Source organism: Psychrobacter sp. Arc29 (genome assembly GCF_041431175.1).
GTDB lineage: Bacteria > Pseudomonadota > Gammaproteobacteria > Pseudomonadales > Moraxellaceae > Psychrobacter.
In genome coordinates this window covers 1-115,343 of record NZ_JASMRR010000007.1, presented here as the reverse complement: position 1 = coordinate 115,343, position 115,343 = coordinate 1, and the positions used below count along the sequence as shown (strand labels likewise).

General features: G+C 43.2%; 119 protein-coding genes and 1 tRNA gene. 86 read left to right on the top strand and 34 right to left on the bottom strand.

The window, feature by feature from the left end; all coding sequences use genetic code 11:
• Window positions 1–125: 125 nt before the first annotated feature.
• Genes QO189_RS10685 through QO189_RS10675 form a run of 3 tightly spaced genes read left to right on the top strand, consistent with a single transcriptional unit; the run spans window position 126 to window position 3,250 of the window.
• Window positions 126–1,163 carry a FecCD family ABC transporter permease gene (locus tag QO189_RS10685; RefSeq protein WP_371532708.1) on the top strand — a complete coding sequence of 346 codons (1,038 nt, stop codon included), beginning with the start codon at window positions 126–128 and terminating at the stop codon, window positions 1,161–1,163.
• Complete coding sequence (locus tag QO189_RS10680) at window positions 1,160–2,428, top strand: ABC transporter substrate-binding protein (RefSeq protein WP_371532707.1); 1,269 nt, start codon at window positions 1,160–1,162, stop codon at window positions 2,426–2,428. Before QO189_RS10685 ends, QO189_RS10680 begins: the two co-directional genes overlap by 4 nt.
• Before the next feature lie 45 nt (window positions 2,429–2,473).
• Window positions 2,474–3,250, top strand: coding sequence for an ABC transporter ATP-binding protein (locus QO189_RS10675; RefSeq protein WP_371532706.1), 777 nt, complete (start codon window positions 2,474–2,476; stop codon window positions 3,248–3,250).
• A gap of 11 nt (window positions 3,251–3,261) precedes the next feature.
• Here QO189_RS10675 and QO189_RS10670 read toward each other — a convergent pair whose 3' ends face one another.
• Entirely contained in the window at window positions 3,262–4,137 is an 876-nt protein-coding gene (locus QO189_RS10670) for a DMT family transporter (protein ID WP_371532705.1), read from the bottom strand.
• Window positions 4,138–4,417: 280 nt separating this feature from the next.
• Between QO189_RS10670 and queF the strand changes: the two genes are divergently transcribed.
• Window positions 4,418–5,287, top strand: a complete 870-nt coding sequence (gene queF / locus QO189_RS10665; RefSeq protein WP_371532704.1) for an NADPH-dependent 7-cyano-7-deazaguanine reductase QueF — start codon at window positions 4,418–4,420, stop codon at window positions 5,285–5,287.
• 118 nt (window positions 5,288–5,405) lie between these two features.
• Here queF and QO189_RS10660 read toward each other — a convergent pair whose 3' ends face one another.
• On the bottom strand, window positions 5,406–7,124 hold the full coding sequence (locus tag QO189_RS10660; RefSeq protein ID WP_371532703.1) for a proline--tRNA ligase: 1,719 nt from the start codon (window positions 7,122–7,124) through the stop codon (window positions 5,406–5,408).
• 578 nt (window positions 7,125–7,702) lie between these two features.
• On the opposite strand from QO189_RS10660, the gene QO189_RS10655 reads away from it, so the two are divergent.
• The gene (locus QO189_RS10655; RefSeq protein ID WP_371532702.1) at window positions 7,703–8,446 is read left to right on the top strand and encodes a DUF4230 domain-containing protein; all 744 of its coding nucleotides are present in this window, start codon (window positions 7,703–7,705) and stop codon (window positions 8,444–8,446) included.
• Window position 8,447: 1 nt separating this feature from the next.
• Here the strand turns inward: QO189_RS10655 and QO189_RS10650 are convergent, their stop codons facing one another.
• On the bottom strand, window positions 8,448–10,067 hold the full coding sequence (locus QO189_RS10650) for a deoxyribodipyrimidine photo-lyase (protein WP_371532701.1): 1,620 nt from the start codon (window positions 10,065–10,067) through the stop codon (window positions 8,448–8,450).
• Between the two features lie 201 nt (window positions 10,068–10,268).
• Here QO189_RS10650 and QO189_RS10645 point away from each other — a divergent pair, with 201 nt between their 5' ends.
• The 10 genes from QO189_RS10645 (at window position 10,269) to QO189_RS10600 (ending at window position 22,439) form a co-directional block, all read left to right on the top strand.
• A complete protein-coding gene (locus QO189_RS10645) occupies window positions 10,269–10,940 on the top strand; it encodes a phosphoribosylanthranilate isomerase (RefSeq protein ID WP_371532700.1) in 672 nt (223 codons plus the stop codon).
• 135 nt (window positions 10,941–11,075) lie between these two features.
• Window positions 11,076–12,350 carry a tryptophan synthase subunit beta gene (trpB, locus tag QO189_RS10640; RefSeq protein WP_371532699.1) on the top strand — a complete coding sequence of 425 codons (1,275 nt, stop codon included), beginning with the start codon at window positions 11,076–11,078 and terminating at the stop codon, window positions 12,348–12,350.
• 159 nt (window positions 12,351–12,509) lie between these two features.
• Entirely contained in the window at window positions 12,510–13,271 is a 762-nt protein-coding gene (locus QO189_RS10635; RefSeq protein ID WP_371532698.1) for a hypothetical protein, read from the top strand.
• A gap of 53 nt (window positions 13,272–13,324) precedes the next feature.
• Window positions 13,325–14,149 (top strand): tryptophan synthase subunit alpha, encoded by an 825-nt coding sequence (gene trpA / locus QO189_RS10630; RefSeq protein ID WP_371532697.1) that lies wholly within the window; start codon window positions 13,325–13,327, stop codon window positions 14,147–14,149.
• A 485-nt stretch (window positions 14,150–14,634) separates the two neighbouring features.
• Window positions 14,635–15,579: an acetyl-CoA carboxylase, carboxyltransferase subunit beta gene (gene accD, locus QO189_RS10625; RefSeq protein ID WP_178379272.1), complete on the top strand. Its 945-nt coding sequence runs from the start codon at window positions 14,635–14,637 to the stop codon at window positions 15,577–15,579.
• A gap of 186 nt (window positions 15,580–15,765) precedes the next feature.
• Window positions 15,766–17,124 carry a folylpolyglutamate synthase/dihydrofolate synthase family protein gene (locus QO189_RS10620; RefSeq protein WP_371532696.1) on the top strand — a complete coding sequence of 453 codons (1,359 nt, stop codon included), beginning with the start codon at window positions 15,766–15,768 and terminating at the stop codon, window positions 17,122–17,124.
• Between the two features lie 248 nt (window positions 17,125–17,372).
• Window positions 17,373–18,527, top strand: coding sequence for a LysM peptidoglycan-binding domain-containing protein (locus QO189_RS10615; protein WP_371532695.1), 1,155 nt, complete (start codon window positions 17,373–17,375; stop codon window positions 18,525–18,527).
• A gap of 292 nt (window positions 18,528–18,819) precedes the next feature.
• Window positions 18,820–19,350: a DUF2726 domain-containing protein gene (locus tag QO189_RS10610; RefSeq protein ID WP_371532694.1), complete on the top strand. Its 531-nt coding sequence runs from the start codon at window positions 18,820–18,822 to the stop codon at window positions 19,348–19,350.
• 237 nt (window positions 19,351–19,587) lie between these two features.
• Window positions 19,588–21,042, top strand: a complete 1,455-nt coding sequence (locus tag QO189_RS10605) for a hypothetical protein (protein WP_371532693.1) — start codon at window positions 19,588–19,590, stop codon at window positions 21,040–21,042.
• A 221-nt stretch (window positions 21,043–21,263) separates the two neighbouring features.
• On the top strand, window positions 21,264–22,439 hold the full coding sequence (locus QO189_RS10600) for a hypothetical protein (protein WP_371532692.1): 1,176 nt from the start codon (window positions 21,264–21,266) through the stop codon (window positions 22,437–22,439).
• A gap of 34 nt (window positions 22,440–22,473) precedes the next feature.
• On the opposite strand, the gene QO189_RS10595 is transcribed toward QO189_RS10600, so the two are convergent.
• The 16 genes from QO189_RS10595 to gatC all read right to left on the bottom strand — a co-directional run bounded on the left by QO189_RS10595 (window position 22,474) and on the right by gatC (window position 40,113).
• A complete protein-coding gene (locus QO189_RS10595) occupies window positions 22,474–23,433 on the bottom strand; it encodes a DUF1853 family protein (protein WP_371532691.1) in 960 nt (319 codons plus the stop codon).
• Window positions 23,434–23,817: 384 nt separating this feature from the next.
• Window positions 23,818–24,828 (bottom strand): hypothetical protein, encoded by a 1,011-nt coding sequence (locus QO189_RS10590; RefSeq protein WP_371532690.1) that lies wholly within the window; start codon window positions 24,826–24,828, stop codon window positions 23,818–23,820.
• A 1,172-nt stretch (window positions 24,829–26,000) separates the two neighbouring features.
• Window positions 26,001–26,279 carry a hypothetical protein gene (locus QO189_RS10585; protein ID WP_371532689.1) on the bottom strand — a complete coding sequence of 93 codons (279 nt, stop codon included), beginning with the start codon at window positions 26,277–26,279 and terminating at the stop codon, window positions 26,001–26,003.
• A 556-nt stretch (window positions 26,280–26,835) separates the two neighbouring features.
• Complete coding sequence (locus QO189_RS10580; protein WP_371532688.1) at window positions 26,836–27,237, bottom strand: hypothetical protein; 402 nt, start codon at window positions 27,235–27,237, stop codon at window positions 26,836–26,838.
• Window positions 27,238–28,812: 1,575 nt separating this feature from the next.
• Entirely contained in the window at window positions 28,813–31,353 is a 2,541-nt protein-coding gene (locus QO189_RS10575; RefSeq protein WP_371532687.1) for a DUF927 domain-containing protein, read from the bottom strand.
• A gap of 106 nt (window positions 31,354–31,459) precedes the next feature.
• Window positions 31,460–31,849, bottom strand: a complete 390-nt coding sequence (locus tag QO189_RS10570) for a hypothetical protein (protein ID WP_371532686.1) — start codon at window positions 31,847–31,849, stop codon at window positions 31,460–31,462.
• On the bottom strand, window positions 31,842–32,372 hold the full coding sequence (locus tag QO189_RS10565) for a hypothetical protein (protein ID WP_371532685.1): 531 nt from the start codon (window positions 32,370–32,372) through the stop codon (window positions 31,842–31,844). The genes QO189_RS10570 and QO189_RS10565 overlap by 8 nt, the downstream gene beginning before the upstream one ends.
• A gap of 1 nt (window position 32,373) precedes the next feature.
• A complete protein-coding gene (locus tag QO189_RS10560) occupies window positions 32,374–32,886 on the bottom strand; it encodes a KilA-N domain-containing protein (RefSeq protein ID WP_371532684.1) in 513 nt (170 codons plus the stop codon).
• A gap of 2 nt (window positions 32,887–32,888) precedes the next feature.
• Entirely contained in the window at window positions 32,889–33,131 is a 243-nt protein-coding gene (locus QO189_RS10555) for a helix-turn-helix domain-containing protein (RefSeq protein WP_371532683.1), read from the bottom strand.
• A 3-nt stretch (window positions 33,132–33,134) separates the two neighbouring features.
• Window positions 33,135–33,425, bottom strand: coding sequence for a helix-turn-helix transcriptional regulator (locus tag QO189_RS10550; protein WP_371532682.1), 291 nt, complete (start codon window positions 33,423–33,425; stop codon window positions 33,135–33,137).
• 128 nt (window positions 33,426–33,553) lie between these two features.
• Window positions 33,554–34,963 carry a coiled-coil domain-containing protein gene (locus tag QO189_RS10545; protein ID WP_371532681.1) on the bottom strand — a complete coding sequence of 470 codons (1,410 nt, stop codon included), beginning with the start codon at window positions 34,961–34,963 and terminating at the stop codon, window positions 33,554–33,556.
• A 122-nt stretch (window positions 34,964–35,085) separates the two neighbouring features.
• Window positions 35,086–36,327 (bottom strand): tyrosine-type recombinase/integrase, encoded by a 1,242-nt coding sequence (locus QO189_RS10540; protein ID WP_371532680.1) that lies wholly within the window; start codon window positions 36,325–36,327, stop codon window positions 35,086–35,088.
• 163 nt (window positions 36,328–36,490) lie between these two features.
• Window positions 36,491–36,567, bottom strand: a tRNA-Pro gene (locus tag QO189_RS10535).
• A 114-nt stretch (window positions 36,568–36,681) separates the two neighbouring features.
• Complete coding sequence (gene gatB / locus QO189_RS10530) at window positions 36,682–38,208, bottom strand: Asp-tRNA(Asn)/Glu-tRNA(Gln) amidotransferase subunit GatB (RefSeq protein WP_371532679.1); 1,527 nt, start codon at window positions 38,206–38,208, stop codon at window positions 36,682–36,684.
• Window positions 38,208–39,704 carry an Asp-tRNA(Asn)/Glu-tRNA(Gln) amidotransferase subunit GatA gene (gatA, locus tag QO189_RS10525; protein WP_371532678.1) on the bottom strand — a complete coding sequence of 499 codons (1,497 nt, stop codon included), beginning with the start codon at window positions 39,702–39,704 and terminating at the stop codon, window positions 38,208–38,210. The genes gatB and gatA overlap by 1 nt, the downstream gene beginning before the upstream one ends.
• 94 nt (window positions 39,705–39,798) lie before the next feature.
• A complete protein-coding gene (gene gatC / locus QO189_RS10520; protein WP_371532677.1) occupies window positions 39,799–40,113 on the bottom strand; it encodes an Asp-tRNA(Asn)/Glu-tRNA(Gln) amidotransferase subunit GatC in 315 nt (104 codons plus the stop codon).
• A gap of 627 nt (window positions 40,114–40,740) precedes the next feature.
• Between gatC and QO189_RS10515 the strand changes: the two genes are divergently transcribed.
• The 33 genes from QO189_RS10515 to rplQ all read left to right on the top strand — a co-directional run bounded on the left by QO189_RS10515 (window position 40,741) and on the right by rplQ (window position 60,478).
• Complete coding sequence (locus tag QO189_RS10515) at window positions 40,741–41,769, top strand: rod shape-determining protein (RefSeq protein ID WP_238038740.1); 1,029 nt, start codon at window positions 40,741–40,743, stop codon at window positions 41,767–41,769.
• Window positions 41,770–41,996: 227 nt separating this feature from the next.
• Window positions 41,997–42,854, top strand: a complete 858-nt coding sequence (mreC, locus tag QO189_RS10510; protein ID WP_371532676.1) for a rod shape-determining protein MreC — start codon at window positions 41,997–41,999, stop codon at window positions 42,852–42,854.
• Window positions 42,855–42,981: 127 nt separating this feature from the next.
• Complete coding sequence (gene mreD / locus QO189_RS10505) at window positions 42,982–43,467, top strand: rod shape-determining protein MreD (RefSeq protein WP_371532675.1); 486 nt, start codon at window positions 42,982–42,984, stop codon at window positions 43,465–43,467.
• Window positions 43,468–43,541: 74 nt separating this feature from the next.
• Complete coding sequence (locus QO189_RS10500; RefSeq protein WP_371532674.1) at window positions 43,542–44,228, top strand: nucleoside triphosphate pyrophosphatase; 687 nt, start codon at window positions 43,542–43,544, stop codon at window positions 44,226–44,228.
• A gap of 120 nt (window positions 44,229–44,348) precedes the next feature.
• Entirely contained in the window at window positions 44,349–45,953 is a 1,605-nt protein-coding gene (locus QO189_RS10495; protein WP_371532673.1) for a ribonuclease E/G, read from the top strand.
• A 408-nt stretch (window positions 45,954–46,361) separates the two neighbouring features.
• Entirely contained in the window at window positions 46,362–46,673 is a 312-nt protein-coding gene (gene rpsJ / locus QO189_RS10490; protein WP_010196670.1) for a 30S ribosomal protein S10, read from the top strand.
• A gap of 49 nt (window positions 46,674–46,722) precedes the next feature.
• The gene (rplC, locus tag QO189_RS10485) at window positions 46,723–47,361 is read left to right on the top strand and encodes a 50S ribosomal protein L3 (protein WP_371532672.1); all 639 of its coding nucleotides are present in this window, start codon (window positions 46,723–46,725) and stop codon (window positions 47,359–47,361) included.
• A 14-nt stretch (window positions 47,362–47,375) separates the two neighbouring features.
• Window positions 47,376–47,978, top strand: a complete 603-nt coding sequence (gene rplD / locus QO189_RS10480) for a 50S ribosomal protein L4 (protein ID WP_075106934.1) — start codon at window positions 47,376–47,378, stop codon at window positions 47,976–47,978.
• Window positions 47,975–48,325, top strand: coding sequence for a 50S ribosomal protein L23 (gene rplW, locus QO189_RS10475; RefSeq protein ID WP_319052268.1), 351 nt, complete (start codon window positions 47,975–47,977; stop codon window positions 48,323–48,325). Before rplD ends, rplW begins: the two co-directional genes overlap by 4 nt.
• A gap of 11 nt (window positions 48,326–48,336) precedes the next feature.
• Window positions 48,337–49,164, top strand: coding sequence for a 50S ribosomal protein L2 (gene rplB, locus QO189_RS10470; RefSeq protein WP_058025575.1), 828 nt, complete (start codon window positions 48,337–48,339; stop codon window positions 49,162–49,164).
• A gap of 12 nt (window positions 49,165–49,176) precedes the next feature.
• Complete coding sequence (gene rpsS / locus QO189_RS10465; RefSeq protein ID WP_010196682.1) at window positions 49,177–49,452, top strand: 30S ribosomal protein S19; 276 nt, start codon at window positions 49,177–49,179, stop codon at window positions 49,450–49,452.
• Between the two features lie 10 nt (window positions 49,453–49,462).
• A complete protein-coding gene (rplV, locus tag QO189_RS10460; protein WP_021813373.1) occupies window positions 49,463–49,792 on the top strand; it encodes a 50S ribosomal protein L22 in 330 nt (109 codons plus the stop codon).
• 3 nt (window positions 49,793–49,795) lie between these two features.
• Complete coding sequence (gene rpsC / locus QO189_RS10455; protein WP_201599216.1) at window positions 49,796–50,524, top strand: 30S ribosomal protein S3; 729 nt, start codon at window positions 49,796–49,798, stop codon at window positions 50,522–50,524.
• Between the two features lie 3 nt (window positions 50,525–50,527).
• Window positions 50,528–50,941: a 50S ribosomal protein L16 gene (gene rplP, locus QO189_RS10450; RefSeq protein WP_010196693.1), complete on the top strand. Its 414-nt coding sequence runs from the start codon at window positions 50,528–50,530 to the stop codon at window positions 50,939–50,941.
• A complete protein-coding gene (rpmC, locus tag QO189_RS10445; RefSeq protein WP_110923946.1) occupies window positions 50,941–51,138 on the top strand; it encodes a 50S ribosomal protein L29 in 198 nt (65 codons plus the stop codon). The genes rplP and rpmC overlap by 1 nt, the downstream gene beginning before the upstream one ends.
• On the top strand, window positions 51,135–51,410 hold the full coding sequence (gene rpsQ, locus QO189_RS10440; protein WP_021813375.1) for a 30S ribosomal protein S17: 276 nt from the start codon (window positions 51,135–51,137) through the stop codon (window positions 51,408–51,410). Before rpmC ends, rpsQ begins: the two co-directional genes overlap by 4 nt.
• 183 nt (window positions 51,411–51,593) lie before the next feature.
• Window positions 51,594–51,962, top strand: a complete 369-nt coding sequence (gene rplN / locus QO189_RS10435; RefSeq protein WP_010196702.1) for a 50S ribosomal protein L14 — start codon at window positions 51,594–51,596, stop codon at window positions 51,960–51,962.
• An 8-nt stretch (window positions 51,963–51,970) separates the two neighbouring features.
• A complete protein-coding gene (gene rplX / locus QO189_RS10430) occupies window positions 51,971–52,288 on the top strand; it encodes a 50S ribosomal protein L24 (RefSeq protein ID WP_011279796.1) in 318 nt (105 codons plus the stop codon).
• A 21-nt stretch (window positions 52,289–52,309) separates the two neighbouring features.
• Window positions 52,310–52,846 carry a 50S ribosomal protein L5 gene (rplE, locus tag QO189_RS10425; protein ID WP_057758706.1) on the top strand — a complete coding sequence of 179 codons (537 nt, stop codon included), beginning with the start codon at window positions 52,310–52,312 and terminating at the stop codon, window positions 52,844–52,846.
• A gap of 12 nt (window positions 52,847–52,858) precedes the next feature.
• Complete coding sequence (gene rpsN, locus QO189_RS10420; RefSeq protein ID WP_193006033.1) at window positions 52,859–53,164, top strand: 30S ribosomal protein S14; 306 nt, start codon at window positions 52,859–52,861, stop codon at window positions 53,162–53,164.
• An 11-nt stretch (window positions 53,165–53,175) separates the two neighbouring features.
• A complete protein-coding gene (rpsH, locus tag QO189_RS10415; protein WP_057758708.1) occupies window positions 53,176–53,574 on the top strand; it encodes a 30S ribosomal protein S8 in 399 nt (132 codons plus the stop codon).
• Window positions 53,575–53,750: 176 nt separating this feature from the next.
• On the top strand, window positions 53,751–54,284 hold the full coding sequence (gene rplF / locus QO189_RS10410) for a 50S ribosomal protein L6 (RefSeq protein ID WP_201599217.1): 534 nt from the start codon (window positions 53,751–53,753) through the stop codon (window positions 54,282–54,284).
• A gap of 11 nt (window positions 54,285–54,295) precedes the next feature.
• On the top strand, window positions 54,296–54,646 hold the full coding sequence (gene rplR, locus QO189_RS10405) for a 50S ribosomal protein L18 (protein ID WP_057758713.1): 351 nt from the start codon (window positions 54,296–54,298) through the stop codon (window positions 54,644–54,646).
• Between the two features lie 2 nt (window positions 54,647–54,648).
• On the top strand, window positions 54,649–55,164 hold the full coding sequence (gene rpsE, locus QO189_RS10400) for a 30S ribosomal protein S5 (protein ID WP_010196711.1): 516 nt from the start codon (window positions 54,649–54,651) through the stop codon (window positions 55,162–55,164).
• A gap of 20 nt (window positions 55,165–55,184) precedes the next feature.
• Window positions 55,185–55,364, top strand: coding sequence for a 50S ribosomal protein L30 (gene rpmD / locus QO189_RS10395; RefSeq protein ID WP_057758718.1), 180 nt, complete (start codon window positions 55,185–55,187; stop codon window positions 55,362–55,364).
• Window positions 55,364–55,804 (top strand): 50S ribosomal protein L15, encoded by a 441-nt coding sequence (gene rplO / locus QO189_RS10390; RefSeq protein WP_057758719.1) that lies wholly within the window; start codon window positions 55,364–55,366, stop codon window positions 55,802–55,804. Before rpmD ends, rplO begins: the two co-directional genes overlap by 1 nt.
• Before the next feature lie 19 nt (window positions 55,805–55,823).
• A complete protein-coding gene (gene secY, locus QO189_RS10385) occupies window positions 55,824–57,155 on the top strand; it encodes a preprotein translocase subunit SecY (RefSeq protein WP_178379273.1) in 1,332 nt (443 codons plus the stop codon).
• Window positions 57,156–57,185: 30 nt separating this feature from the next.
• Window positions 57,186–57,302: a 50S ribosomal protein L36 gene (gene rpmJ / locus QO189_RS10380; RefSeq protein ID WP_010196721.1), complete on the top strand. Its 117-nt coding sequence runs from the start codon at window positions 57,186–57,188 to the stop codon at window positions 57,300–57,302.
• Window positions 57,303–57,554: 252 nt separating this feature from the next.
• Window positions 57,555–57,911 (top strand): 30S ribosomal protein S13, encoded by a 357-nt coding sequence (gene rpsM, locus QO189_RS10375; RefSeq protein ID WP_021813384.1) that lies wholly within the window; start codon window positions 57,555–57,557, stop codon window positions 57,909–57,911.
• Window positions 57,912–57,931: 20 nt separating this feature from the next.
• Window positions 57,932–58,321: a 30S ribosomal protein S11 gene (gene rpsK, locus QO189_RS10370; protein ID WP_045454458.1), complete on the top strand. Its 390-nt coding sequence runs from the start codon at window positions 57,932–57,934 to the stop codon at window positions 58,319–58,321.
• A 48-nt stretch (window positions 58,322–58,369) separates the two neighbouring features.
• Entirely contained in the window at window positions 58,370–59,011 is a 642-nt protein-coding gene (rpsD, locus tag QO189_RS10365) for a 30S ribosomal protein S4 (RefSeq protein ID WP_058025563.1), read from the top strand.
• An 80-nt stretch (window positions 59,012–59,091) separates the two neighbouring features.
• A complete protein-coding gene (gene rpoA, locus QO189_RS10360; protein ID WP_201599219.1) occupies window positions 59,092–60,099 on the top strand; it encodes a DNA-directed RNA polymerase subunit alpha in 1,008 nt (335 codons plus the stop codon).
• A gap of 19 nt (window positions 60,100–60,118) precedes the next feature.
• Window positions 60,119–60,478: a 50S ribosomal protein L17 gene (rplQ, locus tag QO189_RS10355; RefSeq protein ID WP_021813387.1), complete on the top strand. Its 360-nt coding sequence runs from the start codon at window positions 60,119–60,121 to the stop codon at window positions 60,476–60,478.
• A gap of 91 nt (window positions 60,479–60,569) precedes the next feature.
• Here the strand turns inward: rplQ and QO189_RS10350 are convergent, their stop codons facing one another.
• Complete coding sequence (locus QO189_RS10350) at window positions 60,570–61,190, bottom strand: L-threonylcarbamoyladenylate synthase (protein ID WP_238038750.1); 621 nt, start codon at window positions 61,188–61,190, stop codon at window positions 60,570–60,572.
• A 220-nt stretch (window positions 61,191–61,410) separates the two neighbouring features.
• Entirely contained in the window at window positions 61,411–62,154 is a 744-nt protein-coding gene (locus QO189_RS10345) for an elongation factor P hydroxylase (RefSeq protein ID WP_371532671.1), read from the bottom strand.
• A 182-nt stretch (window positions 62,155–62,336) separates the two neighbouring features.
• Here QO189_RS10345 and QO189_RS10340 point away from each other — a divergent pair, with 182 nt between their 5' ends.
• From QO189_RS10340 to lysM, 6 genes are all read left to right on the top strand, one after another.
• Entirely contained in the window at window positions 62,337–62,930 is a 594-nt protein-coding gene (locus QO189_RS10340) for a DUF177 domain-containing protein (RefSeq protein ID WP_371532670.1), read from the top strand.
• A gap of 318 nt (window positions 62,931–63,248) precedes the next feature.
• Window positions 63,249–63,431, top strand: coding sequence for a 50S ribosomal protein L32 (gene rpmF / locus QO189_RS10335; RefSeq protein ID WP_057758809.1), 183 nt, complete (start codon window positions 63,249–63,251; stop codon window positions 63,429–63,431).
• 424 nt (window positions 63,432–63,855) lie between these two features.
• On the top strand, window positions 63,856–64,824 hold the full coding sequence (fabD, locus tag QO189_RS10330; protein WP_371532669.1) for an ACP S-malonyltransferase: 969 nt from the start codon (window positions 63,856–63,858) through the stop codon (window positions 64,822–64,824).
• The gene (gene fabG, locus QO189_RS10325) at window positions 64,821–65,549 is read left to right on the top strand and encodes a 3-oxoacyl-ACP reductase FabG (protein WP_238038754.1); all 729 of its coding nucleotides are present in this window, start codon (window positions 64,821–64,823) and stop codon (window positions 65,547–65,549) included. The genes fabD and fabG overlap by 4 nt, the downstream gene beginning before the upstream one ends.
• 253 nt (window positions 65,550–65,802) lie before the next feature.
• Window positions 65,803–66,039 (top strand): acyl carrier protein, encoded by a 237-nt coding sequence (gene acpP, locus QO189_RS10320; RefSeq protein ID WP_058025368.1) that lies wholly within the window; start codon window positions 65,803–65,805, stop codon window positions 66,037–66,039.
• Between the two features lie 258 nt (window positions 66,040–66,297).
• Window positions 66,298–66,807, top strand: coding sequence for a peptidoglycan-binding protein LysM (lysM, locus tag QO189_RS10315; protein ID WP_201599224.1), 510 nt, complete (start codon window positions 66,298–66,300; stop codon window positions 66,805–66,807).
• Window positions 66,808–66,946: 139 nt separating this feature from the next.
• Here lysM and queG read toward each other — a convergent pair whose 3' ends face one another.
• A complete protein-coding gene (gene queG / locus QO189_RS10310; protein WP_371532668.1) occupies window positions 66,947–68,110 on the bottom strand; it encodes a tRNA epoxyqueuosine(34) reductase QueG in 1,164 nt (387 codons plus the stop codon).
• 248 nt (window positions 68,111–68,358) lie between these two features.
• Between queG and QO189_RS10305 the strand changes: the two genes are divergently transcribed.
• Window positions 68,359–70,179: an NAD(P)H-hydrate dehydratase gene (locus tag QO189_RS10305; RefSeq protein WP_371532667.1), complete on the top strand. Its 1,821-nt coding sequence runs from the start codon at window positions 68,359–68,361 to the stop codon at window positions 70,177–70,179.
• Window positions 70,180–70,197: 18 nt separating this feature from the next.
• On the opposite strand, the gene QO189_RS10300 is transcribed toward QO189_RS10305, so the two are convergent.
• Window positions 70,198–70,695 carry a DUF4124 domain-containing protein gene (locus QO189_RS10300; RefSeq protein ID WP_201599227.1) on the bottom strand — a complete coding sequence of 166 codons (498 nt, stop codon included), beginning with the start codon at window positions 70,693–70,695 and terminating at the stop codon, window positions 70,198–70,200.
• Between the two features lie 973 nt (window positions 70,696–71,668).
• Here QO189_RS10300 and QO189_RS10295 point away from each other — a divergent pair.
• The 8 genes from QO189_RS10295 (at window position 71,669) to QO189_RS10260 (ending at window position 79,396) form a co-directional block, all read left to right on the top strand.
• Window positions 71,669–73,381 (top strand): acetolactate synthase 3 large subunit, encoded by a 1,713-nt coding sequence (locus tag QO189_RS10295; RefSeq protein ID WP_238038788.1) that lies wholly within the window; start codon window positions 71,669–71,671, stop codon window positions 73,379–73,381.
• Window positions 73,381–73,878: an acetolactate synthase small subunit gene (gene ilvN / locus QO189_RS10290; RefSeq protein ID WP_075106943.1), complete on the top strand. Its 498-nt coding sequence runs from the start codon at window positions 73,381–73,383 to the stop codon at window positions 73,876–73,878. The genes QO189_RS10295 and ilvN overlap by 1 nt, the downstream gene beginning before the upstream one ends.
• A gap of 150 nt (window positions 73,879–74,028) precedes the next feature.
• On the top strand, window positions 74,029–75,045 hold the full coding sequence (ilvC, locus tag QO189_RS10285) for a ketol-acid reductoisomerase (protein ID WP_238038758.1): 1,017 nt from the start codon (window positions 74,029–74,031) through the stop codon (window positions 75,043–75,045).
• 351 nt (window positions 75,046–75,396) lie between these two features.
• Window positions 75,397–75,729 (top strand): hypothetical protein, encoded by a 333-nt coding sequence (locus QO189_RS10280; protein WP_227517147.1) that lies wholly within the window; start codon window positions 75,397–75,399, stop codon window positions 75,727–75,729.
• 369 nt (window positions 75,730–76,098) lie between these two features.
• Window positions 76,099–76,311 (top strand): cold-shock protein, encoded by a 213-nt coding sequence (locus QO189_RS10275; protein ID WP_057758834.1) that lies wholly within the window; start codon window positions 76,099–76,101, stop codon window positions 76,309–76,311.
• A 238-nt stretch (window positions 76,312–76,549) separates the two neighbouring features.
• Complete coding sequence (locus tag QO189_RS10270) at window positions 76,550–77,113, top strand: DUF421 domain-containing protein (protein ID WP_371532666.1); 564 nt, start codon at window positions 76,550–76,552, stop codon at window positions 77,111–77,113.
• 456 nt (window positions 77,114–77,569) lie between these two features.
• Window positions 77,570–78,319 carry an electron transfer flavoprotein subunit beta/FixA family protein gene (locus QO189_RS10265; protein ID WP_193011083.1) on the top strand — a complete coding sequence of 250 codons (750 nt, stop codon included), beginning with the start codon at window positions 77,570–77,572 and terminating at the stop codon, window positions 78,317–78,319.
• A gap of 144 nt (window positions 78,320–78,463) precedes the next feature.
• Complete coding sequence (locus QO189_RS10260) at window positions 78,464–79,396, top strand: electron transfer flavoprotein subunit alpha/FixB family protein (protein WP_201549324.1); 933 nt, start codon at window positions 78,464–78,466, stop codon at window positions 79,394–79,396.
• 208 nt (window positions 79,397–79,604) lie between these two features.
• Here the strand turns inward: QO189_RS10260 and QO189_RS10255 are convergent, their stop codons facing one another.
• On the bottom strand, window positions 79,605–80,399 hold the full coding sequence (locus tag QO189_RS10255; protein ID WP_371532665.1) for a TrmH family RNA methyltransferase: 795 nt from the start codon (window positions 80,397–80,399) through the stop codon (window positions 79,605–79,607).
• 105 nt (window positions 80,400–80,504) lie between these two features.
• A complete protein-coding gene (locus QO189_RS10250) occupies window positions 80,505–81,488 on the bottom strand; it encodes a class 1 fructose-bisphosphatase (RefSeq protein WP_371532664.1) in 984 nt (327 codons plus the stop codon).
• 385 nt (window positions 81,489–81,873) lie between these two features.
• Here QO189_RS10250 and QO189_RS10245 point away from each other — a divergent pair, with 385 nt between their 5' ends.
• The 3 genes from QO189_RS10245 (at window position 81,874) to QO189_RS10235 (ending at window position 84,758) form a co-directional block, all read left to right on the top strand.
• Window positions 81,874–82,947 carry an aspartate carbamoyltransferase catalytic subunit gene (locus QO189_RS10245; protein WP_071003207.1) on the top strand — a complete coding sequence of 358 codons (1,074 nt, stop codon included), beginning with the start codon at window positions 81,874–81,876 and terminating at the stop codon, window positions 82,945–82,947.
• 175 nt (window positions 82,948–83,122) lie between these two features.
• Window positions 83,123–84,217, top strand: coding sequence for a dihydroorotase (locus QO189_RS10240; RefSeq protein ID WP_371532757.1), 1,095 nt, complete (start codon window positions 83,123–83,125; stop codon window positions 84,215–84,217).
• 55 nt (window positions 84,218–84,272) lie between these two features.
• The gene (locus QO189_RS10235; protein ID WP_371532663.1) at window positions 84,273–84,758 is read left to right on the top strand and encodes a DUF2127 domain-containing protein; all 486 of its coding nucleotides are present in this window, start codon (window positions 84,273–84,275) and stop codon (window positions 84,756–84,758) included.
• Between the two features lie 78 nt (window positions 84,759–84,836).
• Here the strand turns inward: QO189_RS10235 and QO189_RS10230 are convergent, their stop codons facing one another.
• From QO189_RS10230 to QO189_RS10220, 3 genes are all read right to left on the bottom strand, one after another.
• Window positions 84,837–86,111 (bottom strand): cation:proton antiporter, encoded by a 1,275-nt coding sequence (locus QO189_RS10230; protein WP_371532662.1) that lies wholly within the window; start codon window positions 86,109–86,111, stop codon window positions 84,837–84,839.
• Window positions 86,112–86,248: 137 nt separating this feature from the next.
• Window positions 86,249–87,904 carry a DUF2254 domain-containing protein gene (locus QO189_RS10225; protein WP_371532661.1) on the bottom strand — a complete coding sequence of 552 codons (1,656 nt, stop codon included), beginning with the start codon at window positions 87,902–87,904 and terminating at the stop codon, window positions 86,249–86,251.
• A 76-nt stretch (window positions 87,905–87,980) separates the two neighbouring features.
• Window positions 87,981–89,546, bottom strand: coding sequence for a YihY family inner membrane protein (locus QO189_RS10220; RefSeq protein ID WP_371532660.1), 1,566 nt, complete (start codon window positions 89,544–89,546; stop codon window positions 87,981–87,983).
• Window positions 89,547–89,829: 283 nt separating this feature from the next.
• Here QO189_RS10220 and wrbA point away from each other — a divergent pair, with 283 nt between their 5' ends.
• Both wrbA and QO189_RS10210 read left to right on the top strand, forming a co-directional pair.
• Window positions 89,830–90,447, top strand: coding sequence for an NAD(P)H:quinone oxidoreductase (gene wrbA, locus QO189_RS10215; protein ID WP_371532659.1), 618 nt, complete (start codon window positions 89,830–89,832; stop codon window positions 90,445–90,447).
• A 127-nt stretch (window positions 90,448–90,574) separates the two neighbouring features.
• The gene (locus tag QO189_RS10210; RefSeq protein WP_371532658.1) at window positions 90,575–91,027 is read left to right on the top strand and encodes a hypothetical protein; all 453 of its coding nucleotides are present in this window, start codon (window positions 90,575–90,577) and stop codon (window positions 91,025–91,027) included.
• Window positions 91,028–91,130: 103 nt separating this feature from the next.
• On the opposite strand, the gene QO189_RS10205 is transcribed toward QO189_RS10210, so the two are convergent.
• Window positions 91,131–91,886 carry a DUF3108 domain-containing protein gene (locus QO189_RS10205; RefSeq protein ID WP_371532756.1) on the bottom strand — a complete coding sequence of 252 codons (756 nt, stop codon included), beginning with the start codon at window positions 91,884–91,886 and terminating at the stop codon, window positions 91,131–91,133.
• Between the two features lie 457 nt (window positions 91,887–92,343).
• On the opposite strand from QO189_RS10205, the gene groES reads away from it, so the two are divergent.
• Window positions 92,344–92,634, top strand: a complete 291-nt coding sequence (gene groES, locus QO189_RS10200; protein ID WP_058024926.1) for a co-chaperone GroES — start codon at window positions 92,344–92,346, stop codon at window positions 92,632–92,634.
• Between the two features lie 110 nt (window positions 92,635–92,744).
• On the top strand, window positions 92,745–94,394 hold the full coding sequence (gene groL / locus QO189_RS10195; protein ID WP_087040787.1) for a chaperonin GroEL: 1,650 nt from the start codon (window positions 92,745–92,747) through the stop codon (window positions 94,392–94,394).
• Window positions 94,395–94,681: 287 nt separating this feature from the next.
• On the opposite strand, the gene QO189_RS10190 is transcribed toward groL, so the two are convergent.
• Window positions 94,682–95,137 carry an Lrp/AsnC family transcriptional regulator gene (locus QO189_RS10190; RefSeq protein WP_371532657.1) on the bottom strand — a complete coding sequence of 152 codons (456 nt, stop codon included), beginning with the start codon at window positions 95,135–95,137 and terminating at the stop codon, window positions 94,682–94,684.
• 147 nt (window positions 95,138–95,284) lie between these two features.
• Between QO189_RS10190 and QO189_RS10185 the strand changes: the two genes are divergently transcribed.
• On the top strand, window positions 95,285–96,202 hold the full coding sequence (locus QO189_RS10185) for a DMT family transporter (protein WP_371532656.1): 918 nt from the start codon (window positions 95,285–95,287) through the stop codon (window positions 96,200–96,202).
• Between the two features lie 18 nt (window positions 96,203–96,220).
• Complete coding sequence (locus tag QO189_RS10180; protein WP_371532655.1) at window positions 96,221–97,399, top strand: aromatic amino acid transaminase; 1,179 nt, start codon at window positions 96,221–96,223, stop codon at window positions 97,397–97,399.
• A 160-nt stretch (window positions 97,400–97,559) separates the two neighbouring features.
• Here the strand turns inward: QO189_RS10180 and yaaA are convergent, their stop codons facing one another.
• Window positions 97,560–98,372, bottom strand: a complete 813-nt coding sequence (gene yaaA / locus QO189_RS10175) for a peroxide stress protein YaaA (protein WP_371532654.1) — start codon at window positions 98,370–98,372, stop codon at window positions 97,560–97,562.
• 477 nt (window positions 98,373–98,849) lie between these two features.
• Here yaaA and QO189_RS10170 point away from each other — a divergent pair, with 477 nt between their 5' ends.
• From QO189_RS10170 to QO189_RS10140, 7 genes are all read left to right on the top strand, one after another.
• The gene (locus QO189_RS10170) at window positions 98,850–100,004 is read left to right on the top strand and encodes a Re/Si-specific NAD(P)(+) transhydrogenase subunit alpha (protein ID WP_371532653.1); all 1,155 of its coding nucleotides are present in this window, start codon (window positions 98,850–98,852) and stop codon (window positions 100,002–100,004) included.
• Window positions 100,005–100,137: 133 nt separating this feature from the next.
• Window positions 100,138–100,476 carry a proton-translocating transhydrogenase family protein gene (locus tag QO189_RS10165; protein ID WP_201512510.1) on the top strand — a complete coding sequence of 113 codons (339 nt, stop codon included), beginning with the start codon at window positions 100,138–100,140 and terminating at the stop codon, window positions 100,474–100,476.
• Window positions 100,473–101,873, top strand: coding sequence for an NAD(P)(+) transhydrogenase (Re/Si-specific) subunit beta (locus QO189_RS10160; RefSeq protein ID WP_371532652.1), 1,401 nt, complete (start codon window positions 100,473–100,475; stop codon window positions 101,871–101,873). Before QO189_RS10165 ends, QO189_RS10160 begins: the two co-directional genes overlap by 4 nt.
• A gap of 174 nt (window positions 101,874–102,047) precedes the next feature.
• A complete protein-coding gene (locus QO189_RS10155; protein ID WP_371532651.1) occupies window positions 102,048–102,584 on the top strand; it encodes an acyl-CoA thioesterase in 537 nt (178 codons plus the stop codon).
• Window positions 102,585–102,718: 134 nt separating this feature from the next.
• Window positions 102,719–102,928 carry a Fe-S cluster assembly protein IscX gene (iscX, locus tag QO189_RS10150; RefSeq protein ID WP_021812734.1) on the top strand — a complete coding sequence of 70 codons (210 nt, stop codon included), beginning with the start codon at window positions 102,719–102,721 and terminating at the stop codon, window positions 102,926–102,928.
• A gap of 66 nt (window positions 102,929–102,994) precedes the next feature.
• Window positions 102,995–103,498, top strand: a complete 504-nt coding sequence (locus QO189_RS10145; RefSeq protein WP_371532650.1) for a GyrI-like domain-containing protein — start codon at window positions 102,995–102,997, stop codon at window positions 103,496–103,498.
• Window positions 103,499–103,828: 330 nt separating this feature from the next.
• Window positions 103,829–104,041 (top strand): hypothetical protein, encoded by a 213-nt coding sequence (locus QO189_RS10140; protein WP_201512503.1) that lies wholly within the window; start codon window positions 103,829–103,831, stop codon window positions 104,039–104,041.
• 83 nt (window positions 104,042–104,124) lie between these two features.
• Here QO189_RS10140 and dapE read toward each other — a convergent pair whose 3' ends face one another.
• From dapE to QO189_RS10125, 3 genes are all read right to left on the bottom strand, one after another.
• Complete coding sequence (gene dapE, locus QO189_RS10135; RefSeq protein WP_371532649.1) at window positions 104,125–105,324, bottom strand: succinyl-diaminopimelate desuccinylase; 1,200 nt, start codon at window positions 105,322–105,324, stop codon at window positions 104,125–104,127.
• 134 nt (window positions 105,325–105,458) lie between these two features.
• Window positions 105,459–105,923 (bottom strand): hypothetical protein, encoded by a 465-nt coding sequence (locus QO189_RS10130; RefSeq protein WP_371532648.1) that lies wholly within the window; start codon window positions 105,921–105,923, stop codon window positions 105,459–105,461.
• A gap of 57 nt (window positions 105,924–105,980) precedes the next feature.
• A complete protein-coding gene (locus tag QO189_RS10125; RefSeq protein ID WP_371532647.1) occupies window positions 105,981–106,733 on the bottom strand; it encodes a 2OG-Fe(II) oxygenase in 753 nt (250 codons plus the stop codon).
• Between the two features lie 141 nt (window positions 106,734–106,874).
• Between QO189_RS10125 and QO189_RS10120 the strand changes: the two genes are divergently transcribed.
• The 7 genes from QO189_RS10120 (at window position 106,875) to cyoE (ending at window position 114,897) form a co-directional block, all read left to right on the top strand.
• Window positions 106,875–107,762, top strand: a complete 888-nt coding sequence (locus QO189_RS10120; protein WP_371532646.1) for a 23S rRNA (adenine(2030)-N(6))-methyltransferase RlmJ — start codon at window positions 106,875–106,877, stop codon at window positions 107,760–107,762.
• A gap of 127 nt (window positions 107,763–107,889) precedes the next feature.
• Window positions 107,890–108,693, top strand: coding sequence for a CDP-diacylglycerol--serine O-phosphatidyltransferase (gene pssA / locus QO189_RS10115; RefSeq protein WP_371532755.1), 804 nt, complete (start codon window positions 107,890–107,892; stop codon window positions 108,691–108,693).
• 812 nt (window positions 108,694–109,505) lie between these two features.
• Window positions 109,506–110,537 carry a ubiquinol oxidase subunit II gene (gene cyoA / locus QO189_RS10110; protein WP_371532645.1) on the top strand — a complete coding sequence of 344 codons (1,032 nt, stop codon included), beginning with the start codon at window positions 109,506–109,508 and terminating at the stop codon, window positions 110,535–110,537.
• A gap of 14 nt (window positions 110,538–110,551) precedes the next feature.
• On the top strand, window positions 110,552–112,555 hold the full coding sequence (cyoB, locus tag QO189_RS10105; RefSeq protein ID WP_371532644.1) for a cytochrome o ubiquinol oxidase subunit I: 2,004 nt from the start codon (window positions 110,552–110,554) through the stop codon (window positions 112,553–112,555).
• On the top strand, window positions 112,552–113,259 hold the full coding sequence (gene cyoC, locus QO189_RS10100) for a cytochrome o ubiquinol oxidase subunit III (protein ID WP_371532643.1): 708 nt from the start codon (window positions 112,552–112,554) through the stop codon (window positions 113,257–113,259). Before cyoB ends, cyoC begins: the two co-directional genes overlap by 4 nt.
• Entirely contained in the window at window positions 113,256–113,831 is a 576-nt protein-coding gene (gene cyoD / locus QO189_RS10095) for a cytochrome o ubiquinol oxidase subunit IV (protein WP_371532642.1), read from the top strand. Before cyoC ends, cyoD begins: the two co-directional genes overlap by 4 nt.
• Before the next feature lie 163 nt (window positions 113,832–113,994).
• On the top strand, window positions 113,995–114,897 hold the full coding sequence (cyoE, locus tag QO189_RS10090; protein ID WP_371532641.1) for a heme o synthase: 903 nt from the start codon (window positions 113,995–113,997) through the stop codon (window positions 114,895–114,897).
• The last annotated feature ends 446 nt before the right edge of the window (window positions 114,898–115,343 follow it).

Genomic DNA, 115,343 nt, shown 5'->3' with positions numbered 1-115,343 from the left:
GTAAATGCAGGGGTTGATCAGCAGAAAGATAAGCTATTAATTGCGAATAGTCCTCATTAGCATTATACTTCTCATTTTTTAAGATAAAAGGTAGCTTCTGGTTACCTTGGTAATTGAGACACTAAATGACCCAATCAGTCAGCGAACAAATCATTCGACAGCAACGTCGCATAGAATCGAAACGCCGATTGGTGTTGTTGGCACTTACGGTAGCGTGTGTCGTGGGTCTGGTACTGGATGTGATGACAGGGCCTTCTATGCTACCGATGGGAGAAGTGATTAGCTCGCTATTGCAGCTAAGCGGTGTGGATGATACCTCACATACCATCGTTTATGATTTGCGCCTGCCTATTGCGTTTATGGCTTTGCTAGTAGGGGCGTCGCTCGGTGCCGGTGGTGCTGAGATGCAGACACTGCTCAATAATCCGATGGCAAGTCCTTATACGTTAGGTCTTGCGGCAGCAGCAGGATTTGGCGCTTCTCTAGTCATTGCGTTTGGTAGTTTTGGTTTGCCACTACAATATGCTGTGCCTATTGGGGCGTTTTCGATGACGATGATTGCCTCTGCAGTGCTGTTTTTGTTTGCGTCATTGCGACAGTTCGCGGCTGCTACACTGATATTAGTGGGTATCGCCCTGTTATTTATTTTTCAATCACTATTGTCATTGGTGCAATTTACCGCATCAGCTGAGGTTTCCCAGCAAATTTTATTTTGGCTATTCGGTAGTTTAACCAAATCTACTTGGTCCAATGTGTCGGTGGTCGCTGTCGTAAGTGGCATTTGCATTGCCTTATTGATGCGCGACAATTGGAAATTAACCGCGCTAAGATTGGGTGAACAACGGGCATCAGCACTTGGTGTCAATATCACGCGACTGCGTATTAAAACCTTAATTTTAGTAGCGATGATGACGGCAACAGCGATTAGCTTTGTCGGGGTGATTGGTTTTATCGGTTTGGTGGCACCACACGTGGCACGGTTGCTCGTTGGTGAAGACCAACGTTATTTTTTGCCTGCGACCATGCTCGCAGGCGCAGCGTTTTTATCATTCTCATCGGTGTTATCGAAAGTGATTGTCCCAGGCGCATTGTTTCCGGTTGGGATTGTCACGTCGTTTGTGGGTGTACCCTTTTTATTCTGGATTATTTGGACTAAGCGATGAAAAACTGGATTTGTGGGACAGTGGCAGTAGGTTTAATGTTAACGACGTTAACTGCCCATGCAGAAATCAAAACCATCAACGACGTGCTAGGACGCGACGTTCAAGTCGATGTACCTGCCAAGCGCGTGGTATTGGGGTTCTATTATCCTGATTATATTGCGGCGACAGGATCAGAAAAATTTGGGCAGGTAGTGGGTATTTCACGAGAGTTTTGGGAAGATTTTAATCCCGGTAGTTGGGAATTATATAGCGAAAAATTACCAAATCTAAATAGCATTGGCGATATTGGCAATATCGATAGAGGCACGTTTTCTTTCGAAAAAACCTTGGCAATGAAGCCCGATGTGGTGGTGTTAGCAAAATGGCAATATGACACCCTAAAGGCCGAAATGCCGCGCTTTGAAGCGGCAAACATTCCGGTTGTCGTGGTTGATTATAATGACCAAACGGTGAAAAACCATGTCAAAAGCACCGAGATTTTTGGACAATTGGCAGGTAGCGAGCAACGCGCTGACCAAGCGGCGCAAGAATATGCTGCCGGTATCGCAGACATCCAGAAACGCGTACAAGCCGCAGCGCTACCTAAGCCCAAAATCTATATGGAGTTTGGTGATAAAGGTCCACAAGAGCATAGCTTCACCTTTGGTAAAAATATGTGGGGCGCGATTGCAGACACGGTAGGTGGTGATAATATCAGTAGACCCTTCATCGAAGACTGGGGCGTTATTAACCCCGAGCAAGTTTTGGTCAGTAAACCTGATGTTATTATGATCTCAGGCACCGAAGTGGGCATGAAGCAGCCCAATGCGATGGCAATGGGAATCGATATCCCAACTGATGAAGCCCAGCGTCGCCTAAAAGGCTTTACCACCCGTAGTGGTTGGGAAGATCTGCCCGCAGTGAAGAACAACCGCGTATATGGCATTTATCACACGGCGTCTCGCTCGTTATCCGATTTGGCAGCCGCACAATTTATGGCAAAAGCGTTATATCCTACAGCATTTGCTGATGTCGACCCTGAAAAAACATACATGGATTTTCACGAAAAGTATTTGCCAATCAAGCCTAACGGTACGTTTTTTATCCAGCTAGGCTGTGGAGCAAGTGTTTGTGACGACAATGCTAACGTTCAAGCAAAAGATCAGGGCAACGCATCAACTGCTGCGACCCAAGCCGATCCTGCTGCCAATATGTCTGAAAACGTAACTGAAAATGTGTCGTGGTTTACTAAGCTTATGAATTGGTTTAGCAGTTTATTTGCTTAAGTAGAGACGTGCCCTATTTTTGATAATTTGATAGAAGAAGTCGCTATGCTCAAGCTTAACCGTTTAACCATCCAATATGGCTCGCACACCGTTGCTAGGGAGATTGATGCCCAGTTTGAATCGGGCAAGATTTACACCATTTTGGGAGCAAACGGGGCAGGTAAGTCGAGTTTGCTCAAGGCGATTTTTGGCGAGTTGGCTTTTTCTGGCACTATTGACTATCAGGGCAAAGCGCAGAGCAAAGCCCATCTCAATACATGGCGCAAACCCATTGCCTATATGCCGCAAGACAGTCACACTGACGCTGAGCTAACTACCCTTGAAGTGGTGTTGCTCGGACGTATGGACGCCTTGAGCCGCCATATTGGCGATGAGTTATTAACAGAAGCGGTCGAATTATTGGCAGAGTTGAATATTTCTCATTTGGCACATCGTCCGATTCACTTGTTGAGTGGCGGGCAGCGGCAGCTGGCGATGTTTGCTCAAGCCTTACTGCGCCGTCCCAAGATTTTGCTGCTCGATGAACCTGTCTCCGCACTGGACATGGCACATCAAATCAATCTATTGGATAAAGTGAGCCATTATACTCAGCAGCATCAACTGATTTGTATTATGGTGTTGCATGATTTGAGCCTAGCTGCTCAATTCTCGGATGAAGTTTTACTGTTGGCTGATGGTCACATTCATGCTCAGGGTATGCCGAGCGCTGTATTACAATCCGATATTTTACGTCAGGTGTATCACGTGGATATTGAGATTCTGACCAGTCATCAAGGCTTGCCAGTGATTCATCCGTATCGCAAGCAGCTTGCTAGCGTCTGACTCATGCCTAATTAAGAAAGCTTAACGACTTTTTTGTCAGGTAAGCTGCTGATTACTCCTGCAAAGATGACCGCTACAATACCAAAAACCTCTATCCAGCCAATGCTTTCACCGGCAAAGATGACCCCATAAGCCGCGGAAAATACAACTGTTAAGTAGGATAATGCCGCGACCGTGAATTTTTGCCCCACGTGATAAGCATGCGTCATTGCCAGTTGAGCGAGCAGGCCTGCCACGCCGATACCAATGATGTAAGGCAAACTCGCACTCGTCAAAGCGCTCCAACCAAACCATGTCGCCGCTATAGCTGAGACAACGGTCGCCACTGCCGAAAAGTAAAACACAATCCGCCACGCAGGCTCACCCATTAGGGATAGCTCTCGCACTTGTAGCAGCGCAAACGCCGTAAAAATACCGCCACTTAACGTAATCAAAGTTTCCAACAGTCTGTCGGAGGCGAAGGCAGGTTTTAACATCAAACAAATACCAGCCAATCCCAGTAGTAGCGCACCCCATGTTTTGAGCGATGGTTTGTCTTTGAGCCAAAAAATAGATAGCAAGGCAATAAAAACGACAGAGGTGTAGTTCAGCGTCACAGACGTTGCGAGCGGTAAATGGCCTAAGCCATAAAAAGCCAGCAATAATGCCGTCGTGCCTGCCAGACTACGCTGCATATGGCCCCAAAAAAACGGTGTTTTTAGGGTTTTTTTTCGCGCAAGGGTCGTGCCAAAAATAACTAAGGCAGGCAACAAGGAGCGCCAAAAGGCTAGTTCATATTCATTCATGTGCAAGTGAGTGGCGGCGTTTTTGACCAAAATACTCATCGTGGCAAATAAGAATGCCGCAATAATCATCCAGCCTGAGCCTAGAGAGACTTTTTTTAACATAGGTAGCGATAAGCAAAAAGAGGCAATTGTAACACTCCAAGCGGTATACTTTTTGATTAATTTAGAGCGTTAATGAGGGTGGTATCTGAACTAGGTAAGACAGTATTTACTGATGTGAAATCAAAAAATAAAAGGGAATGTCGGCTTATCCTCATTGGCTAAGGCGGTGACAGCCGCAAGCATACAAAAGGCGCACACAGATAGGCCAATTGCGGTAAAATAGCGACCTATCAATATTACGTACATTATTTAGCAACTTATTTAGTAGTCAGGGCCGTTTATGAGTATTCATGGTATTTTAGGAGAACAAACCACCGATTATCCGACTGAGTATAGCCCAGAAACGCTATATCCTATTGCACGTAGTATGGGACGTGATGCGATTGGTTGGCACGCTGATAAACTAACGGTCGGCGTAGATTGGTGGCAGGCATTCGAGATCTCTTGGTTAAATCTGCAAGGTATTTCGCAAGTGGCGATGGCGCGGTTTAGTATTCCTGCCAGCTCGCCCTTTATCGTAGAATCAAAATCGCTCAAGCTATATTTGAACAGTATCAACTTTACTGAGTTCGCCAGTTGGAATGACGTCCAAGCGTTGATCGCTAAAGACTTGTCAGCCTGTTTGCAAGCGGAAGTACAGGTAGAACTATTTACGCTGAATGATGCAGCAAGCCTGCTGATTGCTCAGCCAACCGGTATTTGTATTGATGAAGCATTGGCAGACAGCACGGGAAAAATCGCGTTAACTGAGCATCCGGATGCATCACTGTTGAGTAATGATGAAACAGAAGCGAGCAGTGAGATTTTGGCAAATAACAGCAACCAGCCCTATGTTTTTTATTCTAATCTGCTGCGTAGTAATTGCCCTGTAACCAATCAGCCAGATTGGGGCACACTAGCTGTGTCGATAACGACTGACAAGACTTTTAACAATGCAAATATGCTACGTTATATATTGAGTTTCCGTCAGCATAACGGCTTTCATGAGCAGTGTGTTGAGCAGATATTTGCAGATTTGAGCGAGCATTATAAGCCAAGTGAGTTGATGGTTCGTGCATGGTATACGCGTCGCGGCGGTATTGATATCAATCCTTGCCGTGTCAGCGATATGGCACTATTGCCCGCGCCGAGTCGCCTGATTCGCCAGTAGTTTATGAGTCGTACAAAAAAGCGCCTATCTCATCAAATGGGATAGGCGCTTTTTTTTGTGTATCAAATCAAACATATCTGACGTTCAATTCACTGACACTATATGCTTGGACTGCGATTTACTCACAGCCAAGTTTTGCCATTAACTCGTCACGGCTGAGCAGCTCTTTTTCACCGTCACGGCGATTGACATATTCGTACTTGTCTTCAGCGATATTGCGATCAGACACGACGATGCGGTGCGGAATACCAATCAATTCTAAATCAGCAAACTTCACTCCTGGGCGTTCGTTACGATCGTCCAGTAGGATGTTGACGCCTTTGGCTTTTAGCGTCTCATAAAGCTCAGTGGCAGTCTGCATGACCGTCTCTTCTTTTGACTTCATCGGTACGATAGCCACTTCAAAAGGCGCAAGCGAGTCTTTTACATCAGGTGTTTGTGGCCACATGATACCGTTATCATCATGGTTTTGCTCGATGGCAGCAGCGATGATGCGGCTGACGCCGATACCATAGCAGCCCATCATCAAGGTTACCGGCTTGCCAGCTTCGCCTGAGACGCTGCAGCCAAGTGCTTGTGAGTACTTATCGCCCAACTGGAAGATATGACCGACTTCGATACCGCGTTTGATTTGTAGGGTTCCCTGACCATCAGGTGAGGCGTCGCCTTCGAGCACGTTGCGGATATCAACGATGCGCGTGATGTGCGCGTCACGATCCCAATTGACTCCCGTTGTGTGCTTGTTGACTTCGTTGGCACCAGCGACAAAGTCAGAGAGAATAGCCGCTGCGCGATCGACAAACACAGGGATATCTAGATCGACACCGATATAGCCTTTGAGCAGTCCCGCGGCTTTCAGCTCTTCTTCACTCGCCATAGTCAGCGGCGTATTTACTTCTTCGATTTTTTCAGCTTTGATGTCGTTGAGCGTATGATCACCGCGCAGTACCAGCGCAACCAACTGCTCTTCGCCTTCTGGCGTATGACCTTTAACAATCAAAGTTTTCACGGTAGTGGCAAGTGGAATGTCTAAATGCTCAGCAACTGCTTCGCAGGTTGGCATATTAACGGTATCAACGTTGGTCAGTTCTTGGGTCGCAGGCTGACGCTCCCCCGTGCTGATGGCTTCAGCAAGCTCAATATTGGCTGCATAGTCAGAGATGGTGGAGAAGGCAATGTCATCTTCGCCACTGTCTGCCAAAACATGAAACTCATGTGAGGCAAAGCCGCCGATAGAGCCCGAATCCGCTTGTACTGCGCGAAAGTCAAAACCCAAACGGCTAAAGATGCGAGTATAGGCGTCGTACATATCTCGATAGGTCTCAGCTAGTGAGGCTTGATCGATATGAAACGAGTAAGCATCTTTCATGGTGAATTCGCGTGCGCGCATCACACCAAAGCGTGGACGAATCTCGTCACGGAACTTGCTTTGAATCTGAAAGAAAGTAATCGGTAGTTGCTTATAACTACGTAGCTCGCCTTTTGCCAGATTGGTGATCACTTCTTCATGCGTTGGACCCAGCACAAAGTCACGATCATGACGGTCTTTGAAGCGCAGTAGCTCAGGGCCATAGTCTTCAAAGCGTCCGCTGGTCTGCCATAGTTCAGCAGGCTGCGTCATCGGCATCAGCAATTCTTGCGCGCCGATGTTTTGCATCTCTTCACGAACGATGCGCTCAACCTTTTGCAAAATACGCAGACCCATGGGCAACCAAATATACAATCCAGAAGCGATCTTGCGGATAAGACCAGCACGCACCATCAATTGGCTTGAGGCGATGTCGGCATCACTTGGGGTTTCTTTTAGTGTGGCAAATAAAAATTGACTGGCTTTCATAAATAAAGCGTAACCTTATCAACGATAAAAAAATAAGAAATAGTAGGATGTTGAGCGTATGGCTAATCGTTTCATTGCCGCCGCAAGCTTACCTTTATCACTTAGCAATATTCTAGGGTATTTCCTAGTTACTCACATGCTGGTATAAAAAAGCACATCAGTAAGAACCACTCTTATAAGAGTAAACAAGAGAGGCAAATTTGATTTGAGGTATGAACATGCCGAAATGCAATATATTCAGGGCAAAAGCCTGATAATGCTAAAAGACTGACATTTTATACATACAATCTGACTATGTTAGGTAAAGTTCGCCTAAGACGCAATGACTTTTTGTCTTTTCAGACCGAACGTTATACAAAGGCTGAGATGAGACTCGAATAATTGAGTTGTTTATAAGCTTTTAAGCTAAAGGCAATGTAAACTTTAGAGATGGCTTAGTTTACTTATTATGTAGAAGATTGGTAGCCATTACTTGAATTTACTGCACAATAGTCATATTTATGGGTTAAGCAGTTGTTTTAATTGCATAAAACTATTGGTCATCTGAAAAATGATGCACTCTTATAAAGGTAACTTCTATGAGTAGTCCTGATATGAATAATACCAATGGCACCCACAAGCCAGCGAAGCAGCCTATTGCCACGATGTCTTGGGTAATATTACTCATTGGCTTAGCAGCCATCGTTTTTGCTATATATAGCGCGCAAAAAATCACAGAAGAAGAACCGATAGAAACCATTAATCGAGAAGGCGTGGTCACACAAATTCAGCAACTAAACAGACTATATACCGTCGCATTCAGCGTCGATACGGTGATTACGAGTGAGCGTCCGGGGAGTTGGATGAAGTTGTGGCAAGATGAACAAAAAGCGCTGTTCATCGCTCATGGTCGCGTCGAAGCAGGGGTTGATTTGAGTGCACTGACGCCTGAGATGGTGCAGGTCATTCAGCCTACTCAGACTATGACTGATGCAGAGGATGAGCAAGCAGCGAATAATGCACCTGTCTCAGCCATGCCACAAATCAATATCACCTTACCGCCCACAGAGATATTTTCAGTATATTTAGATGATATCGAGATTTATGATTGGCAGACAGGCGCCTTTGGCATGATGCAAGTCGATCCTAAGATATTGGCGCAAGCACAAACGATGGCAAAAAAAGAAGTGTTAGAGCGTGCCTGCCGAGGAGATGTCATGAATATGGCGCTGCAAAATGCTCAAACGCAATTGCAGCAGCTGTTTGCTTTAACGGGTGCTGTCGTGACGGTCAACACGCAGGGTGCAGGTGCGTGTCAGTTGCCTGCAGCCACTAATAGCTAATTTACTCTTTTTTAAATTCGGCAATGGCGAGCTTACGTGCTGATTTATGCTCGACCATCGGCTTAGGATAATCAACATCGGCAAACTCTCCATCCTTCGCCAATGCTTTACGCATTTTGTCCTCACTATGCAAGGTACTCGCGGGGATATCTTTTAGTTCTGGTAGCCATGTTTTGATAAATATCGCTTTTTTATCATGAGTGCTGCCTTGGCTAAAGGGGTTCATAATACGGAAGTAGGGCGCTGAGTCAGTGCCTGTTGACGCACTCCATTGCCATCCGCCATTGTTGGAAGCAAAATCCCCATCGATGAGCTGCTGCATAAAGTAGCGCTCACCCAAGCGCCAATCAATCAACAAGTCTTTGGTCAGAAACATCGCTGTGACCATACGCAGTCGATTGTGCATAAATCCAGTAGCGTTCAGACAGCGCATTGCAGCATCGACCAATGGTACGCCTGTTTTGCCCGTACACCATGATTCAAAATCCTCTTCATCGTATGACCAACTCACTTTGGTGTCAGTGTCCTCTTTATACGCTTTATGGCGAATCAGGTTTGGCTTATCGACCAGTACATGACGATAAAAATCTCGCCAAGCAAGCTCGCTTATCCAGCGGTCAATATCTTCATTATCGCCATCATTACCGTGTAGCTTTTCTTGTACTTTGCTGGCTTGTAGATAGCAGAGCCGAGGGCTGATGGTGCCTATAGCGAGATAAGCGGATAGCTGACTGGTAGCATGCAGGTGCGGCACATCACGGCTGACATCATAATCATTGATTTCATCATCGACAAACTCATCTAAACGCTGGCAAGCAGCAGATTCACCTGCAGGATAGGCATCCCTTGCGGCTGTAAGTTGGGCTTTCATATCGATATGCTTTAACGAATTCTCTTTTTGTAACGTCTTTTGATAATCACCAAGCATTTCTTCACTGAGGGCTTTGATGTCGTCAACTGTATTGGCACTATTTTTCGATGACTTCAGATCGATTTTATCATCGCAGTCGGCTGCTGGTGCGTAATGCATTTGAATGGTGCTAACGTCTAGCGTATGCCGCCATTTTTTATAGAATGGCGTGAAGACTTTATACATACTATCGCCGTCATTTGTCGTGATACTCAGCGGTGGTAAGATACATTGGTCATGCCAGCGGACAAACTCGATATCGTCTTTTGCAAGCTGCTCGCTCAATTGCTCATCACGATCAATCTCATTGCCTTCGTATTCATGGTTAGCCATGACGCAGCTGATGTCGTTGTCCTTGCATAAGCTCGTCAGAGCATCTATACAGTCAGAAAAGCTTGGACAGACCTGTACCGTTAAAGTGATATTTAGTTGTGATTTCAAATCCCTTGCTAGTATAGGTAACGTACGGGCAATATGGTCGACTTGTACAAGAGAGGTGTCATGCTGTTGCCACTGCTCAGGCGTCAAAAAGAATATGGCGGATACCGATGCATTGTCTTCATTAGCCCGCTCGCACAGTGCTGCCAATGCAGTATTATCATGAATGCGCAAATCTCGACGAAACCACATCAAGTAATGCAACGGACTGTCGCTATCGCTACTGTCATTATTTTTATTATTACTACCATTGTTGTTAGTAGTCTTTGACATCAAAGTATCCCTATATTAATCAATCGCAATCATAAACAAAACTGAGCATAAAAGTATGCTAGGATAAGTTTTTGGATGCAATGGCTTTGCCGTTTGCGTAACAAATTCTCATCATATCTCACGATTTATCTTTAGTCTGACGCTATCTGATGTCGCTATAATCGATATCAGATTTATGAATATAAAATCCAAGGTCACAAAATGTACGTTAAGTTTTGCGGATTTACTCAGCTTAGTGATATACAGACTGCGGCACAGTTAGGTGCAGACGCAGTCGGTTTGGTGTTTTATCCACCAAGTCCGCGTGCGGTCACAATAGAGCAAGCACAAACTCTAAGCGCTGCCGTGCCTGCTTTCGTCAGCGTGGTAGCGTTAGTGGTCAATATGCCTAAAGATGAGCTAGTCAAATTAGTAAACGATGTACCTTTTGATATCATTCAGTTTCACGGTGATGAAACGCCTGAGCAATGCGAGCAGCTGGCAAGCACAGTCAATAAACGATGGATCAAAGCATTGCGTATTAATGCAGAGCAAGACACGCCCGATAGCGTTCGTGCTCAGATTGCACAGTTTGCTGACGCAGGTGCCAGTAGTATTTTGCTCGATGCGTATCATCAAGCGGCATATGGCGGAACAGGGCAGCGTTTTGACTGGAGTCTCATTCCCCATGACAGCGCGCTACCAATTGTATTGGCTGGTGGTCTTGATGCGCAAAATGTCGCAGAGACATCAAATCTGCCTATCTACGGCGTCGATGTCAGTGGTGGTATCGAGGTTGATAAAGGTAAAAAAGACGCTGCCAAGATGCGTGCCTTTATGAAAGCAGTCAAGCGCGACCGATGGCAAAACGCTACGGTCACTGACGCCATTTAAGTTTGTTATCGTAGGTTATTTTCTATATATAATAAGCTTATTTGATCGTTATTCCGATTTTTCTGTTCCAATCTTATTTCATTTTTCTCTTTATATTTATTCTAAAAAATACCACTTATTACAGTAGGAATTATCATGAGTCATGTCGCGAACAAAGATTTATCTACTACAGCACAATCTGTAAACACCTTTACCAATCCTGAAAACGTACAGGATTTTAACCAATACCCCGATGCACGCGGACATTTCGGCGTACATGGTGGACGCTTTGTCTCTGAGACGCTGATGGCGGCATTAGAAGAGCTTGAGACGCTTTATACCAAAGTCAAAGCAGATCCAGCGTTTTGGGAAGAGTATCATAACGATTTGGTTAATTATGTCGGTCGCCCAACGCCGCTGTATCATGCCAAACGACTAAGCGATGAGATTGGCGGTGCGCAAATTTACTTTAAGCGTGAAGACCTGAACCATACTGGCGCGCACAAAGTAAACAACACCATTGGTCAGGCATTGCTTGCCAAGATGTGTGGCAAAAAACGTATCATCGCTGAGACTGGCGCAGGACAGCATGGTGTCGCGACCGCAACGATTGCGGCACGCTTAGGGCTAGAGTGTATCGTCTATATGGGTGCTGACGATGTCGAGCGTCAAAAAATGAACGTCTATCGTATGCGCTTGCTTGGCGCGACAGTTGTGCCAGTCACTTCTGGCTCACGTACGCTAAAAGACGCAATGAACGAAGCGATGCGTGACTGGGTGACCAATGTCGATAGCACCTATTACATTATCGGTACTGTGGCAGGCCCGCATCCTTACCCGCTATTGGTTCGTGATTTCCAAGCGATTATTGGCAAAGAAGCACGCATTCAGCATTTAGAGAAAACAGGCAAAATGCCTGATGCATTGGTTGCCTGTGTCGGTGGTGGTTCAAACGCGATTGGTTTGTTCTTTGACTTCCTAAACGATACTGAAGTTAAGATGTATGGCGTCGAGGCAACAGGCGATGGTATCGAGTCAGGTCGTCATTCAGCACCATTGGCTGCTGGTCGTATCGGCGTGCTACATGGTAACCGTACCTACCTAATGGCAGATGATGATGGTCAAATCCAAGAGACGCATTCTATCTCAGCCGGTCTTGACTATCCTGGTGTTGGTCCAGAGCATAGCTTCTTGAAAGACATGAAGCGCGTTGAATATGTTGGCTGTACCGATTTGGAGGCGCTAGAAGGCTTCCATGAGTCCACGCGTAAAGAAGGCATCATCCCTGCGCTTGAGACTGCTCATGCCGTCGCTTATGCATTGAAACTGGCTAAAACCATGACACCTGATCAGACGATTATCGTTAATATGTCCGGTCGCGGGGATAAGGATCTGCATTCAGTAATGAAGGCAGAAGGGATTGAGATGTAGGAAGAATAGAGTAGTTTAGATGGTTGTATAAGAAAGTTTAGCAGCGTATTGATTCGATTAGGTATCATAAATCTCAATACGCTAATTGATAACCACTCTATAGAGTAGAGTGGTTATCAATATTGCTAGCTATTTTTTAATTATTGATAGTATACCTCCATGAATTTGAACCGCTTAATACCGAGTAAGCCTAGCCAGTTGAGCAAATATCCAGATCAAACGGTGCTAACAGCGCCAGTCACAATAAGTGTGGGTGTGCCTACTGAAACAGTCAGTTTTTGGCAGAGTTATGGTTTCTTTGTAGTTGTCATTGTATGGTCAGTGATTTATGTCTTTATGGCCGTTTGGGAGTTTTCGACAGGTTATGCGGTTACGACAATTGATGAAATTTTAAGAAGTATTATTGGGCTTTGGTCTTTTTTAACTATCCCCATGTTGTTTTTATTCCTGATGATATATTGGTTGCATCGTACCTACAGAGGTTTTGTCGTTCCAAATCCATGGGTTGCAAAGCGGTTGACTTGGAAGCATGTGCCAATCATGGTTATTAAAGAAGATAGCATTAGCTTTCTATCTAGCTTCTTTATATTTATTGATAAGCTACATCATGATCAGATAGTAAGCTTTGATGATGTTGAAAAGTTTTATCTAAATCAAAGTAGTCATTCTGGTATTGGTTTTTCGATAATATATAAAAAACAGCATGTTGCAGCTATGAAAAATAAAGATAAAAGACTTGAAGGCTTGTTAGCTCACAAAAAATTTACGTTATATGAGCATTACAATGTTTTGAATGGCCGGTATTATATTGATTTGCGTGAAATTCTAAATATTATGAATACTTTTCACAAGCAAAGAACTGATGGTATTAAATATTTGTCGCAAGATAACCACGATAATTTAATGGATATTGGCTGGTAAGAATACACTTATATAAGCTAAAAATTTATTTAACAAAATTATAAGAGAACATTATGACCAGAATTGAAAGCACTTTTGAAACCCTGAAATCACAAAATAAAAAAGCCCTGATTCCTTATGTGATGGCAGGCGATCCTAATCCTGCAACGACCGTCGGTCTATTGCACGACTTGGTCAAGCACGGCGCAGATATGATCGAAGTTGGCTTGCCATTCTCTGACCCGATGGCAGATGGCCCTGTGGTTGCGTTGGCTGGTGAGCGCGCATTAGCAGCGGGTACAAGTACTCGTGATGCACTAAAAATGGTCGCGGAGTTCCGTCAAACAGATACGCAGACGCCAATTATTTTAATGGGCTATCTTAATCCTGTTGAAATCATCGGCTACGACAACTTTGTGGCGCTATGTGAGCAGTCAGGCGTGGATGGCTTATTGATGGTAGATTTGCCACCAGCAGAGGCGGGTAGTTTCACTCAGCATTTAACCGACCATTCAATGAATGAGATTTTCTTGCTATCGCCAACGACGTTGCCTGAGCGCCGTGAGCAAGTATTGACTCATTGCGGCGGCTATATTTATTATGTGTCACTAAAGGGCGTGACTGGTTCAGCCACGCTAGATACAGACGATGTAGCAACTCAAGTCCAAGCAATCAAAGCAGAGACAGACTTGCCAGTATGCGTCGGCTTTGGTATTCGTGATGGCGCTTCTGCAAAAGCAATTGGTACTCATGCGGATGGTGTTATCGTGGGTAGTGCATTGGTACAGAATTTTGCAGATATTGATGCCAATGATGCCGATGCGGTAGCAAGTGCTCAGCAAAACATCATGGCAAAAATGGATGAGCTGCGTGCAGCATTAGACAGTCTGAGTGCTTAATACTCATTATCCTAGCATTGCCTTTATTGAGCTAACAGCTGCATGATGTTTTAAGTATCTCATTGAGGCGATTTGATAAAGGTGATAGTTATAAAGGCGATAGTTGATTTGAAGGGGTTATTTTGAGTAGTTGGCCTTGAATCGCGAAGTTAGATAACGGGAAGCAATGACTCAAAAACGTTACTGAAAGATGACGTTAAATGACTTTGCTAAATTTAGTTTACGAGTGTAAACTAACATGACTATTATATGGCGTCTGATAGCCGTGGTTTGTCAGTGACTAGTTTCAAAAAGCATTTGCCAAAAAGTCTCAACAAGCACATCATCTATCAACAAGCACCTAACCAAATGATCGACATGTAAGATTGATACATCAGCGTGTCGCATAACTGCTCATGTTATGACTGGGTTTGACGCTTTGTTTAGACAACCATTAAACTCTCAATGACAAGCGAATGAGCCAACTTGTCAATAAGCCTTTTATGATGGCAAATAATATGACTGATACAGCAACAAAACTCGATAATAATACTGCTAAAGCCGAGCCAAACAGCAACGCGGATAGGCAGTCATGGTTTAACCGTCCTATACCAGGTATCAAGCAGCAATTAACTGCGCAATTGACCGCGGTAGAGACTGAACCGTCGACCAAATGCAGCAATTGTCATTCTGTGATTACCAACACCGCACTGATTTTCAACTGCTACGTATGTCCGCACTGTGATCATCATTTACCAATGAGTGCTCGTGAGCGCTTAAATTGGTTGCTTGATCAAGTAGACGGCGAGACAGGGCAAGAATTCACTGCCAAAGATCCGCTGAGCTTTGTGGATAGCAAGCCATATCCTGCGCGTATGAGCGAAGCACAAGAAAAGACAGGCGAGAGTGAAGCATTAGTTGCCATGTATGGCAAGCTGCGTAACCTTGATATTGTCGCTTGTGCGTTTGATTTCCGTTTTATGGGCGGCTCGATGGGTTCAGTGGTTGGCGACCGTTTTGTACAAGCCGCTGAAAGAGCGCTTGAGCAAAAAGTACCGTTAGTGTGCTTCGCTGCTTCTGGCGGTGCGCGTATGCAAGAAGGTCTGTTATCATTGATGCAAATGGCACGCACGGCGGCAGCGATTGAACGTTTGAGAATCGCTGGCATCCCTTATATCGTGGTATTGACTAACCCTGTCTATGGCGGTGTGACTGCATCATTGGCCATGCTAGGTGATATCCATTTGGCAGAACCAAAAGCGATGATTGGCTTCGCTGGTAAGCGTGTAATCGAGCAGACCGTGCGTGAGACATTAGAAGAGCCGTTCCAACGTGCAGAGTTCTTGTTAGAGCATGGCGTCGTAGATGAAGTGGTGCATCGTCATCAACTGATCGATACCATCTATCGTTTGCTCGCAAAACTGTGCCACGTACCTAATGTAGATGCTTAATAAGATGTATGGCTCAGTATCATGAGTTAATTATTGAGTGCATAAACGCCTAGCAGCGTGCTAACATCTACTACATATGCAAGACCCTCTAATAGCATTTATCGTCATTGCACGGTAAATGCTATTTTTGGTTTTAGCCAACACATATATTTCTATTTCTTATCAAATTTCATATAGGTTTTATCCATGTCTGATCTTGTAGCGTCCAACTCTAGTAGCCCTAACGACAAAGTTGGTTTGGCCAGCTTGACCGAATGGCTAAATTATATGCAGCAAATACATGTGTCTGCGATAGATATGGGACTATCGCGTGTATTGCCTGTTGCCGAAGCGCTAGGAGTAGTACAGTCAGCCAAAGATGACGCTTATGTCTTCACTGTGGCAGGCACCAACGGTAAAGGCTCTACGACCGCTGTCATCGCCGAAATGTGTAAAGCCGCAGGTTACAAGACGGCACTATATCAATCGCCACACCTGAGTGTCTTTAATGAGCGCGTGCGTATCAATGGCGAGATGGTCAGCGATGAGACGCTGATTGATGCTTTTAGCAAAGTAGAAGCAGCACGTTTAGAGTGCGATTTGACCTTGTCATTCTTTGAGATGACAACGCTGGCAGCATTGCTCATATTTGCTGAGGCAGACTGTGATGTATGGGTATTAGAAGTCGGATTAGGCGGACGGTTAGATGTGGTCAATATTATTGATCCTGATATGGCAGTGATTACTAATATTGGTATCGATCATGTCGACTGGCTAGGTGACAATGTTGAGGACATCGGTCGCGAGAAAGCAGGTATATTGCGCCAAGGTATTTCTTTAATTTATGGTGCTACTGAGATGCCATCTAGCGTGCAGCACGCTATCGATAATGAGCAAGCGACTTGTTATCAAATTGGGCAAGACTTTAGCTACCGCGATATTGACTCAATGATTTGGCAATACAGTAATGCAGCGGTTACCTTACAACTACCACGTCCTGCGCTGTCCTTGACCAATACTGCCAATGCACTATCAGCGGTACTTGCAAGTCCATTGAGTGTCGATATCAGTGCCATCGAGCAGGCATTGCAAACCGTCAAACTGGCAGGGCGCTTTGATTATCGCGAAAGCCATCATCGCCATTGGTTGTTTGATGTGGCGCACAACGAGCAAGGCGTGGAATTTTTACTAGCGCAGTTATTGCCATTTTGGCAGCAGCATTTGAGTAAACACGGCAACCAAGCTGGTAGAGATCTTCCAAAACTCAAAATGTTGTTCTCTATGTTGGGTGATAAAGATATCGACAAAGTGGTACAACGTCTGACTCAAGCAGGCTTGCCGATTAGTGATTGGTTCATTGCTGAGATTGATTATCCTCGTGCCGCGAGTACCGAGCAGCTACAAGGCGTCTTAACTCAATATGTGGATAGCGCCAACATATATGAATTCGATAGCTTGCATGCAGCGACGTATGCGGTAATAGATGATAGTCAGCCACAAGATCTGATTGTCGTATGCGGTTCGTTTCATACGATTGGAGAGGCGCTTGCCGCACTTGCCGTATGATCATTTAAGTTAATGTGGCGCCTGTTTAGTGTTAATCTTAGTACTTGCCTGATAGCAGACAGCACGAAAAATATGCTTTATAATCAAAATGATTTGCAAGACTGGCATAAATGGGTCTGCATGAATTTTGAACACTGATGGCAGTAACTGGCGGTACGAGGTACTTATTAGCGCAATTATCTATATTGCTGTGAGACAGTCCCTGCGCCGCTCAATCAACCTTATTACCAACTAAGAGACGTAAACGGATGAACTTTTCGAGACAAGCCTTATTGGGCATTGGGATGATTCTAGGCGGTAGCGTGATGTTATACGCCATGGTGCAGCAGATTGGCGAGAGCAACCAGCCACAGCCAACATCAGCGATGATAGAGAAGCCAACGACCGAGCAAGAATCTCCGCAACCGCTAACGACTGACATCGAGACAGAAAAACGTATCCTTGCGCAAAAGCAAAAAGAACGTGCTGCTCGTGTTGCCGAGCAGGAGAGGCGCGCACAGGAGTTTTTGACAGAACAAGAAGTGGCTGAAGCAGAAGCGTTGGCCAAAGCCCGCGCTGAAAGTCAGCAGTATGTGCAAAACATTGCTGCGACGAGTGAGAAGACCGACGATTCAGCAGATGCAACCAACACGCAAAGTAATGTGACAAGCAAAGAAGTACAAGATGCTGATAAATTGATCAAAGCCGCGGATGATGCAGTGAATGAAGCCAAAGCCAAAGCAAAAGCAAAAAAGCAGGCGGAAGATGATCAGCAGCAGGCCAAAGCAAAACAAGAAAAAGCCGCTGCTGAAAAACTAGCAGAAAGTAAAAAAGAAGCAGAAGCAAAAAGACAAGCGGACGCTCAAGCTGCGGCCGGAAAAAAGAGAGAGGCAGCTGAAGCGGCTAAAAATGAACCACCAAAATCGCCCTCTGATTATCAAGTCAAAAAAGGCGATGGGCTGATTAAGCTTGCAAGACAGTACAATATACCTGTCGAAGTCTTGGCTCAAGCAAATAACATTTCACCATCGACCTCATTACAGCTAGGTCAAAACATTACCATACCATCGCGTAATCAAGTGCAACGTCTGGAGCGAGAAGCCGCTGCTGCCGAAAAAGCGGCTGAGGCTAAGCGAGACGCTCAGCAAAAGCTTCGTGAGGCTCGTCAAGAAGTGAAAGAAACCGATGCGAAAGGCAGCTTTGGGGTGCAAGTAGCGCTCGCAGATAATCAGGCCAAAGCAGATCAGTTAGCGACAAAATTCAAAGAGGCTGGATATCAAGTGAAGACCAGCCCTACCAGTCGCGGTGTACGCGTTATTGTCGGTCCTGAACGTGGAAAAGTCGCTGCATTGGCACTAAAAGATAAGATCAATAGTGATTCTAACGTCAATACGAACGGTGCTTGGGTACTTTACTGGCGTTAAGCTTTAGACTCGCAACTGTCGTCAGAGATTGATGGGTAGATAGATGAAATATTTTCTTTAGTGCTGACTTGAATTATTATTTAATGATTAAAACACGACATCTGCTGTCGTGTTTTTTGTTTTATCGTTTGCCGATTGGCGCAAGCTTGGTTACGATGAGCACCATTTTCATTACTCATTTTTGTATAACCTGTCAGCCTACAAAGGTTGCCCTGTGGTGATCAGCCAGTCGTTGACTCTTCAGAGTTGTGAGCGCTAGCCAGTCACTTGTTATATTGTATAAGGTAATATCATGTCATTTGGCGCTATATTTTTAATCTTGGCCGTTGGGTTTTTAGGGCTGATTACGTTACCAAAGCTATTGGCGAAACGTCCAGTCGCAGAGCCTGAACCAAAGCCTGTGCGCGGTGATGAGCTGGCTATCTGGCCATTTGCCCCAATGCCAATCATGACCGACACTGAGGTCATATTTTTTAATAAATTAAAAAATGCGCTACCGGAGTATCATATCTTCGTGCAAGTTCAGTTGTCACGAATCATTGAAGCCAATAGTGACGAGACATCGGAGCGCAGCTTTTGGTTCAATCGTATTTGTCGTCAGAGCGTTGATTATGTGATCGTGGATGTTGACGCTCAGACCACGCTAGTTGCCATCGAGCTTGATGACTGGACACATAGTAGTAAAGCACGGCAAAAGGCTGATGATAAAAAAGACAAAGCCCTTGCCAGTGCAGGCATCGCCATCGTTCGTTTTCACGCTGAGCGTATGCCTAGTGCCGATATGCTGAGATATGAGCTAATGCAGGTGATTGAGAGTTATTGATGACTTGTTTTCAGCAGAAAAATGAAATTAGCTGTGTTGCTCCCTTTTTTATTGTAACAATACTGTTATATCTGTTTACTTTATAGATAAATTATTCAAATAAGAGTATTATTGCTCCATTCAAAAGCAAACTTAAGTTTTCTATTATTTATCAGACTTCTTGACTGAGTTTGTTTTTAATTAGATCTAACTTTTGCTACTTCTACTCTTTGAAATATCTCTATAAAGGACTGTGCGATGAAATTTTTTAAATTGAGTACATTGGCGTTAGCGAGTGTATTAGCGTTAGCAGGCTGCGGTGATGATAGCAACGACTCTGTTGGCAACGGCGGCAATACACCAGATGTGCCTGTCAAGCCACCTGTTGATAATAGTCTATCGGAGCTTGACCAAGCAAAAGAGATGATTCGTACTGCCAAGTTATTCGTGAGTGACAACCAAGCAGTCACAGAGGCTTATGAAGGCGCAAGTGATATCCTCACCGACAATCAAAGCACGCGTCTTAATTATACGTTTCATATCCCAAGTGATTTGCAAGAGTATATGAAAGAACAAAATCTCTCAAAGCTTACCGCAGCGAATATTATGGCCTTGTCTAATGATCAAGCATTTGACACCTCGCTGGGTAACATCGTTCTGACACCAGAGTCAGACTTTGTGGCAACACTCAATGCGGATGGGCAGTTTGCTTTGACAGGTACGACCAAAGTGGATGTGCAAGAGTATAATTATATTTATAACCCAGCGACTAAAGTTTATGATGAAACCACGGCTATTGTAGATACTTTTACGACTGTATTTGATGGTTATGAAAATGCGCTAAGCTCTAATACAAGTACCTCTAACTTCAATGGCAGCTTAGGTTTTGAAAGCATTAAAATTGGTACTGGTATTGATGCGGTTGTTTTGAGTTCGAGTACCAAGGGCGCAACAGTTAGTGGACAATTTAGTGATAAAGTCGTGGTCAATGATGACTTTGATATGAATGATGTCAATGAAGCTGGCATTACACTAGAGAAGGCTGTTATCAAATTAGGTAGTCTAAAATTGTCTGCCAATGATAGTGCTATTGAAGCAAAGAATTTAGAGTTTGCAGCATTAGATATCAGTAGAAAGTTGGCAGATAATAGCTTATCCGTTAGAACGATACCTTATAAGATTGCAATAACAGGCAAGTTGACTAAGGCTAAGCCTGCTACAGATATAGAGATTACGCTTAACGCAACTGCTAACGATGATGATATAAAGAAATTTATCACTATTGATGGTGCGGATAATATCGAAGAAGCAGCAGACCAATATGTCGGTATGGAAATCGTATTGGCGATCAAAGGAAAGGTGACCAAAGAAAGCGCAACGATTATTCCGCTTGATTTCCAAGCCAACCTCAAGCGCACGGCTCGTAATATTATCGAATTACAAGGCCTCACAGCCAGCGTAGAAGGTAAAAAGTTATTTGTAAAAGGCCAATCTACTTTAGACAATAACTACGACGTAACTGGTACACAGTTTACAGTTGAACAAAATAAAGCGTCGATCACATTAAAGGTTGATGCTGACGGTGACTTCATCAAAGATAGTATGGGCAAGTTAGGCGATATCATGGTTAATGGTAAAGACTATGGCGATTTGATGGATAATGATGGCAAAATTACCGCTAAGTTTAATGACAATAGTTTAATAATTCTTTAATTGAGCTATGTTTATACCGCACTCTCAGATGTTTCTATTCATGATTGAGGTATAAAAAAGAAAAAAGAGACAGCACCAGCTGTCTCTTTTTTGTGCCCTTTGACAAATGTGAGAAACCAATGTCAACTTCTGCTTCAACTCTATGTCATTTGTTACCTGAAAACGTCGTATTATTTCTATATAAACGTATGAGGATGATTATTACACCAACGACTACCAGTATGATTGTATCTGCTATAGTATCTACCTCTGCGATTGCTCAAAGCAATAGGGTTGATAATGATGCCGGTGTGAATTTTTACCTCAATCCACAAACAATGAATTTCGTAGATGGTAACGCTGAAATAACAGATACGCAGAGTGCTTGGACAGTCATGGCCACTGCGCATAGCCCAGCTCAGCCTATATCTGAATTTTTGGACGACTGGGGTGCACCTTTAGATTCAGGTGACCATGCTTATGTACAAGGCCGAGCTTCTTTTGAGATTCGTCCTGCGAATAGTGCGATTAGCTATGGTTTAGGATGGCGTTATGATTATTTAATGAGCTTTAGTGAGCAGACTGCTAAGGTCTACTGGCAGTATGAAAACCAGCAGCCCCCAAGCACCAGTCAGACTTATCCTTTGTATTTAGAAGCTAAGCACAATGAAAGAGTAGGGGCTAATATTGGTTTTACTAAAAAGGTTTTGCCCAACTGGCAATTAACGACTCGTGCCAACATATGGCAAGGATTGCATGCTTTAGATGGCAAAATAGTAGGTGATTTGAGTACAATCGGACTACCAGCTAGTGAGGTAACAAATATACGCGACAGCTTAGATGAGACGCATGCTGATATCAATTATTATTATGATAAGCCCGCCTTAGGTGAAGAAAATCTGGGCTGGAACCCAAACAAGCCTTCAGGATATGGTTATTCGTTTGATTTGCAACTGAAAGGCGATCTATCCGAGAATACAAAATTATCTATTGATGCTTACGATGTACTTGGACGCATGTATTGGAAAGAGATGCCAAGTACCCGTTATACGTTGGATTACGATATCGATGGTCGACCTTTATATACCATAGAAGGGCAGCTTGATACTGATGATGTCACACAGACATTACCATGGCGGGTAGAGGGAAGTCTTCAGCACCAAATAAATAATCACTGGCAGCTTGGTCTACAAGGGCAAGTAAATGATATTCAGGATTTATACCAGCTATCGGCAGGTTATCAGACAGATTATCGTACTTATCCCATGACCATCACAGGACTCATAGAGCCGCAGACGCACGCACTGGGTCTGGCGCTAGACAGTCAATATGGTGGTATCAGATTACTGACAGATAGTCTCAATTGGGGCGAGGCTAAGCGCAGTGAAGTCAGCTTATACGGGCAGTATGCTTGGTAGCTATGATATAAACAAAATAGCAGCTTCGCTCAGACTATTCTTTTAGTTGGTCTAACTGTCTTGGATAAATGACAATATGTCTATTACCTTCAAAATATAAACCTGTCCTAGGTAACTCATTATCTGACCAAACTATCGGCTGCTGACGATCATCGTAAAAGCCGCGCTTGGTGAACCATTCAATATAATGCGCGGCTCGTAATGAAGCGGCGTCAATCGTCGCAAGAGCGGCTTTATCTCTCTTATCGCACCATTCATGTATCGGAAAGCTGGGCGTTAGCCAATGAGGCCACTCATAATCGCCAAGGTTGGTTGTGTTAATTGGTAGAAAGAATCGCCCTTTTATAACCCCATAGCGCTTGTCTATTTTGACCTGCCCGTGAGCTTCCGTATCTACCCACACCGCTCGAAACTGCTTGGTCTGCATGTGCGTCATTTTGCGCTGTAGATTGTCATTGGAGTTGATCCCCACCCAGTTCACAGGCTCAAAAGGCGCTGAACCCATAAAAAATTTAATGGCTAGCTCCCAATGCTCCACCAGACCTTTTGTGTGATTGTATAAAATCAAATCAAGCTCACCGACGGTCTGCTTACCATTGTACAGCTGCACATTGTTTGCTAGGGTCTCATACGGATGCAGCTTGCGCGCAAACCCATCCTCTAACCAAAATGATAGCAGTCCCTCAAAGTGAAAGCCTAGTCGATTGGGACTTGGGCGTTTGAGTAAATAGCGAGTCAGCTCTTGATAGGCGGCAGTGGTGTCTAGCTCTGTTAATCGTTGCTCGTACGCCTCAAACTGGGTTTGCCAAAATTGCGCGCTATGTACGTCAACCGTATGGGTGTTTTGATGCGGTGCAAAGTCTAGCCACTGCGTCAAGACATTGGGACATGCCAGCACGTACGCCAAATCACGCACATAGGGTCGGCGGTAACGTTCCCAAGGAGCGTTATCTATGAGGCAATTAGGTGTAGGCTGATTGATAGGCTCGGGCATAGGATAAACCAGTGTGAAGATGTACATTTACCCTAACGGCTCGCTCTATAAAAGTCTATAGATGACAAGTATCCGCTAGGGTAGTGTTCAGTTTGTTGGCGCTAAAATATGATATTAATGTGATAAATATGAATGCTGATATCAGGCGGTGACAGCAGGTAGGGTAATAGGATGCTGAATACTGTTTTGAATATTGGGAGTAGCCATTTTGATGGATTTCTGGATGCGTTGTGCGGTGGTTGGTTGTGCTGGGTCATGCTCATAGCTCCATATTGTGTATTGATCCGTAAAGATATTCTACGGCTTTCAACATAGGTCTATGGTATGTGGTAGTAAGGGGGGCTTATAAGGGTATATAGCGGTGATATACCCCTATTTTTTTAATTATATTTTTTCTGTGTCTATGCTTAGTTGCTGTACCTGTTTTATCCAATGACTTACGGGCTTTTCGGTTACTTTTGCATTAAGACTTATTGAGGAATTAACTATATTTTTATTGGTCGTTCCTTTGTGAGCTGAAATATCTAATTGCGCCTTGTGGAATAGGACATTTAATAAACGTGTGACAGCTGCTTGAGTTTTGGGGTTTAATTCCACATCATCAGCTGGTGTGTTTGCCAATTTAGCATTGGTTTTATTCAGCTCATCATTAAGTTTGGCTTTAAGTATTTCATTTTCGGTTTTAAGGTTTTTCACCTGTTCCATTAGTACTTTTACTTCGTCTTTCTGCTGTTCACTTTCAATAGCTAAGTCAAAATATTCTTGTTTACTATCAATAGTAGCTACAAACTGATTTTCTTTAGGAAGGAAGTCTTTAGTACTCATTAACACTAATTTATCAAACTTGATAACAAATTGATAAAAAAGACGTCCTATCAGATTTGGTACTGCCTCAATATTTATAAGATTTTTGTCTTTAACCTCTATTCTACTACTTACTACCAGCTCGTAAAGCTTCCTACCAATTAGGATTTTTTCATCTTCATATTTTTTGTGATCTATTTCATCAACTATCTTATGATTAGTAAAATCAGGACTGCCAAATTTATTGAAAATATCTAATTTGTTCAGGTCTTCTCTAATAAAGTACACATCGCTCAAGCGACCTACTAAATCTATTGGTATTTCTCTAGCATGATTCAAAGTTAATGGTAATTCTGTAATGTCTTTGAATAAGGAAAGAAATACTTCCTGTTGATTGTTAATAGGTAACACCTCAGCACTATCAACATCTATATAGTAGGCTATAGTAATATTATGAAATTTGTAATACTTGAGATAGTTAGCAACGTAGTAAGTGGTATATTCAGAAAAACAGCATAGAATATCAATAATATCTTCTAAGCATATATATTTATCAAACTTTCCTTCTTCTAAAGCAAAAATATAGTTCACAATACACACCTTTACACACCCTTAAATCAAAATAGGTGCAAGGCAGTGCCAGCCTAAAGGTGTGTGAACGGCTGTCTTTTGATTATTCATCATGCCTTGCAAGATTTTTATTATTGTTTGCTCAATAAAGTATCATACAATTACCAACCAAATTTAGCACAAAAAAAGCCAACCATTGAAAACAATGATTGGCTGTTCTACTTATCTAAAGAATATGACTTGTTAGTATTCATATATCCGATTATACCAATAGCGTTATTCGTAAGCTTAAGTTACAATATGATTAATTTATGTTAATAAAGTATAAAGTATGTTTTATGTGCCCTTGTAAGCAGTATTTCTATCTGAGAAGTATTCTTAAACCAATTTGAGAGACTATGTATGAGCATAATAAGCTTAGTTAAGGCTACATTATTCAGAGAAAAAACTAGATCTAAAAAGTATGATGAAGAAAAATCAGGTAATTCTTCGGTATGTATAGCTGCTAACATATTGAGGAATATGGCTCTTGATTGTTCTTGTGGAGAGATTGCTGTTTTTGTTGGACAGAGAGGATCAGTATATAGATGTGTTAGATGTAATAAAGAAACAGTAGGCCCCGTATATAATTTGGACCGTACTAATTGTATGGAATCGACGTCTGAATCAAATACGCCATTTTTTGATATGGATTTTTACAATGAGGCTATCATCTTATTGAGCAGCAACAGCAGAAAACGACCAACACTTAAGCAATGGAAGTACCGTTTAAAACATTGATTTGTACATTGTAAAGATGACAAGTTATTCGATGCATGCCAGTGCTTTAGAGTTCTATAGATTTTTGGGGATTATAAAAATAGTTTGGTTGCTTTCGCTTAACGCATCTGAAAACTGTCTTTAGCAAATGAAACGATAGAAACAAAGCTCATCTATTTTGTCGAATGATTCTAAATTCTTATGACAGTACTATGACGCTATGAGCTAATGATAGTAGGGATTGCATCTCTAATTTCTGTTTTATGATCAATAAAGGGTAGTAAAAATAACTCCTCTTTAGCCGCTTATAGGGTCATAAAAAAACGCCCAAAATAAAGGGCAGACGGTCTATGACTGTCTGCCCTAAATCTATGTTTGGTCGGAACGGCAGGAAGTAAAGTAAGGTCTGTATGCCTTTAAATATATAAGTTTGATTATTTTTTATATCGATGATACCAACCATAATACCAACAATCGTTTTTAATATCTCTTATCTCTTCTATTTTGATTGGCACAGCATATAACCATTGCATACCACTAGTACAATAAAAATAGCCATCTTTAAATGCTACGATATAAGCTGTAAAATCATTCCCTTCATTCTCCTCTATTGCTTGCTCGTCACTCTCATCACTAATAGCACACCATATTTTTTTATAGCCGCATTTTAGCATTGTACGAGTCAACTCACTGCCTCTTAGCTCTCTATGCATAAAACCTCCTTGTTTACTAACCATATGATCAAGTATTTAAATTTAGCAGGAAAAAGTTAGGTTTTATACTGGTTTCAGATAAATGGTGCACTAGCTTTTAAATAAAAAAACTGGAATATAGCAAAGGAGCACGTTGTCTTTTTTGGCTGTTTACTGCCTCACTTACTATTATTTTCACTATTTGCTGTTTCAACATTTCTCAATACGGTAGGGTGGTGTAATTGTTCAGGACTTCGCAAGCGGTGACCGCTGCCATATGCATATTTTTACTAGCGCGTAATTAAAAGTTTAGGGGTTGCTTTCTGTTTGCATGGGGTTGAATTGCTAATGACTGCACGCGCTCGCTAATGGCACTTAAATGTGTGCGTATTTCGTGCGTTTTCTTTGCATCTGCTAATTCACGCCATTGGCGGTTATTCCAGTTCTTGCTTCTTCAAAAACGTTTGCTTCTATCGCTATCCGTTTGCTGTATTGACTTGGCACTAAATAGAAATAGTAAGAAATAGGCTGTTCTGCTTCCTGTTTTCCTTGCTTCCACTTTTTCAGTAGGCAAGTTCTACATACCGCTTTCTGATCTAAAGTTATCTAATCGCGCTTTCGTTTTCTCACACCTATCTAGCCCCATTCTAATAGCTTCGGATAAATCAGCGTTAGGCTTGATAGCATTTTTTACAGTGGACTTTATACCGCTTTCATTTTGTCTTTGCTGAGCCAGTTTATTCAATGGTAACCCCACTTGCGACTCATCATTAGCCGTATCATCGGGGAAAAAACCAACCTCGTTCATACTGCAAGCAATATCACCAAACTGTGTAGTAAATGGGTATGGCTTAACATTGCCAAAAGTTGACCAATAAAACTCATTAACCCTTATGAAGTCATCAGTATCATCAAACGTGTCATCTATAGGTTGGCAAGCTGTCAGTGATAATAAGATTATAGGGATTAACTTGTTCATCTATTCGCCTGTTAGTGCCTGTTTAATAAACTATAGCTTAGCATGACCAATGAAAGGCGTACTTTAACTTTTTAACATGGCTTTAACCTACTATTAATCGCTGTAAGTCATGCGCCTACGTTACTTGTCGCAAAACTACCTTTAACCTCTTTTTGAAACGGTTTTTATTTTGTGCGTGTGAATAGGGGCGGTGTCCTATGGTTTGCCTGTTTAATCTCGATTTATAGCCCCCCTCGATACCTGTGCAGAAAGTCCCTTTTTATGGACTCAAGAAATTATTTTTATTGCCTTCTAAGATGTCCGAAAACTAGCCAGTATTGGTATAAGCTGCACCCGTGCGCGTACTGTTCGCAAAAGTCGCTCTTTTTATGGACTCCAAAAACTCATTTTTATAGTGCGTAAAAACCCCTGTAACTGGTGATTGCCTCGCGCGTGCGCGTACTGTTCCATAAACTCATTTTTAACGCTGCTTATGATGTTCGTAAATTACCCTTTGTATGGACTCCGAAAACTAGGTAAAGGCAAGGTTCAAGCCAGCATTGTGTGGTGTGTAATTTGGTTTTCAATGTGAGGTTTTGTGAGGTTCTACTATGTGAGGGTTCAGGTTTTATTAGGTTCTCAATGTTAGCATTTGTCAGCAATAACAGGTTTTGACAGGTACTAGCCTTGTGGTGATCTTGGGGTGGTCAGTGTTGCCAATGTTAACAAATGACAACATGCAAGGCGGTGCAAATTAATTTTGAATGTAAGGTTTTGACAGGTTCACTACTTCGTATTTTTATTTTGAATGTTGGGTTTTGTCAGCTTCTACGATGTCCAAAAACCTAGGGGAAACCTTAGGGTTTCTTTACACTATAAAAAGGGCTTGGCAGTGATCGCCTAACGTGTCCGAAAACTATGCTTCTCTATAATTTAATACGGCTATGGAATAGGGTTTTATCTGTGCGCCTTGTACTGTCTGCTCATGTGTCAATTATCTAATGCTGCTAAATGCTCACCTCGTATCATGTGGTATTAAAAGATAGGCTCAAAACTGAGCGCATCAATTTAGGTTTACAGCCCCTTGCTAATTTGACGCTAAAATCGCCTTTCACCCCATGATTAGTAAGCGTTTGCGATCCATTCACTTTTTGGCAGTTCGTAGCGGAATAGTTAACTTAAACCATGCTCAATACGCGCAAAACTGCACCTATCGCATTTTTGACGGCTCTATCCTGTTTTGGTTGCATCATGACGCTGTGGGCTAATGACAGCAAGGTATCACGCTAATAGTTACCCCATTGGGGGCTGGTGATCGGTAAAACGTGGTAAAAGTAATTGCACTGTTTGGCTGCGTGGTGATTATCTCCATACAGTTTTAAACCTTAACATAGCTTAACATGCTGCCACTGCTCAAACTGATCTCACAATAAGCATTAGGCACAAAAAAAGGCAGACGATAAACGCCCACCTTTGATTATTTTTATCTGCATCTACTTTTTTGCTTGGGACACTTGGGACAACGGGACAGCGCCCGTACTTACTGGCTTTCAGCTGTCCCAGCCCTTTTTTAGCCTTTGGGACACTTGGGACAGATTAACAAATTGAGCTATTTTGTCCCAGCTGTCCCAGTGGTGTTTTAACGCTTGGGACAGGTTCTAGCCCTTGCTGTGTATGGGTTGTCCCAGTTGTCCCAGCTGTCCCAGTGGTTTTTGTAGTTTCACAACTTAATATCTTACCTTTGACCGCATAAACACGCTGGCGGTTCTTTTTGAATGGTAAAGGCACTCTACACGTTTTACGGTCATTCTCAGTCACATTCAACAATTCAGCTTCATCTAATACTTGTAAGACTTTGCTTTTGTTAAATGGTGAACAGACTTCATCAAAGGTACTGGTAGAGAAATAATATTCCCCTGTGTCGTAATTGTGATAGCCAGCGCGGTTGGTTGTCTTAGGCTCAAAGTCTTGGTATGTGTGAATGTGGCAAGGCTGAAAACGACTTGATCCATGCTGTTCAATAAACGCCTTGATATGCTCTATGATTTGGCGCTGCTCATGCTCACCATCACGCCCGTAGTTATCAAGCCAATTATCTAAGCATGTCATGACGGCTGTCGTTGCTTGTCCTGCTTGCCAGCCTGTTATACCTGCCTGTGTTGCCAGCTCTCCAGCTGCGCCCACGATAGCGAACCGTTTAGCCACTCTATGTGCTTGTGCTGTCAGGTCGCTGTACTGGCTCATAAAGTCACTGACAAGCTGCCCAGCGTTGGCGGTGGTTGCTGCCTTGTCACTGGTGATATGTTCTAGCCATGCAATGCCAGCTGATCCATAGTAAGCGTGTGATAGTTCTTTGATCCTATCGGCTTGTGCTTCGCTTGTTTTTGCCAGTACCAAACTATCAAAGGTTTTTAACCCCTTGCCAGCATCAGCGTCTATATGCGCCACTCGAACCTCAATACCTGCATTCGTTTTCTGCCCTGCTTGCGCCATGAAGTTTTGTAGCGACTCCTCACCATTAGACAAAAAGATAATGCGCCATGTTTTGGCTATGCGATTGTGTCCCGTGGTGGTGCTGCGCCCTTTACCTTGACCATTAGCCAGCATGTAAACGGTTTTACCGACTATCTTGGGATCACATTCGCTGATCTCATCAAGTGGCAGAAAACTGTCATTGTGCTCGCTTGCTGTGCCTTCTAGGGCGTTGTCAGTGCTGCGCCATGTCTTAACATACCTGTCAGGGCTGCCCCATACACTAGCAGCCAATTTAAGCGATAGGGACTTGCCCATGCTCGATGAGCCTAAAAGGTGAAAACCGCCCCCGTCATATTCTAATAGCTCCAGTAATTGACCAGCAAACGCGCAAGCAATAGAGAAAACAAAACGGCTTTGCTCGGCTAGGGGTTTGCACAGCTTATCGCGCCATTGATCTAATGTGCCTTGCTGGGTTAGGGTGCTGTTAATACTGTTTGCAGACTGATAGACAATAAGCTGTTCACCATCGCTGCCTATGGCTCTGTCAGGTAAGATATATTGCTTATCATGCCAGCCCAACTTATCCACGCATAATGCCCGTTTGTGAATAGGGTAGTTTTGAATATAGGTATCTAAGTAGCTGCGCTGTTTGGGGTTGGTGGTAATGTTCAAGCCTTGACTAGCCAGCTCACGGCGGTATTCCCTTGCATCACCTTGTAGCAGTGATAACGGCATTGACCATGTATGCAATACGCTGTCATCATCACGCCATTGCAATAACCGCCCCCATGTACCGCTGCTTGTGTCCCGTGTCTTAGCGATAACCTCAAGCGGTGAACAAACAAACGCCTTAGACTTAAAAGTAATGTTTGCTGGGTCATCATCGTTATATTTCACGAAAAATAGCCCATCGTGGTAGAGCTCAAAACGCCCATCACTGTAGATCATTGGTTCATTCAGCTGGGGATCATCGCGCCATTCAGGATAATAGGCAGTGTCTTGTAAATTGATTAGCTGGGTGTCACTGTCTGCCAGTATCGCTTCATAGCTGTCATGCTGCATCATGGTGACGATATGAGCCACCGTAACCAATGCTTGCGCCTTTACACCTGCCAATAGGTTAATTAAGCCTTTATTATCAAGCGTCATAGGCACAATTACTTGTGATCCGCTGCTCCAGTGCTGCACCATCTTTTTAAGGCACTGCTTTGTTTTATGAGGGCTAACAATGATTGTCTTATCACTGCTCATTAGGTAGCTGTAAACATCAATACCGCTATCAAGGTCATTAAACGCTATTATCTCATTGGCTTTGTTTGGCTCACCAATGATGATAGCGCCATACCCTGTAGGATCAATGACAATAGGCTTGGCTTTGCTGTTTGGTGTGTAGAATACCGCGCCTACAATATCGCCTTGTTTATCGTGCAAACGTAAGGCTATCGTGCCAGCTGTCGGTACTATTTGCGCGTCATCTGTAGTAAGATTGTCGGTAATACTTAGCAAGCTGTCAGGCGGTAATAGCGCGATTAGCTTTGTCAAAGTAGGATCATCTGCCAGCCCTTGCCGTGTGGCTGCATCAAAACTATTTATTACCACTGGAAAGCCTGTGCTAGATGCACGGGCTTTTTCATGGGTGGCTGTTTGTGGTGTGGTGGTCATCTAGTCCCCCTTGCTTGCGACTGTTTAGGCTTGCGCGTGGCTCTGTACTTTTTGTAGTAGCTTTTGCGCTTGGCGTGCTTACGGCTTTGCTTCGGTGGGTAGGTTTTCATGATCTACCTACCTTGCTATAGCCAGTCATCACTAGGGGTTCGTTGAGGGTGTCTAATTGCGTGTCTAGTATCTCTGCCCATGTGCTAGTAGCATCATGTGCTAGACGCGCTAATGCTTCGGCTGTATGAGCCTGTATCTTGTCATAGTGAATAAGTGCCAGTAATTGACCAACATCATGTAGAGCGTCAGCTGCACCGCTAATGTCACAGGCAAGGTTTGATAAATCATGTGACGATATGATAATGACATCGGTATCATCAGGACTGGTTAAGTCGATAACATTACGTTGATTGGTTTGGACAATAGACAAGCCGTCATCTAAGCCTTTATTGGCTTGATTAGCTAGTGTTGTAGTGTTTGAGGTCGTGCTGATTGATTTACCCATGACGGATAACTCCTAATAAGTTTTGAGTGAATGCCACGCTATACGGTAAAAGTATAGGGTGACGGGTCTTACTCTCGGTCTTATTAGAAACCGCCCCGCATATTCGCCTTACGGCTATTTTATTTTGCAGCGTCAACCCGTCATAGTCGGTTAGCAAGTGATTTGCTATAGATATGATGGTTTGCCCCCTTGTGGCGCTTAGATACGCTTGTGGGGCTATGCTTGATAGTATAGTGACAGCTTGAGAGGCTGCGCTATTATCAGGCACAAAAAAAGCCAAAGGTTTACGACTTGGCAAGTCGCTAATAAGATTTGAGAGGTCTATATAGTAACCGCTGCTATCATCGGTTGCAATCGGTTTTGGTTGTACTTGCTGGCAAGCGATTAGTGAGAGTAGCAAGCCAATACCTGCCACCCATGCCATAAAGATGGTAAATCTAAGTAGAAAGCCACGTTTGCCTGTCTGTTTGCGACTGTGTGCCCCGTGGTGGGCTGTTAGATTGGGTTTGGTATCGTTTCTCATCTTACACGTCCTCCACGTCTAAAAGGCTGGGTTGCATCTGTTTTAGGGTGTTATCAATATCGTGCTGTATTTGTGGCTTGATCTGCTTACCAACCTTGCAAAGGAAACGACCTGCGCTAGTGAGTCCAGCATCAACAATATTAAGATCATGGCATAACTCATTGAGTCGCTGGCTAAGCTGATTTTGCTGATCGGCGATTGAGTGAAAAGCACGTATAACCAGTAGGTGAAAGCGTGGGCTGATCCACATGGCATAGCTATAAACAAGCTCATAGCATACAAATGTACCTTGTTGCTCTGAGTCACCACCTTGAATAACCTTGTAAGCTGTTGAATTTGTTCCGTTACTCATATCTGAGGAACGGTCTATTTCAGCAATTAAGCCCTTTGTGGTTTCTAATCGCATGAAGTTACTGGCTTGGTGCTTCTTTTTACTGCCACTAGCTCTATGTAGGTCATTGAGTGAGTAAAGCCCGTCTTTCATACCTATGTTGCTGTTTGAGATAGTAAGCATGATTACACCCCCTCTACGGTTTGCGGTGTCGGCTGATCTATCCAGTACCGCTTGAAGCGTTTGCCATTTTGCTTAATCATTTCATCTTGAATGATCACGCCATTGGCTCGTATCTCACTAATACGCTGAGCCAAACAAGTGATGGCGTATTCATCATAGGCTTGCATATTGGTGATAGTCTTACCTGCCATCAGGTGCGCCATAATGATTTGGCTATAGGTCTGCTTTGATTGCCGTGTCTGCATGACTTACACCTCGCTAGTGGTTGAGGTGTGGCTATTTAGCCATTGATGGACTTCGGCATAGCTCCATGCTGTCATGGTAGGTGATAGCTTTCTGCCAGCTGGGAAACGCCCGTCCTTGCTCCATTCAAACAAGGTGGTTTTGCTGAAGGGTAGGAACGGCAAAATGTCCTTTGCTCTGCCCATGCCAGTAGTAGGCAGTTGCATAGCTGGACTATTTGCGGTGGTTGGTTCGGTGTCGTTCGAGGTGTCACCAGTAAAGGGAATAACTGGAGTGTTTTGGGTGGGGTGTGTCATGTTCATATCTCCATGTCAGCTGTAGCGGTGTGCTACGGCTTTCAACATGGTTCTATGGTATGTGGTGATAAAGGGGTCAGATAAGGTCATATGACGGTCATATGCCCCTAAAACATGATGATATGACCCTATTTATTTAGATCTATGTCTAATTGATGCACCCTTTCTAGCCAGTTAGCTACAAAGTTTCTAGTAACTGGTGATTTGTGACTCCGTGATGCTGCTACAATTTGGTCGTTTGCTACACCCTTACCTTTGGGTGGTGATAAATCATATCTATGTTCTTTTAGAATAGCGTAAAGCATATGAGTAACTTTTGCTTGTGAATTGGGTGCTAACTCTTTGTCATCAGCTGGCTTGTCAGCCAATGCTGCATTAGCTTTGTTTAACTGCTCTTTGAGTTCTGCACTATCAGCGTTTTCTTTCTCAAGCTGTGCTTCGAGTTCTTCTATCTTACTTTTATTCTGTCTATAAATCTCACTGGCTTTGTTTAATCTAGCGTTTAGCTTGTCATTATCAGCTTGGGTGCTTTCTAGTTTTGCGAGTAACTCACTATCATTCTGTGCTGGTGTATCACCTTGGCTTGCATTAGCAAGTGATGCTATATAGCTATTCAGTGCTCGCTTTGAAAACCTGATTTCCCCAGCATCAATATGTGTTAGCTTGAATTCTTCAGCGTCCTCAAGTCCTCGTGGCTTATCATTAAACAAGAATACATCGTCACCATCTACATATGCGGCGGTTTTCTTTTCAAGAACGCTATAAATCACAACCCCATCGTTTGGTAATCTCATATAATCATCATCACTACAAATTTCTTCTGCAAGTGATCTATACGTGAAATAGCCTGCTATAACTTCTGTGTAAAAACCATTATCGCTATCACCTCTAAAACTGCCAACATACCCATCAAAATAAAAGCAAGGGGTAATCAATTTTCGTCTTGCTATATCTCTTAATCTTACATAGTCATAATTATTATAATTAAGAAAACTTAATGTTTCGGTAAGCGTTAGATAGTCGTCCTCACGGTTTTTCTTATGCTGATTAACATCATAAGTTCGACCATACACATCATGGATAAGGTTTAGGGGCAATGCCCTATCTTGGTTTACATTCAATTCAGGGAACAAACTTTTAGGCATATCATCATTATGATAGTTTTTAATATATTCCTTAAGGTCTGCAATTTTAATCGTACGCCTTGGGTGTGCTATATGACCTACCGAAAAATCCGTTAGACTCTTAAAACCACTCTCTCCTCCATCTCTACCCATTTTTAGAAAGTTGTCCTCAAATGCTTGATGTAATACTAAGCACCTTGGTTCTACACAAGAGACATAAGGGTGAATAAACGTACCTCTTTGCAATCCATTGTCATCACCTTTAGGTTGGCATTGGCTTGCCTCAAACTCTAATTGGTCGTTAGGTATGCCACACCATATCAAAGCTGCTTCTAGCACTGTAAAATAATCATACCTGTTCTTTATATCATCACAATTATTGAACTGGTCGTAATAACTCTTATCTTTACTCACAATACACACCTTTACACACCCTTAAATCAAAGTAGGTGCAAGGCAGTGCCAGCCTAAAGGTGTGTGAACGGCTGGCTTTCGGGTAATTAGTCCTAGCCTTGCATGGTCGTTACAGCATGATATTAGCCATGCTTTTGTTTGTGTTGTTTGAAGTCTGCACGGATCACGTTGTCTAGCTTGCCAGCGTATGCGTTATCAATGAAGTTTGCCCAGTCGTTCATCATGTCTTTTCTATAGGGTAGATGCTGCGCTCCGTTGTATGCCTTGCTGATTTTGTTTTCTTTCTCATGTGCTAGCTGTAGCTCTATCGCTTCGTGCATGTATTCCTGTTCGTGTAGGGTAGTGCTGGCAAGTCCACGGAAGCCGTGCCCTGTCATACGTCCTTTATAACCCATGCGCCATAGGGCAGTGATAAAAGCATTGGTACTGTATGGCTTACGGGTTGAGGTATTAAAGAAAACGTATTGATCCGAAAAACCTAGCGCCTTGATCTGCTCCAGTAGTGCCATTGTTTGCGGTGCAAGTGGTACTAAGTGTGGTCTATCCATTTTCATTTTATCAGATGGTATGCGCCACAGCTTATTTTTGTAGTCTATCTCGCTCCACTCCATGAACCTAAGTTCTTGAGTACGCACAAACGTATAGCATAAAAACCATAACCCCAGCTTTACCAATAGATCACCATCATAGGCGTTAATGTCTTGAAGTAGTTTAGGTAGTTGCTGGCTGGTCACACGGCTGTGGTGCTTCACCTTATGCGGTTTTAGTGCTTCGGTTAGGTCAGTGGCTGGGTTGAGGTTGGTTAAGCCCTCACGTATGGCTTGTTTGAATATCTGCCCCGTTTGACGCATTGCACGCCTTGCCATATCAGCTGCGCCCCTCGCTTCGATAGCTTTACCGATAGCCAAAACATCAGGCGCGGTTATGTCCTCTATGTTCATGTGACCAATGACGGGTTTAATATCGCGCTGGTACTGTGAGTAATCACGGCTATAGGTGGTAGGGGCTATGTGTGCTTTGCGGTCATCATGCCAACGCTGGGCTATGGTATCGAACGCCCTTGATCCGTCATTGTCGGCTTGTGTCTTTTTCTTATCGTCTTTTGGGTTGATACCATCAGCTATAAGTCTTTTGATCTCAATATTGCGCTTGCGTGCATTTTGAAGGCTCATTACTGGGTAAGTGCCAATAGTGAGGGTTTGCTGCTTACCTTGCCAGCGGTAGGCGCTGATCCATGACTTCACGCCCGTATAACGAACCCATAATTGCAGCCCATTACCATCACTATGTTTATCAGGTCGCTTTGTATCAATCGAGGTGGGGCTAGGGGCTAGCTTGTTGATACTGGTATGGGTTAGGGGCATGGGTCTATCCTTTGTTGGTATTGTCCATGTTGGTATTGCTCGATACCAACAATAATACCAACATTCTATATGGAACGCCATACACCTACAAAGTAGTGAAAACCTGAAAAACGCCCAAAATAAAGGGCAGACGGTCTATGACGGTCTGCCCTAAATCTATGTTTGGTCGGAACGGCAGGATTTGAACCTGCGACCACTACACCCCCAGTGTAGTGCGCTACCAGACTGCGCTACGCCCCGAATGACTGACTATTTTACGCAAAATTATGTATATTGCAAGGGCTATTTATATCAGCCAAAATCTACAACACCATTCTGCCCAGTATAGTCAGTCTAACTGCTGCGCCGCTCGTGTTAACCCAACAATTCTTTTAGAATTTGGTTCACTTGCTGCGGGTTAGCACTACCGCGGCTGGCTTTCATGACTTGACCGACCAGACCGTTAAAGGCTTTCTCTTTACCGCCGCGATATTCTTCGACCATCGCTTCATTTTTTGCGATGACTTCTTCGACCATTGCTTTGATAGCACCAGTATCAGTTTCTTGCTTGAGGCCTTTGTCTTTGATGATTTTGTCTGCTGCATCATCATCGTTGCCGCCTTCACGCTCATATAGCGCACTAAAGACTTTCTTAGCCAATTTGCCAGATAGCGTGTCATCTTTGATACGCTTCAGCATGCCAGCCAGTTGTTTGGCGCTGATAGGGGAGTCGATGATATCTGTGTCATCTTTGTTCAGTGCGCCGAGTAAGTCACCCATGACCCAGTTGCCAGCCATTTTGGCATCTGCTTGCCCAACTTCTGCGACCACAGCTTCGAAATAATCGGCAATTTGACGACTACCAGTCAAGATACGAGCGTCATATTCTGACAGACCAAGCGCTTCTTCAAAACGTGCACGGCGAGCGACAGGTAGCTCTGGCATTGCTGCTTTAATCGCATCAACCGTATGCTGCTCGATACGGACAGGTAGCAGGTCAGGATCAGGGAAGTAGCGATAGTCGTTGGCGTCTTCTTTGGTACGCATGGTACGCGTTTCGTCACGCTCTGGATCATATAGCATCGTCGCTTGAACGACTTTGCCACCATCTTCTAAGATATCGATTTGACGCTCGATTTCACGATTGATAGCACGCTCGATGAAGCGGAACGAGTTTAGGTTCTTTAGCTCAGTACGCGTACCAAGATCAGCGCCTGGCTTGCGTACAGAGACGTTACAGTCACAGCGGAATGAGCCTTCAGCCATTACTGCGTCTGAGATACCTAGCCATGTGACTAGCTGATGAATGGCTTTGATGTAGGCAAGCGCCTCGTGAGCCGAGCGCATGTCTGGCTCAGAGACGATTTCGATTAGTGGCGTGCCAGCACGGTTCAAATCCACACCCGTCATACCATCGACTGCGTCATGGACAGATTTACCTGCATCTTCTTCTAGATGCGCGCGAGTGATACCCATACGTTTAGGATATTCGTTCTTTTCGCCCTCATTGACTACAACATCGATGTAACCTTCACCCACGATAGGATTGGCCATTTGGGTGATTTGATAGCCTTTAGGCAAGTCAGGGTAAAAGTAGTTCTTACGATCAAACGTATTAAATAGACCCAACTCAGCATTGACACCGATACCGAATTTTAGCGCGCGATCGACCACGCCAGCATTTAGTACTGGTAATACGCCAGGCAGACCCAAATCAACGATACTTGCTTGGCTATTTGGCTCATGACCAAAGTCAGTCGGCGCACTTGAGAAAATCTTACTTTCTGTATTCAGCTGGCAGTGAATCTCGATACCGATGACCACTTCATAGCCATCGACGAATAGCTCTTTACGCACGGCGTGCTCGCGGACGGCATTGTTATCAGTAGTTACTGTACTCATTATACCGTCTCCTTTGCGATGGCTGAGTGTTGTAAGTGATGGTCGGTATGCTGCTGGAACAGATGCGCAGTTGTGAGTAGTTGACTCTCTTGCCAGTGCTTACCGATTAATTGCAGGCCAATAGGTAGACCTTCTTTAGTCAAACCAACTGGTTGGCTAAGTGCAGGTAGACCCGCTAGGTTGACCGCGATGGTATAAACGTCACCCAAATACATCGTCGCAGGATCAAGGTTGTCAGTAAGCTTGTAAGCAGCCGTCGGTGCAGTTGGACTAGCAATCACATCACAGCTAGCGAATGCTTCATCAAAGTCTTTGACGATTAAGCGACGGATTTTTTGTGCTTTAGTATAGTAAGCATCGAAATAGCCAGCCGATAGCGCATAAGTCCCTGTCAAGATACGGCGCTGTACTTCAGGGCCAAAGCCTTCAGAACGTGAGCGCGTATATAGATCGATAAGGTCCGTTGGGTTTTCACAGCGATAGCCAAAACGTACGCCATCGAAGCGTGACAGGTTAGATGATGCTTCAGCAGGCGCTAGCATATAATAGGTGGCAAGCGTGATCTCAGGATCAGTGATGTTTACTTCTACAATCGTTGCGCCAAGCTCTTCGTATTTTTTGAGCGCGGCACGTGCTGCTTGTTCGACTTCGCTATCAAGCCCTGTGCCGAAGTACTCTTTAGCCACACCAATACGCAAGCCAGCAAATGGCTTATCACCAGCCGCAGCTTGGGCATCATTGATATCTTGTACGTAGTCAGGCATATCGTATTTGATCGAAGTGGCATCGCGCGGATCGTGACCAATCATTGGCTGTAGCAAATAAGCGCAATCTTTTGCACTGTGTCCCATGCTACCAGCTTGATCCAAACTTGAGGCATAGGCAATCATACCAAAGCGTGACACACGGCCATAAGTAGGCTTGATACCCGTTAGGCCACAGAATGAGGCGGGCTGACGAATAGAGCCACCTGTATCACTACCAGTCGCAACAGGGACAAAACCTGCGGCAACCGCGGCAGCACTACCACCTGATGAGCCACCAGGGACACGCTCTAGGTTCCAAGGATTTTGTACGGTGCCATAGTATGAGCTGCTGTTATCTGAGCCCATCGCAAACTCATCCATGTTGAGCTTACCTAAGCTAATCATGCCAGCGTTGTCGATGTTAGAGACGATAGTTGCATTATATGGTGAGACAAAGTTATGCAGCATCTTTGAGCCACAAGTGGTCAAGACGCCTTGGGTACAAAAGATGTCTTTGTGCGCCATCGGTACGCCAAGTAGCGGACGCTTGTCGCCCTGGGCACGCATCTCGTCAGCGGCTTTTGCTTGTGCGCGTGCTGTCTCAGAGGTATGCGTGATAAAGCTATTGATCTTGCTGTCTAGCGCGTCGATGCGCTTGATGTAATGCTCGGTTAATTCTGCGCTGCTAAATTGTTTGTCTTGTAAGCCCATAATGAGCTGATCGGTACTTAATAGATGAAGTTCAGACATAAGGTGTCGTCCGTCAAAATGTTAATAGCATAAAATAAGATGAGATGATGGCAAATACGTGATCAGAGGAACCAATCACTGTCATATGACATAATTATTCGATTACCTGTGGCACCAGATACAAGCCTTCTTCAACGGCAGGCGCGACCGATTGATTGCGCTCGCGTTCGATATCGTGCTTGGCCACATCAACACGCAGCTCTTGGCAAGCTTCGTGGATATTGGCTAATGGCTTGATATCTGTGGTATCTACGTTAGATAGCGTGTTCATAAGTTTTAATACTTTACTGATATCGTCGGCATAGCTATCGGCCGTGCTTTCATCGACACCCAAGCGCGCAAGGTTGGCCACTTCTAGAATTTCTTCACGGCTGACAGTGTTGTCAGACGTTGCTGATTGCTGAGACATAGTTTCTCCAGTTAAGGACAGTTTTTGTTAGAGTAGGGATAAGGCAAATATATAAGCGCTCAAATGTAATTGGCTATAAAGTTGGCTTATTATAAAGCATCTGACTCAAGTTTACAGAGTATGAGGCTTGATTGATGCACAATATCAATCAATACACCATATCAATCAGGGCAGAGTGCTGACATAGCAATACACAAATACTTGCAAAACTGACCGAATAATTCATGATTGATTTTCAATTGCTTCCCAATTAGGTTCTAAAATACGTTACAGTATGCACCTACTATTAAGTAAAGCAATTATCTGCCTGTAGAGCCTTGTTAGTTATCACATTAAAAGCGGTTTCATTGAGTTGAATGATAGTCACTACTATTTCAAACTTTGTAACAACTTTTAGCGTCTCAGACAAAAATCCTTGCTTACTGATGCAAATACCTATGTTTTTTTTGAGCTAAATCGGTATAATTTAGCTCAGTTTTTCATAGCATCATTATTGCTTAGGTTTGACTGGTTGCGATGATTCACTTTCGCTCCCGTTAATGTCTAACGACGACCTGCTCAACACTGACGAGTAACACCTCAGTCAATCCCATTCGCCTCATTCGTAAGACGCTGGATATATTAGTCATGAACCTGTTTGGATTTTTATCAAATAATATCGCTATCGACCTCGGTACTGCGAACACCCTTATTTTTATTCCTAATAAAGGCGTCGTACTTGACGAGCCTACGGTGGTCGCATTACGAAGCAATCGTACTCAAAACCCGACCGTCGCTGCTGTGGGTATCGATGCCAAGCAAATGCTGGGTCGTACGCCTGCCAATATCACAGCGATTCGCCCGCTAAAAGACGGTGTGATTGCTGATTTTGAAGTGACGCAAAAAATGCTAAAACACTTCATCACTAAGGTAAAAGCCAAGCGTTTTATGGCACAGCCTAACGTGGTGGTATGTGTGCCATGTAAGTCTACCTTGGTTGAGCGTAAGGCGATTCGTGAGGCAGTATCATCAGCAGGCGCGAGCAAAGTATTATTGCTAGAAGAGCCAATGGCTGCGGCTATCGGTGCTGGCATGCCTGTTCATGAGGCCAGTGGTTCTATGGTCGTTGATATCGGTGGTGGTACAACTGAGATTGCCGTTATCGCGCTATCTGGTTGCGTCTATGCTGAGTCTATCCGTATCGGTGGCGACATGTTTGATGAGGCGATTATTACACACGTACGCCGTACACATGGTTGTGTGATTGGTGAGACGACCGCTGAACGCATCAAAAAAGAAGTTGGCTCTGCATTGAATGAAGACAGCAAGCTAGAGGTAGAAGTGCGCGGTCGTAGTATGGCAGAAGGCGTACCAAAGACCTTTATCGTCAATTCAGAAGAAGTACAAAAAGCATTGACTGACCCATTAAGCGGTATTATCAGCGCTGTAAAAGTTGCCCTTGAGCAGACACCGCCAGAGTTGTCATCGGACATCGCAGAGCGTGGTATCGTGTTGACAGGTGGTGGCGCATTGCTACGCGATCTTGACAAGCTTATCTCACAAGAGACTGGCTTACCAGTGACGGTAGCAGAAGACCCATTAACCTGCGTTAGCCGTGGTGGTGGTATCGCCCTTGATTTTATCAATAACAAAAGCTTGAACATGATTTTTGTTTAAACAGCTTTTGCTCATGAGCGTTATGCCCACATACCTTTGCTATCGCTATTATCCCGCTTCAGGATGGCTGACATAGCCCATGAGATGACAAGTAAATAACATTAAAGGTAGCCAATTGCGCTGCCTTTAATTGCATTAATCCATGCTAGAACCTAATATCACCGATAAACATTCATGCTCTAAATAAGTGCTATTGCTCATTTTAGAATTCTTAAATTAGACGACTTATGACTCCAAGTATCTTTGCGCGCCAAGCGTTATCACTTCGTAAGACTGCCATTGTATTGATAGCAGCCTTAGTACTGATGTGGTTTGATAGCAAAAACTCGGAATGGTTCAATCCAGTACGTAGTACCAGTCATGCTGCCATGCAGCCTATTTATGAGATGTCTTTATTACCGAGCTATGCCAAGCATTGGGCGAGTGGTAGTTTGCAGTCAAAAGAAGCGCTGCGCCGCGAAAACATGCAACTAAAATCACAACTCATTCATGCACATGCCAAACTGCAGCAACAAGATTATATCTTGGCGCAAAACGCGCGTTTGCAGGGGATTTTATCAACCACTAAGCCTGAGCAGTTTGATCTCAACTTAGCTCAAGTCATTGGTACAGATACCAACTTACTCAGACAGATTGTTGTGCTCAATAAAGGCAAGCAAGATGGTGTACAAGTGGGACAAACGGTCATCGATGAAGATGGTATTTTAGGACAGATCATTAACGTCTATCCTAATACAAGCCGTTTGCTATTGATTACAGATGAGCAGCAGTCAGTGGCTGTCACTGTCAAACGTACTGGTCAGCGTGCTATCGTAACAGGCCAAGGTATCCCATCTGCACTGAGCCTAAACTATGTCTTTAAGACTTCAGATGTGCGTGTGGGTGATGAGTTGGTATCATCTGGTTTGGGTGGGCGAATTCCAGCGGGCTATCGTGTTGGACGTATTGCCCACATCAAAGATGAGCAAGCGGATAATTTTAGAAGTATCGAGGTTACGCCCTCTGCAAACTTTATTGATAATGCGTACGTATTGATACTCCAAGACAAGCTACTCAATAAAAATAACACTGCTATTGGTCAGTAGCAAAGATACATTAACACTTTATGCAAAACTACCAAATGGCTCATCAAATTTTTTATCCATAGTATCCTATCAGTATTCAATCAACCATATCACAGTAGCCACTATACAATCGCTAAGGTAAGTACTCATGTCGTATCCTGATTCTGAGAATTCAACGGCACTGTTGATTGTGGTCATTGTTCTAAGCTTTATTATTGCTTCATCGCTCAATATCTATCCATTAAGCCCAAGTATGGCAACACTACGGCCCATGATTATGATCATGGTGCTGATATATTGGTTACTATTCCAGCCGCGCTATGTGGGTATCTTTACCGCATTTATTATTGGGCTTATTGCAGATTTGCTGATGGACACCCATCTAGGACAGCAAGCCTTTGCCGCTGTCGTGGTGGCATTAGTGATCAAAATTACTAGTATCTATGTTAGACAACTAAATACCATCAGCGCATGGTTGATAGCCAGTTTAGGGTTAGTTGTTTTTCAGCTAAATTTATGGATGCTGCAGATGTTTATCCAAAATACTTTTATCGCAAAATCTGCTTTGTCGCTTATGATGAGTATCATCAGCTGGCCACTTGTCTTACTGGCTCTACGCAAGTTTGCGCGTTAATGATGTTTATTAACTTATCTATAAAGTATCTAAAAAATACATACCTAATAAATCTGTAAATGAAGAGAAGAGCGATGGATATCATTTTAGCGTCTGGTTCGCCGCGTCGTCGAGAGCTACTAGAAAGAGCACAGTTAGATTTTAGAGTGTTGAGCGTAGATATTGATGAAACGCCGCAAGATGATGAATTACCCAAAGACTATATTGAACGTATGGTCGCTACCAAAGCCATAACTGCCACAGAGCAACTAAACGAAACGTTAAATACTAATAAAGACACTTCTGCCGAATCAATTATCATTTTAACCTCTGATACCATCGGTGTGTTACCAGATGGCAAGACAGTACTGGTCAAACCGACCGATCGTGAGCATGCTTATAGCATGTGGCAGCAGATGTCAGATAATATCCATGAAGTATGGACTGCCGTACAAGCCACCAAAATACAGCGGCTACCTAAAGTAACAGAACACAATGCATCAGAGCACACTCAAGCGTTTCAAATTATCGATCAGCAGCAAATTACTGAGCGTACAGAAGTGACCTTCATACCATTGACTACAGAGATGATGAGTAATTATTGGGACAGTGGGGAGCCTGCTGATAAAGCGGGTGGGTATGGTATTCAGGGTTTGGGTGCTGCTTGGGTGAGTCGTATCAACGGCAGCTATACCAATGTCGTTGGGTTGCCATTGGCGCAAACGCTGGCCTTAATTAAAGACATGATAGAAGGCAGTGAGGATATCGTTGATCCGTTATAATTATATATGCACATAATGACACGGTAGGGCAATGGGCAAGAGCAAGGCGCATTTGTTACACTGTCAATCTAATAGACGATGACCGTCTGATAAGAAAGCTGAGAGATAAGAGAAAAAACTATGTCCGAAGAGCTGCTGATTAATATTAGTCCAATGGAATCCCGTGTTGCGGTTTTAGATAATGGCATCTTGGGTGAGATTTATATTGAGCGACATCACAAACTGGGTTTGGTCGGCAATATTTATCTGGGTACAGTTGTACGTGTCCTTCCAGGCATGCAGGCAGCCTTTGTCGATATCGGTCAATCGCGGACAGCATTTTTACATGTCAATGATATGCAGCGTGAGCCTCGTCCAGTCACAGAAGACAAAAGCAAAGCCGCTACAAATGACAAAAAAGAAAATAGTGACAATAGCGCCACCATAGAAGCATCCACGGATAGCTTAGCAGTCACACCACCGGTTGTCAGTACTCAAAGTACAGAGGTCGTGTCTGTTTCTAAGACTTTGATTCAGCATCGATTACACGAAAGCCAGCGTATCTTGGTACAAGTCACCAAAGACCAGTTGGGTAGTAAAGGCGCTCGCTTAACCACCAATATATCATTACCATCCCGCTATCTGGTCTATTTGCCATCAAGTGATCATATCGGTATATCACAGCGTATTGATGGTGAAGAAGAGCGCACGCGTCTAAAAACTGAGCTTAGTAGCTTAATGCAAACGGTCAATCTAAAAGGCGGTCTGATCGCTCGTACTGCGGCTGAGCGTGTCCCTGTCGATAAGCTAGAAGAAGATATTTACTATCTGTTGCAGCTGTGGCGTACTATCTGTGCTCGCCGCCAAGAGATCAATCATCACCAGAGCTCAGAACTTATTTATCAAGAACTATCGCTACCACTGCGCTCTATTCGTGACTTGGTACATGCTGATACCGAAAAAGTCATCATTGATAATACGCAAATCTATGAACAAGTCAGATACTTTGCCAAAGAGTTTGTACCGTTTATTTACGATAAAATCGTGCATTATACGGCAGAGCAATCACTGTTTGACGTGCATCGGGTTGAGGATGATTTACGTGACGCATTGAAACGTCGTGTCGACCTAAAGTCTGGTGGCTATCTGATTATTGACCAAACAGAAGCAATGACGACGATTGATGTCAATACAGGCTCTTTTGTAGGCGGTCGCTCATTAGAGGACACCGTTTACAAGACCAACCTAGAAGCCACACATGCTATCGCACGTCAGCTGCGCCTGCGTAACCTAGGCGGCATTATCATTCTTGATTTCATTGATATGCTAGAGCAGCAGCATAAGGATGATGTATTAGAGAGCTTGCAGGCACAGCTAACCCAAGACTATGCCAAAACTAAAATCACACAGGTTAGTGAGCTTGGACTGGTAGAGATGACACGTAAGCGCACGCGTGAATCACTAGGACAACAGCTCTGTGAGCCTTGCTCAACCTGCCAAGGTCGCGGGTTTGTCAAAACGGCAGAGACAGTTTGTTTTGAGATTTTCCGCGAAATCATGCGCTGCGCCCGTACTTATAATTCTCCTAAGAAATTCACAGTAGTGGCTCATGCGGCAGTCATTGATTTATTGCTGACATCAGAGTCAGATACGGTAGCCGATCTAGAGTACCTACTAGGTAGGGTCATTACGTTTGATGTAGAGAATTTATATACTCAAGAACAGTATGATATTGTTTTAGACTGATACCATTAAGTACAGTTAAAATTTTTTGGTGGCAACACGCTGACTGGTAAAGCAGATTTCTGAGAGCTGGTATCTTTCATCCCTTCAGATATTGCCCTTGCAATGTCTAAAATACTGTGTATAATATACACCACTGAATTATATATGCGCAGCCGACTAAAAAGGCTGGCGCTATTACAGCTGGAGCATCGTTTCTAGCACTATTTCATTATGCCTTTGCTGACATCCATTATAGGAGAGTTGGCGGGGCTTTAAACTATTTTGCTTTTGGCACGCTATAAGTTCGGATAAAGAACTCATTCTGGTTAAGAACAGAAGGCCGCTTTAAGTGAATATTTAACCAAACTGCTTTTGATCATGATCTTGCGACGCAAGAATGACGAAAGCACATATTAGGAGCTTGCTGGCATGGCTAACCAGAGAATCCGTATCCGTCTTAAGTCTTTTGATCATCGTCTGATCGATCAATCTGCACAAGAGATTGTTGATACTGCAAAGCGCACCGGTGCGCAAGTTTGTGGTCCTGTACCGTTGCCGACTCGCATTGAGCGCTTCAACGTTCTAACCTCACCACACGTTAACAAAGACGCGCGTGACCAGTACGAAATCCGTACTCACAAGCGTATGGTTGATATCGTTCAGCCTACTGACAAAACTGTGGATGCGCTAATGAAATTAGATTTAGCGGCGGGTGTTGACGTCCAAATTGCTTTGGGTTAATGCACATTACACACCCAACCCATTAATATAAGATATAAAGAGGTCTAAAATGGCGATCGGTTTAGTCGGTAAAAAATGCGGCATGACCCGTGTCTTCACTGAAACAGGCGCATCTATCCCTGTAACAGTGGTTGAGGTCGATGCAAACCGCATTACTCAAGTAAAAAATACTGATGTAGATGGTTACCAAGCCATCCAAATCACCACAGGTACTCGTCGTGACAGCCGCGTAACAGCCGCACAAAAAGGTCACTTCGCGAAAGCTGGCGTTAAAGCTGGCCGTGGTGTTTGGGAATTTCGTGTCAACGATAGCGATCTTGAAGGTCGTGAGATTGGCGGTGAGATTCTAGCTGACTTGTTCGAACAAGGTCAGATGGTTGATGTGACAGGAAACAGTAAAGGTAAAGGCTTCCAGGGTCCTATCAAACGTCACAACTTTAGTATGCAAGATGCTACTCATGGTAACTCAGTGTCTCATCGTGCACATGGTTCAACTGGTCAAAACCAGTCACCAGGTAAAGTATTCAAGGGCAAAAAGATGGCGGGCCAGATGGGTAACAAGCGTGTTACTGTTCAAGGCCTAGAAGTGATTTCGGTTGACGCCGAAAAAGGGTTACTTGTCATCAAGGGTGCTATCCCAGGTGCCACCGGTGGCGATGTTATCGTACGTCCGTCAGTCAAAGCCTAAGCAAGGGGATTAACGTGGATTTAAAAACAGTTACAGGTGCGGCGGTTGAGCTTTCTGATACGGCATTTGGTCGTGAATTCAACGAAGCACTAGTGCATCAAGTCGTCACCGCTTATTTAGCTGGTGCTCGCCAAGGTACACGCGCACAAAAAACCCGTGCCGAAGTTTCAGGCGGTGGTATCAAGCCATGGCGCCAAAAAGGTACTGGTCGCGCTCGTGCGGGCTCTATTCGTAGCCCAATCTGGCGTTCAGGTGGTCGTGCATTCGCTGCAAAACCACAAGATTGGTCACAGAAAGTAAACCGTAAAATGTATCGCGGTGCGATGCAGTGCATCCTAGCAGAATTGATTCGTCAAGAGCGTCTGATTTTGGTAGAAGAGTTGAGCGTTTCTGGGCCGAAAACTAAAGAACTGATTGCAAAGCTAAATGAGCTTGGTGCACCTCGTGCATTAATCGTCACCAAAGAAGTTGACGAGAACTTATACTTAGCTGCTCGCAACATTCCGCACGTCAATGTACTTGGTACAAACGAAGTGGATCCAGTGAGCTTGATCGCATTTGATAAAGTGATCATGTCAGTTGAAGCTGCGAAACAATTTGAGGAAGCACTAGCATGAACAACGCAAGACTTTATCAGGTCTTAAGAGGACCTGTATTCTCAGAAAAATCTCAAATGCTTGGCGACTCACTTGGTGTGCAGGTATTTAAAATTGATTCTAATGCTACTAAGCTTGAAGTCAAGAAAGCAGTTGAGTTGATGTTTGAAGGTGTTGAAGTTACTAAAGTAAACACTTTGAATGTTAAAGGTAAGACAAAGCGTTTTGGTAAAAGCATCGGCCGTCGTAATGACTACAAAAAAGCCTATGTTACCTTAAAAGCTGGTCAAGATGTACAAATGGCTGATGCTGGTGAAGACGTAGCGAACACTACTACTTCTACTAGTGAAACAGCGAATAACGAATAAGGATTACACTCATGCCTATCGTAAGAGCAAAGCCAACATCACCAGGCCGTCGTTTTGTTGAAAAAGTTGTGCATCCACACCTTTATAAAGGTCGTCCTTATGCAGCGCTTCTAGAATCAAAAAGTAAGTCAGGTGGTCGTAACAATAATGGTCGTATCACTACTCGTCACATCGGCGGTGGTCATAAGCAACATTATCGCATTATCGACTTCAAACGTACTAAAGACAATATCCCAGCTGTGGTAGAGCGTATTGAATACGATCCTAACCGTACTGCACATATTGCACTACTTAAGTATGCTGATGGCGAACGTCGTTACATCATCGCTGCTAAGAAACAAGCAGTTGGCGATACAGTAATGTCAGGCGAGACGTCTCCAATTCGTCCAGGTAACTGCTTACCGCTAAAAAACATCCCATTGGGTACTGTGATTCACAATATCGAGCTTAAAATCGGTAAAGGTGCACAGATGGCTCGTTCTGCGGGTGCTAGCGTTCAGTTATTAGGCCGTGACGGTATTTATGCTATTCTACGTCTACGTTCAGGCGAAACACGCCGTGTACACGTAAACTGCCGTGCTGTTATTGGTGAAGTTTCTAACACTGAAAACAACTTGAAATCACTTGGTAAAGCTGGTGCTTCACGTTGGCGTGGTGTTCGTCCTTCAGTTCGTGGTGTCGCTATGAACCCGGTTGATCACCCACATGGTGGTGGTGAAGGTCGTAACAAAGGTCGCCATCCAACTAGCCCTTGGGGTCAGAAGTCTAAAGGACTTAAAACGCGTCATAACAAGCGTACTGACAACATGATCATCCGCCGTCGCGCCAAGAAGAAATAAAGGAAGAATTTCATGCCTCGTTCATTGAAAAAAGGTCCATTCATAGACGCGCACTTATTTGCTAAAGTTGAGAATGCATTAGACACCAACTCACGCAAGCCAATTAAAACTTGGTCGCGCCGCTCGATGATCCTACCACAAATGGTTGGCCTAACTTTATCTGTCCACAATGGCCGTACTCACGTACCGGTTATCGTTAGTGAGCAGATGGTTGGTCATAAACTAGGTGAATTTGCCCCGACTCGTACGTATCGTGGTCATGGCATTGACAAAAAAGCTAAGAGATAAGGTGCTTACCATGGAAGTAACTGCAAAATTACGCGGTGCCGCCATATCGGCACAAAAAGTTAGACTCGTTGCTGATGAAGTTCGTGGCAAATCTATTGAGCGTGCTTTGGATATCCTAACGTATAGCAATAAAAAAGGCGCTGTTTTTGTTAAGAAATGTCTTAACTCAGCCATCGCCAATGCCGAGCATAATCACGGCCTAGATATCGACGACCTTAAAGTCGCCACTATCTATGTTGATGAAGGCATTACGCTAAAACGTATCCTACCACGTGCCAAAGGTCGCGCTGATCGTATCAGCAAGCGTACTTGTCACATCACTATAAAGGTAGGAGAATAAGTTATGGGTCAAAAAGTACATCCAATCGGAATTCGTCTTGGTGTTGTAAAAAAGCATAATGCAAACTGGTATGCTAACCCTAAACAATACTCAGAATACCTAATCAACGACATTCAAGTCCGTGAATATTTACGCAAAAAGCTAGATAACGCAATGATCAGCAACATCATGATCGAGCGTCCTACTGGCGCTGCTAAGATTACCATCGCCACTGCGCGCCCTGGTATCGTTATCGGTAAGAAAGGCGAAGATATCGAAAGACTTCAAAAAGAATTGACCAAAATTATGGGCGTACCTGCTCAGGTCAACATTGAAGAGATCACGTCACCTGACCTTGATGCACGTTTGGTAGCAGAAGGTATCAGTAGCCAGCTTGAGCGTCGTGTTATGTTCCGTCGTGCGATGAAGCGCGCCGTACAAAACAGCATGCGTTCTGGTGCTAAAGGTATTAAAGTTGAGCTGTCTGGTCGTCTTGGCGGTGCTGAGATTGCTCGTAGCGAATGGTATCGTGAAGGCCGTGTGCCATTGCATACCCTTCGTGCTGATATTGACTATGCGTCAATTCGTGCAGAGACAACTTACGGCACCATCGGTGTTAAAGTTTGGATTTTCCGCGGAGAGATCCTTGACGGTATGAATAGTGTTTATAATCCCGTCAAAGAAGAGCAGACTCGTGCGCCAAAACGCCGTGGTCGCGGAAACGGAAACCGTCGAAACTCAGACAGAGGTTAAACTATGTTACAGCCAAAACGTACCAAGTTTCGTAAAATGCACAAAGGTCGTAACACTGGGCTAGCTCATCGTGGAAGCACCGTTGCATTCGGACAAATTGGTCTAAAATCATTGACGCGCGGTCGTATGACAGCCCGTCAAATCGAAGCAGCACGTCGTACCATCACTCGTAAAATTAAGCGTGGCGGTAAGATTTGGATTCGTGTATTCCCAGACAAGCCTATTACCAACAAACCATTAGAAGTACGTATGGGTAAAGGTAAAGGTCCAGTCGAGTATTGGGTATGCGAAATCAAGCCTGGTAAAGTGCTATATGAAATTGAAGGGGTGCCAGAAGAGCTTGCACGTGAAGCTTTCACGCTTGCTGCAGCAAAACTGCCCTTTAAAACTACCATTGTTAAGCGGACGATAATGTAATGAAGATCAGTGAATTACGTGATAAATCATTAGAAGAACTGACCCAGTTACTTGATGAAAAGCAACTTGATGCTTTCCGTATTCGTATGGCTAAAGCAACTGGTCAGTTGGGTAATACCCATGAAGTCAGAGGCAATCGTCGCACGATTGCTCAGCTTCAGACTTTGATCAACGAGAAACAACGAGGCGACTCATGAGCGATAACAATCAAACAGCTACCAATGCTAGCGTATTGACAGGACGAGTTGTCAGCGACAAGATGGACAAGTCCATCACAGTTTTGATTGAGCGTCTGGTTCGTCATCCTTTGTATGGCAAACAGCTTCGTCGTTCTACTAAAATCAAAGCACATGATGAGAACAACGTTTGCCAACAAGGCGACCTTGTCCGTATCAAAGAAACGCGTCCAATCTCAAAAACTAAGTCTTGGACTTTAGTTGATGTGGTTGAAAAAGTAGAAAAAATCTAAGTAAATTGCATTAAAAGCCAGAAGCTGTTAAAATAGCCGCCTTTTTAAGGATGCTGATTGCGCCGAGCGTATATCACTCACATTAAGAGTAAGTCGCGGTTATTTATATTAAAATGCCGTCCTACTCATTCTGTGCTAGCGGCAGCAACTGGTTTTTATTGCTCATACGTGTGGAGTAACGCTATGATTCAGGTTGAGTCAATGCTGGAAGTTGCAGACAATAGCGGTGCAAGGCGAGTTCAGTGCATTAAAGTACTGGGTGGTTCTCATCGTCGTTATGCATCAGTTGGCGACATTATTAAAGTAACGGTTAAAGAAGCCATTCCTCGTGGTCGTGTTAAAAAAGGCGACGTGATGAATGCAGTAGTTGTACGCACCAAAAAAGGCGTTCGTCGTCCAGATGGTTCTGTGTTACGTTTTGATGACAATGCTGCGGTATTGTTGAACCAAAACAAAGCGCCGATTGCAACTCGTATTTTTGGACCGGTAACTCGTGAACTACGTGGTGATCAGTTTATGAAAATTGTATCACTAGCACCAGAAGTATTGTGAGGTAATCCATGTCAAAATTACGTAAAGGCGATACAGTTATCGTGATTGCTGGGAAAGACAAAGGCAAGCAAGGTACTGTACAAGCTGTAAAAAACGATCGTATTAAAGTTGAAGGCATTAATATTGTCACTAAACATCAGAAGCCAAATCAGGCAACTGGCGTTGAAGGTGGTATTCTTAAGCAAGAAGCTTTTTTGCATATCTCAAATGTCGCAATCTTAAATGCGCAAACCCAAAAAGCAGACCGTATTACTTATCAGTTTGGCGAAGACGGCAAGAAACAACGCGTCTATCGTTCAAACGGTGAAGTAGTGGCGACTGCGTAAGACACTAAGGGTGTAATGGTAATGGCAAGATTAAAATCTTTATATAACGATAAATTAAAGCAGCAAATCAAAGAAGATCTTGGTTTGGACAATGTGATGCAAGTGCCTAAAATCACTAAAATCACACTTAACATGGGTGTAGGCGGCGCGTCTCAAGACAAGAAATTGCTTGAAGGTGCTGTAGCTGACATGACCGCTATTGCTGGTCAAAAACCTGTTGTCACCAAAGCGCGTAAATCAGTTGCTGGCTTTAAGATTCGTGAAGAATGGCCAATTGGCTGTAAAGTAACGCTACGCGGTGAGCAAATGTACGAATTTTTAGATCGTCTCGTTGCCATTGCAATTCCTCGTATTCGTGATTTCCGCGGTTTTTCACCTAAAGCTTTTGACGGACGTGGTAACTACTCATTGGGTATCAAAGAACAGATCGTATTCCCAGAAGTAGATTTTGACAAGATTGACCGTATCCGTGGTATGGATGTGACAATCACCACGTCAGCTCAATCTGATGAAGAAGGTCGTGCGTTGCTTAAAGCATTCGGCTTCCCATTTAAATAAGGTAAAGACGTTATGGCAAAGAAGAGCATGATTAACCGCGAATTAAAGCGCGAAAAAATGGTTGCTAAGTATGCTGAAAAGCGTATCAAGCTAAAAGAAACTATCAGTGATATGACTGCAAGTGACGAAGCTCGTATGGAAGCGATGTTAGAGCTACAAGCTCTTCCACGCAACTCATCACCAGTACGTCTGCGTAATCGTTGTGCTATCACCGGTCGTCCTCACGGTTACTTCCGCAAGTTTGGCTTATCACGCAATATGCTGCGTGAGCGTGTCATGCAAGGCGATGTGCCTGGTGTTCGTAAAGCAAGCTGGTAAGGAGTAACTATATGAGTATGCAAGATACCGTTGGGGATATGCTAACCCGTATCCGTAACGCACAAATGGCTAACAAAGTATCGGTAGCAATGCCGAGCTCTAAATTACGTAAATCAATTGCTGATTTGCTAGTTAGCGAAGGTTATGTGGCGAGCGCCGTTGTTACTGAGCAAGAAAACAACAAAGCAACCCTTACTATTGAATTGAAATACTTCGAAGGCCGTGCGGTTATCGAAACTATTCAACGTTATAGCCGTCCTGGTCTTCGCCAGTTCCGCGGTAAAGACGAAATCCCTACTGTTAAGCAAGGTATGGGTGTTGCTATCGTATCTACTAGCCAAGGTATCATGAGCGATCGTGCTGCACGTGCTGCTGGTATCGGTGGTGAAATCGTTGCATTTGTAGCGTAAGCTATACGACGATGAAGTCTATTTGATGTTTGTTAGGCTTCTATCGATTGAGTAATGTTAAATTATTTCAAATTGATAGGTGTCTAACACAATCAACTATGCTAAACTAACACGCTTTTTAGCCTGTTAGTTTTTTCGCTAATATAAAGAAGTTAAATTTTTTAAGGAATATTCCTATGTCTCGTGTGGCTAAAGCCCCAGTGACGCTGCCAAATGGCGTAAGCGTTACTTTGAACGATCGGCAGGTCGAAGTTAAAGGCAAGAACGGTACTATGTCTTTACACCTGCATGAATTGGTCGAGCTGAAACAGGAAGATGATGCTATCATTTTCTCACCTACAGTCGATTCAAAAGAAGCTATGATGCACACTGGCACCATGCGCGCTCTTATTAACAACTATGTTAAAGGCGTGAACGAAGGCTTTGAAAGACGTCTTCAGTTAATTGGTGTTGGTTATCGCGCACAAGTCGCTGGTAACAAAGTAACCTTAAACGTTGGTTACTCTCATCCAGTAGAGTACACGTTACCTGAAGGTGTGTCAGCTGAAACCCCAACGCAAACTGAAATTGTTTTGAAATCAAACAATAAACAGCAGCTTGGTCAAGCAGCGGCTAATATCCGTGGTTTCCGCCCACCTGAGCCTTATAAAGGTAAAGGTATTCGTTATAGTGACGAGCATGTGATTCGCAAAGAAGCTAAGAAAAAATAAGGTGAGTTGAAATGTTTGATAAAAAAGCAGCTCGTCTGCGTCGAGCTAAGAAAACACGCGCACATATCCGTTTCTTAGGCGTTCATCGCTTAACGGTTAACCGCACGTCAAAACATATTTATGCCCAGATTATCTCTCCAAATGGTGGTGAAGTGATTGCTCAGGCATCTACCTTAGACAGCAGCTTGCGTTCAGGCGCGACTGGTAATGCTGATTCAGCAACGTCTGTAGGCCAAATGATCGCAGAACGCGCAAAAGCAGCTGGCATTACTAAAGTTGCCTTTGACCGTAGTGGTTTCAAATATCATGGTCGAGTTAAAGCTTTAGCAGAAGCTGCTCGCGAAAACGGATTGGAGTTTTAATCATGGCTAGAAATGATAAAAATGATAAAAATGAACAGACTGACGGTCTAGTAGAACGCTTAGTTACCGTTGATCGCGTTGCAAAAGTTGTTAAAGGTGGTCGTATTTTCTCTTTCACTGCGTTGACCGTAGTGGGTGATGGTAATGGTCGTGTTGGTTTCGGTCGTGGTAAAGCGCGTGAAGTGCCTGCTGCTATCCAAAAAGCACTAGAAGCTGCCAAACGTAATATGATTACTGTTGAGCTAAATGATGCAACTTTGTATCATCCGATCAAAGCACGTCATGGTGCTAGTAAAGTCTACATGCAGCCTGCATCTGAAGGTACTGGCGTAATCGCTGGTGGCGCAATGCGTGCTGTATTAGAAGTTGCTGGTGTCAAAGATGTTTTGACTAAATGTTATGGTTCTACCAATACTGCTAACGTTGTTCGTGCAACGTTTAACGGTTTACGTGATATGTCAACTCCAGAGAAGATGGCAGCTAAACGTGGTAAATCTGTAGACGAAATCTTGGGTTAACTTAGACTAGGTGAGTTACGATGAAAAAAATGAAAGTCACTCAATTTAAATCGGGTGCCCATCGCCTAAAGAGCCACAAAGCGAGCTTGAAAGGATTGGGTTTACGCCGCATTAATCACACTGTTGTAGTAGAAGATACTCCTTCAACACGTGGTATGGTTAATCGCGTTAACTACATGGTAAAAGTGGAGGAAGCGTAATGGGTCTTAGATTAAATGAATTATCACCAGGTGTTGGCGCAAAGAAAACTGCCCAACGTCGTGGTCGTGGTATCGGTTCAGGTCTTGGTAAGACTGGTGGTCGTGGTGTAAAAGGTCAGAAATCTCGTTCAGGTTCTAGCATTCGCTCAGGATTTGAAGGTGGTCAAATGCCTTTATATCGTCGTCTACCAAAATTTGGTTTTACCAGTAAACTGGCTATGAAGACTGCTGAAGTACGTCTTTCTGAACTGAATAAAATTGAAGGCGATGTAGTTAGCCTTGAAACACTTAAAGCTGCTAACCTTATCCGTCACGATATGAAACGTGCTCGTGTAATGCTATCAGGCGAAGTCACTAAAGCTTATACTTTCAAAGGTATCAAAGTGACTAAAGGTGCTAAGCAAGCAATCGAAGCTGCTGGTGGTAGCATCGAGGAGTAGTAACGTGTCAAAACAATCAATGTCATCGGCTGGTATACCGCTTAATCCATTCGCATTTATACGCAAGTATGATGAGCTATGGTCGCGTTTATTATTCTTAATCGGCGCATTGATTGTTTATCGTTTAGGGTCGCACATTCCAGTCCCGGGTATTAATCCGGTTAATCTGGCTGATCTGTTTTCGCGCAACGAAAATACCATCTTGAGCATGTTTAACATGTTCTCAGGTGGTGCGCTAGAGCGTATGTCTATTATGGCGCTTGGCATCATGCCATATATTTCAGCATCGATTATCGTACAGATGATGTCTGCGGTATTGCCATCGCTTGAAGCTCTCAAAAAAGAGGGTGAAGCAGGGCGACGCAAGCTGAACAAGTATACCCGTCAAGGAACGCTTGCTTTAGCACTAGTACAGTCATTAGGAATGTGTGCTGGCTTAATCAGCCAAAATCTTACCTTATCATCTGGTCTGACGTTCTATATTCCAGCCGTTACTTCATTGGTAGCGGGCGCAATGTTCTTGATGTGGCTTGGTGAGCAGATTACAGAACGCGGCGTAGGTAATGGTATATCAATGCTCATTTTTGCGAGTATTGTTGCTGGTACGCCAGGTATGATTTCGCAATCTATCGAACAGGTCAATCAAGGTCAGATGAACTTGATTGTACTATTTATTTTTGTATTGTTAGGCATCGCGGTCACTGCAGGTATCGTTTATATTGAACGTGCTCAGCGCCGTGTTCCTGTCAACTATGCACAGAAGCAACAGCAAGGTCGCAAAATCTATGCTCAGCAGCAGTCACATCTGCCGTTGAAGCTCAATATGGCAGGGGTTATCCCAGCTATTTTTGCCAGTTCTTTGTTGTTGTTTCCAGCGAGTTTAGGGCAGTGGGTTGGTCAATCAACTGATCCTACCTTCGTACAAAAAATACTACAAAATATGGCATTGGTACTGTCTCCTGGACAACCGCTGTATTTAGTACTGTTTGGCGCAATGATTATTTTCTTCTGTTATTTTTATACGGCATTGGTATTTAGCCCACGTGAAGTAGCAGAGAACCTTAAACGTAGTGGTGCGTATATCCCAGGTATCCGCCCCGGACAACAAACTCAGCGTTACCTCGATCATGTATTAAACCGACTGACCTTTATTGGCGCGATGTATATGACGGTTATTTGTTTAATGCCAATGGTCGTCCAGTCATCGTTTGGTGTACCGTTTCAACTTGGTGGTACGTCGCTACTGATTATGGTGGTTGTGGTAATGGATTTCATCTCGCAGATTCAAGCGCATTTGATGACCCATCAATATCATGATCAGACGTTAATTCAATCGCCCACTCAACCTTAATGAGCGGTACGATATTTCAAGGAGCATGCTATGAAAGTTCAAGCATCAGTTAAAAAGATTTGTGGTAGCTGTAAAGTTGTGCGCCGTAAAGGCCGTGTACATATTATCTGTACAGCAGAACCGCGCCACAAGCAACGTCAAGGTTAATATTTGATAGCGTAAGTTTTTTAACTTTTGTTACCAGATAAATTAATACTTGAAAAATAACGGCGGATGGGATATCATCCGCCACTTGCCGTGTTTATGCAGAATGTTTTATAATGTTTTCGATCAATAGGCTTTTAACTAAGTCAAAAGAACGACTATCGTTATAAAGAATCTAGTATTAACAGCAACAAATCTGAAGAATAATGCCTTATTGATAAATAACGCTTATTTTTCTTTAATGGAGAGAAATCAATGGCTCGTATTGCCGGCGTAAACATTCCGGATAATAAGCATGCTGTTATTTCACTAACTTACATCTTTGGTGTAGGTCGTACCACTGCTCAGAAAATCTTAGAAGCAGTTGGCATTGCCCCTACTACTAAAGTTAGTCAGTTAGATGATACACAGTTGGATGCTATCCGTGCACAAGTTGCAAATTACATGACTGAAGGTGACCTTCGTCGTGAAGTTTCAATGAATATTAAGCGTTTAGTTGATCTTGGTTGTTACCGTGGCATCCGCCATCGTCGTAACCTACCAGTTAGAGGTCAGAACACCAAGAACAACGCTCGTACTCGCAAGGGTCCGACACGTCCTCTCAAAAGATAATTAACTTAGGAAGCTAAAAGATGGCAAAAGACACTCGTAGTCGCAAAAAGGTGACTCGTCGTTCAGTATCGGAGGGCATCGCCCATATCCATGCGTCTTTTAATAACACCATTGTTACGATTACCGATCGTCAAGGTAATGCATTGGCTTGGGCCACTTCAGGTGGACAAGGCTTCCGTGGTTCACGTAAATCTACACCATTTGCAGCTCAGGTTGCAGCTGAAGTCGCTGGTAAAGCGGCTCAAGAATATGGTGTTAAGAATATCGACGTTTTGGTCAAAGGACCAGGACCGGGTCGTGAGTCTGCGGTAAGAGCACTAGGTGCATTGGGTTATAAAGTTAACAGCATCTCTGATGTAACCCCAATCCCACACAATGGTTGCCGTGCGCCGAAAAAGCGCCGCGTCTAATATTAAAGACGAAGCTTTTTATCCCAAAAGCTTATAGGAGACATAACAATGGCCCGTTATATTGGACCAAAACTTAAATTATCACGTCGTGAAGGCACTGACTTAGGTCTTAAGTCTGGCGTTAAACCATACGACGTAAAAACGAAAAAAGCTGGTCGTCCACCAGGTCAACACGGTGTAAGCCGTAACAAGACTTCAGAATATGCTCTACAGTTGCGTGAAAAGCAAAAAGTTAAGCGTATCTACGGTGTATTAGAGCGTCAGTTCGCTAATTACTATAAAGAAGCTGCTCGTAAGCGCGGTGCTACTGGTGAAAACTTGTTAGCTATGCTTGAGAGCCGTCTAGACAACGTGGTATATCGCATGGGCTTTGGCTCAACTCGCGCTGAAGCACGTCAGCTAGTCAGTCATCGTACTGTTATGGTAAAAAAAGCTGGTCGTGATGAGTTTGTTCGTGTAAACATTCCATCAATTCAGCTTCAAGATGGTGATGTCATCGCTATCCAAGAGAAGTCTCGCGAACAGCTACGTATCAAAAACGCTATCGAACTAGCGACACAACGTGGTATTCCAGAATGGCTTGATGTTGATCACAGCAAATTACAAGGCACGTTCAAAAAAGCGCCTGATCGTATTGATCTACCTGCTGAAATCAACGAAAGCTTGATCGTTGAGCTATACTCTAAGTAATAACGTCATGCTCAATGTTATGAAAATGGCATTGAGCAATTAACGTTAATTAAACCAGTTTAATAAATCGAGGTGACATCATGATGCTAAATGCAACTGAGTTTCTAACGCCGAACGCCATTAATGTGGATACGGTTAACGAAACGATTGCGAAAGTCACGCTCGAACCGTTAGAACGCGGCTTTGGGCATACCCTAGGTAATGCTCTGCGTCGCATCTTGTTATCTTCATTACCTGGTGCTGCAGTCATTGAAGCTGAGATTGATGGTGTTGACCATGAATACTCAACGCTTGAAGGACTACAAGAAGACGTACTTGACCTGCTTTTGAACCTAAAAGGCTTGGCAATTACACTTCATGACCAAAATGAAGTATTTTTGACCTTGGATAAACAAGGTCCAGGCACTATTACTGCTGCAGACATCGCGTTACCGCACAATGTTGACATCATCAATCCAGAATTGGTCTTGGGTACATTGAGCGACCGTGGTCATCTTAAGATGCGTTTGCGTGTAGTGATGGGTCGTGGATATGAGCCAGCAAACCAGCGCCGTGAAGATGGTGATACCAGAGCAATTGGACGCTTAAAGCTTGATGCAAGTTTTAGTCCAGTGCTTCGTGTTGCTTATCAGGTTGAGAACGCTCGCGTTGAGCAGCGTACTGATCTTGATCGTCTTATCGTTGAGCTTGAAACTAATGGCACTATAGATCCAGAAGAAGCAATTCGTAAAGCAGCAACTATTTTACAGCAACAGATTTCTATCTTTGTTGACCTAGAAGCTGAAGAAGCGCCTGAGCCTGTGAAAGAAAAAGAAGAGGTTGATCCGGTGCTATTACGCCCTGTGGACGATCTTGAACTAACGGTTCGCTCAGCCAACTGCTTGAAAGCTGAAAACATTTACTATATCGGTGATTTGGTACAGCGTTCAGAGACTGAACTTCTAAAAACCCCAAATCTTGGTAAGAAATCATTAACAGAAATCAAGGACGTATTAGCGTCTAAAGATTTAGAGCTCGGTATGCGCCTAGATAACTGGCCACCAGCTGATTTACGTGTTGATGATCGCTTTTCTTATCGTAGCCGTTAAACTTTAAGGATTTTTGACTATGCGCCATCGTAAGAGTGGAGTCAAGCTGGGTCGTACCGGCAGTCATCGTAAGGCAATGTTTCAGAACATGACCAACTCATTATTTGAGCATGAACTGATTAAAACAACTTTACCAAAAGCTAAAGAACTACGTCGCGTTGCCGAGCCATTGATCACTATGGCTAAAGAAGACAGCGTTGCTAACCGTCGTTTAGCATTCAGCCGTATGCGTAGCAAAGCTATGGTAGGCAAATTATTTGGCACGTTAGGTCCTCGTTACCAGACGCGTCCAGGTGGTTATTTGCGTATCGTAAAATGTGGTTACCGTGATGGTGACAACGCGCCAATGGCTTATGTAGAATTAGTTGATCGCGACTAGTTTTGCATCAAAGACATATTTTATAAAAAAAGCTCCAATTTAATTGGAGCTTTTTTTGTGCCTAAATTTCGTTAATTATATTGCTATCTGATCACAGTAGTAATGAGTCGACATCAGCAGCACCTTGCCTAATGACTTCAGGGCGGCTACTAGTCATATCTACAATGGTGGTGAGCTTGGTCGTTTTTATACCTGCGTTGATGAGTCCGTCGATTTGATTACCTAATAAGTCTTCAATCTCAAATGGATCGTCCAATATATCATCTCGATTGGGAAGAATTAGCGAGCTGGTCAGAATAGGTTCATCCATCGCTTCTAATAATGCCTGAGCAATTGGGTTACTAGGCACACGAATACCAATGGTTTTTTTCTTCGCATGCGCCAGTTTTTTGGGTACATCTTTTGTCGCATTGAGGATGAAAGTAATCGGGGCAGGGGTGTGGGCTTTAAGTTGCTTAAATTGTACGTTATCCACGGTTGCATAGTTGGCAATTTCGCTTAGGTCACGGCATAACAGTGTAAATTGATGCTTATCGTCAAGCTCACGAATTTGCTTGAGCTTAGTCAAAGCGTCTTTTGCACCTAGTCGACAACCGAAAGCATAACTGGTATCGGTTGGGTAAATGATTAATTGGTCTTTGCGCAGTAGGTCAGCGGCTTGCTCAATGAGACGTGGCTGCGGATTATCGGGATGAATATAGAAAACTTCCATAATGGTTCCTTATTTTATAATTATTGGTCTTTAATTGAGACAATTTTTTCATTAATTAGATGTAGTTCAATCATTGGACATATTTTAAAAATTAAGCAAATCTGTATTTTTAAAATGCTACTTCAGTTATCAGTATAGCTTAAAGCCAATATAAGTTTAGTGGCAAGGCGTTACTAACCGTAGAAAATCGTTAATAAGTAGGAACACTTAGTAATTTGAATTAAGCGTTGATTTCAGATGAAGGAGTACAAACGCTAAGCAAAGCAGTCAGTAAAGTCTTAGCGTCACGCGGCAGAGTATGAGGTTTGGCTATATAGCTTTCTACTTGCTGATAGACATCACTGGCAAAGGTGCTATTGCTCGTATCAAAGTTGGCAAACAAATTATCTTGTGAGACTTGGAAGTTTCGCCCACACGCCAGAGTAAACAGACACTCCAATGCTTGAGGTTTGATTTCTACACGCTCAAATGCTTGCTGCTGAGCCTCTGTCCGACCATCTGGGGCATACCAGTAGCCGAAGTCAGGTAATTGTCTACGAGCGTCACCAGCCACGCACCAATGACTGATTTCATGTAAAGCACTGGCAAAAAATCCATGAGCGAATTCAATTCTGGCAGGCTCATTGTCTTGAGCAGGGAAATACTCTGGCTCACCCTCACTACGAACCAATATCACTTGCTGGTTAGTAAATAAAGTATTAAATAGTTTGATGAGCCAATCGGTAGCTAATCGTTCGCTATCAACTATTGATTCTGTTGAGTAAGTATCGTCAGATTGAGTATTAGACAACCTTTGCCACTGATTTCTCCATTCGTTTAAATGCTCATCTTCATCGAGGCACAGTCTATTATTAGGAGCATTTTCAGTATGACGATTTAGTTGAGTAAGATGTTGCATCAACGAACTTGCTGTAGCAGGAGAAAGCAAATCAGAAAAATTAATTTTATTATCAGGTAGATTCATAGAGAAGACATGGGCTTAATAGATATTAAAGGCAAAAAATTTTAGGTAAAAAATTAAGTAGTAAAAAAGCTTGAACATATTTGCTATCAAAAAATCTTAACATACTAGCGCTAGCAGAATATGGCACTTTCCGTTAGTATGGCAGGCAATATTATACACCGTTTTTATGAATGAGGCCGCGCATGTCAAGCACTCCAGAAACTAAACCGTCAGCACCTTACGCTGACAATAAAAAAGCGCCTGTATCTACTAGCATGCCTGAGCACATTTCTTTGGACAAGTGGGCAGACACGGGTTTTGAGTGGTCAGGCGAAGTCGATCCAAACTCTTTTGAACGTCTTGCCACGACATTGAGTACCGAGCATGATCAGTCAAATACTCAGCTAAATGCTGAACTCTATCGTCGTAATAATGTTTTGCATTTGGCATTTACGTTGACAGGTGATGTTTGGCTAACGTGTCAACGCTGTTTACAACCAATCGCGATAGACTTATCTGATGATTACAACATTGCACTACTCGAAAATGACAGCCAAGTGCGTCTGGTTAATGACGAGCAAGATTATTTGTTACTTGATGAAATCGTCACTGAGCAGTCTCCTGAGCGTCTATTACCATTTAAAAAACTTGTAGAAGATGAGATATTGCTCAAAACACCAATGGCGCCAAAGCATGATGATTGTGAGATGTCAGTTGAGCAGTTTGGCGAGATACCAGAAGAAGAAGAGAATGAAAATCCATTCGCTGCTTTAGCTTCCTTAAAAGGCAAGCTATAAGAGCCAAATTTATTTATTTAATGTATTTGAGAAGCCTTTTATCTGCTTTGTACAGAAGAGTGCAAGGCAGGGCTTTATTAATCTAATAAACATGCGTATAATGTCCGGTTTATTGCATTCGAGCAACCTGTTGCGTGCTGATAGAAGCTGACTAGGTAAATTTTTCATAAATTTCAGACATAGTTAGCGCTTTATGTAAGTAACAATCTATTTAACTAATGATGCTTCAGACTTAGGTTGTTGTGATTATATAGCCTCTGTCAGTATCGACTAAAGCTGAATTTCAAGCTTATCCCTTTTAAGTATAGGAGCTATATCATGGCTGTTCAAAAAAGTCGTAAAAGCCGTTCTCGTCGTGACATGCGCCGTTCACATCACCGTATGGAAATTGCTGAACTAAGCGTAGATGCTACTACTGGTGAAAAACATCGTCGTCATCACATGACTAAAGATGGTTTCTACCGTGGTCGTCAGCTATTCAAAGTTAGTCAAGATGCCTAAGACATTGGCCCTATGATAGCTAGGTAAAGTAGTAACAGTACTGGTGACTGTTGTTATATTTGTCTAGCTTTCATTAGTCAATAAGCTTTGAGCTAAAAAAAGCCAAGTTATTTCGCTATCATATATTATGTGGCTGGATAACTTGGCTTTTTGTTATTTATGACTAAACTCATTGCTTAGATGACTTTTTATTTTTAGCAGATAGAAAAGCGTACTCATATCGTTAGTGCTTTTGATTGGTATCGTGTTTTCCTATCGTTGTTTGGTCTGCATCCGCTATGATAATAGTGTGTGTCAGTGTATAGTTTACTGACAATCCGTTTTCTTATACAAATAATTGAACTAACGGCTTTGTATCACATCTAATAATATAATACACCCCATTGTTTTAGGGATATTTCTAATCAGATAAGGAATATTGGTTATGGCTTCTGTACCCGATATGGTAAAAAAGCAACCCGCTCGTATCGCGGTCATTTTTCCTGGACAAGGATCTCAAGCAGTCGCGATGACGAGTGAGCTTGCTGAAATCTATCCAGAGATACGCGATACATTTACCGAAGCGAGTGAGGCGCTTGGTGAGGATTTGTGGGCAATCTGTCAGGATGAAGAAAAACTCAATCAAACTCAATATACTCAGCCAGCGCTACTGACAGCTAGCATTGCCATTTGGCGTGTCTTAAAACAAAAAATAGAAGAGACGCCTTGCTATTTAGCCGGTCACTCTCTAGGCGAGTACAGTGCCCTGTGTGCTGCCAATGTGATATCGCTTGGTGATGCCGTCACCCTAGTGCATAAGCGCGGTCAGTTGATGCAAGAGGCTGTTGTAGGTGTCGATACTGCTATGGCTGCCGTGTTGGGATTAGAGGACAACCGAGTCGAAAATCTGTGTGAGCAAGCAACAGAGCATGTTGAGGGTGCTATTGTTGGCGCGGCTAACTTCAATAGCCCAGGACAGGTAGTGATCTCAGGTAACGCTGCTGGCGTTAATGCTGTAATCGACAAAGTGAAAAATACGGGCAAAAAATCTGTGCCCCTAAAAGTGAGTGTGCCATCTCATTGTGCACTAATGGAGCCTGCAAGTAATGCCTTAGCTGAGATATTAGCAGGTATTCAATTTGATCAAGCGACCATTCCTGTGATTCAAAATCGCTATGCGCGCGTTGAAACTAGTGCAGTCGGCATCAAGCAAGCATTGACTGAACAGCTGAGCGAGCCTGTATTATGGTCAAAAACCATGCAAGAGCTGGCCGATAAGCAAATTAACATATTAATCGAATGTGGCAGCGGTAATGTGCTTAGTAACTTGGCTAAGCGTCAAGCACAGCCAATTACAAGCTATCCTACTGACAAGCCTGCTCGTCTAGAGAAATTATTAGAGGTGTTATCATGAGTCGTACGATTACATTAGTGACTGGCGCTAGCCGTGGTATTGGAAAGGCCGTTGCTAAACGCTTTGCTAAAGAAGGACATTTTGTCATTGGAACAGCAACCACTGAAAAAGGTGCTGAATTGATTAATGACTATCTTCATGATACTGGTGGTATCGGTCGCGTCTTAGATGTACGTGATACTGCTCAAATTGATAAATTGTTTGAAGAAATCGAAAGCGTCTATGGTGCGGTACAAGTATTGGTCAACAATGCAGGTATCACTCAAGACGGTCTACTAATGCGTATGAAAGACGATGACTGGTCAAATGTCATCGATACGAACTTGACCTCAGTTTATCGCATGAGTAAACGCGCAGTACGCGGGATGATGAAAGCACGCCGTGGTCGTATTATTAATATCACCTCTGTTGTTGCTCAAATGGGTAATGCAGGTCAATCTAACTATGCCGCAACTAAAGCTGGTGTAGAAGGGTTCAGCCGTACGCTTGCACGTGAAATCGGCTCACGCCAAGTGACTATCAATTGCGTGGCACCAGGTTTGATCGAGACTGATATGACAGATGAGCTCGACGAGCGCCTATTAAACTCTATGCTAGATGCCGTTCCTATCAGCCGTCTTGGTCAACCAGAAGACATCGCAGCAGCAGTACATTTCTTAGCCAGTGATGAGGCCAGCTATATCACCGGCGCGGTTATTCCGGTTAATGGTGGCATGTATATGTAGGCGTTACATAGTTATAATAAAAAACTGTGTGAACGAGTGTAAACTATAATAAAGGGTGTTATAATAACGAATACTTTTGATTCAAAGCCCTGTATTATAGCAGGGCTTTATTAGACAGACTGTGTAACAAGTCATAGAGTACTCAGACAGCATTGCTAGTCTGGCAAACACATTTTATATACCATGCTACAGAGCTTAAATGAGGCGCTATAGCAGTTTATTAAAAATAATAGATGATAACGGAGTGATCTATATGAGTAATGATATCGAGCTAAGAGTAAAATCAGCAGTAGCAGAGCAACTAGGCATGAACATTGAAGACATCAACAACGATGCTTCATTCATGGAAGATCTAGGTGCAGATTCACTTGACCTAGTCGAATTGGTTATGTCTTTTGAAAGTGATTTTGGTATCACTATCCCTGACGAAGACTCTGCAGAATTGACTACTGTTCAAAAAGCAATTGACTACGTACAAGCCCAGCTATAATTTGCTACTCGTTTAGCAATTTTTATAATGCCGCTTATCTTAATAGATAGGCGGTTTTTTTATGAGCGTGATTTAACTTATCGGTTGCATTAACATAAGCTACGTCAATTAACATTACTCAACATACTCTTACTATTCACGTTTGGTTCCTTTGTCTATACTCATCATGGTAAACAGTACAAAGCACGGTGATGTTAAACAGTACACCACCGAAAACAAATATGAATAATAAATAATAATATTTCAAGGAGCAGTTATATGGGTATGTTCAGTTTTGCAAAAGATATCGGTGATAAAATCTTTAATCGTGATGATGAAAAGCATGACGCTAAGACAGAAACCAAGGCAGACGCCAATACACCGGTGAAGAGCAGTGAGCCTTCAGCTCAATCAGTTGCTAACATTTTGCTACGTCGTATTCAGCAACAGAACCTAAATATCAGTAATTTAAAAATTAAATATAACGGTTCTACAGATACGGCAGAAATTAGTGGTAATGCCAAGACTCAAGCTGATCGTGAAAAAGCGATTATTGCTATTGGTAATGTACAAAACGTTGCTAAGGTCATCGACAATATTGATATCGAAGAAGATGCACCTGAGTCAACGATGTATACGGTAAAATCTGGCGATAGCTTATCTAAGATTGCTAAAGACGTTTATGGTGAGTCTGGTGATTACATGAAAATATTTGAAGCCAACAAGCCAATGTTATCTGACCCAGATAAAATATATCCAGGTCAAGTATTACGCATTCCTAAGCCGTAATAAACTGACGATACAAGCAATAAATAATCGGTACAAAAACCGATGATAAAAAAGCCTCTTTTATAAGAGGCTTTTTTTATTATTTAAAACAATATAGCAATAGATATGAAGTTTCAATAGTGGCCAATACTTGAGATATTTAGAATTGGATACTGTCCTTCAGCTTTTTTTGTTGCTCATTCAATGCCCATTCGATATGCTCGTCGAGCATAGCACTATGTATGGTGAGCTTAGACTTTAACTGCTCAACCACTTCCAAACTGGCATTGGCATTGCCAAGACCAATCGCGATATTACGTAAAAAATTTATATAGCCTGTGCGTCTGAGCGGGCTTCCTTGTGTATTTTTCAAAAAGTCCGCTTCTTGCCATTGCCATAATTCAAGCAAACTGCTGTTATCGAGACCATGCCTCGGTGCGAAGTCCTCAACGGTAGTCAGATTGGCATAACGATTCCACGGACAGATCAGCTGACAGTCATCACAGCCAAAGACTCGATTGCCAATCGCGCGTCGATACTTGGTGTCAATAATACCATCGTGCTCAATCGTCAAATAAGAGATACAGGCAGAGGCATTGAGCTCATAAGGCGCTACAATCGCTTGAGTAGGGCATACATCAATACAAGCACTGCAACTGCCACAATGCTCTTTAACAGGCTGGTCATCGGGCAGCTCTAAGCTTAAAAACAGCTCACCTAACACAAAAAACGAGCCAGCTTGTTTGTTGATTAATAACGTATGTTTACCTGTCCAGCCCAGACCAGCAGCATCTGCAATAGGGCGCTCAAAGATAGGCGCAGAATCACTAAAGGGTCTAAAAACAAACTCTTTATCTGAGCCAATATCGAGATGCTGCCATTCAGGAAGCATGGCCTCGATATTCAGCGCCAATTGCTTTAAACGGCTGCGCATTGTCTTATGATAATCACGACCTCTTGCATAACGCGCAATGATGCCTTGATTGGGATGGTCATTATCTGTGACAGCACGTGGCGTCGGGGCTTGGGTGAGGTAATCCATACGTACACTGATAATAGTCTTTGCGCCATCTACCAATTGCTCAGGATGAGCGCGCAGATGATGGTTGTTGTGCATGAACTGCAATTGACCCTCATAGCCTTTATCTAGCCACTTCTGTAGTTGTTCGATTTGCTTAGCAAACAGTGGATGATGGACGGATAGAAACCCACAATCAGCAAATCCTAACGTTTGCGCTTGAGTTTTGATCCATTGTTTAACATCTGCTGTCGTTGCAAAGACTATTGAGTTACTAACGGCAATCTTGTTTTTATTGGTAGGCATATAGATAGAGGCTTATTGGCTGTCTGCTTGTTTGAGTTGATCAGATTATTCATATCTCACAATCAGTGATCATATGAATACCGTTTATGATAAGCCAGTGAGCTATAAGCGCAAGTAGAAAAGAAAATAAACTCACATTCATATTGATACATAAGTAGGCATAAGCTTTTGCTAAGCTGATACCAAAGGTTAGCAACCAGACTTTCAACACCATAAAAATATCAGAAAAACATAGCCGAGGATAATAAATGAAAAACTGGACCAATTTATCAACGATAAAAAATACAAAACCCGTTGCGCTTTATAATAGTGAGCAGCTCTATGCCATGGAGCAAGCGTGGTTTGCTCGAGGATATGATAGCTTTGGCTTAATGCAGCAAGCAGCTTGGCAAATGGCACAGCAGATAGAGCTGCTTCATGAACAAAAATGTCTCAATGCTAATCATTCTGATAATACCAACGTTTATCATCGTACGGAGCGTTTGCGCCGAGTAAGTGTCTGGGTAGGTAAGGGTAATAATGGCGGGGACGGTTGGCTCATTGCTCACTATCTGCAACAAGTTGGCTGGCAAGTAGAGGTCATTGCCGTTGGTTTTGATAAAAACGATTTCGTTATTGATGATCAATCATTTACTTCTAACAGCAAAGACAGCGACAGTAGCAATATGACTGATGCAACAAAGGCTCTTCAAATAGCGCTATCTGCCAACTGTCATTATCAACGTTTTGAAGAGATTCATAGCAGTCATAATGATTCAGAAAAAATGGCTTTATCAGCTGATATTTATATTGATGCACTGTTTGGGATTGGGCTAAATCGTGCCCCAGAAGGTATTTATAAAGAGGCTATTAGTACTTTCAATCGTACTACTCAGCAACAAAACGCACTAGCGGTCGCCGTCGATATTCCAAGTGGATTGGTGGCTTCTACTGGTGAGGTATTCGATCGTATAGCAGTACAAGCTGATGTCACCTTATGCCTGATTGCACGCAAATTCGGTTTGCATACCAAAGATGGTACGGATTATAGCGGAGACATAATCGATATACCGTTAATACCTTATCAAACAGCTAGACCTCACAAAATATCTGATAAAAATGCCAATCAAAATACTATTGAAGCATTTGAACCTGTTGCCACGCTACTGAAGGCTGCACATAGTGTGCAGGCGCGCCGCCAAAACAGTTACAAAGGTAGCTACGGTCATGCGCTAATCATCGGTGGAAATCGCGTTGATGGCTCTCAAGGGATGGGCGGTGCTGCGATACTGTCTGCCTCAAGCACCATGGCAACTGGCGCTGGTAAAATAACCGTTGCCTGTCATGAGGCTTTTCATGGTGCATTATTAACGTCACTGCCAGATGCGATGACAATTAATTTGCATGACGTAGATGGGGTAAAGGTACTCATCAAGCAAGCCAGTGTTGTCGCTATTGGCATGGGATTGGGCCGTGATGAAAAAGCAAAGGCGCTGTTTATCGACTACATACAGACTGCGATAGCCTATGAAAAATCAATAGTGATCGATGCAGACGGTCTTTATCATTTGGCATCGCTGCAAATGGACAACCATGAACTGGTAACAGAGCTCCGCGAACATAGCATCAATCATCGAGTTTGCTTGACACCGCACAGTGGTGAGGCGGCTAGATTGCTCGATCAAAAAATAAGCGAGGTAGAAAGTGATAGATTGCAAGCCATAAAGCAATGCGCTGCTGTTTATGGTGGTGACTGGGTATTAAAGGGAGCAGGGTCGCTAGTTTTGGAGCAAAAATCAGGAAGAGCGCGAGTATATGTCTGTGATGCGGGTAATGCTGGTATGGCAACCGCTGGCATGGGTGATGTTTTATCTGGAGTAACTGCTGGATTATTAGCACAACAAGACTTAGCAGCAGAGTCGCGCAGTTTATCTCAGGCAGTACTTATTCATGGGTTTGCAGGGGACACACTTGTTAGTCAAGGTAGGGAATATCGTAGTGACAATAAGCTATTGATTGGACAACGAGGGCTGCAAGCTCAAGATATGCCAGCAGCCATTCGTCATGTTATGCAATTGATGATTGAATAGTCATCATTAGTATAAAGACTAGGTTGTAGCGCTGCCACAGTATTGGTCGATTGCCTGCTGTACACGCTCACGTTTTAGCTCAATCTCACGGCCATCTAAGTACTGACGCTTGCCATTTGCATCCATCTCATAGATACGGCCGCCAACATTTAAGTTGGTTAGGTTGTTACGCAATGATTGACAGCGCTGGGCATTGGCTTGCGCTTCTTGTTCTTTGATACGTGCTTCGAGCGCTGCTACACGCTGCTCTTCTGCCGTTTGAGTATTGTTGCTTTGGCTGGCATCTGTTTTACCTGCCATTTCTCCGGCGTTGTTTTGTCTACCGTCACTACGAAATTCAATTAATTCAATATTTTTACCATTTTGCGGTGCGTGCTGGCTATATTTAACTTCGCCATGTGCGCCAATGGATTTGTAAACTTGAATAGCCTGACTGGCATTCATGGACAGCATTAGCATACACGCAGTACTTGTTAGCAGTTTGGTAGCGGTAGCTATTTTAGACGCATATGCCATAGCAGCAATCCTCTTGTTTTATAAAAGTAAATTTGTATAAGGGTAAATATAGCATTTGAGCACTTTATTGGCAGCACTAATGTATCGACTTCCGATTTTAGCAAATAATTCTTATCAATGTATATTATTTAATAACTAATAGTTTGGGATAGGCTTTAGAAGTTTTTCTTGACAATAACAGACAAACAATCGAATATAATAGACGTTGATTGGTCAGTGAGCGGCTTTTACGATATTGCCGTGGCACTTGAGAATGAGAACTACGGGTTACTTATCGGTAGCTTACGCAGTTTTATTTCCTTTGTGATAATGATATAGCAGATATAGTAGCAGAACGATTACTATTGATAGCTAATCATCGTCTCCGGACTTATCTGTCTACAATGACTAAGATAAACTTATTATTTGACATGTGCTAAATGTGATTCTAGCAGTTGTATGAAACACGATATAATATCAGTTATGAGATTTCCTTAAAGCCTTGTCATCAGTTCTACTGAGCTTGTGACACCGTATTTGGCTATAAAAGTCATTTCATCTATATCGATGCATCTGTATCAATGAATTTATTATCCGTACTTGCTTGCATGAATACTCAATAATAAGCTTCTTTATAGGTGCGTCCGCATCTTGTCACTGTATATCGATAAACATCCATCACAAAACTGACCTTAAATACATTGCTGTGTTTGAGTAATTTGCTGTCTTAAAAAACAACATTACTTAAATATGATAGGCAAATATTCTTGATATGGACAAGGATTAGCGATCATTTTATGAGCTTGGAAGTAATACCTATATGGGGTTATCTCTTGTCATAGAATACTGCAAATCCTCGCCGCAAAAAAAGGTGATGACAGTGACGCAAACCACGCAAAGTCCGAATATGACGGGACATACCCAAACGGGTAATGCCGCCAAAAATTTTGAAGAAAAGCAACAACGTCTTGCAGAAGGCAGCTCACAGCCTGTGATGCTATCGGGCGCTGAAATGCTGGTACAAGCGCTGACAGACGAAGGTGTCAAATATATCTTTGGTTATCCAGGCGGTGCCGTGCTGCACATTTATGATGCGCTATTTCAGCAAGAAGCCATTGAGCACATCTTAGTGCGCCACGAGCAGGCTGCTGGTCATATGGCAGATGCTTATTCACGAGTCACTGGTGAGACGGGTGTGGTGCTCGCAACCTCAGGACCTGGTGCGACCAATACGGTGACCGCTATTGCGACAGCTTTTATGGATTCAGTACCGATGGTCGTGATTTCAGGTCAGGTGCCAAGTAGCCTAATCGGGGAAGACGCTTTCCAAGAAACGGATATGGTTGGTGTATCACGTCCGATCGTTAAGCATAGTTTCCAAGTGCGCCATGCTAGCGAAATTCCGATGATTGTCAAAAAAGCCTTTTATATTGCACAGTCTGGACGCCCGGGCCCTGTTGTCATTGACGTGCCAAAAGACATGACTGCTCCTAGTGAAAAGTTTGCCTATGAGTATCCAGAAGAGGTATTTATACGCTCTTACCAGCCTTCACTCAAAGGTCATAGTGGTCAGATCAAAAAGGCAGTCGAGACACTACTATCTGCCCAGCGTCCTGTCGTATATGCAGGCGGTGGCGTTATTTGGAGTAATGCCCACGAAGAGCTAACCGACCTTGCTCATCGTCTGAACTTGCCAGTGACCAATACATTGATGGGTCTTGGTACGTTCCCAGGCTCTGATCGTCAGTTCCTAGGTATGCTTGGCATGCATGGTACTTATGAAGCCAACATGAGCATGCATCACGCTGATGTTATCTTGGCAGTTGGTGCGCGTTTCGATGACCGTGTGACCAATAACGTCAAGAAATTCTGTCCGAATGCGACGATTATTCATATCGACATCGATCCTGCTTCGATCTCAAAAACCATTCTTGCGCATATTCCTATCGTTGGCGATGTAAAATCTGTCTTAACCGATATGCTAGAGATCGTTGGAGAAGATAAGCAATTAGAGCAACACGCATTGCTCGATTGGTGGTCACAGATCAACGAATGGCGTAAGCGTCATGGTCTGCGTTATGACACCAGTACAGATAATGGTATTAAGCCACAAAGCGCTGTACAAGCCCTGTGCAAGGTCACGGATGGCAATGCGATTATTACCAGTGACGTCGGTCAGCATCAGATGTTTGCAGCCCTTTACTACACTTATAATGAGCCTCGCCAATGGCTGAACTCAGGTGGCCTAGGTACGATGGGCGTTGGCTTGCCGTATGCCATGGCAGCAAAGCTTGCCAATCCTGAGCGTGATGTGGTGTGTATCACAGGTGAAGGCTCTATTCAGATGAATATCCAAGAGCTGTCAACTTGCTTACAATACAACTTGCCAGTCAAGATCCTGAACTTGAATAATGCACAGCTAGGTATGGTCAAGCAGTGGCAGGACATGCTGTATGAAGGTCGCCATGCTCAGTCTTATATGAACTCTTTACCAGACTTTGTCAAATTGGCTGAAAGTTATGGTCACGTCGGTATCAAGATTACTGACCCAGCGACCATGGAAGCACAGTTGGCTGAAGCCATGGCAATGAAAGATAAACTGGTATTTATCGATGTTTATGTCGATCGTAATGAGCATGTATATCCGATGCAAATCGCTGGACAGGCAATGCGTGATATGTGGTTAACAAAAGGGGAGCGTACCTAATGCAACAACAACATCTGATTTCGGTATTGATGGAAAACGAAGCGGGTTCGTTGTCGCGTCTAGTCGGCTTGTTCTCACAGCGTGGCTACAATATCGAAACGTTAAACGTCGCGCCTACTGATGACCCAAGTATTTCACGTTTGACGTTGACGACCATTACTTCACCAGAAAGAATCGAACAAATCACCAAACAATTGCATAAATTGATTGAAGTGGTTAAAGTGCATAATCTGACAGAGAATGTACACGTTGAGCGTGAATTGATGCTGATCAAAGTACGAGCCACTGGCAGCGTACGTGAAGAGGTGAAACGCAGCGCAGATATTTTCCGCGCACAGATTGTCGATGTGAATGCCAACTTATATACGATTCAAATCGTTGGTGATAAAGCAAAACTTGATGGCTTTATTGACGTACTTGGACGTGAGCGTATTATGGAAGTGGTTCGCTCGGGTGTGATTGGTATTGCTCGCGGCGAAAAAACACTTAGCACCTAGTATTTATTACGACCTATTTTAATCAAGCTATATTTTAATTAAAAACTATTTATCTAAATCAACAAAGCGCTTATCTTAGTCACTATCTTGATTACAGTATAAGCGCCTACTATCCATGGTACGCCATGATTGAGGACAAGGACTCTATTTATGAACGTTTTTTATGACAAAGATTGTGATCTATCAATTATCCAAGGTAAAAAAGTTGCCATTATCGGTTATGGTTCACAAGGCCATGCGCACGCGCTTAACCTACAAGACTCAGACGTTGATGTAACGGTTGGTCTACGTGCCAACTCAGGCTCATGGAAAAAAGCTGAAAATGCGGGCCTAAAAGTTGCTGAAGTAGAAGAAGCTGTAAAAGCTGCTGACGTAATCATGATTTTGACGCCTGATGAATTCCAAAAAGAGCTTTATAACGACGTCATCGAGCCAAACATCAAAGAAGGCGCGACATTGGCTTTCGCTCATGGGTTTGCGATCCATTACAACCAAGTGGTACCACGTGGCGATCTTGATGTGATCATGGTTGCGCCAAAAGCACCAGGTCATACCGTACGTTCAGAGTTTACTAAAGGCGGTGGTATCCCTGATCTTATCGCAATCTACCAAGACGCTTCAGGTCAAGCCAAACAGTTAGCACTATCATACGCTGCTGGTGTTGGTGGTGGTCGTTCAGGCATCATCGAAACCACATTTAAAGATGAGACTGAAACTGACTTGTTCGGTGAGCAAGCGGTTCTTTGTGGCGGTGCAGTAGAGCTAGTCAAAATGGGCTTTGAGACGCTAACAGAAGCAGGCTATGCTCCAGAAATGGCTTACTTTGAGTGTCTACATGAGCTCAAGCTAATCGTTGATTTGATGTATGAAGGCGGTATCGCTGACATGAACTATTCAATCAGTAACAACGCTGAGTACGGCGAATATGTCACTGGTCCTGAAGTCATCAATGAGCAGTCACGTGAAGCCATGCGTAACGCGCTAAAACGCATCCAGTCTGGTGAATACGCGAAAATGTTCATCTCTGAAGGCGCAACCAACTACCCATCAATGACTGCGCGTCGTCGTAACAATGCCGAGCATCAAATTGAGACTACTGGTGCCAAATTGCGTGGCATGATGCCTTGGATCGGCGGTAACAAAATCATCGATAAAGACAAAAACTAATTCGATACTACTTAAATAGAGTATTTGATAGTTTGTGAAGTAACCCGTGTTATCACCTGATAGCGCGGGTTTTTTATATCTTACTTTTGACATATGATTGCATCGTTATATGTGTTGGTTGAAAACCAGTAAAAACTGCCCAATATAGGCAGGCATCTTCACATTAGCCAGTGGGCTTTTATTGTGCTTGCTTATCTTTGAATCATCAGAGTAGATGAGTCCTCATTCATATTTTCTATAGATTACAGGTTGTATGTTGTGCAAATATCTTATCCAGACTGGCTAACGCCGCAATTCGTGTATATTACTCTTAGCGCTGTAGTAGCAGTTTTAATTTGGATAGAAGGGGAAATGCTTAAGAAAACCGATGGTAAACTGCCCAAATCTAAGTTTTTCCAAATCAGCTCAATCTTAGATACCATCTGGTTCTTTATCTCTGTGGTTGTCCTATATGTGATTGATTTGGCACCGCTCGCGATTGCTGTACCTGCCGCATATGGCATTTATACGACCTTTGGTTGGGTCTACGGTACGCGACTATTAAAGCGCAAAGGCATCCCTGATTCTCCTAAAGACTTGGTTATACCGGCCAAATATATTGCTTATAGTCAGTCGTTTTCGTTGATATTTTTTGGGCTATGTTTGCTTGTATTAAGTTCACCATGGTTACCGATATTGCAATAGGCAATGACTGAGTTTTTGGCCTATAACGGTCTTTTTTGTCGTATTCAACGATGCTTCCATAATTACAGCCTAATATTTAGATATTAAAAATTTATTTAATATCAATATGATAATGGCAAAAATGCTAGCTATTTTAATAGGTTCTGATAGCTAGAATTTATTTACAAAAATCATCAATTTAGACTGTTACCTGTATAGAAAACTGTTATAATCAGATTGTACTCAAAGTATTTGAGGTAAAAAATTCAGGTTTTCTCTTAGATTATTTGAAATTTTGAACCGTAGCGTTCAGCAAAAGATGCATGGGTATATATCAATTAATCGGTGATGACACAAGTCTCGCCAACAGTTAAAGAGTCAGGAAAATTTATGTCAGATAAAGTTGAAGGCACTGTAAAGTGGTTTAATGAAGCTAAAGGTTTTGGTTTTATCGCTCAAGACAATGGCGGACAAGACGTATTCGCTCACTACAGCGCTATCCAAGGTAACGGTTTCAAAACGCTAGCCGAAGGCCAAAAAGTGTCTTTCATCTTAGGTGATGGCAAAAAAGGCCCACAAGCTGAGCAAATCGAAGCTATCTAATCTCATTTACTATTAAGTTAACTGACTTTCAGTAAGCTTAATAGCAATAAGATTATCAATATGCATTGATTACTTTGTTTGTTAAAACAATAAAAATACTGTATCGACTTTAAAAAAAAGCAACCTCTCATCAGGTTGCTTTTTTTATATCATTTTGTCTGAAGTAGCGTTTGATTGATTTTCTTTATAATCATCAGTTCATAATAGGTACTGACTCAATAATAAATAAGGTTCTATTATGAAATGGGAAACTTGGTTTTCAATTGATTGGCAACAAGCACTAGGTATTTCTTTATCTGCGGTGGGCTTCTATATTGGTTTGATGCTCTGTACCCGATTGATGGGTCTACGTAGTTTCTCCAAGCTGTCAAGCCATGATTTTGCAATGACGGTCGGCATTGGTAGTATATTGGCGTCGACTGTGCTGGCTGACAAGCCGTCTCTGTTGCAAGGATTGTTTGCAGTTGCCATGTTGTTTTTGATTCAAGGCGTCATTTCAGTCATCAGACGCAAAGTAAAGCCACTAAAAGCGCTGATAGATAATCGGGCTATTATACTCATGGCGCATGGTGAGTATTTTGCAGATAATTTGAAAGAAGCAAACTTAAGTACTAGTGACGTCCAGGAAGTGCTGCGCAAAAATGGTATCAAAGCCAAGACAGAGATATTTGCCGTCATTATGGAAACGACAGGCAATATGAGTGTCATCAAAAATAATGGCGTGACCCCTGACTGGGCATTGTTCGATGACATACGTGATAGTGAGTTGTTAATGAGCTCTGGCAAAAATAGCAACATATAGCTGTTGGATTCTTCGCGACTACTATCAGTTGAACCTTAGGAAATAAATAATAACAAAATATTAAATAAACATACCATTGAGAGTGCTATAAAGGGGAGGGCTCTCAAGGCTATTGTCAAAGGAAAATCACCAGATCACGTGCTTATAAACTATTTATTATAGAATAGTGACAAATTTATGACGCATTATTCACGGCGTTGTCTTGACCTTATCTGCAGGCTGACGCAAGATACATAGGTCTGATAATAACGGTTGGCTTAGCTTTAGCAGATTTTATCCGTAAGAAGTGCAATGCTAATATAATTTCGAATATTGGCGTATTTTTCTTAATTAGTTATACATCTGTTGATATAGTAATAACCTTGAGTAGTATTTTGAACGACGATTTGAACCACAACGAAAATTTGGTTCTTAACTGATATTTTTTAATTCATAACATTAATAAACGAGGAACGTATGAAAGCATTAGTAGCGGTCAAGCGTGTCATTGATTATAACGTAAAAGTTCGTGTAAAAGCCGATAACTCTGGCGTTGATCTATCAAACACCAAAATGTCGATTAACCCTTTTGATGAAATCGCAGTAGAAGAAGCCGTTCGTCTAAAAGAAGCTGGCGTCATTGATGAAATCATCGTCGCGTCTATCGGTCCAAAAGAGTCGCAAGAGCAAATTCGTGCAGCCCTAGCATTGGGTGCTGATCGTGGCGTTTTAGTCGTGAGTGACGAAAAACCGTATCCATTACAAGTTGCCAAGATTCTAAAAAGTATCGCTGAAACAGAAAGCACTGATATTATCTTGTTGGGTAAACAAGCGATTGATGATGACAACAACCAAACTGGTCAAATGCTAGCAGCATTGATGGGTATCGGTCAGGGTACGTTTGCCTCAGAAGTTAAGGTTGAAGGCGACAAAGTCAACGTAACGCGTGAAATTGATGGCGGCCTACAAACGGTTGCTCTTGATTTGCCAGCGGTTATCACGACTGATCTACGTTTGAATGAGCCACGTTATGCGAAACTGCCTAACATCATGAAAGCGAAGAAAAAGCCGCTTGATGAAAAAACGCCAGCGGATTTCGGTGTTGATATGACGTCTAAGCAAGAAATTATTAAAGTCGTGCCACCTGCTGAACGCAAAGCTGGTATTACAGTAGGGTCAGTTGATGAGTTGGTTGATAAGCTAAGAAACGAAGCAAAAGTCATTTAATAATTTGACGCTTCGTTATGGCACATTCTGTACAAAGCTATCCATTTGACTGATTTGTTTCATATTGAATAACAGTCGCTCAAATAGCTTTGTACACAAACAACCGCATGAATAGATAATACGAATAAATAAAGGATTAAAACCATGGCAATTTTGGTATATGCAGAACACGACAATGCCAGTCTAAAAAAGGCAACTTTGAACACCATCGCTGCTGCTAAGCAAATCGGTGGCGACATCCATGTATTAGTAGCGGGTAGTGGTGCTCAAGCAGTCGCTGATGAAGCAGCAAAAGCAGAAGGCGTGACGAAAGTACTGTTAGCTGACAATGCAGCCTATGAGCATCAATTGGCAGGCAATGTGGCACTACTGGTTGCTGATGTCGCTGGTGATTACAGCCATATCCTAGCAGCTGCGACCACGACTGGTAAAAACTTTATGCCACGCGTTGCAGCGTTACTTGACGTCAGCATGCTGTCAGAAATCTCAGGTGTGGTAGATGCGCAAACGTTTGAGCGTCCTATCTATGCTGGTAATGCAACGGCAACCGTAAAAACGACCGAAGACAAAGTGGTACTAACCGTACGTACGACTGCGTTTGACCCAGTAGCAAGCGAAGGTGGTTCAGCGACTGTTGAAACTATCGATAACGTACAAGAAACTGGCAAAGCTAGTTTTGTGAACGAAGAAATGGCTAAATCTGATCGTCCAGAATTGACCTCAGCTGGTATCGTGGTTTCTGGTGGTCGTGCATTGGCAAATGGTGAAAACTTCACTAAATACATTGAGCCATTGGCTGACAAACTAGGCGCAGCTGTTGGTGCGTCACGTGCGGCTGTTGATGCAGGATATGTACCAAACGATATGCAGGTCGGTCAAACGGGTAAAATCGTTGCACCGCAGCTATATATCGCAGCTGGCATCTCAGGCGCGATTCAGCATTTGGCTGGTATGAAAGATTCTAAAGTCATCGTTGCTATCAACAATGACCCAGAAGCACCTATCGCTAGCGTTGCTGATTACTTCTTAGAAGCTGATTTGTTCGAAGCACTACCTGAGCTAACTAGCAAGGTTTAATGTATAGTCACAGAACTACTAAACGGCTACGGCGTTACCCTCCTTAGATGTACTACTTGTACAATCTGCAGTCGGCTGCCTTGTATCCGTTTTAGACTTCTTTGACTATATTAGTAGTAGACAGATAATAAAAAAAACCCACTATCAATTGGTAGTGGGTTTTTTTATGCTTGATAGATTGGGTTTTGATAGTAGTTATAAATGGAGGCTAAGAGTACTGTCTCTGACGCAAGGTTTCGTACAGACATAAAGACCCTGCAATAGCGACATTTAAGCTCTCTTGCCCGTTTGGCTGCGGTAAGGCTATCGGCGTGGCACATTGCATCAGCTCGTCACAAACACCTTGACCTTCATGACCCATAATCCAAGCGACAGGCGCAGATAAGTCGTGATCGTAAATGATAGTATCTGTGTGTGAGCTGGTCGCGAGGAGCGGCACTTGTACGTGATCTAAAATATCTTGCGTACTCAAGCCCTCATAAATAGTCAGCGCAAACTGTGCACCCATACCTGCTCGTAGCGTCTTGGGAGACCAAGCCTGCGCGGTAGCACTGGTACATAGAATATTGCGAATACCAACCGCTGCTGCTGTACGTAGTAGTGTACCAACGTTCCCACTATCCTGCACATCATTCAGGATTAAGCAGTCTTCATCGATCATTGATAGGCTAGGCGTTGGTACTTTGATTATCGCCATGATATCGATGCCCGTACCCAAGCTACGAATACTCTCATAAAGTGAGTCTGACAAAGTAAGAATAGGCGTATAAGTGGGCAGGCGAGTTAATACCTGTTGAACTTCAGAGTGGCTATGCGCCGATTCAGATAATAGTATTTGGGCAAACGGATAGTCACTACGCAGGGCTGCGTCGATAAGATGAACTCCTTCTATGACGGTTTGACCGTTCTTTTTACGCTGGCGTGCTTGGGACAACAGTGCTTTTACAAGCTTCACGGTTGTGTTCTTATCTGAGGTAATCAGCTCGGTGGGATTTAATACCATAGTGGATCGCTTAGAGAAGAGTAAAGGGGTTGTTTAGATAACCAGCAAAATACCTATTATTAATTTAGTATTCCGCTGGCTGTTCTTAACAGGCGTGCAAATCAATTATTTTTCAGAATAATTGACGTGCAAATCTTTAACATAATTGACTTCGTTTTTGCTACCGAGCACCACAGGTACCCGCTGATGAATGTCAGTGGGTTCGATATCTAAGATACGATTGACAGCGTCTGTTGCGCCGCCACCCGCGCGTTCAATCAATAAGCTCATTGGGTTGGCTTCATACATCAAGCGTAGTTTACCTGCTTTATGAGCGTATTTAGTATCAAACGGATAAGTGAACAGACCACCTCGGCATAAGATACGATGGACGTCACCAACCATAGCAGCGACCCAGCGCGTATTGAAATCGCGTCCACGTACGCCTGTCTCGCCAGCGATTAACTCATCGATATACTGTTGTATCGGTGCGCGCCAGTAGCGATAATTTGAGCTATTGATTGCATACTCGCTCGTATCGGCAGCGATTTGTACGTTGTCTTCTATTAGCACATAGTCTTCAGTCTCAGGGTCTAGGCTAAACATCACGACTTTGTCTGCGATGGTCAACGCCAGTACCGTAGAGGTGCCATATAACAAATACCCTGCTGCTAACTGCTTGTTACCTGCTTGTAGATAGTCGCTGTTTTCACTGGTCTGACCTTGACGCTCGTACGGCAGAACAGAAAAAATCGTACCTACTGCCATATTGATATCAATATTTGATGAGCCATCTAGTGGGTCAAACAAAACCAATAGACTGCCATCGTCATTAGCAGGAGTCGCGTCATCGAGCTCTTCTGAAGCGACACCAGCGCAATGGATATTTTTTGCTAAGGCATCTAGTAATAAATCGTTCGCCAACACATCCAATTTTTTCTGATCTTCGCCTTGGACGTTTTGATTACCAGCTTCGCCTAAAATATCTGCCAGAGCACCTTTTCTAAGTAATTGTGAGATGGTTTTACCAACATTAGTAACCGTGGTAATCACGTCGTTGAGTGCAGGGCTAGTGGCATGTTGGTTTAGATAATCTGCTAAGGTCGTCATAAAGCTTCCTAATAAAGGGTATGGAAAGTAAAAAATGGATGGTCTCAGAGTAAGGCCATAGGCGGCATTCGGCACACCTTAAATGGGTAAATTCTTAAATAGCTCATACGGTATCTTTGTCCCGACCACAAAATCGGCTACACTATATCTATTGTTATTCATTTATAGATTTGTCAGAATTATTCTCTATGAGAATATAGCATGTCTATTTACGCTTTCTGATTGTCTGCTGAGGCGGTTTTTGGTCGAATTTGATTACGGTAAATTGTAGCAAATAAGCGTCAAAATGTCCTTGTCTCTATGCCTATCAGTGTTAAATGATTGAACAAAGATGAATAAGCGATTACGACAGACTCATATAAACCCACAATAAAGACTCGCCATTATGTCAAATTCTCTCGATAGTAGCGCTACACAACCAGTCTCACCGACTGATTATGCAAAATTTGATCCCAATACAATTCATCAAAGGCTCAATACCTCACTGAGTCGTCCGCAGCTCAACACCGATGGCAGTATTAGGCATTTCTTGGGTGTTGAAGGTCTTAATAAAGCACAGCTCAAAGCTATTATCGCAAAAGCAGAGACTTTCTTTGACGAAAATGGACAACTCATCAACCGTCCTGAATTAGATGGCTATACGGTAATGAATTTGTTCTTTGAACCATCGACCCGTACAAGAACGACTTTTGAAGTAGCAGAAAAACGCTTGGGTGCTAATGTACTCAATATCGATATCGAACGTTCTAGTACCAAAAAAGGCGAGAGTCTGCGTGATACCTTGTGGAATCTACAAGCGATGACCGCAGATATTTTTGTGGTTCGACATTCAGCATCAGGTGCCGCGCATTTTATGGCGACAGAAGTGACCCCTGATATTGCTATCATTAACGGCGGCGACGGCTGGCATGCGCATCCTACTCAAGGAATGCTCGATATGTTGACCATTCACCGTGAGGCGCCGCGCCCATTTGAAGAGCTGTCTATCGCAATCGTTGGTGATATTAAGCACTCACGCGTGGCACGCTCTGATATCAGTGCACTGCAAACGCTAGGTGTGACAGATATCCGTGTTTGTGCGCCGCGTACTCTACTGCCAAAAGGTATCGAGCGCTTTGGCGTAAAAGTATATGAAAATATGGATGAGTGCGTCACGGACTGTGATGTCATCATGGGATTAAGAATACAAAATGAGCGTATCGGTTCGCCGCTATTGGCATCATCAAGCGAATACTATAAACATTATGGGATCACACCAGAGCGAGTAGCGCTTGCCAAGCCTGATGCGCTAGTTATGCACCCAGGGCCGATGAACCGCGGTGTTGAGATTGCCTCTAGCGTGGCTGATGGCGCGCAATCCGTTATCTTAAAGCAGGTAAATAACGGTATTGCCATTCGTATGGCGGTCTTGTCGCTTGCGATGGAAGGTCAACGTGCTCATCAAGCGGCTGGCAAGTAATAGCTTGCCGCGCGACTTATTCTTATTTATTTCATTTTATTGATACGGTAATAACGTTATGTCTACCATGCTTAATACGGATGCACCCATCTTTGACCATTTACCAAAAGCATTTAAAGATGCATTGCCGCAAGCTGCAACAGAAAAACTGTCTACACTCAATCCTGACCGTGAGATGTGGTTGCTACCACCATTAGTGGATCTATGCGCGCGCTTGCGTGAGCCAGGCCAACAGCAACACGGTACGCTAGAGTCAGAGGGTAGGGCAGCTCGTGGTAATGGGTTCTTGCATGTAGTCACGCCACCTGATACCAATCCTATTTTAGAAAATGGCTCACTTCTAAAGGGCTTGCGTGAGCGTGCCTTGAGTGATGGCGGTATTTACTTGCATATTTTAGGTGCATTGACCACAGGGTTAGAGGGCGAACGACCCTCTAATATTGCAGGGCTTAAGAAGGGCGGCTGTATCGCAGTCTCTAATGCGCGTAGACCTTTTCGCAATGACTTAGTGCTGCTACGTACATTAGAATACGCGGCGACTTTTGGTATGAAAGTGTTCTTTTATCCTGATGAGCCAAGTCTGTCTGGAGATGGCGTGGCGCATGAGGGCTATATCGCCTCTTATCATGGTTTGCAAGGGATTCCTTGGATTGCTGAGACTGTTGCATTGTCTACGCAGCTGTTGATGGTTGAAGAGACGGGGATAGCCGCTCATTTTAGTCAGCTATCCTGTAAGTCTTCCATTGAGCTCATGCGCTGGGCAAAAGATAAAGGCTTGCCGGTGACTTGCGACGTTGCGATGCATCAGCTTTATCTAACTGATGACAATCTTGAAGGCTTTAATGCTCAGGCTTACGTATTACCACCACTGCGTAGTAATACTGACCAGCAAGCCATCCGCCGTGGCTTAAAAGATGGCACTATCGATGCCATTTGTAGTCATCATGAACCATTGAACAGTACAGCGAAAAAAGCCCCGTTTGCTGAGAGTACGCCAGGTATCTCAAACTTTGATACTTTTATGGCGCTGGCATGTCAGCTGGTCAATGATGAGGTGTTAACACTCCCAGAGTTGGTTGATAAAATCTGTCTCAATCCTGCAAAGATTGCGGGTATTCATGAGCAGTATGAAGCGATCGGCGGCGCGGTATTGGTTGACCCCAATTTGGAATGGCAAGTGACTGCGCAATCTATGCTATCGAATGGTAAAAATACGCCATTTTTTAATCAGCAGCTGCAAGGACGTGTTGTGGAGACGTTCTTTGGCTAATTTGCCCCGACAGGATGATAGTCTGCCGCTATCCTCGAAGGATAAAGGGGGTGAAATGATTGACCATCTAGAAAAACCACGCAGTACGGCCAGTGAGTCTATCAAAGCGGTAGCTATTTATGAAGTCGTCAAAGGTGTGGGGGCATTATTAGGCGCAGGTGCATTGTGGTCGTGGCATACCGATCTTGAGCATTGGCTGACGACCGCGACTGGCTCTTGGCGCCACACCTTTGGCCACCTGCTTGCGCCGCAAATAGACAGTGCGGTAAGTATTGCCCAACAGGCCAGCAAAAACTGGCCAGTGTTTTTATTGTTGATATTTGCTTATGCCAGTTTGCGCTTCCTAGAGGCCTATGGGTTATGGCGCGACAAGACATGGGCGTATTGGTTTGGTGTGCTGGGCTATGGCGTCTTTATTCCTATAGAGGTTTATTATCTGATAACCAGTCCATTTGATTGGTTTAAACTCGGAATATTAATCTTTAATATTATTATTATTATCGTGGTTTATCGCAATATGAAAAGAAAGGGTTTGATATAACCATTGAAAATGCTCAAAAAAGCCAGCCTAAGACATCATGTCTCAGGCTGGCTTTTTTATACATGCTGTATTTTTGGCTTATGCCTCTGCTATTTCCTTATCCTTACGAATGCTCTTGGCGACTCTGCCAACACTGAGACCTTGTACCAAGATAGAAAATATCACTACCGCATAAGTGAGTGCCAATAAAATATCGCGCTCGGTACCGATGGGTAGCTGTAATACTAACGCGACTGAGATACCGCCGCGCAATCCACCCCACGTTAGTACTTTCCATGCACCAGTGGGCAAATCAAGCTGGCGATGAAACGTTTTAGTCGTCATCCCAACAACAATAAAACGAGCTACTAGAGCAATAACAATGGTTAGACCACCTGCAATAAATAAGTTTGCTGAATAAGCAATCATCACTACTTCTAGACCGATGAGGACGAATAAAATAGCATTTAAGATTTCATCAATCAGTTCCCAAAACAGATCAATGTAATGACGCGTCTGATCACTCATCGCAAGCGCACGCCCGCGGTTACCAACCATCAATCCCATCATGACCATAGCGAGTGGCCCTGACAAATGCCAATGACTAGCAAGCGCATAGCCGCCGATGACGCCTGCTAACGTCAAGAGCACTTCTTCTTGATAACTGTCGATGCTCTTTAGCAAATAGTACAAAATCGCCCCAAGTACCAATCCAAAGATGACACCGCCGCCAGCTTCGACCGCCAATGTATGCGCCACATAGTTAATGGTTGGAATATCGCCACTAGATAAAATCCCCAGTAGTAGAACAAAAATCACGACACCGATACCGTCATTAAATAACGACTCACCAGCGATGACGGTTTCAATACTTTTGGGCGCGCCTGCTGATGCAAGAATCCCCATGACGGCAATGGGATCAGTAGGGGAAATCAAAGCGCCAAACAGTAGGCACCAAAGAAACGGTAGACCAAAACCGAATAGGGGCAGCATAAAGTAAATCGCGGTGGCAATGAGCATGGCTGATACGATAGTACCAAGTCCGGCTAGGATACCGATAGGCAATTTATAACGCCTCAGATCACCAATATTGACATGCAGCGCCCCTGCAAATAGCAACATCGAGAGCATGCCATCTAATAGCACCTCAGTAAAATCAAGCTGCTCTAATAGACTGACTTCATAATCAATCAGCTGATCAAACCCTAAAAATCCTAAAAATATCGCACCGATAGACAATAATATGGAAATAACCATCACGCCAATCGTGGTTGGTAACCCAATAAAGCGATGATTGACATAGGTCAGTGAGGCAGTAATCGATAAAAATATGGCGCTGATTTCAAGTATGGTGAGGCTGGTTGCAGATGCCATAAAGCAGATCTCGTATGAATATAAAATTAACCCTAAGCCCATGACTTATGAGAGTTACGTAAAGATTTTGAGCTATAAATATTGAAATGATAAGGACCGTGCTTACCAATACGCTATGCGATCTAATTGTCATGTCACTAACTCGACTGTGACTGTAGTGCTTCACGGATATTGACAGCAAACACACTGACATAATTAAAATGTTGATGCTGTGCGTCCTCATCAAGAATAAATTGCTTGGCTTGCTCACACATAGCGACAAGGTCGTCTATCAGTTCTTGATAGTTTAAGTTTTCTTCTCCAGCTCGCTTGATCAGATGTAGCTCATGCAGTAGCGTTTGTTGTTGTGCGCTATTCACCCTTGCATAGTTTAGATTGACCATTGCTTCGCACAATGCTTTTAGCACCATCAAATCAGCGGCTGCATAGCGGCGTATTTCACCAAGTGATACGTTGATAAAATCTGATATTTTTGGGGTGTGAGTGACCAAGGCTAGTATGGCCAATCGTTTTTGCTTTACCTCATCTTCAGAGCTATCATCTGATTTTGGTATATAAAAATGATAGGGACTTGGAGGCTGGCGTCGCATCATAATACTTAAGCAACTTGTCAAGGACTGTACGCAGTTGACGGCTGTTTTTGGGTCATTGATACCAGGAGATAATGCTCGTACTGCGATTTCAGTCATTTGCCCCAAGCTATAGGCAATGTCATCAGAATGTGCTAGGCGTTGTTCTATCCGCACGCAGCCGGTAAAGCGCTGCCAAAACATCCCATCAGGTGACCGCGGTATCATGGCTAGATTCGGTGTTGCTGTTTTTTGTTGATTGTTTGGATGATCTGCTGGACGTTGGTAAAAATATCCAATGACATTTTTGTCAGTAATGTATTGACCAAGATTTACATGCATCTGTACCACACCGCCGTAGTCTTGTGACAGCGCAATCAATGACTCAAAGTAGATTTGCTGTAGATAGCCTGAGCTTGGTGAGTAGATAGGCATGGCAGGCCAGTTATGAAACTGCTCTACATCATGATGTTCAGCATCACGTTGATGCTGGATGTCGCATCGATCGCTGTACCAATAATAAATATTATTAATCGCATCGTTGCTGGCATTTTGGATGACGTGAGACGCTTGAATAGCATGTACCATATGCTGTACAAAATACACCAGCAACAGCGCACAGATAATAGCCATAATAATGGCAAAGGTTACGGCTAATTGTGGCACACCATAAGACACGTCATACTTGTGAATGGATTTTAAGACAAGCAGGCTATAACTAAAGGTGCCGATAAAGGCACCAAGTACAAACTGGTTCGGAGTATCTGTCAAAAAATTACGTAACAATCTCGGACCAAATTGTGATGATGCCATCGACAGCACGGCAATCGTAATCGAAAACGTCGTGCCAGCCACGCCCAACACCGCACCAGCAATAGCGGTCATGATAGCGCGTGCAGCATCATCATCGCCTGTAAACGCAAAAGAAATTTCTCGAACCGTTTCACGATCAAAGTGCTGATCGACAGTCACCAATAAAGGCGCCAGCAAAATCCCTGCAATTACACAAGCCGTTGGGATAAACCAGTAAGACCCGATAAGCTGCTGCCACAAAGCTCTTAGGCGATCAGGCAAGTCAGTCAACGTTTGCAGTGACCACAACTGAGTAAATTGTTTGAGCTTGCTCTGACCTGTACTAATAGTACGGATCCACAAGCTCGTTTCATCATCTTTATACACTGCCATATACTCAAAGTATCCAAAAATAGTCGTAAAGTGGCTCATCGCTATCGTTTGATAATCTTGCTCAGAGCATCAAACGATGAATTTTTTAGGGTAATGGGTTTTGGCTAATCTGTCATTAACCGGCTTTAGGATTATCAGCTTCAGTAATAATGGCACTTTTATAGTCGCGTCTGCCAGCCTCTGTCCTAGCCGACGGCTCACCAGAACCTATAGGGATGATCGCCTCATTATGGTGATAGTCGCAATCAATGTTGCTGTCTTTATCATAGGCGATAGGGTCGAAGTGGGGTGATGCCTCTATATCCACATTGTCTCTATAAGCGCCGCTGCTATCTAGGCTATCACTTGTCAATGAATGGCTCGCCGCCGTTGTTTTTCTAAACAACTTGCCACCATTGTTATTTTTATTAGAGGCTGATTTTTTGCGCGGCTCACTATTGGCGAATATAGCACTCAATGGCAGATGTAGCTGCTGCTTAGCATAGGCTTCTGTGTGCTCAAAACGATCTACCAGTAAGCTGAGCCAAGGTTTTTGGTCTTCTAGCTTCATCTCATCAAGCTCATCCTTAATAGGCAATGGATAAGGCAAGGTGCGATAAAAATCCCATAATGTCATTTTACTCAAATCTTTTTTGAGCACATAGTCATCGTCTTCTGTCATGGTGATGAGGTTGCTGTCTTGTAGATAATTGATGTAGGTATACCATTTGGGTAGCTCTTTTCGTCCCAGCACATTACGCAGCGCTTGTTCGCTGACGGCCTCACCTTTTAGATGATGGGTATATACCAAGTTCAGCATGTCCATCAAGCTAAGTAATGGATGGCGAGGATAGACTTCTTCTGTTTCAAAAATAGTTAAGGTATAGCTGATTTCAACGCCCAGCAAGATAAGGTTCCATGACAAGAAAATCCACAGCAGAAATATAGGCAGCGCGGCAAAAGCCCCATAGATCGCCTCGTAGCTGGTAAAGTTGGCCATGACGGTACCAAACAGATGCTTCATCAGCTCAAAGACTATCGCGACAAACACACCAGCAATCGCTGCATTTTTTAGCGGTACACGCGCCTTAGGAATGAACCAATACATGCCAATAAAACCTGCGACAGTGATACCAATCGATACAGCTTGTACCCAAAACCCCCAATCGATCCCGTAACCTGCGATTTGTCGATTCAAAAAACTCAAACTCTGAACCGTACTTGAGGCAATAAAAGCCGTACCTAAGACCAATGGTCCCAAGGTCACAATCGTCCAATAGCGCATCATGCTTTTGAGGCCACCTGAACGATTCTCTACCCGCCAGATTTGGTTGAAGGCGCGCTCAATGGTTGTCAGTGTCATGATGGTCGTCAAAAATAAAATGATGGCACCGATAATGGTCAGATTAGAGGATTTTTCGGCGAAGTCATTGATATACTCACTTACTTGTAGACTCGATTGGGGTAACAAGTTGCTATAAATTACCTCGTATATCTGTGCTCTTACAGAGGCGAGTGCTGGCACCGAAGATAAAATCATCAATAATACCGTTAGCACAGGCACAATTGAGAGCATAGTCGTGTAGGTGAGCGATGCTGCTTTTTGCTGACAGTTGTCTTCAAAAAAATGTCGAACCAAAAATCGCAAGAATTGAAACCAGCGTTGTTGTAGAAATGGGAGTTTTTGTGAGAATTTTTCCATGTCGACCAGTTAGCAAAAGTAAGAGTGACAATAGTGTAACAAACATGCGCTGCTCACATCTGCGGTTTAATTGTGTCAAAATGCACAGCGTACAGCAGCATCGAGCGAAACTCGATATAATATAAGCGATGTTATATACCGCGGTTATTTGCATGTCAGTGAATGACTCGGGCATAATGTGCACATATTTTACAATGCAGTTATAGATTATATTTCGGCAGTATGAGACTACAGCGTCTGCCATAACAGATAACATTAACGATTTTATAAGGAAGCTTTGCTAATGAGTCAGACCGCCCCTTATGTATTGGTGCTCTATTATTCTAATTACGGTACGACTAAGACATTGGCATATGCTATCGCTCAAGGGATCGAAGATGCTGGCATGACCGCACGTATTCGTACTGTTCCGACGGTGGCCCCTGAGACCACATCGAGCAAGCCTGCGATACCTGATGAAGGTGACTTGTATTGTACGATGGATGATCTAAAAGACTGTAGCGGTCTGGCACTGGGTAGCCCGACGCACTTTGGCAATATGGCCGCGCCCATGAAGTATTTTTGGGACAATACTGTGACGCTTTGGCTAGCAGGGAACTTACAAAATAAGCCAGCGTCCGTATTTACAGCGACAAGCTCTATGCATGGTGGACAAGAGACCACACTGCTGACGATGATGTTACCATTGATGCATCACGGTATGATGATTGTGGGTGTGCCTTATGCTGAACCTGCATTGAATCGTACCCACCGCGGCGGTACACCTTATGGTGCCAGTCATGTTAGCGGGGCTGCCCATGATCAGCCAGTATCGGCAGACGAGCGTGATCTAGGTATCGCACAGGGTCGCCGGTTGGCAATCACCGCTACTGCTTTAGCACAAGCGAACTGGGGTCGCTAATCGATTCTCATGTAACCGGTGTTATAGCTCAAACTTGATACTTAAACACTTTTTGTACTCAAATACTGATAATTAATCGCTAATAGCTAGATACCCATGCTATTCATTTAGGAAGTAAAAATCTCTAATGGCCACAAACCACTCTAACAGTAAGTCTCCTAAAGTTATCAAGCCTATCGCACCTATTGCGCAGCGCTTGATGGTCACTTGGTTGATTTGGCTGGTTTATAGATTAATGGGACTGCCTGTTTTTATCAGTATCTTTAATCCAAGCAGCCCTGATATCGTTGGTGGTATTGCTTGGCAAGCATTGTGGCTAGTGCCCGCCTTTATCTTAACACCATGGATACTACGTGGACGCTCTCCTTATGCATTATTGATAAGTAGCATGTTTACGCTCGTATATTTGGGCGCGAGTGGGGTAGTGTTATTTACTCGTATCTATGGCAGTAGCTGGGCTGAGATCGCCGTATACTTGACCGACTTTGTGCTGTTACTTGCTATTAATGTCTGGTTATTTATTTTGCTGAAACGCCTGCCTTCGATGAATAATGTTGTTAAAAAACCGCGCTCTCGTTAGTAGGCTGTAATAATAATTATTAATCTTAAGATATAAAAAAGCGGCGTACCAAATAGGACGCCGCTTTTTTAATGCGATAAAGCGATTCTTTTATCTATTGCTATTAGTTGACCTTGGTCAATTCCAAATCCATCTTTTTACCATCATTGATTTGACTGACTTTGACAGGTAGATAGTCTAAGCTTGGTGCCAACCAAAAACTGGTAGAGCGACTGTCGTCATCATGGACGCGGTCGACACGCACCGTATCAAATGTGCCTGCTGGTACCGTAATTTTGGTGCTGCCAGATTTTTTAAATGGGGTCTTTTCAATTTTGTCTTTTTTCGCCATGTAGTAATTACCAGTGAACTTACCGTTTAACAGATCTTGGCGAATTTGTACTTCAAGACTCAAGTCATCAAAGGCTTGCTTCGGCATACTCAGCGTCGTGGTCTTGCCTTTATAATTGCTGGTCACCTTTTTGCTACTTGGGTTAAAGTCTAGTTTGTGGGTACGACCCAAGCCTAATAGCTTATAAGTAGTGCTGGCTTGGGTTGGACTGACATTATTACCATTGATGGTAAAAGTACTGTTTTGCGAGGCACTAGCTACCCCGGCGACGCGAGCCTTGACGTTGTACTTCCACGTATTACCGGACTTGTTTAACGTACGAGTCGCGGTTCCTTTGTATTTGTCTTCAACGGTAAAACTATAGTTGGCTGTTGATGGCTGAACAGTCTTTGCGCTGGCAAGTGTGGGTGCGGTCATACTCAAGGCTCCAATGGTGGAAATACTGATACCTGTCACTAAGGCAGATAAAAACTTAGATGGACTGCGTTTCGTATTATTAGAATCGTTGTGCAGTGATTTATTATGCATTGATAAAAAACTCATAGATACCTCTTAGTAGTTAATAAGATGCTGATATAGCAGCATCTATCGTCATTCTTATTATGTTCACAACGCTTATAATGGTCATACTCTGTTACATTTTCAAGAGTAACAATCGACTGGCACGTGTGACGATTGTAGCGAATGTTGCTATGACATCTAATACGACAATCGAGGGTAACGTGCTGTAAAGCCAGCAATAGAGGGTAAATAAAACGTATGGTCTCTATTAAGCCTCATCTCTATCAAATTCCGTCAGAATAATCTTGTAAATTTTTGGGCTTTACACTTGAAGCCAACCTATCTTGCCCCCACTTTTTGTTACAAGCTCAAAGCGTATCTTTAGATTGCTTTTACTGAATGGCGACTCTTATAGATACTGGTATTGAGACTATTAATTCAAATAAACCCTTTATTCAAACAACCAATTTTTGGAGTCATATCGATGAACATTCGTCCTTTACATGACCGTATCGTCGTCCGCCGCATAGAAGAAGAGACAAAAACTGCTGGTGGTATTTTATTGCCGGGTTCTGCTCAAGAGAAACCTTCACAAGGTGAAGTCATTGCAGTTGGTAATGGCCAAGTTCGTGACAATGGCGAAACTCGTGCGTTAGATGTAAAAGCTGGCGACAAAGTTTTGTTCGGTCAATATGCTGGTCAAACCGTGAAGGTTGACGGTGAAGAACTATTGATTATGAAAGAATCTGACGTATTGGGCGTGTTAGAAGGCTAATAGCCTAATAGAGTTTTTTAGCTGACCATTTTTTAGCTAAAAATACTCCCTACAATACGAACGAATCATTCAATTGTATTCTCATACTTATAATAATGGAGTAATTTACCATGGCAAAAGACGTAAAATTCGGCATTGATGCCCGTAAACAAATGATGGACGGCGTAAACGTTCTAGCAAACGCAGTACGTGTCACCCTAGGCCCTAAAGGCCGCAACGTGGTTATCGATAAATCTTTTGGCGCGCCAACCATCACTAAAGATGGTGTATCAGTTGCCAAAGAAATCGAGCTTGAAAACAAATTCGAAAACATGGGTGCTCAGCTTGTTCGCGAAGTTGCTAGCCGTACTAATGATGTTGCTGGTGATGGTACAACCACTGCAACTGTTTTGGCTCAGTCAATCTTGCAAGAAGGCATGAAGTCAGTGGCCGCTGGCATGAATCCAATGGATCTTAAGCGCGGTATCGACAAAGCCGTTCGCGCAGCTGTGCAAGAAATCCATAATCTATCAACGCCAGCTGATGATGAAAAAGCCATCGCACAAGTCGGTTCTATCTCTGCAAACTCAGACACCAAAATCGGTGAGTTGATCTCGCAAGCGATGCAAAAAGTTGGTAAGCAAGGCGTTATCACCGTTGAAGAAGGTTCAAGCTTTGAAGATACCCTAGAAGTTGTTGAAGGTATGCAGTTTGACCGTGGTTATATCAGCCCGTACTTTGCCAACAAGCAAGACAGCCTGACTGCTGAATTTGAAAACCCATACATCCTATTGGTTGACAAAAAAATCAGCAATATCCGCGAGATCGTGCCATTACTTGAGCAAGTCATGCAGCAAAGCAAGCCATTGCTTATCATCGCTGAAGACGTAGAAAACGAAGCGTTGGCTACGCTAGTTGTAAACAACATGCGTGGCGGCCTAAAAACTTGTGCCGTTAAAGCACCAGGTTTTGGCGATCGTCGTAAAGCAATGCTAGAAGACATCGCAACGCTAACTGGCGGCACCGTAATCTCTGAAGAGATCGGTCTAAGCTTAGAGACTGCGACGCTTGAGCAATTGGGTACAGCGAAAAAAGTCACTGTTGGTAAAGAAAACACCGTAATCGTTGATGGCGCTGGTAACAAAGCTGACATCGAAAACCGTGTTGAGTCTATCAACCGTCAGATCGCTGAGTCTACTTCTGATTACGATAAAGAAAAGCTACAAGAGCGCGTTGCGAAACTAGCAGGCGGCGTAGCAGTAATCAAAGTTGGCGCAGCAACTGAAACTGAAATGAAAGAGAAGAAAGACCGTGTTGATGATGCGCTACATGCCACTCGTGCTGCGGTTGAAGAAGGCGTTGTACCTGGCGGCGGCGTTGCGTTAGTTCGTGCCATGAATGCATTGTCTGAGCTAAAAGGCGACAACGACGACCAAGATGCAGGTATCAATATTCTACGTCGCGCGATGGAAGCACCATTACGTCAAATCGTTACCAACGCTGGCGAAGAAGCATCAGTAGTGGTTAACGAAGTGAAAAACGGTACTGGTAACTACGGTTACAATGCTGCCTCTGGTGAATACGGCGATATGCTTGAGATGGGTATCCTTGACCCAGCAAAAGTATCTCGTTCAGCACTAGAGAACGCTGCCTCTGTTGCTGGTCTCATGCTCACCACTGAAGCCATGATTACTGACCTACCAGAAAAAGATGACGGTATGGCTGGCATGGGCGGTGCTGGTGGAATGGGCGGTATGGGTGGAATGGGCGGCATGATGTAATTTTACTGTCGCTGCAAAGTGGTTTTTCTTTGCCAGACGCGCTCAATGTACGATAGGTACTATTTTCGCTCGTCTTCCTCGATAAATCACTTTTCGCAAAAAGTAAAATCAACCTCATAAAGTCTATTTGACTACTAAAGGCTCTGCTATCGAAAGATAGCAGGGCTTTTTTATACTCGATAATAAAGTTATGTGATAATTCAACTTCACCAGCTATTTATACTTATCTTAATAGACTTAACGTATGTGAGGGCTGTACTCGACATTGCTCATTAGTATTAGAAATCTCACACAAAAATGGGTAAAGTCGTCTTATTGACAACCTTTCTCACCGATAAATGAGTGTGTATGTCTTTTACGCTAGCAAGCTTGTGTAGCTTACGGGTGAACCGCTCATAACCGTCGAGATTGGGGCTCACTACTTCTAATAAATAATCGTAAGAACCTGATACCACATGTCCATTGATGACCTCGTCCATATTGGATAGGGCATTCTCGAAGGTTGCAATAGATTCTTCTTGGTGGCTGTTGAGACTGACCTCCACAAAAAAACTCATCGCAATACCCGCTTTGGCTTTGTTTACGTTCGCTTGATAGTTCTCTATATAACCCTCATCCTCCAAACGCTTTAGGCGCCTTGCACAAGGAGACGGCGACAGCCCTATACGTTCGGCCAGTTCTGCCGTAGATAAGCGTGCTTCTTTTTGGAGCACTTCCAAGATATGACGGTCGATTTTATCCATAATTTACCTTTTGGTTTTTTAAGCCAATAATTTTTATTTAATTAGCATTATCCACCAAATATTTGCAAAATTGCAATGAATAAATAGAGATAAAAGCGCGTATTTTAATCGATAATTGGTCTTTGTATACCAGTATAAGACACGACTATGAATACGATATTCCACCCCTCATCACGCAAAAATCCTTTGTTTATAATGTCACCACTGACCAAAGGCTATGTGGCGATGAGCGTTGTATTATTGATTTGGTCAGGGTTTGCATTGACTGTACGAGCGGTTGGGGCGTCGCCTCTCAGTATTGCGGATGTCATGCTCATTCGTTTTAGTGTACCGCTAGTCTTATTAACCCCTTGGGTGCTCTCTAGTTGGCATGAAATCAAAAATATAAGATTGCCAGATATCATGTTTATTTTATTTGGTGGTGTGCCTTTTCTTTTATTGGCGGCTTTTGGTGCAAGTACAGTGCCGGCCGCTTACATGGGTACTATTTTGACCGGGACACCAGTTTTCTTTGCCGCGTTATTGTCTTTTATTTTTTATCGTCAACGAATATCATTAAGAAAATTTGCCGCATTAATCCTTATTCTCTTTGGTATCGCGACTATGATTGGCGGGCATGGACAGGCAATACCTAATAGTCTTCTGTATGGAGTGGGGTTATTATTGATGGCAAGCCTGATTTGGGCGGCTTACACTTTAGGGCTAAAAAGTACCAAGCTAAGTTCAATAACTATCGCTATCGTGCTCTCTTATACATCGTTTCTTTTGACCCTAGCGATGGTTCTGTCTGGTATGGTGGAGACGAATATAGGTTCTGTGTCTTTTGATGACGCGCTTCCTTTTATCTTAGTACAAGGACTAGGGGTCGGGGTGGTATCAACCATTGCGTTTTCTTATGCGGTCAAACAATTGGGCTCCATTCGTACCTTATTACTGGGCTCTTTGTCCCCAGGATTAACCGCTATACTTGCTGCGCTGATACTCAATGAGTCTCTCTCAGTCATTATGATATGTGGCATCGTACTCAGTACTATTGGTGTCATCTTGTCCAATCGCGCGAAATAAACTAATTAAGGAAGTATCATGATGTTAAACAATATGCCCATTATCAATGGTGATCCACTGTGGGCGTTGTTAGGTAGGTTTCGCGCTGACCAGCGTAAAAATAAAATAGATCTATTGGTTGGTGTCTATCGAGACGAGTATGGGAATACGCCTGTGATGAAAACCGTGCAAGACGCAGAAATACATCTTGCTCATGAAGCTCATTCAAAAGCTTATGGCATGTTATCGGGTAACGCTAATTTTAATCAGCAAATGGCAAAATTTGTACTGGGTGACAGTCCAAGTCTAAAAAACCAATGCACGATTCAAACGATTGGGGCATCAGGGGCGCTACGACTCATTGCTGATTTGATCGCTATACTCTCTCCAGATTCAACCGTTTGGATCAGTGACCCTGGCTATATCAATCATCGTCCGCTGATGGAAGGTGCTGGGTTAACGGTTAATACGTATCCTTGGCAAAATAAAAACGGTCAATTAGATATCGATGCGTGTTTTGCCGCGCTAGAAAAAGCAGAAGAGGGAGACGTACTGTTATTACATGCGTGCTGCCACAATCCTACGGGTATAGATCCTTCTTTAGAGCAGTGGCAATTGTTTTCTGATAAGTGTAAACAGAAAAATATTGTGCCGTTTATTGATATGGCGTATCAAGGTTTTGGAGGTGATCCTGATACCGATGCTGTAGGACTTCGTTTAATCATTGAAGACGCTGACTTTGCATTTATCGCCGCCAGCTGTTCAAAAAATATGGGTCTATACAATGAGCGGACGGGTATTGCCACGGTGGTAACGACGAACCATGAGCGTCACGCAGATATACAGACACTTTTAGAAACCATCACACGTGCCAATTACTCCATGCCACCCAATCATGGTGCCGCAGTTGCTTCTTATTTACTAGACAAACCAGACGATTGGCTAGTAGAGCTGGCAAGCTACCGCGATAGAGTAGATGCTATTCGCCAAGCGTTAGGCGCAGCTTTAAAGGATAGGGCAGCACCCGCAGAGTTTTTGGACATTTCGCATCAAAAAGGCATGTTTTCTTTATTACCGCTAACAGAAAATCAAATGCTCATGTTGCAAGATGAGTTCGCTATCTACGGTATGCCAAATGGCAGAATAAATATTGCCGGTTTGAAAATGACGGAAATCCCTCAACTGGCTGACGCTATCATGTCGATTATTTCACGTTAAAGAATCATCTTTATCGCTCAAGGCAATGGTTTTAGCCATCAATCGCAGCAGCAAGAAGGACTGTTGTGATCCGTTCAATTAAAGGAGATGTAATACAGTCGCTAGAAGCCCTGAGTGCCATGCGTCTAGCGACTGTAGTAAATATGATTTTTATATCAAGTTACTGATCCGCCGCATCTCTTCTAAACACCCAAGTCTTGCTGTCAGACGCTTCTGCACAGTAATAATAACCCGCCAAATCAAAATCTTTTAACTGCTCCGCATTGCTCAGCTTATTGTCAGCAGCATATTTCACCATAAGACCGCGTGCTTTTTTGGCATAAAAACTAATGACTTTGTATTGACCATTTTTTTCGTCTTCAAATCGTGGCGTAATGATATTAGCATCAATGGCTTTTTTCTTTACTACTTTAAAGTATTCATTAGAAGCTAGATTGACTAAAGTTTTGTCATCACTACCTGCCATACGAGCATTGATAACGTCAGTTATTTCTTCTCCCCAGAACTCATAAAGATTATCACCGCGTTCGTTTTTTAGCTTCGTGCCCATCTCTAAGCGATAAGGCTGGATAAGGTCCAATGGTTTTAATACCCCATAAAGACCTGACAAAATCCCCAGATTTTCATTGACGTAGACAGCGGTTTCTTTATCCATGTGATACATGTCAAGACCCGTATAAACATCGCCATCGAACAAGTAGCCCGCTGGCTTTGCTGCATTACCAGACTCATCATCAGTAAATGGTTGATTTTCACTCCAACGCCATTGTTGATTGCGCGTGGCATTGAGTTGCGCAAGATCATCAGAGATGCTCATCAGCTCTTGTAAATCAACGGGTTCTTTGGACTTCAATACTTTCATGAGTGACTGTGAGTGCGCGATCAGTTCAGGCTGACTATAGTAGTTGCCCAAGTTCACTGGTACAGCGTCTGTTTCGTTCAGAGATTTGGCAGGAGAGAGTAAAAAATACATGGTGAGTCCTTATTATCGTGAGTAAATGACCGACCTGTTCAGGTGTCAAGCATTCTTATTATACGACAGCTGCGGGTTTAACTTGACTTGACCTTGAGTGTTTTATGTTTTTTTAAAGGGATATGGCAATGCGTAAACATATATAGAGTTGGCTATTATTAAAGCGAGACCTTGTTATATAAGAGATAGAGATTTTTTGAAAAAATAAAAAACTTTAATATAACAACAAAAGTTATGCAGATGGTATCAATACCTAACTTTTTATCTTACTTGTTGGTCATCATTAGACAATGAAAGTTGGCAGATTATGTCTCTATAATAAAAAGGCATGATGGTAAACAACACATCATTTATTAAATTGATAGTCTTTATTTATGATATTGGATAAGTCATGGTTAAGGATTTTTGTCCCCTATGCTTTTGAAAATGCGTTGAGGGTATTAAGGGTAAGTCATTCTATATAAGTAAGGAGACGATATGAAAATCGGTGTAATCAGTGCAGATATCGCGAGTGAAAGCCGTGTCGCACTAACCCCAGACGCAGTCAAAAAATTGCGCAAGCTTGGGTTTGAAGTCGTCATTCAGTCAGGTGCAGGCCAAGCAGCGTATTATGCTGATGAATTGTATCAAGCTGCTGGTGCCGATATTGCCAACAGTAGCACCGAGGTGATTACCCAGTCTCGAATTATTACTACCGTCAATGACTTACCATCTGAGACTACCGCTAATTTGTCATCAGGTCAGGTTGTCATTGGCATGCTCGACCCTTATCGCAACACTCAGCTTGACACTTATGCTGCCAAAGGTGCGACGGCTTTTGCAATGGAGTTATTACCGCGCACATTATCACGTGCTCAAAACATGGATGTATTGTCATCACAGGCTAACCTTGCCGGTTATAAAGCGGTATTGCTAGCGGCTAACGAATACTCTCGTCCTTTTCCTATGTTTATGACATCTGCGGGTACGGTCAAGCCAGCCAAGGTGGTTATTCTGGGCGTAGGCGTGGCAGGTTTGCAGGCAATTGCAACGGCAAAACGTCTAGGAGCGGTTGTAGAAGCGAGTGATTTGCGTCCTGCGGCAAAAGAACAAGTCGAATCACTTGGCGGCAAGTGGCTTGATGTACCAATGAGTGACGATGAAGCGCAAAAGGCAAAAGCAACGGGCGGTTATGCATGGACGCCATCAGAGCAATATATCAAAGACCAGGCCGCTGTGGTTGACAAGGCACTTAGTAATGCTGACATCGTTATTACCACGGCGCAGATTCCTGGTCGTAATGCCCCGCGTCTAGTGCACGCAGCAACCCTTGCCAAAATGAAAGCAGGTTCTGTCCTGATCGATATGGCAGCTGGTACCGGTGGTAACGTCGAAGGCAGTGTGCCGAATGACACCATTACTACAGAGAACGGCGTACGTATCGTTGGTGCTGCCAATATCCCATCAATGCTTGCGGCGCAGTCGTCAGATCTATATGCCAATAACTTGGTTAACTTTATCACGACTTTGATCGCTCCTGCTGGCGACGATGCAGCAGCAAACGACCTTTCGCTTAACTTAGACATGGAAGACGAAATTCAGGGCGCACTGGCAGTGACACATGACGGTCAGGTACGACTAGCCAAACGCTAGGTTCGACTGCTTAGCACGATATATTTTGTCACTATATGTTTGTTGATAATAAAACATTTGCCAGTAATGAATAAATTTTTAGGAGGATGAGATGATCGCCACCATTTTAGCGGCAGCGCCAGCGGGTGCAGCCATGAGTAGCACACCATTTGTAGCGATTTTTACCGTATTTGTACTCGCTATTTTTGTCGGATACTACGTGGTTTGGGGCGTTACCCCTGCATTACATACGCCATTGATGGCAGTAACCAACGCCTTATCGAGTATTGTCATCGTGGGCGCGATGCTACAGACCGTCACGATTGATGGCTCGATGTTTACACCAACCAGTTTGCTTGGTGCCTTCGCCGTATTTTTAGCCAGTATCAATATCTTCGGTGGCTTTGCCGTGACTGAGCGTATGCTGGCAATGTTCAAACCCAAAGTAAAAAAAGCACCAGCAGCAAGCACTGACAATGGAGGCGACGCATGAATGATTTATCAACAATGATTGCGGCGAATGCGGATTGGTTCTATCTGGTTGGTGCGATCCTTTTTGTCTTAACCTTACGTGGTTTGTCTAGCCCAAAGACAGCGATTCGTGGTAACCGTTTTGGTATGGCAGCGATGGCAATTGCCGTCGTGACGACGTTCTTTTTGGCAGAAGGACCTGTCCTTTGGCTCATTATCGGCGCGATGATCTTGGGTGCGCTTGTTGGTATGTGGAAAGCGAAAACAGTCGCGATGACGCAGATGCCAGAAACCGTTGCTTTGATGCATTCATTCGTCGGTTTGGCAGCGGTTGCAATTGCACTTGCAACGGTATTACATACTGAGCAAGAACATGGCGCTGTTGCCCGTGTTGAGCTATTTATCGGCTGCTTTATCGGTGCAATTACCTTCTCAGCGTCAGTTTTTGCCTTTGGTAAACTGGCAGCAAAAAGCTGGGCGAAAACGCTGGTTGGCGGCTGGGTAAAACCTGTCCAAGCGCTACTATTCATTGCGATGATTGGTTTCGGTGGGGTGTATTTCGTCACTGACTCACTACCAGCATTTTATGCGATGGCAGTGATTGCCGTTATCTTTGGTTGGATGTGGATTGCGCCAATTGGCGGCGGTGATATGCCAGTGGTTGTATCACTACTGAACTCATTCTCAGGTTGGGCAGCAGCAGGCATTGGTTTTACGCTTGGCAATTCGATGCTGATTATCGCAGGTTCTTTGGTCGGTTCATCAGGTGCGATCTTGTCTTACATCATGTGTAAAGCCATGAACCGCTCACTACTTAATGTCTTGTTTGGTGGCATGGGCACGTCAGCTGTTGCCGCAGGCGGCGATGATGGGGCACCGAAGAACTACAAAGCAGGCTCAGCAGAAGACGCAGGATTTCTCATGTCTAATGCTAGCAGTGTGGTCATCGTGCCAGGTTACGGTATGGCGCAAGGCCGTGCACAGAATGCAGTAAAAGAGCTATATGAGCTATTAAAAGAAGAAGGTGTTAACGTTCGCTTTGCTATTCACCCGGTTGCGGGTCGTATGCCAGGTCACATGAACGTACTATTGGCAGAAGCTGACGTTCCTTATGATGATATTTTAGAAATGGACGAGATTAACTCAGACTTTGCGAGTACAGATGTGGTATTGGTTATCGGTGCAAACGATGTTGTGAATCCATCTGCGAAAGACGATCCTACTTCTCCAATCTTTGGCATGCCGATTCTAGAAGTCAGTAAAGCGCAGACGGTTATGGTCATCAAGCGTTCAATGAGCACCGGTTACGCAGGTCTGGATAACAGCTTGTTCTATATGGACAAAACCATGATGATCTTTGGTGATGCCAAGAAAATGGTCGAAGAGATGGTACGAAGTATCAATGGCGGCGGTCATTAATAATTAAAACATGTTTTTGACTATTCGCTTTTGCCTATAAGTTTTTAAACAAAGAAAGTCACTGAGGTGGCTTTTTTGCGTTAAAGTGAGCGGCGTTTATGAAAGGGTGATAAGTCCATATTATTGCCCACTATAATCATTAATTATAAATACAATGAAACAAGAGAAAGATTTATGAATATGTTACTACGATTTTTTATTATGGTCAGTTTGCTTAAGCAGCAGCTCAAGCATCAATCGACGAGCAAAACGATTAGTCTAGAGACATTGACCGCACCGACTGTCCGTCATTATCGGGTATTACCGCATGACATGGGGTTTCGCGATCACTTGCCCAATTATCGTTATCTGTCATTTATTGAGCTAAACGTGACACGCTGGGTCATGGCACGCTGTCATGAAAAAGGTATCAAGCCTCTAAAATGGGTCATCGCCATGCAAGAGATGGTTTATCTCAAGCAAATCAAGTTTTTGGATAAAATGACGCTCAGTAGTGCGGTTGCAGGCTGGGATTACAAATACGTATATTTTGAGCATCGATTTTTTGTCAAAAACCAGCTTATGGGCGTTGGTATGACCAAGTTTGTGTTTACCGATGACACCGGTATGCGCACGCCAGATGTATTGGACATGAAAGGCGAGCAGTTGACAGATGTGATTAACACATGGAATAACCACCAAGTCGCTGTTAAGTCGGCCAAGTCAGCATAAAACATATTGAAAAATAGCACCCTATAATAACTTGGCTATAATCATTTGCTGAATTTTGGTAGGATAGAGGCCATCAAATCGCCAATACTAAGGCGACACTACTATTTCTAAAACGACTAAAAAAAGGTACCGTTATGACGCCACAAAAATTAAAATGGACAGACAGCTTAGATATCGCAATCGAGCTTTATGAAAAATTTCCAGAGACTGATCCGCAGTACATACGCTTTACCGATTTGCATCGCTGGGTGACTGAGCTTGAAGGCTTTGATGATGATCCACAAAAATCAAATGAAGGCATCTTAGAAGCCATTCAAATGAATTGGATCGATGAAGCCGACTAATCGACTCTATAACGTTGAGCAGTGTTATCCATAAAAATTCAATAAATACATTAAAAAGGCCGCATCATGACATCACAAATTAAAGAGCTGCCAGAAGCGATCGCTTGTCGCGGTATCAGCGTTCGTACCACCAATAACGCTGAGATTAGCCACGATACTGCCAAGCTTGGTAGATTATGGCAAAAGTTTTATCAAAATTATGCGGGCGAATTGCCTGAAGGTGAAGATATCTATGGTATCTATCATAACTATGAAAGTGATGATTTAGCAGGGGCGTTTGATGTTGTCGCTAGTTGGAAAACTGCCAGCGAGCAAAATGCTCAAGCAGACAGTGAAAGTACCGCCAGCACCAGTAATGTGGTAGAAGTCACTATTCCTGCAGGAAAGTACTTGGTATTTTCTGAAGAAGGCCATATGCCAAATACTGTCATGAATGCTTGGGAGAGTGCTTGGGAGTATTTTAATACAGCAGACTGTGAGCATACCCGAACATTTAATGTAGATTTTGAGCATTATATCGGTGGCAATCTAGAGTACGGTCAAGTGGATGTTTATATTGGTATTGAGTAAACCGATTAGACCGTAAAAAGTAAGTTTTATAAACTTCTGTCTGTGTTAACGCATTAGTTAGTGTCCTATATAAATCGCTCAATCACTTTTGAAGCATTGGTTGAGCGATTGGATTTCAGTATTTTCTCCGCTATTTTTCTTTTCTTGATGTAGCGTTAAACGATGAGCAGGTTTGTTTTATAAGAAACGACCTTATATATCTCTAAAAAACCCCTTCTCTTTCAAATAATTACATTACGAAAATTTACCAACCATCGTCTGCTTTACCGTATATTGAATACTATGTCTATATGAGAAAACTCTCAAAGACGCTAAAGATGGATAGCAAAAATGGACGATGATAATATTTCAGTTTACGAGTTAGGAATAATCAAAAATGCCTTGCGTGGACGAGTGGTTGATGTAGAAGATTTTAGAACAGAAGGTGTACTAAAGAAGGACGAGGAAGACATGAATGACAAAGTCGATGCTTTTCAAGCAGAGCTAATAAACATTCAGCAGAAACTTGAAAATATTTCGCCAGAAAAAGGTATTGACCTTTAAACAAACCACTATACTAAAAATAAATGCTCATAAAAAAAGCGCCATCTATAATAGACGGCGCTTTTTGCTACTAGAAATTAAAATTAATCTAGCAATAGATTTTCCAATATCCCTTCATAAATCTGCGCCAGTTTACCCAAATCGTCGACTTCTACTTTTTCATCTACTTGATGAATCGTCGCATTACGTACGCCAAGCTCGACGACTTGTGCCCCTGTCGGTGCGATGAAACGTCCATCAGATGTACCGCCAGAAGTAGATAATATCGTATCAACATTGGTAACTTTTTTGATCGCATTTTGGCAGGCGGAGACCAGTTTGCCTTCAGGAGTCAAAAACGGCTGACCAGATAGTTTCCAATGAATGTCATAACTTGCCTTGCTATTGGCAAAGTGCTTGTCAAAGATAGCATGGGTTTTCGCCTTTAGCTCGTCTTCAGTAGTTTCTGTCGAAAAGCGAAAGTTAAAAACCACGTTTAGCGTTTCAGGAATGACGTTGGTTGCACCTGTACCGCCATTAATATTTGATATCTGCAAGGAGGTGGCTGGGAAGTAGTCATTGCCATTATCCCATGCAGTCGACGTCAATTCAGCAAGGGCAGACATCGCCGCGTGAATCGGATTACAAGCCAAATGTGGATAGGCAACATGACCTTGTTTACCTGTGACAGTCAGCTCTGCGCCTAGCGAGCCACGACGACCGTTTTTGATGATATCGCCTAACGTATCCGTGCTTGATGGTTCGCCCACGAGACAGTAAGTGATCTTTTCTTGACGAGCCTCTAAAGTTTCAATCACTTTGACCGTACCGTTGATTGACGGCCCTTCTTCATCTGAGGTGATCAAAAAAGCAATAGAGCCATTGTGCTCAGGATGATTGGCAACGAAACGCTCAGCCGCAATGGTAAAAGCCGCAATGCCTGTCTTCATGTCTGCCGCACCGCGCGCCCATAGATATCCATTAGCAATGGTTGGCGTAAAAGGAGGATACGTCCAGTTTTTTTCATCACCCGTTGGTACCACGTCTGTATGACCGGCAAAGCAAATGACGGGATCAGTCGTACCGCGGCGCGCCCACAAGTTTTTAACTTCAGCATGTTCACCCTTTGCTTGCCTATCACCATAGTACATAAACTCGCAGTCAAAGCCTGCTTGCTCCAAACGCTCTGACAATATGTCTTGGCAACCATCATCGTCTGGTGTGACAGATGGGCGTTCGAGTAACGCAATACTTAAGTCTAAGGTTGCTTGCTGGTGGGTTTTACTATTGTTTTCTGAACTCATGACAGTCCTAGGTAAGTTGAGTTAATGTTTTTTGCTATAAAAGATAGCTCGTTTCTTATAAGGTCTATTTGGTACTAATTATTTATATGTTGCAAATATATAAAAGTTAATCGATTTCTATAGCTAAAAAAATATTAGTCTCTGTCTAAGTCAATTTTTTCATAATCACCATAAAATTTTGCTAAATACTCTGTAATACATTTTTCAGCTGGAGTATTACTATAAGTTTTAGCTTTGTCTCTGTCATAATTACTGATATTGCCACTAGCAAAAACAACTTCGCCCATTTGATAACTTGTTCCTAATAATTCTAAAGCTTTATTACTAATATCGAAAGTAGCATGTCCTTCTGGAAATACTGGCGTCATCCATCTTGTTCCATCAAATGCAAGCAGACAACCGTTCTCATACTTGAACTCAGTAGTGATAGTAGTTGGTGTAACTATCACAGGTTTTTCAGGGGTGGATTTTGGTAGGTGATAGGTAAAGAAAGGCTCACTGATTTGTTGAGTGAAGGCTTGATGATTAATAGTCGTGCAGCTTGCAAGCAAAGATAACATAATAACTAAAATAGAATGTCTGAATAGATTCTTACGCATTATTATTGTCCTTAATTAACAAAGCTTACTTAGAGCCGTAGCAAATGATAGATATACTCAGGGCGCAGCAAACAAAACTACAGCATCATCACGTCTTAGCCAAGTAGCAATAGAGTAACGCTGACGATGCGCGATCTGCACTTGATGCTGTAGGTCGCTATCAAAAATAATCAATCTATTGGCAACTGGCATCACTTCATGGTGCGTGCCATGCTTATCAACGACTTCTAGCGCACCGCCGTCAGTCGCTCCCCAATCATCATTGAGATAAAACACTGCCGAGATTACGCGTTCATCGCGCCCAGTAGGATTGTCGCTGTGCCATTGATAGCCAAAGCCAATCGGATAGCACGCATAATGTGCTTCACTATGGCGAATACCCGCGAACAAACTACGATTGAATAGCGAGGCCAAAGCATTAATGCTTTGCAGATAATAGTAGCCTGCAAAGAAGTCTTCGGTAATCCAGCGTATTCTATCACCGCGGATATCACTGATACGAACGCCAGCGGTCAGCTCTGCATCACGATAGTCAATAAAACCACTTTCTGCTTGTAGCGCGAGTAACGCTGTATCATCAAACACATTATCAATGACGAGCCAGCCATCAGTGACAAATGTATCAAGCTGCTTATCCGTCAGCCTATCTTCCCAGCTGACTGAAAAATCAGACAGTTGCAGCATCTTCTGGGTAGGCGCGTTTTGGGCGTCGTTATGACTGTTTGGAGATAGTAACGGAGGGTTGTCTTGTCCTATCGGATGATCAACGACCAACGCTGTCTTGCTCAGGTTGCTAATAATCTGCGTCATTTCATCTCATTCTTATCAATCAGTGGTCAATATAACGTCATTCAGTGCGTTTTTATTGAAAGCGCTTACTAAAACCACATTATCTTTTACTCCGCCTATGCTACCATAGATGCAATTTTTCTTATTTAAACTTTTGAGATTATGAACTATAAACACGCCTACCACGCTGGTAACTTTGCTGATGTGGTTAAACACATTTTATTGGTACAACTGCTTAATCAATTGGGGCAGAAAAACAAACCGTTTTATGTGCTTGACGCTTATGGCGGCCGTGGACTGTATTCACTAAGCAGTGAAGAAGCGCGCAAGACAGGGGAGGCCAAAGGCGGTATTCAAGCTTTTCTAAAAGCAGATACCGAAAAGGCACCAGCCGCTGTCAAAGACTATATGGAAGGCATTAAGCAAGCCAAATTCACTTACGACAATAAAGTCTATCCGGGTTCGCCGTGGTGGATTGCTCATCATGTCGAAAAAACCGCCGCTAAAAAACCTGATGCTGGCGTGCGCGCCGAAGCTTTTGAAGCCAAAGCGACTGAATACGATGCGTTGAACTATCAGCTACATAAGTTGCCGATTGGTATCCAGCATCGTGATGCCTTTGAAGGCATCACCGCTGTTATTCCACCAAAAGAAAAGCGCGGTTTGATTTTCCTTGATCCCCCTTATGAGCAAGAGCATAAAGACTTTACGCGTCTTATCGACCTGTTAGTTGCGGCTTATAACAAATGGCCACAAGGTACTTATGCGCTTTGGTTCCCAATCAAAAATATCGAAGCGGTCGAGTTGTTTTACAAAAAGCTCAAGCGTACCGAAATGCGTCGTCAGCTAGTTTGTGAGCTAAATATTTATCCTAACGATGTTGCGGTCGGTCTGAACGGTACAGGTCTACTGGTTATCAATCCGCCATGGCAGTTTGATAATCATGCACGCGAGATATTACGTTTCTTGCAGCCAGTACTAAAAGTAGAAGATGCTCCAGACTTAACGCCCGACAGTGCGACCAATGTACGCTGGCTGGTTGGCGAGTAACTGAAAAGCAATATTGGCCAATAAGGATATCAAGATGACGAATATGCAGCCACCTGAAGGCGAACCAAATAACATGCCTCCAAGAGAGGGATCGTTGCAGGATAATGCAGCGACCCAGCCTCCATACATGGATGAGCATGAGTTTAATATTCGTCTAGCAGACAATGACAATTACGATGGTTTGACTTTTGAGGTCGTTGAGGCAGAAGTCGCGGAAGGTAAGCGTGTGGTCAGTCGCGGTGTATATCTAGCACCCAATTTGATTACCACATTATCATTACTGTCAGGGTTTTATTCGATTTTAGCGAGTACGCAAGGCGAGTTTTACAAGGCGGCGCTTGCTATCTTTTTATCAGGTATTCTAGATGGTGCCGACGGCCGCGTTGCGCGTATGCTTAATGCCCAAAGCCCGTTTGGTGAGCAATATGATTCATTAGCAGATATGCTCGCGTTTGGTGTGGCCCCTGCTATTTTGATTTATAGCTTTGCGCTAGAGCCGCTGGGTCGTATTGGGATTGGTTGTGCGTTCGTCTTTACTGCCTGTGCTGCCTTTCGTCTTGCACGCTTCAACGTGCAGGTTGGCATTGTCGATAAAAAATACTTTGTTGGTTTGGCAAGTCCGCTTGCCGCCATTCTAGTAACCTCTGCTGTTATGGTCGCAGTTGATCACAATGAATGGATTGGACAGTATGATACGGCGATCATGTTTTTGTTCGCAGCTTGGGTGGTTATTTGTGGTCTGCTCATGGTCAGTAATGTTAAGTACTACAGCTTTAAAGAGTTTGATAAAAAGAAAGTGCCTTTTGTGGTACTTATTATTGGCGTCCTTGTCATGAGTATCGTGCTCTATGACATACCTGTTGGTATCTTAGCGATTGGTATCATTTATGCGTTATCTGGTATTGTGACTACGATCCGAGCAAAGATGTAAGAGTCAATATGAACGTTACTGAGATAAAAAAGGGGACTTACCGATAGGTAAGTCCCTTTTTTTATACTTTATTTACTATAAAAACATGGTGCTATTAAAGAATATTCTACTATCAGATACGTTTTATCCTCGCATAACAGCCATTCATTATATTTCTGAATAGAATGTACATCCAAACGAATATTTATGTATATGAAAGCTAATAAGCGCAAATTGATAAAACTTTCAAGCTTGATTTATAGATTTTGGATAGTAAAAATATGTTGTTTTATTTCTAGTTTATTGCAGATAAGATTTTCTAAAAAAAGAAGCGTATAGTGCCTGTGAACTAAAAAGGGTCGCATTTGATAGTTCTATACCCTATAGACAGCATGGAATAATGCTGTGGTAGCCAGACAGAATTTAGCCTCAGAATAAGCCACACTCAAATATCGATACCCTTTTAGTAAATCGATTTCCCAATCTTCTCAGTCTTGTACATCAATACAAACAGTACCTTATTGCTACTGTTTCGTCATGCTGTGCGGCTGATTTGATTGGGCAAATAGCGTTAAGACCTACTCTATTGATGATGGTCGCAATCTAGTGACCGAATGCATACTTCGTTGCTTAAAATTGTCAGCAGTGTTACCCATCAGATTTTGATTGGTAACAGTGCTGACATCATGCTAGCCAACGCGACTGAGAGTATAAATAAGGTCAAAAATTAGCGTCATCTCTTGACTGTCCATTGTAAGAATGTGACAGCCATGGAGTGTTTCTAACATTTAACATGTACTAACAAAACTGACCGAATATAAGGTTAATAAGGCATGACGTTTTTCAAATTACCGATCTGGCTAAAGGCCAACTTAGTGGTATTGATAAGCAGCTTGCTCCTGACCGCCTGTGATAAAGGTGTATTGCATCCTCAGGGTGCAGTTGGCGTGCAAAATAAAGAACTTATCATTGTTACCACTGCCTTGATGTTGATTGTGGTTATACCAGTCATCGTCATGGCGCTCTGGTTTACTTACCGTTATCGCGCGGATAGACCAGATGCTGATAAAGACTTCGACCCTCAGTGGTCACACAACACTTGGATTGAAATTTTAATGTGGACGATTCCCATTATTATTATTGCAATCTTAGCTGTGATTACTTGGCGCAGTACTCACGCGCTTGATCCTTATAAGCCACTAGATACTCAAAAAGACAATCCTCCGCTTGAGATTCAAGTTGTGGCACAAAACTGGAAATGGTTATTTATCTACCCAGAACAAGATATTGCTGTCGTCAATGAGCTTTATCTACCAGTAGATCGTCCAGTTAGTTTCAAAATCACTTCCGATACGGTGATGAATTCGTTCTTCATTCCTAGACTGGGCAGCCAAATTTATGCCATGTCGAGCATGGTGACACAATTACATCTGATCGCTAATGAGCCTGGTGTCTATAACGGACTTTCTGCCAACTATAGTGGTCCTGGCTTCTCGGATATGAAATTTTTGGCCCATGCTGTCGATAAGCAAGGTTTCGATGACTGGGTTTCTAAAATCAAAGCGGGAGACAATAAGGTTCTCGATACTGCGGTTTATGAAGAGTTATCGAAACCCTCAGAAAACCATGCCATCGAATATTTCAAATCGGCTCAGCCTGATATGTTTGACTATATTGTGAATCAGTATGGCTCAGACACAAAGCAACAAAATCAGTTTGTAGCATCAGATGAAGTCAATCAGCGTGATAATAAAAATGCTGTGAACAAGGGCTTAGAGTCTGATTTGAAGGATGACGGCGAAGGTAGCATTAACCCAGCAGCGCCATCGAATAAAGATGATGCGCAAGAAGCTGACGCTCAATAATAGGAAAGCTGATTATGGAAGCAATATTCGGTAGATTGTCCCTTGAGGCAATACCTTACCACGAGCCTATTATTATGGCGGCTGGTGGTATGATGGCCTTGGCTGGGCTAGCGGTTTTAATTTTTCTAACCAAAAAGAAGCTTTGGGGCGTTTTTTGGCACGATTGGCTAACCTCAGTTGACCATAAAAAAATTGGTATCATGTATATCGTCGTCGCGATTGTAATGCTATTACGCGGCTTTAGTGACGCTATTATGATGCGTACCCATCAGATGCTGGCTAACTATCCTGAGACAGGGTATTTACCGCCGCATCATTATGATCAGATTTTCACCGCCCACGGCGTGATTATGATTTTCTTTGTCGCCATGCCTCTGGTTGTGGGACTCATGAATGCGATCATCCCGCTACAGATTGGTGCACGAGATGTGGCCTTTCCGTTCCTAAATTCATTGTCATTTTGGCTATTCGTTACTGGTGCATTATTGGTCAACGTTTCGCTCGTCATTGGTGACTTTGCGGCAACCGGTTGGTTGGCTTATCCACCATTGTCAGAGCTGACATACAGTCCAACAGTGGGGGTAGATTATTATATCTGGGCCTTGCAGCTGTCAGGATTGGGAACCTTGCTGACGGGTGTCAACTTCTTAGTGACGATTTTAAAGATGCGTGCGCCTGGCATGAATCTGATGCACATGCCGATTTTTACGTGGTCAGCACTTTGTACCAACATTTTGATCGTTGCTGCTTTCCCTGTATTAACGGCAACGTTGGCGATGCTAACGCTAGACCGCTATCTTGGTATGCACTTCTTTACCAATGATGCAGGCGGCAACGTCATGATGTATATCAATCTGATTTGGATTTGGGGTCACCCAGAGGTATATATCTTGGTACTACCAGCCTTTGGTATTTTCTCAGAAGTCATCTCGACTTTCTCGCAGAAAAAGCTGTTTGGCTACGTCAGTATGGTCTATGCCTTGATGGTTATTGCTATCTTAAGTTTCATCGTTTGGTTGCATCATTTCTTTACCATGGGTTCAGGCGCCAACGTCAATGCCTTCTTTGGTATTACCACCATGATTATTGCCATACCGACTGGGGTTAAGGTCTTTAACTGGCTCTTTACTATGTATCGAGGCAAGATCGTCTTTGGTACGCCAATTTTATGGACGCTTGGCTTTATCATTACCTTTACCATTGGTGGTATGACGGGTGTCATGCTGGCGGTTCCTGGGATTGATTATGTTTTGCATAACAGTCTGTTCTTAATCGCGCATTTCCATAACACCATTATTGGTGGTGCGGTATTTGGATACTTTGCGGGTATTACCTTTTGGTGGCCAAAAATGTTTGGTTATCGTTTGGATGAGAAGTGGGGCAAACGTGCTTTTTGGGGCTGGCTCATCGGCTTCTTTGTGGCCTTCATGCCGCTGTACGTTTTAGGATTTTTCGGTATGACGCGTCGTACCAATCATTATGCCAATGATGTTTGGCAGATATGGTTGATCGTTGCTGCGGTTGGTGCCTTTATTATTCTGTTCGGTATTGTGAGCCAATTGATGATGTTCTATGTCAGTTATCGCGATCGTGAGCGTCTAGCTGATGTTAGTGGTGATCCTTGGAATGGTCGTACGTTAGAGTGGAGCACGCCATCACCTGCACCGTTTTATAACTTTGCTCAACTGCCTGTTATTAACGATCTTGATGCCCTAGCGCATCTTAAAGACAGCGGCTGGACGTCAGATAAAGCGCCCAATTACTATAGCCCAATACATATGCCAAAAAATACAGATTCTGGTGTGATTATTGGTTTATTGACGTTCGTCTTTGGCTTTGCTTTTATCTGGCATATCTGGTGGTTGGTAATCGCCTCCTTCTTAGTCATCATTTTCTTTGTTATTCGTGAAGCCAACAAACGTGATATCGATTACATCGTACCCGTTGATGAAATTGAAAAAATTGAAAATGCTTATTATAAGCGTCTTCGTACGGCTCACGCAGGAGACGGATTATGAGTAGTACCGAAACTATGCACACGCATGAAGTAAATAGTAATTTGCCAGACGACAACGGCGAGGAGTTGTTGCCGTCTGATGATCATCACAAAGGCAACATAGATTACTTTAACCATAGTGATCCTCATCATCCAGACCATTTGGATGCGCAGGGCAATAAAGTACTCGGTTTCTTTGTTTACTTAATGACGGATTTGGTTCTGTTTGCCACGTTTTTTGCCGCTTATGCGGTACTAAAGGTTGGCGTAGCAGATGGTCCAAGTCCTAAAGATATTTTCGACCTTAAGTTTGTTTTGGTTGAAACGTTCTTGCTACTGATCAGTAGTATCACCTTTGGTTTTGCCATGCTTGGTGCTTATCAAAAGAACATGTCAAAGCTTAAGCTATGGTTGATGATTACTGCGCTATTCGGCATGGGCTTTATTGGGATGGAGATTTATGAGTTCCATCACCTCATTGTCGAAGGCTTCGGGCCTGATCGCAGTGCCTTCTTATCGAGCTTCTTTAGTCTGGTAGGTTTGCACGGTATTCACGTCACGGTCGGTATCTGCTGGTTACTATTTATGTTGTTCCAGTTGAGCAAATTTGGTCTTTCTGAGCGTATGATGACGCGTTTAAGATGTTTAAGTCTGTTTTGGCACTTTTTGGATATCGTGTGGATTTGCGTCTTTTCGCTAGTGTATCTGGTAGGAGTGGCATTATGAAAAATGAAAATTTGCATGCAGCCGAGCACGCTCATGCACATGGCGATGTAAGTCACGGCCAGAGCAGTCATGGAAGTAAAAAGAGTTATATTATCGGCTTTGTACTATCAGCAATTCTGACAGTGATTCCATTTTGGCTAATTATGAGCAATATAATGTCAGGCATGAGCGCGATTTGGATGATTGCTGTTTTCGCTGCCGCGCAGGTTTTTGTGCAAGTGTACTTTTTCTTGCATGTGGACTTTAGCCCTGAACAACGTAATACGCTCTATAGCTTCTTATTCACATTGTTTGTGGTAGCGATTGTTATGGTTGGCTCATTGTGGATTATGCACAACGCCAACGAAAACATGATGCCTGGCATGGGTAAAATGCAGATGGACATGGGCATGAAAATGCCAACCAATGCAGATGGTACACCGAGATTGGATCGTGAGCTTGAAGGTTTTGAAGATAAGTTAGATCTACCAGAGACTTACCAGCCGTCTAATCAAGGTTCGCCTGCTGATACATCACAAGAAAATCACTCGGACATGGCTGATCATTCAGACATGACCGATATGCAACAGTAAGTTCCTAACTTTCTTATTTGCGCCGCAAGCTTGCGTATATAAGTTATCGCAAATGTCTAATGATGAGCTGTTATATATTTTTATATATAGGCTCATCATTCCTAAATGGCACTGTTTCATCCATAGGGTACAGGCATTTGAAGATATTAACTGATGGACTATCATGAATAAACTTGCACAGTTAAAACTCGATGTCGCCAAACAACCGCTTGTTCAGGTCATCAAACCTGGCATTGTGTTTGGTAACGCTATCACCGTTTTGGGTGGCTATTTTTTAGCGGCCAAAGGCAATCCCGATTGGTTGATATTGCTTCAAGCCTTGATTGGAACTTTGACCGTGATAGCGTCTGGTTGTGTAATTAATAACATCATCGATCGTGATATTGACTCGAGGATGCAGCGCACTTGTGACCGTGTTTTGGTGACAGGTGAGCTCTCTATTACCAATGCAATGCTCTATGCAGTATTACTACTAGGTATCGGCGTCGTATGTTTAGCAGCTACCACGCCACTGGCTTTATATTCAGCGTTATTTGGTTATGTCGTTTATGTCGGATTTTATAGTCTGTACTTTAAGCGACACTCCGTTTGGGGAACATTCATTGGTAGTTTTTCTGGTGCTATTCCGCCAGTGATTGGCTATGCTGCTTTGACGCCGTCTATTGATGGGGTGTATTGGGTGCTATTTGCCATGTTTGCTATTTGGCAGATGCCACATGCTTATGCCATCGCTGTTTTTCGCAAAAAAGACTACAGTGCAGCCAGTATTCCTGTATTACCAGTCAAGCACTCCTTTAGAACGACTCAGTGGCACATTACGATTAGTATTGCCTGTTTCTTAGTCGTGGGCAGTTTGCTCACAGCGTTGAACGCAACTGGCTATTGGTATTTGGGCGTCCATCTACTGTTGTCAGGCTATTGGTTAGTTATTGCTATGAAACCGATCAAGGTCACTAGTGAACAAGACCGAGTCCAGCAGCAGATTAAGTGGGCGTATAAGATCTTTGGACTATCGATTATCATCATGATGGCACTATGCTTAATGATGGCGATCGATTATGTATAAAGCTTCGTAGTAAAAGATACTGTTGATTAATATCACTAAAAAGCCACTAAAACCAATAGTGGCTTTTTTTATGTCTATTCCATTTTATGTCTAGCCTTTTAACAGTAGTATCCTAAAAGCATCGCTAAACCCTATTTTGCATAACCATTGTCAAGTAAGTAAAATTATTAAAGTATATGATCCATTGAAACATCTTCACTATTTAATTTATACCAAACTAATTAGAAAGATCTCCACAATAAACCCTTGACCCAGCCTCAAACCCGCGTATAATGCCACCCAGTCGAAAGGGAAGGTAGTGAAGAAGCTTAAGCAATTAAGTTATTTCAAACTAAATAGAAAATACCTCTTGACTAAATAAATAAAGGGTCTATAATACGCCCTCATCAGACGGACTGGCAGTGAGAGATGTGTAGATTACACATTGATAACGCGGTTAACCTGTT

Coding starts and splice junctions, on each gene's coding strand:
- QO189_RS10580 (WP_371532688.1), bottom strand. CDS start 27,237: ATGAACAAGTTAATCCCTATAATCTTATTATCACTGACAGCTTGCCAA.
- rplE (WP_057758706.1), top strand. CDS start 52,310: ATGGCAAGATTAAAATCTTTATATAACGATAAATTAAAGCAGCAAATC.
- cyoB (WP_371532644.1), top strand. CDS start 110,552: ATGGAAGCAATATTCGGTAGATTGTCCCTTGAGGCAATACCTTACCAC.
- gatC (WP_371532677.1), bottom strand. CDS start 40,113: ATGTCTCAGCAATCAGCAACGTCTGACAACACTGTCAGCCGTGAAGAA.
- rpsC (WP_201599216.1), top strand. CDS start 49,796: ATGGGTCAAAAAGTACATCCAATCGGAATTCGTCTTGGTGTTGTAAAA.
- secY (WP_178379273.1), top strand. CDS start 55,824: ATGTCATCGGCTGGTATACCGCTTAATCCATTCGCATTTATACGCAAG.
- ilvN (WP_075106943.1), top strand. CDS start 73,381: ATGCAACAACAACATCTGATTTCGGTATTGATGGAAAACGAAGCGGGT.
- QO189_RS10160 (WP_371532652.1), top strand. CDS start 100,473: ATGAATGATTTATCAACAATGATTGCGGCGAATGCGGATTGGTTCTAT.
- rpsM (WP_021813384.1), top strand. CDS start 57,555: ATGGCTCGTATTGCCGGCGTAAACATTCCGGATAATAAGCATGCTGTT.
- QO189_RS10585 (WP_371532689.1), bottom strand. CDS start 26,279: ATGCATAGAGAGCTAAGAGGCAGTGAGTTGACTCGTACAATGCTAAAA.
- pssA (WP_371532755.1), top strand. CDS start 107,890: ATGGATGAGCATGAGTTTAATATTCGTCTAGCAGACAATGACAATTAC.
- QO189_RS10145 (WP_371532650.1), top strand. CDS start 102,995: ATGACATCACAAATTAAAGAGCTGCCAGAAGCGATCGCTTGTCGCGGT.
- QO189_RS10275 (WP_057758834.1), top strand. CDS start 76,099: ATGTCAGATAAAGTTGAAGGCACTGTAAAGTGGTTTAATGAAGCTAAA.
- accD (WP_178379272.1), top strand. CDS start 14,635: ATGGCAAATAATATGACTGATACAGCAACAAAACTCGATAATAATACT.
- gatB (WP_371532679.1), bottom strand. CDS start 38,208: ATGAGTACAGTAACTACTGATAACAATGCCGTCCGCGAGCACGCCGTG.
- QO189_RS10140 (WP_201512503.1), top strand. CDS start 103,829: ATGGACGATGATAATATTTCAGTTTACGAGTTAGGAATAATCAAAAAT.
- QO189_RS10600 (WP_371532692.1), top strand. CDS start 21,264: ATGATTGTATCTGCTATAGTATCTACCTCTGCGATTGCTCAAAGCAAT.
- QO189_RS10685 (WP_371532708.1), top strand. CDS start 126: ATGACCCAATCAGTCAGCGAACAAATCATTCGACAGCAACGTCGCATA.
- QO189_RS10620 (WP_371532696.1), top strand. CDS start 15,766: ATGTCTGATCTTGTAGCGTCCAACTCTAGTAGCCCTAACGACAAAGTT.
- QO189_RS10295 (WP_238038788.1), top strand. CDS start 71,669: ATGCTATCGGGCGCTGAAATGCTGGTACAAGCGCTGACAGACGAAGGT.
- rplR (WP_057758713.1), top strand. CDS start 54,296: ATGTTTGATAAAAAAGCAGCTCGTCTGCGTCGAGCTAAGAAAACACGC.
- lysM (WP_201599224.1), top strand. CDS start 66,298: ATGGGTATGTTCAGTTTTGCAAAAGATATCGGTGATAAAATCTTTAAT.
- rplQ (WP_021813387.1), top strand. CDS start 60,119: ATGCGCCATCGTAAGAGTGGAGTCAAGCTGGGTCGTACCGGCAGTCAT.
- rplB (WP_058025575.1), top strand. CDS start 48,337: ATGCCTATCGTAAGAGCAAAGCCAACATCACCAGGCCGTCGTTTTGTT.
- QO189_RS10575 (WP_371532687.1), bottom strand. CDS start 31,353: ATGACCACCACACCACAAACAGCCACCCATGAAAAAGCCCGTGCATCT.
- QO189_RS10165 (WP_201512510.1), top strand. CDS start 100,138: ATGAGTAGCACACCATTTGTAGCGATTTTTACCGTATTTGTACTCGCT.
- rplC (WP_371532672.1), top strand. CDS start 46,723: ATGGCGATCGGTTTAGTCGGTAAAAAATGCGGCATGACCCGTGTCTTC.
- rpmD (WP_057758718.1), top strand. CDS start 55,185: ATGAAAAAAATGAAAGTCACTCAATTTAAATCGGGTGCCCATCGCCTA.
- cyoA (WP_371532645.1), top strand. CDS start 109,506: ATGACGTTTTTCAAATTACCGATCTGGCTAAAGGCCAACTTAGTGGTA.
- QO189_RS10660 (WP_371532703.1), bottom strand. CDS start 7,124: ATGAAAGCCAGTCAATTTTTATTTGCCACACTAAAAGAAACCCCAAGT.
- QO189_RS10500 (WP_371532674.1), top strand. CDS start 43,542: ATGGATATCATTTTAGCGTCTGGTTCGCCGCGTCGTCGAGAGCTACTA.
- QO189_RS10270 (WP_371532666.1), top strand. CDS start 76,550: ATGAAATGGGAAACTTGGTTTTCAATTGATTGGCAACAAGCACTAGGT.
- QO189_RS10205 (WP_371532756.1), bottom strand. CDS start 91,886: ATGCATAATAAATCACTGCACAACGATTCTAATAATACGAAACGCAGT.
- QO189_RS10185 (WP_371532656.1), top strand. CDS start 95,285: ATGAATACGATATTCCACCCCTCATCACGCAAAAATCCTTTGTTTATA.
- QO189_RS10130 (WP_371532648.1), bottom strand. CDS start 105,923: ATGCGTAAGAATCTATTCAGACATTCTATTTTAGTTATTATGTTATCT.
- QO189_RS10350 (WP_238038750.1), bottom strand. CDS start 61,190: ATGGAAGTTTTCTATATTCATCCCGATAATCCGCAGCCACGTCTCATT.
- gatA (WP_371532678.1), bottom strand. CDS start 39,704: ATGTCTGAACTTCATCTATTAAGTACCGATCAGCTCATTATGGGCTTA.
- QO189_RS10560 (WP_371532684.1), bottom strand. CDS start 32,886: ATGCTTACTATCTCAAACAGCAACATAGGTATGAAAGACGGGCTTTAC.
- QO189_RS10305 (WP_371532667.1), top strand. CDS start 68,359: ATGAAAAACTGGACCAATTTATCAACGATAAAAAATACAAAACCCGTT.
- QO189_RS10555 (WP_371532683.1), bottom strand. CDS start 33,131: ATGCAGACACGGCAATCAAAGCAGACCTATAGCCAAATCATTATGGCG.
- QO189_RS10260 (WP_201549324.1), top strand. CDS start 78,464: ATGGCAATTTTGGTATATGCAGAACACGACAATGCCAGTCTAAAAAAG.
- QO189_RS10605 (WP_371532693.1), top strand. CDS start 19,588: ATGAAATTTTTTAAATTGAGTACATTGGCGTTAGCGAGTGTATTAGCG.
- QO189_RS10170 (WP_371532653.1), top strand. CDS start 98,850: ATGAAAATCGGTGTAATCAGTGCAGATATCGCGAGTGAAAGCCGTGTC.
- rplO (WP_057758719.1), top strand. CDS start 55,364: ATGGGTCTTAGATTAAATGAATTATCACCAGGTGTTGGCGCAAAGAAA.
- mreD (WP_371532675.1), top strand. CDS start 42,982: ATGTCGTATCCTGATTCTGAGAATTCAACGGCACTGTTGATTGTGGTC.
- QO189_RS10190 (WP_371532657.1), bottom strand. CDS start 95,137: ATGGATAAAATCGACCGTCATATCTTGGAAGTGCTCCAAAAAGAAGCA.
- QO189_RS10125 (WP_371532647.1), bottom strand. CDS start 106,733: ATGACGCAGATTATTAGCAACCTGAGCAAGACAGCGTTGGTCGTTGAT.
- rplF (WP_201599217.1), top strand. CDS start 53,751: ATGTCTCGTGTGGCTAAAGCCCCAGTGACGCTGCCAAATGGCGTAAGC.
- trpA (WP_371532697.1), top strand. CDS start 13,325: ATGACCAGAATTGAAAGCACTTTTGAAACCCTGAAATCACAAAATAAA.
- iscX (WP_021812734.1), top strand. CDS start 102,719: ATGACGCCACAAAAATTAAAATGGACAGACAGCTTAGATATCGCAATC.
- wrbA (WP_371532659.1), top strand. CDS start 89,830: ATGAGTCAGACCGCCCCTTATGTATTGGTGCTCTATTATTCTAATTAC.
- rplP (WP_010196693.1), top strand. CDS start 50,528: ATGTTACAGCCAAAACGTACCAAGTTTCGTAAAATGCACAAAGGTCGT.
- QO189_RS10670 (WP_371532705.1), bottom strand. CDS start 4,137: ATGTTAAAAAAAGTCTCTCTAGGCTCAGGCTGGATGATTATTGCGGCA.
- QO189_RS10155 (WP_371532651.1), top strand. CDS start 102,048: ATGAATATGTTACTACGATTTTTTATTATGGTCAGTTTGCTTAAGCAG.
- QO189_RS10180 (WP_371532655.1), top strand. CDS start 96,221: ATGATGTTAAACAATATGCCCATTATCAATGGTGATCCACTGTGGGCG.
- fabG (WP_238038754.1), top strand. CDS start 64,821: ATGAGTCGTACGATTACATTAGTGACTGGCGCTAGCCGTGGTATTGGA.
- fabD (WP_371532669.1), top strand. CDS start 63,856: ATGGCTTCTGTACCCGATATGGTAAAAAAGCAACCCGCTCGTATCGCG.
- QO189_RS10120 (WP_371532646.1), top strand. CDS start 106,875: ATGAACTATAAACACGCCTACCACGCTGGTAACTTTGCTGATGTGGTT.
- QO189_RS10225 (WP_371532661.1), bottom strand. CDS start 87,904: ATGAGCCACTTTACGACTATTTTTGGATACTTTGAGTATATGGCAGTG.
- QO189_RS10250 (WP_371532664.1), bottom strand. CDS start 81,488: ATGACGACCTTAGCAGATTATCTAAACCAACATGCCACTAGCCCTGCA.
- QO189_RS10515 (WP_238038740.1), top strand. CDS start 40,741: ATGAACCTGTTTGGATTTTTATCAAATAATATCGCTATCGACCTCGGT.
- QO189_RS10280 (WP_227517147.1), top strand. CDS start 75,397: ATGCTTAAGAAAACCGATGGTAAACTGCCCAAATCTAAGTTTTTCCAA.
- rpsS (WP_010196682.1), top strand. CDS start 49,177: ATGCCTCGTTCATTGAAAAAAGGTCCATTCATAGACGCGCACTTATTT.
- dapE (WP_371532649.1), bottom strand. CDS start 105,324: ATGAGTTCAGAAAACAATAGTAAAACCCACCAGCAAGCAACCTTAGAC.
- yaaA (WP_371532654.1), bottom strand. CDS start 98,372: ATGTATTTTTTACTCTCTCCTGCCAAATCTCTGAACGAAACAGACGCT.
- rpsD (WP_058025563.1), top strand. CDS start 58,370: ATGGCCCGTTATATTGGACCAAAACTTAAATTATCACGTCGTGAAGGC.
- QO189_RS10340 (WP_371532670.1), top strand. CDS start 62,337: ATGTCAAGCACTCCAGAAACTAAACCGTCAGCACCTTACGCTGACAAT.
- trpB (WP_371532699.1), top strand. CDS start 11,076: ATGAGTCATGTCGCGAACAAAGATTTATCTACTACAGCACAATCTGTA.
- rpsH (WP_057758708.1), top strand. CDS start 53,176: ATGAGTATGCAAGATACCGTTGGGGATATGCTAACCCGTATCCGTAAC.
- mreC (WP_371532676.1), top strand. CDS start 41,997: ATGACTCCAAGTATCTTTGCGCGCCAAGCGTTATCACTTCGTAAGACT.
- QO189_RS10230 (WP_371532662.1), bottom strand. CDS start 86,111: ATGGCATCTGCAACCAGCCTCACCATACTTGAAATCAGCGCCATATTT.
- QO189_RS10645 (WP_371532700.1), top strand. CDS start 10,269: ATGTACGTTAAGTTTTGCGGATTTACTCAGCTTAGTGATATACAGACT.
- QO189_RS10565 (WP_371532685.1), bottom strand. CDS start 32,372: ATGAGAAACGATACCAAACCCAATCTAACAGCCCACCACGGGGCACAC.
- rpsQ (WP_021813375.1), top strand. CDS start 51,135: ATGAGCGATAACAATCAAACAGCTACCAATGCTAGCGTATTGACAGGA.
- QO189_RS10245 (WP_071003207.1), top strand. CDS start 81,874: ATGTCAAATTCTCTCGATAGTAGCGCTACACAACCAGTCTCACCGACT.
- acpP (WP_058025368.1), top strand. CDS start 65,803: ATGAGTAATGATATCGAGCTAAGAGTAAAATCAGCAGTAGCAGAGCAA.
- groES (WP_058024926.1), top strand. CDS start 92,344: ATGAACATTCGTCCTTTACATGACCGTATCGTCGTCCGCCGCATAGAA.
- rpsJ (WP_010196670.1), top strand. CDS start 46,362: ATGGCTAACCAGAGAATCCGTATCCGTCTTAAGTCTTTTGATCATCGT.
- queG (WP_371532668.1), bottom strand. CDS start 68,110: ATGCCTACCAATAAAAACAAGATTGCCGTTAGTAACTCAATAGTCTTT.
- QO189_RS10265 (WP_193011083.1), top strand. CDS start 77,570: ATGAAAGCATTAGTAGCGGTCAAGCGTGTCATTGATTATAACGTAAAA.
- QO189_RS10635 (WP_371532698.1), top strand. CDS start 12,510: ATGAATTTGAACCGCTTAATACCGAGTAAGCCTAGCCAGTTGAGCAAA.
- QO189_RS10615 (WP_371532695.1), top strand. CDS start 17,373: ATGAACTTTTCGAGACAAGCCTTATTGGGCATTGGGATGATTCTAGGC.
- rplN (WP_010196702.1), top strand. CDS start 51,594: ATGATTCAGGTTGAGTCAATGCTGGAAGTTGCAGACAATAGCGGTGCA.
- rpsK (WP_045454458.1), top strand. CDS start 57,932: ATGGCAAAAGACACTCGTAGTCGCAAAAAGGTGACTCGTCGTTCAGTA.
- QO189_RS10655 (WP_371532702.1), top strand. CDS start 7,703: ATGAGTAGTCCTGATATGAATAATACCAATGGCACCCACAAGCCAGCG.
- QO189_RS10220 (WP_371532660.1), bottom strand. CDS start 89,546: ATGGAAAAATTCTCACAAAAACTCCCATTTCTACAACAACGCTGGTTT.
- rplX (WP_011279796.1), top strand. CDS start 51,971: ATGTCAAAATTACGTAAAGGCGATACAGTTATCGTGATTGCTGGGAAA.
- groL (WP_087040787.1), top strand. CDS start 92,745: ATGGCAAAAGACGTAAAATTCGGCATTGATGCCCGTAAACAAATGATG.
- QO189_RS10610 (WP_371532694.1), top strand. CDS start 18,820: ATGTCATTTGGCGCTATATTTTTAATCTTGGCCGTTGGGTTTTTAGGG.
- QO189_RS10495 (WP_371532673.1), top strand. CDS start 44,349: ATGTCCGAAGAGCTGCTGATTAATATTAGTCCAATGGAATCCCGTGTT.
- rpmJ (WP_010196721.1), top strand. CDS start 57,186: ATGAAAGTTCAAGCATCAGTTAAAAAGATTTGTGGTAGCTGTAAAGTT.
- queF (WP_371532704.1), top strand. CDS start 4,418: ATGAGTATTCATGGTATTTTAGGAGAACAAACCACCGATTATCCGACT.
- QO189_RS10300 (WP_201599227.1), bottom strand. CDS start 70,695: ATGGCATATGCGTCTAAAATAGCTACCGCTACCAAACTGCTAACAAGT.
- rplW (WP_319052268.1), top strand. CDS start 47,975: ATGAACAACGCAAGACTTTATCAGGTCTTAAGAGGACCTGTATTCTCA.
- QO189_RS10210 (WP_371532658.1), top strand. CDS start 90,575: ATGGCCACAAACCACTCTAACAGTAAGTCTCCTAAAGTTATCAAGCCT.
- ilvC (WP_238038758.1), top strand. CDS start 74,029: ATGAACGTTTTTTATGACAAAGATTGTGATCTATCAATTATCCAAGGT.
- rpsE (WP_010196711.1), top strand. CDS start 54,649: ATGGCTAGAAATGATAAAAATGATAAAAATGAACAGACTGACGGTCTA.
- QO189_RS10550 (WP_371532682.1), bottom strand. CDS start 33,425: ATGACACACCCCACCCAAAACACTCCAGTTATTCCCTTTACTGGTGAC.
- cyoE (WP_371532641.1), top strand. CDS start 113,995: ATGAATAAACTTGCACAGTTAAAACTCGATGTCGCCAAACAACCGCTT.
- QO189_RS10255 (WP_371532665.1), bottom strand. CDS start 80,399: ATGGTATTAAATCCCACCGAGCTGATTACCTCAGATAAGAACACAACC.
- QO189_RS10345 (WP_371532671.1), bottom strand. CDS start 62,154: ATGAATCTACCTGATAATAAAATTAATTTTTCTGATTTGCTTTCTCCT.
- rpoA (WP_201599219.1), top strand. CDS start 59,092: ATGATGCTAAATGCAACTGAGTTTCTAACGCCGAACGCCATTAATGTG.
- rplV (WP_021813373.1), top strand. CDS start 49,463: ATGGAAGTAACTGCAAAATTACGCGGTGCCGCCATATCGGCACAAAAA.
- cyoD (WP_371532642.1), top strand. CDS start 113,256: ATGAAAAATGAAAATTTGCATGCAGCCGAGCACGCTCATGCACATGGC.
- rpmC (WP_110923946.1), top strand. CDS start 50,941: ATGAAGATCAGTGAATTACGTGATAAATCATTAGAAGAACTGACCCAG.
- QO189_RS10680 (WP_371532707.1), top strand. CDS start 1,160: ATGAAAAACTGGATTTGTGGGACAGTGGCAGTAGGTTTAATGTTAACG.
- QO189_RS10675 (WP_371532706.1), top strand. CDS start 2,474: ATGCTCAAGCTTAACCGTTTAACCATCCAATATGGCTCGCACACCGTT.
- QO189_RS10240 (WP_371532757.1), top strand. CDS start 83,123: ATGTGGTTGCTACCACCATTAGTGGATCTATGCGCGCGCTTGCGTGAG.
- QO189_RS10540 (WP_371532680.1), bottom strand. CDS start 36,327: ATGCCCCTAACCCATACCAGTATCAACAAGCTAGCCCCTAGCCCCACC.
- QO189_RS10650 (WP_371532701.1), bottom strand. CDS start 10,067: ATGTCAAAGACTACTAACAACAATGGTAGTAATAATAAAAATAATGAC.
- QO189_RS10235 (WP_371532663.1), top strand. CDS start 84,273: ATGATTGACCATCTAGAAAAACCACGCAGTACGGCCAGTGAGTCTATC.
- cyoC (WP_371532643.1), top strand. CDS start 112,552: ATGAGTAGTACCGAAACTATGCACACGCATGAAGTAAATAGTAATTTG.
- QO189_RS10595 (WP_371532691.1), bottom strand. CDS start 23,433: ATGCCCGAGCCTATCAATCAGCCTACACCTAATTGCCTCATAGATAAC.
- rpmF (WP_057758809.1), top strand. CDS start 63,249: ATGGCTGTTCAAAAAAGTCGTAAAAGCCGTTCTCGTCGTGACATGCGC.
- rpsN (WP_193006033.1), top strand. CDS start 52,859: ATGGCAAAGAAGAGCATGATTAACCGCGAATTAAAGCGCGAAAAAATG.
- QO189_RS10570 (WP_371532686.1), bottom strand. CDS start 31,849: ATGGGTAAATCAATCAGCACGACCTCAAACACTACAACACTAGCTAAT.